At 73.2% G+C, this 114083-nt stretch carries 101 protein-coding genes, 2 tRNA genes and 3 pseudogenes (1 of these 106 running past the window's edge); 40 read left to right on the top strand and 66 right to left on the bottom strand.

Going from position 1 to position 114083, the window contains the following annotated elements; translation table 11 throughout:
- The 4 genes and pseudogenes from FYW95_RS16080 to FYW95_RS28930 form a co-directional block, all read left to right on the top strand.
- Window positions 1-657, top strand: the 3' portion of a protein-coding gene (locus FYW95_RS16080; RefSeq protein WP_160050464.1) for a replication-relaxation family protein. Its footprint begins 204 nt before the window's first position; the window shows 657 of its 861 coding nt (coding positions 205-861); its start codon lies beyond the left edge, outside the window; the stop codon is at window positions 655-657.
- A gap of 117 nt (window positions 658-774) precedes the next feature.
- Window positions 775-1158, top strand: coding sequence for a helix-turn-helix domain-containing protein (locus tag FYW95_RS16075; protein WP_160050463.1), 384 nt, complete (start codon window positions 775-777; stop codon window positions 1156-1158).
- A 23-nt stretch (window positions 1159-1181) separates the two neighbouring features.
- Entirely contained in the window at window positions 1182-1403 is a 222-nt protein-coding gene (locus FYW95_RS16070) for a helix-turn-helix domain-containing protein (RefSeq protein WP_160050462.1), read from the top strand.
- A pseudogene (locus tag FYW95_RS28930) lies at window positions 1387-2403 on the top strand (tyrosine-type recombinase/integrase); the annotation flags it as partial. The gene FYW95_RS16070 and the pseudogene FYW95_RS28930, both read left to right, overlap by 17 nt.
- Before the next feature lie 233 nt (window positions 2404-2636).
- Here the strand turns inward: FYW95_RS28930 and FYW95_RS16060 are convergent.
- Window positions 2637-2730 (bottom strand) — tRNA-OTHER (locus tag FYW95_RS16060).
- A 233-nt stretch (window positions 2731-2963) separates the two neighbouring features.
- On the opposite strand from FYW95_RS16060, the pseudogene FYW95_RS28925 reads away from it, so the two are divergent.
- Window positions 2964-3938 (top strand): annotated as a pseudogene (locus FYW95_RS28925) (recombinase family protein); the annotation flags it as partial.
- A gap of 297 nt (window positions 3939-4235) precedes the next feature.
- On the opposite strand, the gene FYW95_RS28255 reads toward FYW95_RS28925, so the two are convergent.
- The 5 genes from FYW95_RS28255 to FYW95_RS16025 all read right to left on the bottom strand — a co-directional run bounded on the left by FYW95_RS28255 (window position 4236) and on the right by FYW95_RS16025 (window position 6288).
- The gene (locus FYW95_RS28255; RefSeq protein WP_236572195.1) at window positions 4236-4445 is read right to left on the bottom strand and encodes a hypothetical protein; all 210 of its coding nucleotides are present in this window, start codon (window positions 4443-4445) and stop codon (window positions 4236-4238) included.
- A gap of 169 nt (window positions 4446-4614) precedes the next feature.
- Window positions 4615-4688: transfer RNA gene (locus FYW95_RS16040), tRNA-Val, on the bottom strand.
- Window positions 4689-4738: 50 nt separating this feature from the next.
- On the bottom strand, window positions 4739-5197 hold the full coding sequence (locus tag FYW95_RS16035) for a peroxiredoxin (protein WP_159943656.1): 459 nt from the start codon (window positions 5195-5197) through the stop codon (window positions 4739-4741).
- Between the two features lie 77 nt (window positions 5198-5274).
- Window positions 5275-5700 carry a DUF3052 domain-containing protein gene (locus FYW95_RS16030; protein WP_159943658.1) on the bottom strand — a complete coding sequence of 142 codons (426 nt, stop codon included), beginning with the start codon at window positions 5698-5700 and terminating at the stop codon, window positions 5275-5277.
- 177 nt (window positions 5701-5877) lie between these two features.
- The gene (locus FYW95_RS16025; RefSeq protein ID WP_160050460.1) at window positions 5878-6288 is read right to left on the bottom strand and encodes a secondary thiamine-phosphate synthase enzyme YjbQ; all 411 of its coding nucleotides are present in this window, start codon (window positions 6286-6288) and stop codon (window positions 5878-5880) included.
- A gap of 98 nt (window positions 6289-6386) precedes the next feature.
- On the opposite strand from FYW95_RS16025, the gene FYW95_RS16020 reads away from it, so the two are divergent.
- Window positions 6387-8066: an alkaline phosphatase D family protein gene (locus tag FYW95_RS16020; protein WP_160050459.1), complete on the top strand. Its 1680-nt coding sequence runs from the start codon at window positions 6387-6389 to the stop codon at window positions 8064-8066.
- A 25-nt stretch (window positions 8067-8091) separates the two neighbouring features.
- On the opposite strand, the gene FYW95_RS16015 is transcribed toward FYW95_RS16020, so the two are convergent.
- Both FYW95_RS16015 and FYW95_RS16010 read right to left on the bottom strand, forming a co-directional pair.
- Window positions 8092-9120, bottom strand: coding sequence for a hypothetical protein (locus FYW95_RS16015; RefSeq protein WP_159943663.1), 1029 nt, complete (start codon window positions 9118-9120; stop codon window positions 8092-8094).
- A 301-nt stretch (window positions 9121-9421) separates the two neighbouring features.
- The gene (locus FYW95_RS16010) at window positions 9422-10687 is read right to left on the bottom strand and encodes a PucR family transcriptional regulator (protein ID WP_159943665.1); all 1266 of its coding nucleotides are present in this window, start codon (window positions 10685-10687) and stop codon (window positions 9422-9424) included.
- A gap of 255 nt (window positions 10688-10942) precedes the next feature.
- On the opposite strand from FYW95_RS16010, the gene FYW95_RS16005 reads away from it, so the two are divergent.
- The 6 genes from FYW95_RS16005 to FYW95_RS15980 all read left to right on the top strand — a co-directional run bounded on the left by FYW95_RS16005 (window position 10943) and on the right by FYW95_RS15980 (window position 17537).
- Entirely contained in the window at window positions 10943-11920 is a 978-nt protein-coding gene (locus FYW95_RS16005) for an ACP S-malonyltransferase (protein ID WP_159943666.1), read from the top strand.
- Between the two features lie 2 nt (window positions 11921-11922).
- Entirely contained in the window at window positions 11923-12879 is a 957-nt protein-coding gene (locus tag FYW95_RS16000; protein ID WP_159943668.1) for a beta-ketoacyl-ACP synthase III, read from the top strand.
- Window positions 12880-12985: 106 nt separating this feature from the next.
- Window positions 12986-13225 carry an acyl carrier protein gene (locus tag FYW95_RS15995; RefSeq protein WP_159943670.1) on the top strand — a complete coding sequence of 80 codons (240 nt, stop codon included), beginning with the start codon at window positions 12986-12988 and terminating at the stop codon, window positions 13223-13225.
- 132 nt (window positions 13226-13357) lie between these two features.
- A complete protein-coding gene (fabF, locus tag FYW95_RS15990; RefSeq protein ID WP_160050458.1) occupies window positions 13358-14596 on the top strand; it encodes a beta-ketoacyl-ACP synthase II in 1239 nt (412 codons plus the stop codon).
- 106 nt (window positions 14597-14702) lie between these two features.
- On the top strand, window positions 14703-16142 hold the full coding sequence (locus tag FYW95_RS15985) for an acyl-CoA carboxylase subunit beta (RefSeq protein WP_159943674.1): 1440 nt from the start codon (window positions 14703-14705) through the stop codon (window positions 16140-16142).
- 222 nt (window positions 16143-16364) lie between these two features.
- On the top strand, window positions 16365-17537 hold the full coding sequence (locus FYW95_RS15980) for an EAL domain-containing protein (RefSeq protein ID WP_159943676.1): 1173 nt from the start codon (window positions 16365-16367) through the stop codon (window positions 17535-17537).
- A 98-nt stretch (window positions 17538-17635) separates the two neighbouring features.
- On the opposite strand, the gene FYW95_RS15975 is transcribed toward FYW95_RS15980, so the two are convergent.
- Window positions 17636-18526, bottom strand: a complete 891-nt coding sequence (locus FYW95_RS15975) for an SGNH/GDSL hydrolase family protein (protein WP_159943748.1) — start codon at window positions 18524-18526, stop codon at window positions 17636-17638.
- Between the two features lie 738 nt (window positions 18527-19264).
- Between FYW95_RS15975 and FYW95_RS15970 the strand changes: the two genes are divergently transcribed.
- A complete protein-coding gene (locus FYW95_RS15970; RefSeq protein WP_159943678.1) occupies window positions 19265-21580 on the top strand; it encodes a hypothetical protein in 2316 nt (771 codons plus the stop codon).
- Between the two features lie 228 nt (window positions 21581-21808).
- Here FYW95_RS15970 and FYW95_RS28250 read toward each other — a convergent pair.
- A pseudogene (locus tag FYW95_RS28250) lies at window positions 21809-22117 on the bottom strand (cyclopropane-fatty-acyl-phospholipid synthase family protein); the annotation flags it as partial.
- A 20-nt stretch (window positions 22118-22137) separates the two neighbouring features.
- Here FYW95_RS28250 and FYW95_RS27735 point away from each other — a divergent pair.
- On the top strand, window positions 22138-22317 hold the full coding sequence (locus FYW95_RS27735; RefSeq protein WP_201294883.1) for a hypothetical protein: 180 nt from the start codon (window positions 22138-22140) through the stop codon (window positions 22315-22317).
- Window positions 22266-22598, top strand: coding sequence for a hypothetical protein (locus tag FYW95_RS15960; protein ID WP_201294882.1), 333 nt, complete (start codon window positions 22266-22268; stop codon window positions 22596-22598). Before FYW95_RS27735 ends, FYW95_RS15960 begins: the two co-directional genes overlap by 52 nt.
- 76 nt (window positions 22599-22674) lie before the next feature.
- Here the strand turns inward: FYW95_RS15960 and FYW95_RS15955 are convergent, their stop codons facing one another.
- From FYW95_RS15955 to FYW95_RS15920, 8 genes are read right to left on the bottom strand one after another with little or no spacing between them, the layout of a single operon-like run.
- Window positions 22675-23052 carry a metal-sulfur cluster assembly factor gene (locus FYW95_RS15955; RefSeq protein ID WP_159943680.1) on the bottom strand — a complete coding sequence of 126 codons (378 nt, stop codon included), beginning with the start codon at window positions 23050-23052 and terminating at the stop codon, window positions 22675-22677.
- Window positions 23052-23528 (bottom strand): Fe-S cluster assembly sulfur transfer protein SufU, encoded by a 477-nt coding sequence (gene sufU, locus FYW95_RS15950; RefSeq protein WP_159943681.1) that lies wholly within the window; start codon window positions 23526-23528, stop codon window positions 23052-23054. The genes FYW95_RS15955 and sufU overlap by 1 nt, the downstream gene beginning before the upstream one ends.
- A gap of 13 nt (window positions 23529-23541) precedes the next feature.
- Complete coding sequence (locus FYW95_RS15945) at window positions 23542-24843, bottom strand: cysteine desulfurase (RefSeq protein ID WP_159943682.1); 1302 nt, start codon at window positions 24841-24843, stop codon at window positions 23542-23544.
- Window positions 24844-24846: 3 nt separating this feature from the next.
- Complete coding sequence (gene sufC, locus FYW95_RS15940; RefSeq protein WP_159943683.1) at window positions 24847-25608, bottom strand: Fe-S cluster assembly ATPase SufC; 762 nt, start codon at window positions 25606-25608, stop codon at window positions 24847-24849.
- An 8-nt stretch (window positions 25609-25616) separates the two neighbouring features.
- On the bottom strand, window positions 25617-25952 hold the full coding sequence (locus FYW95_RS15935; protein ID WP_159943684.1) for a non-heme iron oxygenase ferredoxin subunit: 336 nt from the start codon (window positions 25950-25952) through the stop codon (window positions 25617-25619).
- Window positions 25945-27105, bottom strand: a complete 1161-nt coding sequence (gene sufD, locus FYW95_RS15930) for a Fe-S cluster assembly protein SufD (protein ID WP_159943685.1) — start codon at window positions 27103-27105, stop codon at window positions 25945-25947. The genes FYW95_RS15935 and sufD overlap by 8 nt, the downstream gene beginning before the upstream one ends.
- 1 nt (window position 27106) lies before the next feature.
- A complete protein-coding gene (gene sufB, locus FYW95_RS15925; RefSeq protein ID WP_159943686.1) occupies window positions 27107-28519 on the bottom strand; it encodes a Fe-S cluster assembly protein SufB in 1413 nt (470 codons plus the stop codon).
- A 19-nt stretch (window positions 28520-28538) separates the two neighbouring features.
- The gene (locus FYW95_RS15920) at window positions 28539-29291 is read right to left on the bottom strand and encodes a helix-turn-helix transcriptional regulator (protein ID WP_159943687.1); all 753 of its coding nucleotides are present in this window, start codon (window positions 29289-29291) and stop codon (window positions 28539-28541) included.
- Between the two features lie 318 nt (window positions 29292-29609).
- On the opposite strand from FYW95_RS15920, the gene FYW95_RS15915 reads away from it, so the two are divergent.
- Together FYW95_RS15915 and FYW95_RS15910 are read left to right on the top strand one after the other, a co-directional pair.
- Window positions 29610-30554, top strand: a complete 945-nt coding sequence (locus tag FYW95_RS15915; RefSeq protein WP_159943688.1) for an ABC transporter ATP-binding protein — start codon at window positions 29610-29612, stop codon at window positions 30552-30554.
- Window positions 30551-31381, top strand: a complete 831-nt coding sequence (locus FYW95_RS15910) for an ABC transporter permease (RefSeq protein ID WP_159943689.1) — start codon at window positions 30551-30553, stop codon at window positions 31379-31381. Before FYW95_RS15915 ends, FYW95_RS15910 begins: the two co-directional genes overlap by 4 nt.
- A 51-nt stretch (window positions 31382-31432) precedes the next feature.
- Here the strand turns inward: FYW95_RS15910 and FYW95_RS15905 are convergent, their stop codons facing one another.
- The gene (locus FYW95_RS15905) at window positions 31433-32119 is read right to left on the bottom strand and encodes an RICIN domain-containing protein (RefSeq protein WP_159943690.1); all 687 of its coding nucleotides are present in this window, start codon (window positions 32117-32119) and stop codon (window positions 31433-31435) included.
- 136 nt (window positions 32120-32255) lie between these two features.
- Here FYW95_RS15905 and FYW95_RS15900 point away from each other — a divergent pair, with 136 nt between their 5' ends.
- Together FYW95_RS15900 and FYW95_RS15895 are read left to right on the top strand one after the other, a co-directional pair.
- Window positions 32256-32642 (top strand): hypothetical protein, encoded by a 387-nt coding sequence (locus tag FYW95_RS15900; RefSeq protein WP_159943691.1) that lies wholly within the window; start codon window positions 32256-32258, stop codon window positions 32640-32642.
- Window positions 32643-32648: 6 nt separating this feature from the next.
- Window positions 32649-33593 (top strand): EamA family transporter, encoded by a 945-nt coding sequence (locus FYW95_RS15895; protein WP_159943692.1) that lies wholly within the window; start codon window positions 32649-32651, stop codon window positions 33591-33593.
- Between the two features lie 215 nt (window positions 33594-33808).
- On the opposite strand, the gene FYW95_RS15890 is transcribed toward FYW95_RS15895, so the two are convergent.
- A complete protein-coding gene (locus FYW95_RS15890; RefSeq protein WP_160050457.1) occupies window positions 33809-34213 on the bottom strand; it encodes a hypothetical protein in 405 nt (134 codons plus the stop codon).
- Window positions 34214-34345: 132 nt separating this feature from the next.
- On the opposite strand from FYW95_RS15890, the gene FYW95_RS15885 reads away from it, so the two are divergent.
- Window positions 34346-35461, top strand: a complete 1116-nt coding sequence (locus tag FYW95_RS15885) for a COX15/CtaA family protein (protein ID WP_159943694.1) — start codon at window positions 34346-34348, stop codon at window positions 35459-35461.
- Here the strand turns inward: FYW95_RS15885 and FYW95_RS15880 are convergent.
- Entirely contained in the window at window positions 35394-36683 is a 1290-nt protein-coding gene (locus tag FYW95_RS15880) for a PrsW family intramembrane metalloprotease (RefSeq protein ID WP_159943695.1), read from the bottom strand. The genes FYW95_RS15885 and FYW95_RS15880 overlap by 68 nt on opposite strands.
- 144 nt (window positions 36684-36827) lie before the next feature.
- Between FYW95_RS15880 and FYW95_RS15875 the strand changes: the two genes are divergently transcribed.
- Window positions 36828-37229, top strand: coding sequence for a hypothetical protein (locus FYW95_RS15875; RefSeq protein ID WP_160050456.1), 402 nt, complete (start codon window positions 36828-36830; stop codon window positions 37227-37229).
- Window positions 37230-37286: 57 nt separating this feature from the next.
- On the opposite strand, the gene FYW95_RS15870 is transcribed toward FYW95_RS15875, so the two are convergent.
- Window positions 37287-38252, bottom strand: coding sequence for a heme o synthase (locus FYW95_RS15870; RefSeq protein ID WP_159943697.1), 966 nt, complete (start codon window positions 38250-38252; stop codon window positions 37287-37289).
- 700 nt (window positions 38253-38952) lie between these two features.
- On the opposite strand from FYW95_RS15870, the gene tkt reads away from it, so the two are divergent.
- The 5 genes from tkt to pgl all read left to right on the top strand — a co-directional run bounded on the left by tkt (window position 38953) and on the right by pgl (window position 45667).
- Window positions 38953-41046 (top strand): transketolase, encoded by a 2094-nt coding sequence (gene tkt / locus FYW95_RS15865; protein ID WP_159943698.1) that lies wholly within the window; start codon window positions 38953-38955, stop codon window positions 41044-41046.
- 87 nt (window positions 41047-41133) lie between these two features.
- The gene (gene tal / locus FYW95_RS15860) at window positions 41134-42240 is read left to right on the top strand and encodes a transaldolase (RefSeq protein ID WP_159943699.1); all 1107 of its coding nucleotides are present in this window, start codon (window positions 41134-41136) and stop codon (window positions 42238-42240) included.
- A gap of 175 nt (window positions 42241-42415) precedes the next feature.
- Window positions 42416-43969, top strand: a complete 1554-nt coding sequence (gene zwf / locus FYW95_RS15855) for a glucose-6-phosphate dehydrogenase (RefSeq protein ID WP_159943749.1) — start codon at window positions 42416-42418, stop codon at window positions 43967-43969.
- 28 nt (window positions 43970-43997) lie between these two features.
- On the top strand, window positions 43998-44924 hold the full coding sequence (locus FYW95_RS15850) for a glucose-6-phosphate dehydrogenase assembly protein OpcA (RefSeq protein ID WP_159943700.1): 927 nt from the start codon (window positions 43998-44000) through the stop codon (window positions 44922-44924).
- Entirely contained in the window at window positions 44921-45667 is a 747-nt protein-coding gene (gene pgl, locus FYW95_RS15845) for a 6-phosphogluconolactonase (protein ID WP_159943701.1), read from the top strand. The genes FYW95_RS15850 and pgl overlap by 4 nt, the downstream gene beginning before the upstream one ends.
- A gap of 100 nt (window positions 45668-45767) precedes the next feature.
- Here pgl and FYW95_RS15840 read toward each other — a convergent pair whose 3' ends face one another.
- Both FYW95_RS15840 and FYW95_RS15835 read right to left on the bottom strand, forming a co-directional pair.
- Entirely contained in the window at window positions 45768-47918 is a 2151-nt protein-coding gene (locus FYW95_RS15840; RefSeq protein ID WP_160050455.1) for a CRISPR-associated protein, read from the bottom strand.
- A 44-nt stretch (window positions 47919-47962) separates the two neighbouring features.
- The gene (locus tag FYW95_RS15835) at window positions 47963-48376 is read right to left on the bottom strand and encodes a hypothetical protein (RefSeq protein WP_236567895.1); all 414 of its coding nucleotides are present in this window, start codon (window positions 48374-48376) and stop codon (window positions 47963-47965) included.
- Window positions 48377-48735: 359 nt separating this feature from the next.
- Here FYW95_RS15835 and FYW95_RS15830 point away from each other — a divergent pair, with 359 nt between their 5' ends.
- Window positions 48736-49878 (top strand): hypothetical protein, encoded by a 1143-nt coding sequence (locus FYW95_RS15830; protein WP_159943703.1) that lies wholly within the window; start codon window positions 48736-48738, stop codon window positions 49876-49878.
- A gap of 49 nt (window positions 49879-49927) precedes the next feature.
- On the opposite strand, the gene FYW95_RS15825 is transcribed toward FYW95_RS15830, so the two are convergent.
- From FYW95_RS15825 to FYW95_RS15800, 6 genes are all read right to left on the bottom strand, one after another.
- A complete protein-coding gene (locus FYW95_RS15825; RefSeq protein WP_159943704.1) occupies window positions 49928-52135 on the bottom strand; it encodes a TIGR03986 family type III CRISPR-associated RAMP protein in 2208 nt (735 codons plus the stop codon).
- A complete protein-coding gene (locus FYW95_RS15820; protein ID WP_159943705.1) occupies window positions 52132-52884 on the bottom strand; it encodes a hypothetical protein in 753 nt (250 codons plus the stop codon). Before FYW95_RS15820 ends, FYW95_RS15825 begins: the two co-directional genes overlap by 4 nt.
- Window positions 52881-54503 (bottom strand): RAMP superfamily CRISPR-associated protein, encoded by a 1623-nt coding sequence (locus FYW95_RS15815; RefSeq protein ID WP_159943706.1) that lies wholly within the window; start codon window positions 54501-54503, stop codon window positions 52881-52883. The genes FYW95_RS15820 and FYW95_RS15815 overlap by 4 nt, the downstream gene beginning before the upstream one ends.
- Window positions 54500-56326 carry a hypothetical protein gene (locus tag FYW95_RS15810; RefSeq protein WP_159943707.1) on the bottom strand — a complete coding sequence of 609 codons (1827 nt, stop codon included), beginning with the start codon at window positions 56324-56326 and terminating at the stop codon, window positions 54500-54502. The genes FYW95_RS15815 and FYW95_RS15810 overlap by 4 nt, the downstream gene beginning before the upstream one ends.
- Window positions 56327-56540: 214 nt before the next feature.
- Complete coding sequence (locus tag FYW95_RS15805) at window positions 56541-57218, bottom strand: RAMP superfamily CRISPR-associated protein (RefSeq protein WP_159943708.1); 678 nt, start codon at window positions 57216-57218, stop codon at window positions 56541-56543.
- Entirely contained in the window at window positions 57215-59104 is a 1890-nt protein-coding gene (locus FYW95_RS15800) for a hypothetical protein (protein WP_370462403.1), read from the bottom strand. The genes FYW95_RS15805 and FYW95_RS15800 overlap by 4 nt, the downstream gene beginning before the upstream one ends.
- Before the next feature lie 218 nt (window positions 59105-59322).
- On the opposite strand from FYW95_RS15800, the gene FYW95_RS15795 reads away from it, so the two are divergent.
- Window positions 59323-59502: a hypothetical protein gene (locus FYW95_RS15795; protein WP_159943709.1), complete on the top strand. Its 180-nt coding sequence runs from the start codon at window positions 59323-59325 to the stop codon at window positions 59500-59502.
- 209 nt (window positions 59503-59711) lie between these two features.
- Here FYW95_RS15795 and cas6 read toward each other — a convergent pair whose 3' ends face one another.
- Together cas6 and FYW95_RS15785 are read right to left on the bottom strand one after the other, a co-directional pair.
- A complete protein-coding gene (gene cas6 / locus FYW95_RS15790) occupies window positions 59712-60671 on the bottom strand; it encodes a CRISPR system precrRNA processing endoribonuclease RAMP protein Cas6 (protein ID WP_201294890.1) in 960 nt (319 codons plus the stop codon).
- 111 nt (window positions 60672-60782) lie between these two features.
- Complete coding sequence (locus FYW95_RS15785; protein WP_236567896.1) at window positions 60783-60983, bottom strand: DUF1697 domain-containing protein; 201 nt, start codon at window positions 60981-60983, stop codon at window positions 60783-60785.
- A 170-nt stretch (window positions 60984-61153) separates the two neighbouring features.
- Here FYW95_RS15785 and FYW95_RS15780 point away from each other — a divergent pair, with 170 nt between their 5' ends.
- On the top strand, window positions 61154-62194 hold the full coding sequence (locus FYW95_RS15780; protein WP_159943710.1) for a hypothetical protein: 1041 nt from the start codon (window positions 61154-61156) through the stop codon (window positions 62192-62194).
- Window positions 62195-62290: 96 nt separating this feature from the next.
- Here FYW95_RS15780 and FYW95_RS15775 read toward each other — a convergent pair whose 3' ends face one another.
- Entirely contained in the window at window positions 62291-64108 is a 1818-nt protein-coding gene (locus tag FYW95_RS15775; protein WP_159943711.1) for a solute symporter family protein, read from the bottom strand.
- The gene (locus tag FYW95_RS15770) at window positions 64105-64419 is read right to left on the bottom strand and encodes a DUF485 domain-containing protein (protein ID WP_370462404.1); all 315 of its coding nucleotides are present in this window, start codon (window positions 64417-64419) and stop codon (window positions 64105-64107) included. The genes FYW95_RS15775 and FYW95_RS15770 overlap by 4 nt, the downstream gene beginning before the upstream one ends.
- A 618-nt stretch (window positions 64420-65037) precedes the next feature.
- On the opposite strand from FYW95_RS15770, the gene FYW95_RS15765 reads away from it, so the two are divergent.
- Complete coding sequence (locus tag FYW95_RS15765; RefSeq protein ID WP_159943712.1) at window positions 65038-65316, top strand: hypothetical protein; 279 nt, start codon at window positions 65038-65040, stop codon at window positions 65314-65316.
- Between the two features lie 129 nt (window positions 65317-65445).
- Here FYW95_RS15765 and FYW95_RS15760 read toward each other — a convergent pair whose 3' ends face one another.
- The 6 genes from FYW95_RS15760 to hutH all read right to left on the bottom strand — a co-directional run bounded on the left by FYW95_RS15760 (window position 65446) and on the right by hutH (window position 74017).
- Window positions 65446-66552 carry a GNAT family N-acetyltransferase gene (locus tag FYW95_RS15760; protein ID WP_160050454.1) on the bottom strand — a complete coding sequence of 369 codons (1107 nt, stop codon included), beginning with the start codon at window positions 66550-66552 and terminating at the stop codon, window positions 65446-65448.
- 175 nt (window positions 66553-66727) lie between these two features.
- A complete protein-coding gene (hutI, locus tag FYW95_RS15755; protein ID WP_160050453.1) occupies window positions 66728-67933 on the bottom strand; it encodes an imidazolonepropionase in 1206 nt (401 codons plus the stop codon).
- A 107-nt stretch (window positions 67934-68040) separates the two neighbouring features.
- Entirely contained in the window at window positions 68041-69468 is a 1428-nt protein-coding gene (locus FYW95_RS15750) for a formimidoylglutamate deiminase (RefSeq protein WP_201294889.1), read from the bottom strand.
- Between the two features lie 11 nt (window positions 69469-69479).
- A complete protein-coding gene (locus FYW95_RS15745) occupies window positions 69480-70748 on the bottom strand; it encodes an allantoate amidohydrolase (RefSeq protein ID WP_159943715.1) in 1269 nt (422 codons plus the stop codon).
- A gap of 49 nt (window positions 70749-70797) precedes the next feature.
- Window positions 70798-72450, bottom strand: a complete 1653-nt coding sequence (hutU, locus tag FYW95_RS15740) for a urocanate hydratase (RefSeq protein ID WP_370462405.1) — start codon at window positions 72448-72450, stop codon at window positions 70798-70800.
- A gap of 19 nt (window positions 72451-72469) precedes the next feature.
- Window positions 72470-74017 (bottom strand): histidine ammonia-lyase, encoded by a 1548-nt coding sequence (gene hutH, locus FYW95_RS15735; RefSeq protein WP_160050452.1) that lies wholly within the window; start codon window positions 74015-74017, stop codon window positions 72470-72472.
- Window positions 74018-74193: 176 nt separating this feature from the next.
- Here hutH and FYW95_RS15730 point away from each other — a divergent pair, with 176 nt between their 5' ends.
- On the top strand, window positions 74194-74955 hold the full coding sequence (locus FYW95_RS15730; RefSeq protein ID WP_159943717.1) for an IclR family transcriptional regulator: 762 nt from the start codon (window positions 74194-74196) through the stop codon (window positions 74953-74955).
- Here FYW95_RS15730 and FYW95_RS15725 read toward each other — a convergent pair.
- Window positions 74947-75627, bottom strand: a complete 681-nt coding sequence (locus FYW95_RS15725) for a hypothetical protein (RefSeq protein WP_159943718.1) — start codon at window positions 75625-75627, stop codon at window positions 74947-74949. The genes FYW95_RS15730 and FYW95_RS15725 overlap by 9 nt on opposite strands.
- Before the next feature lie 113 nt (window positions 75628-75740).
- On the opposite strand from FYW95_RS15725, the gene FYW95_RS15720 reads away from it, so the two are divergent.
- Complete coding sequence (locus FYW95_RS15720) at window positions 75741-75998, top strand: hypothetical protein (RefSeq protein ID WP_159943719.1); 258 nt, start codon at window positions 75741-75743, stop codon at window positions 75996-75998.
- Window positions 75999-76283: 285 nt separating this feature from the next.
- Here FYW95_RS15720 and FYW95_RS15715 read toward each other — a convergent pair whose 3' ends face one another.
- The 9 genes from FYW95_RS15715 to uvrC all read right to left on the bottom strand — a co-directional run bounded on the left by FYW95_RS15715 (window position 76284) and on the right by uvrC (window position 85947).
- A complete protein-coding gene (locus FYW95_RS15715; RefSeq protein WP_159943720.1) occupies window positions 76284-76655 on the bottom strand; it encodes an RNA polymerase-binding protein RbpA in 372 nt (123 codons plus the stop codon).
- A gap of 80 nt (window positions 76656-76735) precedes the next feature.
- On the bottom strand, window positions 76736-76972 hold the full coding sequence (gene secG / locus FYW95_RS15710; RefSeq protein WP_159943721.1) for a preprotein translocase subunit SecG: 237 nt from the start codon (window positions 76970-76972) through the stop codon (window positions 76736-76738).
- A gap of 282 nt (window positions 76973-77254) precedes the next feature.
- Window positions 77255-78031: a triose-phosphate isomerase gene (gene tpiA / locus FYW95_RS15705; protein ID WP_159943722.1), complete on the bottom strand. Its 777-nt coding sequence runs from the start codon at window positions 78029-78031 to the stop codon at window positions 77255-77257.
- Window positions 78032-78064: 33 nt separating this feature from the next.
- Window positions 78065-79249, bottom strand: a complete 1185-nt coding sequence (gene pgk / locus FYW95_RS15700) for a phosphoglycerate kinase (protein WP_159943723.1) — start codon at window positions 79247-79249, stop codon at window positions 78065-78067.
- 127 nt (window positions 79250-79376) lie between these two features.
- Entirely contained in the window at window positions 79377-80381 is a 1005-nt protein-coding gene (gene gap, locus FYW95_RS15695; protein ID WP_159943724.1) for a type I glyceraldehyde-3-phosphate dehydrogenase, read from the bottom strand.
- Between the two features lie 323 nt (window positions 80382-80704).
- Window positions 80705-81685, bottom strand: coding sequence for a DNA-binding protein WhiA (gene whiA / locus FYW95_RS15690; RefSeq protein WP_159943725.1), 981 nt, complete (start codon window positions 81683-81685; stop codon window positions 80705-80707).
- Window positions 81686-81927: 242 nt separating this feature from the next.
- Window positions 81928-82902 (bottom strand): gluconeogenesis factor YvcK family protein, encoded by a 975-nt coding sequence (gene yvcK, locus FYW95_RS15685; RefSeq protein WP_201294881.1) that lies wholly within the window; start codon window positions 82900-82902, stop codon window positions 81928-81930.
- A gap of 136 nt (window positions 82903-83038) precedes the next feature.
- Complete coding sequence (gene rapZ, locus FYW95_RS15680; protein ID WP_159943726.1) at window positions 83039-83923, bottom strand: RNase adapter RapZ; 885 nt, start codon at window positions 83921-83923, stop codon at window positions 83039-83041.
- Window positions 83920-85947, bottom strand: coding sequence for an excinuclease ABC subunit UvrC (gene uvrC / locus FYW95_RS15675; protein WP_159943727.1), 2028 nt, complete (start codon window positions 85945-85947; stop codon window positions 83920-83922). The genes rapZ and uvrC overlap by 4 nt, the downstream gene beginning before the upstream one ends.
- A gap of 235 nt (window positions 85948-86182) precedes the next feature.
- On the opposite strand from uvrC, the gene FYW95_RS15670 reads away from it, so the two are divergent.
- The gene (locus FYW95_RS15670; protein WP_159943728.1) at window positions 86183-87319 is read left to right on the top strand and encodes a mechanosensitive ion channel family protein; all 1137 of its coding nucleotides are present in this window, start codon (window positions 86183-86185) and stop codon (window positions 87317-87319) included.
- Window positions 87320-87404: 85 nt separating this feature from the next.
- Here FYW95_RS15670 and FYW95_RS15665 read toward each other — a convergent pair whose 3' ends face one another.
- Window positions 87405-87809: a Rieske (2Fe-2S) protein gene (locus FYW95_RS15665; protein WP_159943729.1), complete on the bottom strand. Its 405-nt coding sequence runs from the start codon at window positions 87807-87809 to the stop codon at window positions 87405-87407.
- 550 nt (window positions 87810-88359) lie between these two features.
- Here FYW95_RS15665 and FYW95_RS15660 point away from each other — a divergent pair.
- Window positions 88360-89361 carry a LacI family DNA-binding transcriptional regulator gene (locus tag FYW95_RS15660; protein WP_370463245.1) on the top strand — a complete coding sequence of 334 codons (1002 nt, stop codon included), beginning with the start codon at window positions 88360-88362 and terminating at the stop codon, window positions 89359-89361.
- Window positions 89362-89411: 50 nt separating this feature from the next.
- Here FYW95_RS15660 and uvrA read toward each other — a convergent pair whose 3' ends face one another.
- The 12 genes from uvrA to FYW95_RS15600 all read right to left on the bottom strand — a co-directional run bounded on the left by uvrA (window position 89412) and on the right by FYW95_RS15600 (window position 104730).
- The gene (gene uvrA / locus FYW95_RS15655; protein ID WP_159943731.1) at window positions 89412-92246 is read right to left on the bottom strand and encodes an excinuclease ABC subunit UvrA; all 2835 of its coding nucleotides are present in this window, start codon (window positions 92244-92246) and stop codon (window positions 89412-89414) included.
- A 327-nt stretch (window positions 92247-92573) separates the two neighbouring features.
- Window positions 92574-93593 carry a TerC family protein gene (locus FYW95_RS15650; protein ID WP_159943732.1) on the bottom strand — a complete coding sequence of 340 codons (1020 nt, stop codon included), beginning with the start codon at window positions 93591-93593 and terminating at the stop codon, window positions 92574-92576.
- Between the two features lie 331 nt (window positions 93594-93924).
- The gene (locus FYW95_RS15645; RefSeq protein WP_159943733.1) at window positions 93925-95007 is read right to left on the bottom strand and encodes a glycosyltransferase family 4 protein; all 1083 of its coding nucleotides are present in this window, start codon (window positions 95005-95007) and stop codon (window positions 93925-93927) included.
- On the bottom strand, window positions 95004-96605 hold the full coding sequence (murJ, locus tag FYW95_RS15640; RefSeq protein ID WP_160050450.1) for a murein biosynthesis integral membrane protein MurJ: 1602 nt from the start codon (window positions 96603-96605) through the stop codon (window positions 95004-95006). The genes FYW95_RS15645 and murJ overlap by 4 nt, the downstream gene beginning before the upstream one ends.
- 31 nt (window positions 96606-96636) lie before the next feature.
- Window positions 96637-97476, bottom strand: a complete 840-nt coding sequence (locus FYW95_RS15635) for a hypothetical protein (protein ID WP_236572201.1) — start codon at window positions 97474-97476, stop codon at window positions 96637-96639.
- A gap of 5 nt (window positions 97477-97481) precedes the next feature.
- A complete protein-coding gene (locus FYW95_RS15630) occupies window positions 97482-98687 on the bottom strand; it encodes a copper transporter (protein WP_160050449.1) in 1206 nt (401 codons plus the stop codon).
- A complete protein-coding gene (gene steA, locus FYW95_RS15625; RefSeq protein WP_159943758.1) occupies window positions 98684-99856 on the bottom strand; it encodes a putative cytokinetic ring protein SteA in 1173 nt (390 codons plus the stop codon). Before steA ends, FYW95_RS15630 begins: the two co-directional genes overlap by 4 nt.
- 223 nt (window positions 99857-100079) lie before the next feature.
- Window positions 100080-101789: a DNA repair protein RecN gene (gene recN, locus FYW95_RS15620; protein ID WP_159943736.1), complete on the bottom strand. Its 1710-nt coding sequence runs from the start codon at window positions 101787-101789 to the stop codon at window positions 100080-100082.
- An 83-nt stretch (window positions 101790-101872) separates the two neighbouring features.
- The gene (locus FYW95_RS15615) at window positions 101873-102799 is read right to left on the bottom strand and encodes an NAD kinase (RefSeq protein WP_159943737.1); all 927 of its coding nucleotides are present in this window, start codon (window positions 102797-102799) and stop codon (window positions 101873-101875) included.
- Window positions 102800-102910: 111 nt separating this feature from the next.
- Window positions 102911-103711, bottom strand: a complete 801-nt coding sequence (locus FYW95_RS15610; protein ID WP_159943738.1) for a TlyA family RNA methyltransferase — start codon at window positions 103709-103711, stop codon at window positions 102911-102913.
- Between the two features lie 21 nt (window positions 103712-103732).
- Window positions 103733-103912 carry a hypothetical protein gene (locus tag FYW95_RS15605; protein ID WP_159943739.1) on the bottom strand — a complete coding sequence of 60 codons (180 nt, stop codon included), beginning with the start codon at window positions 103910-103912 and terminating at the stop codon, window positions 103733-103735.
- A gap of 26 nt (window positions 103913-103938) precedes the next feature.
- Window positions 103939-104730 (bottom strand): coiled-coil domain-containing protein, encoded by a 792-nt coding sequence (locus FYW95_RS15600; RefSeq protein ID WP_159943740.1) that lies wholly within the window; start codon window positions 104728-104730, stop codon window positions 103939-103941.
- 203 nt (window positions 104731-104933) lie between these two features.
- Between FYW95_RS15600 and FYW95_RS15595 the strand changes: the two genes are divergently transcribed.
- The 4 genes from FYW95_RS15595 (at window position 104934) to FYW95_RS15580 (ending at window position 108784) form a co-directional block, all read left to right on the top strand.
- Window positions 104934-105284 carry an SCP2 sterol-binding domain-containing protein gene (locus tag FYW95_RS15595; RefSeq protein WP_159943741.1) on the top strand — a complete coding sequence of 117 codons (351 nt, stop codon included), beginning with the start codon at window positions 104934-104936 and terminating at the stop codon, window positions 105282-105284.
- A 71-nt stretch (window positions 105285-105355) separates the two neighbouring features.
- Window positions 105356-106624, top strand: coding sequence for a DUF1015 family protein (locus FYW95_RS15590; RefSeq protein ID WP_159943742.1), 1269 nt, complete (start codon window positions 105356-105358; stop codon window positions 106622-106624).
- A gap of 76 nt (window positions 106625-106700) precedes the next feature.
- Window positions 106701-107549: an AAC(3) family N-acetyltransferase gene (locus FYW95_RS15585; protein WP_201294880.1), complete on the top strand. Its 849-nt coding sequence runs from the start codon at window positions 106701-106703 to the stop codon at window positions 107547-107549.
- Window positions 107550-107776: 227 nt separating this feature from the next.
- A complete protein-coding gene (locus tag FYW95_RS15580) occupies window positions 107777-108784 on the top strand; it encodes an HAD-IIA family hydrolase (RefSeq protein WP_159943743.1) in 1008 nt (335 codons plus the stop codon).
- Between the two features lie 14 nt (window positions 108785-108798).
- Here FYW95_RS15580 and FYW95_RS15575 read toward each other — a convergent pair whose 3' ends face one another.
- Complete coding sequence (locus tag FYW95_RS15575) at window positions 108799-109293, bottom strand: single-stranded DNA-binding protein (RefSeq protein ID WP_159943744.1); 495 nt, start codon at window positions 109291-109293, stop codon at window positions 108799-108801.
- A gap of 287 nt (window positions 109294-109580) precedes the next feature.
- Between FYW95_RS15575 and FYW95_RS15570 the strand changes: the two genes are divergently transcribed.
- Entirely contained in the window at window positions 109581-110585 is a 1005-nt protein-coding gene (locus tag FYW95_RS15570) for an MBL fold metallo-hydrolase (protein WP_201294888.1), read from the top strand.
- 148 nt (window positions 110586-110733) lie between these two features.
- Entirely contained in the window at window positions 110734-111720 is a 987-nt protein-coding gene (locus FYW95_RS15565; RefSeq protein ID WP_370462406.1) for a GNAT family N-acetyltransferase, read from the top strand.
- Here the strand turns inward: FYW95_RS15565 and FYW95_RS15560 are convergent.
- Together FYW95_RS15560 and FYW95_RS28245 are read right to left on the bottom strand one after the other, a co-directional pair.
- Window positions 111648-112076 (bottom strand): NUDIX domain-containing protein, encoded by a 429-nt coding sequence (locus tag FYW95_RS15560; protein ID WP_159943746.1) that lies wholly within the window; start codon window positions 112074-112076, stop codon window positions 111648-111650. The genes FYW95_RS15565 and FYW95_RS15560 overlap by 73 nt on opposite strands.
- A 65-nt stretch (window positions 112077-112141) precedes the next feature.
- The gene (locus FYW95_RS28245) at window positions 112142-113740 is read right to left on the bottom strand and encodes a hypothetical protein (RefSeq protein WP_236572194.1); all 1599 of its coding nucleotides are present in this window, start codon (window positions 113738-113740) and stop codon (window positions 112142-112144) included.
- Between the last annotated feature and the right edge of the window lie 343 nt (window positions 113741-114083).

Genomic DNA, 114083 nt, shown 5'->3' with positions numbered 1-114083 from the left:
GCCGTGGCCGCGATGCGTGTGCTCGGGCGGTTGGAGGCTCGTGGGCTGGTGGCACGCCTGATGCGCCGTATCGGAGGGGTGCGGGCCGGAAGCAGCGGCATCGTCTGGCAGCTCGGCGCGACTGGGGAGCGTTTCCTCCGGGTGGTGTACGGCGAACAGAAGCGCCGCCGCTACGTGGAGCCCTCGCCTCGGTTTATTGACCACACCTTGGCCGTTGCCGACATCGCGGTACGGCTGCGTGAGCTGGAGCGTGACGGTGTGCTGGAGGTCGTGGGCCTGGAGCCTGAGCCGAAGAACTGGCGCGCCTTCCTGGCTCCTCACGGTGCCCGCTCGTGGCTCAAGCCGGATCTGTTCGCCATCACCGCCAGCGGCGAGTTCGAGGACCACTGGTTTATCGAGGTGGATCGGGCGACCGAACGGCCTGACGTGGTGATGCGGCAAGCGCAGGTGTACCAGCGCTACGCCACCACCGGCCGCCACCAGGCCGAGCACAACCTCTTCCCCGTGGTGCTGTGGGTGGTACCTGATGCGAAGCGGCGTCACACGCTGGAAGCAGCGTTGGACGCCGAGCGCGGTTTGCAGCGCGACATGTTTCGGGTGATCACCGTGGATGACTTCACCGCAACGGTCACTGGTACTGCCACGCCCACACCGTAGAAACAGGGAAGGGAAACAGAAAACCTGTTCGACTCCATATAGTGACCATATAATTACCCTGGGAATTTAGCCAATTCGGAGGTAGAATGGGGGAAGAATTAAGGGACCGGGGGAGAAATGACCGACGAACAGGCAAACGACTTTGGAGTGTATATACGGGAACTGCGCGAAGCGAAAGGATGGGGTGTGCGTGAGCTTGCCCGACAGGTACAACTCGATCCCGCGGCTATTACCAAGATGGAATCTGGTCGAGTACACAACCCACGCACGCAGACTCTCCGCGCGCTGGCAACGGCTCTCAGCACTCCGTTCGCCGAGATACTCAGCATGGCGGCTTGCACTCCCTCTTGTCACATACCGTGCATCGGGGTTCACCTGCGCTTGTGTTACAGCCACTTGCCAGAGGAGACGATCCGGAGGATTGAGGATTTTGCTAACCAGGCGATAGCTGAAGTGGAGGCGAAGCAGGAACGAGAGATGGGTGCAGAAGATCAATTTTAAGGGGTGGGAAGAAAGGAGTTTTTATGAATAAGGAAACATCATCACAAGAACCACTACTACTGAGTATAGAGGACGTGCGCACAGAACTCCAAATCAGCCGATGGCAGGTGTACAAGTTGATTAATAATCGACAACTGAAGACCGTGACTATCGGCCGCCGAAGACTGGTCGCACAAGAGGATCTGAAGGCACTAGTCGAAGATCTGCGCAGACAGGAGGACGGTGACTATGGGCAGACGCGCTAACGGTGAAGGCACCATCTACCAGAGGGCAGATGGGCGCTACGAAGCGGCCGTCATGCTACCGACCTCCAGTGGTAAAAGGAAGCGATTTCGCGTATACGGAAAGACCCGGCAAGAAGCACATAGTAAACTCACGAGGATAGTTGAGGAAGTCCGCCGGGGAGTCATTCCGCCCGACCAACCCTGGAAGGTCAGCGAGTACCTGGACTTCTGGCTCGAACGAGAAAAGCGCCGTCCACTTACCCGAAAACGGCATGAGACGATAACACGCCTCTACATCAGGCCTGGACTTGGACGCCACCGGCTTGACGGCCTGTCTGTACGGATCGTGCAGAACTTTCTCGACGACCTCCTTGCTGGCGGGAAGTCGGTTGCCACGATCCACCAGGTACGCAAGGTGTTGAGCGCCGCTCTAACCTACGCCATGCGTCAGGAGATGATCATGCGGAATGTGGCTCGTCTGGTTGAGCTGCCACGATACAAGCCGAAAGAGGCACAACACTGGGCTCCCGATGAAATAGTTCAGTTCCTCAAGGCAGCCGAATCCGATCCGCTCTACCCAGTCTTCACACTACTCACGCTCTATGGACTGCGGCGTGGCGAAGTACTCGGTATCCGATGGTGCGATGTTGACTTCGATCATGGCGTCCTGCACATCCGGCAGCAGGTACAACGAATCAACGGCAAGCTTGAGCAAGTTGAACTCAAGACGGAATCCAGCGAACGAGACGAACCCTTACTGGAAAAAGCTCGGGAGGTGCTTCTCGACCAGCACAGGGTACAGGAGGAAGCTAAATCTGAAGCCGGTAACGACTGGCAGGGCACTGGCAATGACGATGAGCTCGTCTTCACCACACATACCGGCCGCCCTCTCGAATCACATAATCTTGCGCGAGCGTTTATGCGAATCTGTAGGCAGCATGGGCTACGGCGCATCACAGTTCATGGACTTCGGCACAGCAATGCCACCACCCAGAAGGGGCTACAAGTCCATTCCCGAGACATCCAAGCAATCCTTGGCCATGGCGATGTTCGGACGACAGGTATCTATGAACATGTTGACCTCGCCAGCAAGCGGAATGCTCTACAAAAAGTTGAAGGACGTTTGTTCACGATCTCGAACAACAGGAAGCATTGCCGTCAAAATTACCGTCAGACCACGCAGAAGAACGATTCGACGAGCCCAAAATCCCAAGAAAGGAAAACACCCACCCCTGGTGGGTTGGGTGTTTTCCTTGGTGGCTCCTCCCAGACTCGAACTGGGGACACAAGGCTCTTCAGAGCGATCGGTGCCACCTTAGGAGAGCGTCTGACCTCTATAAAACTAGCCATGCAACGACGTGCGAATACGTGGATGATCGGCTGTATTGCCGTACAAATTACCGTACACGACACCCCCATACACCAGCACACAGAAACGAGGCCCAAGCCTCCATCCGATAGCTTGCGTTAAGGAGCGCAGTGACTTTCCTCGATGAAACCCCGGACATCAGCCTGCCGCCGTTGCCACTCTCGGGCGTGGACGAAGCCGTCCTCTACCTGCGGGTGTCGGACAAGAAGCAGATGAACACCGACGCCGACTTCGACCCCGAAGGCAACTCCATCCCCACCCAACGCCGCCACGCCAACACCAAGGCAGGCGACCTCGGTGTGCAGGTGATCAGGGAGTACGTCGAACCCGGACGGTCTGCCACCAGCACCGCCAAGCGCCCTGAGTTCCAGCGCATGATGCGCGAGGTCAAGGAGTTCAAGCGCCAGGGTCGACCGATCAAATACGTCATCGTCTACACGATGAGCCGTGTCTTCCGGAACGTGCTGGAGGAGCTGACCACCAAGGCCCAGCTCGCGCAGTTGGACATCACCCTCATCTCGGCGAAGGAGAACTTCGGCGAGGGATACATGGGTGAGGCCATGCAGGCGATCATGGCCGTGTTCAACCAGCTCCAGGTGCAGATTAGCGGCGACGACATCAGTACCAAGATGGAGAACAAGGCGCGCAACGGCGGCACCCCGGGCAAGGCGCCGCTCGGCTACATCAACACGCGCACCCTCATCGACGGGCGCGAGGTCCGCGTCGTACGGCTGGACCCTGACCGTGCGCCGCTGATCCGCCTGGCCTTCGAGCTGTACGCCACCAATGACTACACACTGGCCGATCTACAAGACGAGCTGTACGACCGTGGGGTGCGCACCCGTGCCACACAGCGGTTTCCTTCAGGGGCGGTGTCGACCAGCAAGCTGTCACGGATGCTGCGTGACCGCTACTACATCGGCTATGTCACCTACAAGGGCGAGGAGTACGCGGGACGGCATGAGCCTCTGGTCGACGTGGAGTTGTTCGACCGGGTGCAGGCCATCGCGGACAGTCGCTCGACTGCTGACGAACGACGACGTAAGCATCACCACTACCTCAAGGGTTCTCTCCTGTGCGGTGACTGCCATCGCACCCGCAGCGTGGACAGCCGCATGATCATCCAGAAGTCCACCAACCGGCACGGCACCGAGTACATGTACTTCTTCTGCATCGCCAACCAGACCGGCGGCTGCCGCACCCCACACATCAACGTGGTGCGTCTGGAGGAAGCGGTCGAAGCCCACTACGCCACCGTGGGATTCACACCCGCCTTCATCGAGGAGGTACGCGCTCACCTGGAGCAGACGACCGCGGAGCAGCAGGAGGCGACACGCCTGCTGCACGACCAGCTCCGCAAACAGCTCCAAGAGGTGGACGTCGCCGAGGACAACCTGCTCGCCCTGGCCAGCGATGCGGAGATCAACCGCGACAAGATCCGCGAGCAGTTGCGCAACCTCCAGGCACGGCGTCGCCGTCTGACCTCACGCCTGGAGCACACCGAGGAAGACCTCTCCGGGGCCGCACGTCTGGTCGAGGCGGCACTGCGACTGTTGGAAAATCCCCAGGCGCTCTACCTGCGCTGCGACGAGGAACAGCGGCGGATGCTTAACCAGGCCATTTTCCGCGCCCTGTACGTCGAGGAGGACAGGGTCACCGGCCAGGACCTCAACCCGCCCTTCGACGGCCTGCACGCCCTCCAGGATGGCCGTACGGGCGCTGGCACCGCCGAGGGCGCCAAATCACCCCTGAACAGCGACGAAGCCCCCTCCGTAGATGGAGAGGGCTTCCAGGTACTGTCTTCGGTGGACGCGCTTCTGGACTCCCTTGCATTGGGCAAGGGTTCTAGTAAGCCGTCCAAGGTGGGCGCGAAGGGACTCGAACCCCTGACCTATTGCTTGTAAGGCAATTGCTCTAACCAGCTGAGCTACGCGCCCGTGCGTCGCACGAGATCATACCGCTTCGCGGGGCGTCCCGCGCCTGGGGCTCAGGCGAGCTCGCACACCCGTTTGAGGTACTCGCCCACGTCACGCGGCTCGGCGGGACCGGTCAGGACCGACCAGCGCACGACCCCCCGCTCGTCGAGCAGGAAGGTGCCGCGCCGGGCGGTGCCGCGCGCGGGGTCGAGCACGCCGTAGGCCTCGGCCACGCGGCCGTGCGGCCAGAAGTCCGAGAGCAGGGCGAAGGGGAAGCCCTCGCGGTCGGACCAGGTGCGCAGGGCGAAGACCGAGTCCACCGACACCGCCAGGACGGTGGTGTCCAGGGTCTCGAACTCGCCGTGGCTCTCACTCAGGTCGGCGAGTTCCCCCGAACACACGCCGGAGAAGGCGAGGGGGTAGAACACCAGCAGCACCGGGCGGCCGCGCAGGCCGCTCAGGGAGACCTCCTGGCCGTACTGGTCCTGGAGGGTGAAGTCGGGCGCGGTGGCGCCCACGGGCACGGTCATGGCTCGCTTTCGTCGGTTGGCGGGCGCCCCTCAGCGCCGCGCGCCCTCCGCTGGGGCGCGCGGCACGGGTGGTGCGGTTACCGCTTGGGGACGACCAGACGCGTGCCCGACCAGTCGGCGCCCACGCTGACGGCGCTGGTCTGCGAGAGGCCCGACGTGTTCGCGGCCTCGGCCACGTCGCTGGGCGACACGTGCAGGTCGCGTCCGGCCTTGGGCGTCAGCACCAGGATGGTCCCGCCGTCGGCGATGGTGGTCACCGTGTCCATCAGCGCGTCGGTGAGGTCCTCCTCCTCGTCGGCCCGCCACCACAGCAGTGCCGCGTCGACGTCTCCGTCGTAGTCCTCGTCGACCAGCTCCTCACCGGTGAGTTCGGTGATGGATGCGCGCAGGCCCTCGTCGACGTCGTCGTCGAAACCGAATTCCTGCACCACCTGACCCGGCTTGAATCCGAGTCGGTCAGCCAAGCCACGTTCGCTCTGTGCCTGGCCCGCGGTCGCGCTCACGAAAGTTCTCCTCCACAGATGGTTTTTCTCAATCTTGCCTGCACGAAGCAGTTGTCACAACGATGCCGGGCCTTTTCGCCGCCCGTCACGTGGGTCCGCGACCATCGCTGATGGCCTAGTTCACACGCTAGTGGCATGTTCCGTCAACGCGTTGCCAAACCTGTCCCGCCCCGGGGGTCAGGAGGACGAGAGGAAGGACAGCCGTACCCGCCGGTCGGGGTTGTCCACGTTGAGGTCGACCACGGCGATGGACTGCCAGGTGCCCAGCTCCAGCTTTCCGGAGACGACGGGGACGGTGGTCTGGGGCGCGATGAGGGCGGGCATCACATGGGAGCGCCCGTGGCCGCGTGAGCCGTGCCTGTGCCGCCAGCGGTCGTCCGCCGGCAGGAGGTCGTCCAGGGAGGCGAGGAGGTCGTCGTCGGAACCCGCCCCGAGTTCGAGGATCGCCACACCCGCCGTCGAGTGCGGGATGAAGACGTTGAGCAGCCCGTCGCCGCCGGCCTCGGCGACGAAGTCGCCGCACTCGCGGGTGATGTCGGTGATGCTCTCTGATCCACCGGTGTGCAGCTCAAGGATCTGTGTCCGCATAGCGCCACCTTCGCGCAGGTACGGCGCTCGTGCAACCACCCCGGTCGGGGCTGTGGATGGCGCGCGGGCGCGGAAGGGACCATACTCGTCCACCACGTATGCGAACCTGGACGAAAAGAGGGGAAAAGGTGACTGCTTCTTTGCGTCTGGGGCCTCTGCTCAGGCATCCGGGGCCGACCACGGCCACGGTCTGGGTGGAGACGGACGCCCCCTGCCTGGTGAGCGTCGTGGTCGAAGGCGCGGCGAGGGCGACCGCCCCGACCTTCACCGTGCACGGGCACCACTACGCCGTGTGCACCGTCGAGGGCCTGGCCCCCGGCTCCCGGCTGCCCTACGAGGTGTTCCTGGACGAGGACCGGGTCTGGCCCGAGCCCGGCAGCCCCTTTCCGCCCAGCACCGTGCGGACCGTGGACCCCGGCGCGCCCACCCGGCTGCTGTACGGCTCCTGCCGCACGCCCACGGAGGACACCCCTGAGGGAATCGTGCGCTACGGGCCGGACATGCTGCGCGCCACGGCTCGGCGCCTGGCCCGCGAGCCGGTCGAGGGAAACCTGGCGCTGCTGCTCATCGGCGACCAGGTCTACGCCGACGAGGTCCAGGAGTCCATGCTCGCCTTCCTGCGCGAGGCCCGCGGGGCGGACGACACGGCCCCCGCGGACGAGGTGGTCCACTACGACGAGTACGCCGAGCTGTACCGGCAGGCGTGGAGCGACCCCCAGGTGCGGTGGCTGCTGTCCACCGTGCCGACCCTGATGGTCTTCGACGACCACGACATCCGCGACGACTGGAACACCTCCGCCGCGTGGCGGCGCGCCATGGAACGCCTCCCCTGGTGGCGCGGGCGCATCACCAGCGGCCTGGGCTCCTACTGGGTCTACCAGCACCTGGGCAACCTCTCTCCCGGGGAACGGGAGGGGGACCCCCTGTGGAAAGCCGTGCGCGCGGCCGGGGGCGACGCCGCGGAGGAGGTCGACGCCTTCGCATGGCGGGCGCACAGCGAACCGTCCTCCTACCAGTGGGGCCAACGCCACGACTTCGGCGGCGTACGGGTCCTGGTGGCCGACACCCGCTGTTCCCGCGCCCTGGACGAGGACGACCCCTCCGACGGGTCCCGGTCGATCCTGGGCCCGCGGGGACACGCCTGGCTGGACGAGCACCTGACCGGCGGACCCGACCACCTGGTCGTCGCCTCCACCGTCCCGGTCCTGTTGCCCCCGGCGGTCCACGACCTGGAGGCGTGGAACGAGGCGGTGTGCGCGGGCGCCTGGGGCCGGTGGGCGCGCGGGCCCGCGGAGCGGCTGCGCCAGGAGATCGACCTGGAGCACTGGGCCGCGTTCCGGTACTCCTTCGAGCGCCTCCTCGACACGGTGGCGCGGGTCTCCCGGGGCGAGCGCGGACCGGCTCCGGCCACGGTGCTGTTCCTGAGCGGCGACGTCCACTTCTCCTACCTGGCACGGGCCCGGTACCGGACCGGGGGCGGCACGAGCCGGGTCACGCAGCTGGTCTCCTCGCCCCTGTGCAACCAGGCACCGACGACCATGCGCCGGATGGTCCACCTGTCCGTGAGCTGGCCGCTGCGCCTGGTCGGACGGGTGCTGTCCCGGCTCGCCGGGGTGCGGCCGCCCGCGCCGCGCTGGCGGGTGGAAGAGGGGCCCTACTTCGGCAACACCATCGGCGAGGTCGGCTTCGAGGGCCGCGAGGCCCGCGCCGCCTGGTACCACTGCCCGGCCAGCGGGGCGGACACCCCGCCGGCGGTACGCCTGCGTACCAGGGTCTGAGGACCCCGGTGCCGCACCTGGCGGGTCAGCGCCTGGGGTGGGGGCGGCGAACGGACTGCACGCCGCGCCGGGTCCGGCGCGCCGCCAGCCCCAGGGCACCGCTGCCCTGGCTCAGGAGGGAGCGGGCCCGGTTCACCGTCCCCCGGCCGGCGTCGGCGGAGGCGGAGGGCCCGGTCTCGGAGGCGTCGGCGTCCCCGTCCTCCTCCGCGCCGCCCAGGTGCGGGAGCACCCGGGTCGTCCTGGTCTGCGGCGGAACCGTCCCCAGCTTCGGCAGGACCTCGGTCGGCCGCTCCCCCCCGTCCCGCTCGGACGGCTCCTTCGAGCCCAGGTGCGGGAGCACGTCGGTGGCCTCCTGGTCGACCGCCTCCTCGGCCACCGGCCGCAGCGGGCGGGTGCGCTCGTCGTCCTCGGCGGAGGAGGCGTCCTCACCCGTGCGGGTGCTCTCCTCGCGCACGGCCCGTTTCCAGGCCTGCTCCTCCTCCTGCGCGCGCTGGTCCTGCCTGGCGTTCTCGGCGCGCCAGGAGCGCCAGGCCGCGGCCAGCGGGGTGGCGATCGGCCAGGTCACGTCGGCCGGACGGGAGAGGGCGTGCCACAGGTAGGCGGTGGTGCCCCATGCCTCCATGGCCCTGCGGGCCCTGGTGATGGTGAAGAAGGTGGGCATGGCCAGCAGCAGCTGCGGCCAGGCCAGCGCCAGGGCGGCGAAGAGCGGGTACATGCCGCCGCCCGCCACCGACGCGGCCGCGCCGATCACCACCGTCACCAGGGCGAGGGAGATCCGCAGCTGGGTGAACTGGCGGAAGCGGTGCAGCGAGCGGCGCGCGGACACCGGCGGCGCCAGGCCCTCGGGCAGCGGGGTGGGCTGGACCACCAGGGCCAGCAGCAGCGTCCCCACGCCCACGCTGGAGGCCAGGAGGATGGTCCACCCCGAGGCGGAGAGGCTGCCGCCGACCAGGAGGTAGAGCAGCCCCAGCAGGGGCAGCGGGGCGGGGATCCAGAACAGCGCCCGCCTGCGCAGCTCCCCCTCCTGGGTGGGTTGAAGAACGAAATCCCTCACTTGGCGGGAGAGCTCTCCCGACTGACGGAAGAACCGGGAAACGGCCCTCGGTCGCTCGACCACAGCGTTGACCCCCCAAGAACGTCGTGACGGGGCGGTGCGGGGACCCGCGCCCAGGAGTGACACTCCAGCCTCGCCGGTCCCATCGGCCATCCGCCCACTACAAAGCTATCCCTTTTCGTGCGGTCTCCGGGCGCACACGAGCAGTTACTGACATACCCGGTGCTGGTGAAACTTCCATAAGTGCCCAGACATGACAGGCAACGATCAGGTTACGGCACGGGTTCCCACCTGCGGCGGCTCAACCCTCACCGGTTCCGGAGAGGCGTCCCAGGGCGATCGCCACCCGCAGGACGAAGGACCCGCGCCCGTCGGAGGGGACGCGGCCGGTGAGCTCGGCGATCCGGCTGAGCCGGTAGCGGACCGTGTTGGGGTGCACGAAGAGCATCCTGGCGGTGGCCTCCAGGGACGAGGCGTGCTCCAGGTAGACCGAGAGGGTGTCCAGCAGGGGGGAGCCCGCGCCCAGCAGGGGGACGTAGACCTCCTCCACCAGCTGGCGGCGGGCCTCGGCCTCACCCTGCAGCGCCCGCTCGGGGAGCAGGTCCTCGGCGAGCACCGGGCGGGGGGCGTCCGGCCAGGCCACGGCGGCGCGCAGCCCGTTGACCGCGGCCCGGGCCGAGGCCCCGGCGGCGTTCAGGTCGGCGACGGCCGGGCCCACCACCACCGGGCCGGGGCCGAAGAGCCCGGCGAGCGGTTCGGCCGCGGCCCCGGGCAGCTCCTCGGCCGGGTAACGCCCGCCCACGCCCACCACGACGACCACGCGCGTGCCCTGCATACCGGCGAGCACGTCGTGGCCGAGGCGGCGCGCGGCCGAGCGCAGGTCGTCCAGGACCTTGCCGCCGTCGGACTCACCCGCCTCGCCGGCCACCGCGATGACCGGGGTGTGCGACCAGCCCAGGGCCGACCCCCAGGTCTGGAGACCGTCCTCGTGGTCGCCGTGCAGCAGGGCGTCGACGATGAGGGCCTCCAGGCGGGCGTCCCAGGCGCCCCGCGCCTCGGCCGCGCGCGCGTAGACCTTCGCGGAGCTGAAGGCCACCTCGCGCGTGTAGCGCAGCACGGCCTCGCGCAGCTGCTGGGCGCCGCCGGGCGCGGCCAGCTCCTCCACCTGCCCCTCGACCACGTCGATGACCACGCGGATCATGTCGACGGTCTGCTGGAGGGAGACCGAGCGGGTGAGCTCGCGCGGTGCGGTGCCGAAGACCTCGACGGTGATGGCCGGGCGCCCGCGCACCGGGTTGCGGAACCAGTCGACGAAGGCCGCCACCCCGGACTGGGCTACCAGGCCGATCCACGAGCGGTCCTCCGCCGACATGCGGCGGAACCAGCCCAGGCGCTGCTCCATACGGGACACGGCCGCGGTGCCGAGCACGCCCATGGAGCGCTCCAGGCGCCGCACTGTCTCGGCGCGGATCCGCTCCTCCTCGGCCGACGCGCCCGCGGCCGCCGTACCTGCCGGAACCGGGGTCCTGTCCTGGTCGTCCTGGGACTGGTGGGATTCGGTGTTCACACCTCTAGGTTCGCATTGCCCCCGACCCCGGTCGGCGCCGCGTCCCGGGCTCCGGGTCTGAGGCGACACGCCTCCGCCGTGACGGCGGCGGCGCGCCCGAGCGGCGCGTACCGTCGGCAGTGATCTCTCCCACCGTTTCCCGGTGCGGGGACGCAGGTCCGACACCGTTTTGTGGAGTCCCCACAAACGGTGTCGACAGAACTTCGTGTACCTCCCTATCTGACTGGTGATCTCCTACAGGGCAAGGTTGATGTCGTGCTTGTAATCGTTGCTCCCGGCCAAGGCGCCCAGGTTCCCGGTTTCCTCTCCCCGTGGCTCGAACTGCCCGGTGTCTCCGCGCAGTTGTCGGCGTGGTCGGAGGTGGCCGGGCTCGACCTGGTGCGCTACGGCACCACCGCGGACGCGGATGAGATCCGTGACACCGCCGTCGCCCAGCCCCTGCTGGTCAGCGCCGGCCTGATCGCGGCCGACGCCGTGCTCGGCCCGCTGGCCTCGCCCTCCCCGGGGCTGCCCGCCGAGCGCTCCATGGTGGACGCGGTCGCCGGACACAGTGTCGGGGAGTTCACCGCCGCCGTCATCGCCGGCGTGCTCTCCCCCAAGGACGCCCTGGCCCTGGTCAGCGAGCGCGGCCGCGGCATGGCCGAGGCCGCCGCGCGGACCGATACCGGAATGACCGCGGTCCTGGGCGGTGACCGCGAGCAGGTGCTGGCGGCCATCGCCGAGGCGGGCCTGACCCCGGCCAACGACAACGGCTCCGGGCAGATCGTCGCCGCCGGAACCACCGAGCAGCTCGCCGCCTTCGCGGAGAACCCGCCCGAGCGGGCCCGGCTGCGTCAGCTGTCCGTGGCGGGCGCCTTCCACACCGAGCACATGGCCCCGGCCGTGCAGCGGGTGCGCCAGGCCGCCTCGGTCCTCTCCCCCTCCGACCCCACGGTGCGCCTGCTCTCCAACGCCGACGGCGCGGTGGTCGACAGCGGCTCCGAGTACCTGGAGCGGCTCGTCTCCCAGATCGCCTCCCCGGTGCGCTGGGACGCCTGCACCCAGACCCTGGCCGACCTCGGGGTGACCGCGATGATCGAGCTCACCCCGGCGGGCACCCTCACCGGTCTGGCCAAGCGCGCGCTGCGCGGTGTCGAGCTCCTCGCGGTCAAGACCCCCGACGACCTCGACCGCGCCGGCGCCCTCGTCAAGGAGCACGCCGGAACCGCCGCGGCCGATGACCAGGAAGGCTAACCATGTTCAGCTCCCCGAGCGCTCCCAGAGGGGCGGCGATCGTCGCCCTCGGCGAGTACCAGCCCTCCCGCGTGGTCACCAACGCCGACCTGGAAGAGCGCGTCGACACCTCAGACGAGTGGATCCAGAGCCGCGTCGGCATCCGGGAGCGGCGGATCGCGGGCCCTGAGGACACCGTGACCAGCATGGCCGTGGCGGCGGGCGGCAAGGCCCTGGCCGCCAGCGGCCTGTCCCCCGAGGACGTCGACCTGGTGATCGTGGCCACGTGCACGGTGGAGGACCAGATCCCCAACACCGCGGCCACCGTCGCCGCCCGGCTCGGCGTCCCCGCCCCCGGCGCCTTCGACCTCAACGCCGCCTGCGCGGGCTTCTGCTACGCGCTGGGCGTGGCCTCGGACATGGTCCGCGGCGGCAGCTCGCGCAACGCGCTGGTGATCGGCTCGGAGAAGCTCAGCGACTGGGTGGACTGGGACGACCGCAGTACCTGTGTGATCTTCGCCGACGGCGCCGGGGCCGCGATCGTGTCGGCCTCCGAGGAGCAGGGCGTGGGCCCCGTGGTCTGGGGCTCCTCCGGCGAGCGCGCCGACAAGATCTACCTGCGCGACCACCAGTACCTCTACCAGGAGGGGCAGGCGGTCTTCCGCTGGACCACCACCGAGCTGTACAAGGTGGCCCTCGAAGCCCTGGAGCGGGCGGGCGTGGAGCCCTCCGAGCTGACCGCGTTCGTCCCGCACCAGGCCAACCTGCGGATCGTGGAGTCCATCGCCAAGAAGCTGGGGGCGCCCCAGGCACTCGTGGCCCGCGATATCGTCACCGCTGGCAACACCTCCTCCGCGTCCATCCCTCTCGCGCTGTCGCGCATGATCGGACGCGGGGAGCTGCCGTCGGGGAGCACCGTACTCACCCTGGGCTTCGGCGCGGGGCTGGTCTACGCGGCTCAGGTGATCCGCATCCCCTGAGCACCGCCCGAACCCGCGGTCACACCGCCCGGTCCGAGCCCTCACGTCCACGGCCCGGACGGTGTCCCTGAACCAACACCGAACACCAAGCAAGGAGAAACACGACATGGCTCACAGCGAGCAGGAGATCCTGGAAGGCCTCGGCGAGATCATCGAGGAGATCGTCGGCACCGAGCCCTCCGAGGTCACCCCGGAGAAGAGCTTTGTGGACGACCTCGACATCGACTCGCTGTCCATGGTGGAGATCGCCATCGCCGCCCAGGACAAGTTCGGTGTGGAGATCCCGGACGACCAGCTCAAGGACCTCAAGACGGTCCAGGACGTCATCAACTTCATCCAGAAGTAGCGCGTTCGGGGCGGCGGGGCCCACACCGTCCCGGCCGCCCCACCCCACAGCCGCCGTACGGGGCACCGTTCACCAAAGCCAAGCCTTCCCGGCCCGCAGCCGGGAACGACCCACGAGAAGGGCGATCGGATCATGTCCAAGACCGATGTCGTCGTCACCGGCCTCGGCGCCACCACCCCCCTCGGGGGTGACGTCGCGACCACATGGTCCGCGCTCCTCGACGGCCACTCCGGCATCACCGCGCTGCCGGAGGAGTGGCACGAGTCGCTGCCCGTGCACTTCGCCGGACGGATCGCGCAGGAGCCCGCGGAGAAGCTGCCCCGGCCGCGTCTGCGCCGCCTGGACCGCACCCAGCAGTTCGCGCTGATCGCCGCGGCGGAGGCCTGGGCCGACGCCGGGTCCCCCGAGGTCGACCCCGTGCGCCTGGGCGTGGTGGTCTCCAGCGGGATCGGTGGCATCCTCACCATCCTGGAGCAGTACGACACCTTCCGTGAGAAGGGCTGGAAGCGGGTCTCCCCGTTCACCGTGCCCATGCTCATGCCCAACAGCCCCGCCGCCGCGATCAGCCTGGAGTACACGGCCCGGGCCGGGTCCCACGTGCCGGTGAGCGCCTGCGCCTCCAGCGCCGAGGCCATCGCCAACGGTGTGGACATGATCCGCGCGGGCCGCGCCGACGTCGTGATCGCGGGCGGCACCGAGGCCGCGATCCATCCGCTCAACATCGCCTCCTTCGCCTCCATGCGCGCCCTGTCCACGCGCAACGACGACCCGCAGACCGCCTCCCGCCCCTGGGACAGGAACCGCGACGGCTTCGTGATGGGCGAGGGCGCGGGCATCCTCGTCCTGGAGTCGGCCGAGCACGCCGCCAAGCGCGGCGCCCGCGTCTACGCGCACGCCGCCGGGGTGGGCTACACCAACGACGCCTACGACATCGTCCAGCCCGAGCCGGAGGGCACCGGGCAGGCCCGGGCCATCACCCAGGCCCTGGCCGACGCCGACCTCACGCCCGACGACATCGTCCACGTCAACGCGCACGCCACCTCCACCCCGGCCGGGGACGTCGGTGAGACGCGCGCGATCCGCGCGGCGCTGGGCGACTCCGCCGCCGACCGGGTGGCGGTGACCTCCACCAAGTCCATGACCGGCCACCTGCTGGGCGGGGCGGGCGCGGTGGAGTCGATCGCGACCATCCTGGCCCTGCACGACGGTCGCATCCCGGCGACCATCAACATCGAGGAGCTCGACCCCGAGGTGGTCGTGGACATCGTCCGTGACAAGCCCCGGGACATGCCCACCGGCGACGTCGCCGCCATCAACGAGTCCTTCGGGTTCGGCGGCCACAACATCGCGGTGGTCTTCCGCCGCGCCTGATCCGGCGCGCGACGGGGCCGCCGCGCCGCGGCGGCCCCCGCACCGATTCTCCAGTGCCGCCGCACCGGCGTGCCCATGACCGCTTCGGCGAAGGAGCGCAGCTTCCGTGACAGTGATCGACAACCGTGTGACGGCGGTCCCGCAGGCCGCCCCCGAGAGTGATCCCCGCCAGCCGCGTGTCCGGCTCACCCAGTTCTTCGACGAGGGCTCCGTGCGGCTGCTCACCGAGGAGGGGTCTGGCGCCGACGCCGTGGCCGCCGTGGGCCGCCTCAACGGTATGCCCGCCGTCGCCTTCGCCAACGACGCCCGCGTCCAGGGCGGCGCGATGGGCAGCAAGGGCTGTGCCGCCATGGAGGTGGCCTACGAGCACGCCGTCCGCGAGCGGGTGCCCGTGGTGGGCCTGTGGCACTCCTCCGGCGCCCAGCTGGCCGCCGGCGTGGAGAGCCTGCACGCGGTGGGCCGGGTGTTCGCCGCAATGACCCGCGCCTCGGGCGTGGTCCCGCAGATCTCGGTGGTGCTCGGCCCGGCCGCGGGCGGCGCCGCCTACGGTCCGGCGCTGACCGACATCGTGGTGATGTCGGCCAAGGGCAAGGTCTTCGTGACCGGCCCGGGCGTGGTCGAGAGCGTGACCGGCGAGAAGATCACCGCCGAGGAGCTGGGCGGCGCGGACGCGCACGGGCGCCGCAGCGGGGTGGTGCACGTCACCGCCGCGGACGACGACGAGGCGATGCGGCGCGGCCGCCAGCTGGCGCTGCTGCTGGGCAACCAGGGCCAGCTGCGCACGGGCGAGGTCACGGACGTGGACCTGAGCCACGTGCTGCCGGAGTCCTCGCGCCGTGCCTACGACGTCAAACCGCTGGTGGACGGGGTCCTGGACAGCCCGCTGGGCGAGGAGTCGATCGAGCTCCAGGCCCGGTGGGCGCCGAACATGGTCGTCGCGCTGGGCCGCCTGGGCGGGCGTACCGTGGGCGTGCTCGCCAACAACCCGCTGCGGCTGGGCGGCTGCCTGGACTCCAAGTCGGCGGAGAAGGCGGCCCGGTTCGTGCGCATGTGCGACGCGTTCGGCGTTCCGCTGGTGGTCCTGGTGGACGTGCCCGGCTACCTGCCGGGCGTGGGCCAGGAGTGGGACGGTGTGGTGCGGCGCGGCGCCAAGCTGCTGCACGCCTTCGCCGAGGCCACCGTGCCCCGGGTGACCCTGGTGACCCGCAAGTCCTACGGCGGCGCCTACATCGCCATGAACTCGCGTTCCCTGGGCGCCACGAGGGTCCTGGCCTGGCCGACCGCGGAGATCGCGGTCATGGGGCCGGTGGCCGCCGTGCGCATCCTCAAGCGGCGCGAGCTGGCCGCGGTCTCCGAGGAGGAGCGCCCGGCCCTGGAGGCCAGGCTGGCCGCCGAGCAGGAGAAGGAGGCCGGGGGCCTGGACAGGGCCATGGAGCTGGGCGTGGTGGACGAGGTCATCGAGGCCAAGAACACCCGCACCGCCCTGGCCGAGGCGATCGTGGCGGCTCCGGCCGCGCGCGGCGCCCACGGCAACATCCCCCTGTAGGCGCCGGGGGCCTTCGCTCAGGTGGGACGGGGGTCCACGCCCGCCGCACGACGAACGGGGCGCCCCGCCCGCACCGCACCGCCCGCCGGGAGACCCGGCGGGCGGTGCGGCGTGTATGCGGCGGTTCACCTCGGTGGAGCCGCGAGGAACGGGGCGTGAAGGTGAACCGAACAGCCGAGAAAACGCCTTCAGGTAGGACCGTTTCCCGGACACCATGGATATGTGTCTGCCCTGCATTCCCAACACTCCCCCACAGCATGGCGGGACGAGTCCGACGCGCCTCCCCGCCGTGCCGCGGGCGCGCCCATCTACCAACCCGTCGTGGACCTGGACTCGGGTGCCGTGGTGGCCGTGGAGATCACCGCCGCCCCGCCTCCGTCGGGCCGCGGCCGCTTCGCGGAGGTCAGTTCCCAGGAGGAGTCGGCGGTGGCCGAGTGGCTCCTGGTCCTGGTCCGGGAGGCCGCGGCGACCGAGAGCCTGCTGCCGCTCGTGCTGCCGCTGCCGGCGCGGATGCTGTCGGGTGAGGGGTTCGCGGCCCTGGCGGAGAGCCAGTTGCGCCGTGCGGGCCGCCGTCCCCGCGACATCACCTTCATGCTCAGCCCCGATCTGGCCGAGCTGGCCAGGCCCACCGTCGTCGCCGGTGTGGCCCGGCTGCGCTCGGCGGGGTTCCGGTGCGGTTTCGGCACCGCGATGGTGCGCCCGGACCTGGTGGTGGAGTCCGCTCCCTTCCTGATGCGGATCGACCCCTCGATCGTGTCCAAGGTGGCCTCGGACCAGCGGCAGGCCACGGTGGTGGAGGGCCTGGCCCGGATCGGCCGCGGCAGCGGGGTGTACGCGCTGGCCTCGGGCGTGCACGCGGCCGAGGACGTGGTACGGCTGCGCCGCTGCGGGATACGCGTGGGCACGGGCCCGTTCTTCGCCGACCACACCTGGCGGCCGGGCGAGCGGGTGACCCCGGTGCCCGAGCCGACCGCGGGGCAGGAGGGCGCGCACGACTCCGGGCCCCGGGTCACCGAGTTCATGGTGCCGCCGGTGGGGCTGGACTCCGACGCCACCGCCGAACAGGTGCTGGAGTCCTTCACCGGGGATCCGGCTCTGAACAGCGTCATCCTCATCGACCACCGGGAGCGGCCGGTCGGGGTGATCGACCGGACCCGGTTCCTGCTGTCGGTGACCGGCCGCTACGGGCACGCCCTGCACGCCAAGCGTCCCGCGATGCGCCTGGCGGAGTCCCCGCGCACGGTCCCGGCCTGGATGTCGGCGCTGGCGGCGCTGCGGGTGGCCGGGCAGGACACCGTGCGTGTCTACGACGACCTGATCGCGACCAACGACTACGGCCAGTGCCTGGGCGTGGTACACATCAGCGACCTCATCCAGTCCCTGTCGCGCAGCTGAGCCCGGACCGGAAGCGCCTGGGGCCCCGCGCCTGTCGGTGCGGGGCCCCAGGCGCGGTCCGGACGCCCCCGGAGGCCGGGGGGCACGCCGGCCCCGGGTCACTCCACGGGGTCGGGCCCCTTGGTGCCCGAGGGACTGCTGGTCGGTGTGCTCCCGACCGGGTCGAAGCCGTTGTAGGCGGCCTCCCGGACCCTGCCCTCGGCGACGGCCCTGGCGATCTCGGCGCGGGTGGCCTCGTCGTAGAGGTAGTCCAGGTGGGGCCGCTTGGGCTGGCGCCCGTCGCCGGAGGAGCGGCCCAGTGCGCGTCGGCGCAGCCAGGGCACCAGGTGCTGGCGGGCCCAGCGGCGGGTCTGCCGGCGCCGCAGGATGCTGGGCAGCTGCTGGGGAGGGGTGGTCCACGGGTCGGTCCAGGCCTCGGTCGGCCCCATGGGGAAGCCCAGGAGGTCGGCGATGCGCGCGGCCACGATCTGGTGGCCCGCACCGTTGAGGTGCAGGCGGTCCTCACTCCAGGCCCGGGGGTCGGCGAGGGCGTTGAGCGCCCACAGGTCCACGACCTCGGTTCCGGTGCGCTCGGCGACGGCGCGCATGTGCATGCTGAACACGGCGACGCGACCCCGGTAGTAGCGCAGGACGGGGATCCAGCCGGTGTCGTGGCCGGAGAGGATCACCACGCGCAGACCCGCGTCGCGCAGTTGGCGGATACCCCACTCGAAGTGCTCGGCCAGCCGGTCGAGGTCGCTGCCCGGGCGCAGTACGTCGTTGCCGCCGGCGAAGACGGTGACCAGGTCCGGTTTCCACCGGAGGGTCTGCTCCAGCTGCTCACCGAAGATGTGCCGCATCCGGCGTCCCCGCACGCCCAGGTTGGCGTAGCGGAAGTCCGGCGTGACCGTGCCCAGGTGCTCGGCGAGGCGGTCGGCGAAGCCCCGGTACTCGCCGCCCGGGCCGCTGTCGTCTTCCATCCCCTCGGTGAAGCTGTCGCCGATCGCCACGTAGGACCGGATGGGCTCCGGTCTGCTCACGCGAGCGGCCGCTGGGGGATTCGTCTGGAGGTCCGTCACATCTACCAATCATCCGGCTCGACCGTCCCACGCCTGCGCAACGCCGAGGGAGCGCGGGTACGGAATTCTGGTACGGGCCGCACGGGGGCGCGCCGACCTGTGCCCCAACACCGTCGACCCCTGTCGGCCAGCGGGTGCGGCCTCCCGGGAGAAAGGTCGTTCGGGCGATGACAGTGCCCGTCCAGCATACCCGCGACCGACGACCGGGTGCCTGAGGCGCGGTGCGCCGCCGCGGGGTCCGCACCGGCCCCCGCAGGGGCCGGAGGGGGTGCGCGCGCACCGCGGTTCCGGAGCGGCTCGGGAAACCCCTCCGCCCGGCCGACCTCACCAAAGGCGTATATCTCTTATGAGGTAGATCACACATTCACGCAGGTCACCGGTGGTGAACGTCCCTCTTGCCGTGATCACGCACCGTGTTCGCGTCCCGCGGACCGCTGACCGGGTCCACCTGGGGGTACCCATGTGGCGCGCGGGGACGTACGATCTCGGAGAAGTGCTCACGGCACCCCTGTCCCCCGGCTCGCCGTGCCCTCCCCCGGCACACCGGACCGGCCCGACGCTCGGCCCCCACGCGGGTGAGGGGCGCGTACTGTGGTGCATCGAACCGAAGGCCCGTGCGGTTCCTTCCCAATTCACGTGCAGACACCAGGAGGTCGAGGTCCCCAGCGGATGAACGCCGTCTCTCCGATCTGCCTCGTCGACCTCGCGCCCGCGCTGCGGTGGTCGAGGTCGCCGGACGTGGCACCCCTGCTCCACCATGACCGCCTCATCGACGGCTGGTGGCACTCGCTGCCGGTGGCCCGTGTCCTGGACATCGCCGGTCCGCCCTGGCTCGCCCACGGCATCGCCCGCCTGGCCCTGGAGCACTGGCCGCACGTCCCCCTGGCCGAGTTCCTACCGAGCCTGCGCACGCAGGCGGTGGACTGCTCCGAGCTGTCCGAGCCCGTTCGCGGCGCCGTCGTGTCCGCCGCCGGGGACTGGGAGCGTCTCGTCTCCAGCAGCCCGCAGGAGATCAACGAGTGGCGGCTGCCCGGCTGCGGTGTGGTGGACGTGGTGAGCACGGTGGCCTGGCGCGCGCTGCAGCCCTGCTGCGAACTGCCATCGGGACCCACGCCCTCCCCCGCGCTGATGATGGAGGCCGTGCGCACCATCAGCCACTGGATGCCCGACTCGGCCCCCGAGCACGTGCGCAACGCCCTGGAGTACCTCACCGCCGCCACCGGCGCGGGTGACGAGGCGGGCGGGGACTCCGGAACCGGGCTCACGCCGCCGCAGACCCCCGCGACCCGGGCGATCCGCACCCTGCGGGCCCTGCGCGCCCAGCGCAACGGAGAGCAGGACGAGGAGTCGGTGGTCGCGGAGCAGGGCGCGGCCCCCACCGCCACGGTCAGCTCCGCCGCGATGATCCCCGGGTCGGCCCTGGACACCGAGGCGGTCAACGGCGAGGGCGGGCGGGACGGCGTGGGCGACCTGCGCTCGCAGTTCCGCAGCTCGCTCCTGGGTCCCGGTCGTACCCTGCGCCGGCCCAGTTTCGGCCCGCCCAAGGCGATGCGCCCCGACCACGTGGAGGAGCGGCCCCCAGCCCCGGCGCTGGGCGAGCACCCCCTGGTGGACCTGGTGGAGGAGATGTTCCGCTCCTGGCCGGAGCTGGAGCGCACGGTCGCGGCCGAGCGCCTGTTCGCCACCGACCCCATCAGCATCCGCGTGCTGTCGGAGCAGATCGCGGTGGACGTCACCCAGATCCGCGCCGCCCAGCGCAAGGTGGAGGAGCGCCTGCTGCGCTGGCTCAACGCCCCCGAGGGCGCGGCGATCACCAAGCACCTGCGGGAACTGTCCGAGCTGCTGGGCTCGGCGACCACCATCGACCGGCTGATCAACGCCCACCCCGACCATCCCGTCGAGGTGCCCACGCTGGGCACACCGCTGTGGCGGGTGATCATCACCCTGTTCACCGACCGGCGGATGCACAACGGCTGGCTCATCGCCGACGACCCCAACCGGCTGCGCTGGCAGACCCGGGAACTGCTGGGCGACGCGCCCAGCATGACCGAGGCCGGTATCCGGCTGAGCCGTATCGGCATCCGCCAGCAGGAGCTGCGCGCCTGGCTGCTGAGCACGCCGGGGGTGAGCCTGCGGGACGGGCACGTGCTGGTGGACCCGTCGGTGCCCATGGAGGTGCCCACCAACCACGCGGGCCACAACGCGCCGGAGGAGGCGGGGAGCACCACCGAGAACGGGCTGCCGATACGACGCCGTATGGACGCCCCCCCGGCCGAGTCCTCGTCCGCCCCCCAGCCGGTCTTCGCCCACGAGCAGGGCGCCGCCCTGGGCACCGCGGCCCTGGACCCGCACCGCGTCGTACCGCTGGGCCCGGCCCCCGGTCAGGTCCTCGGCGCCCCGCCCGCCGCGCAGGCCGTTCCCCCCGTCCCGCACGCACGTCCGGGTGCGAGCGACCCGGCCATGGCGGCCCGCTGCTTCCGCGCCCCGGACGGGCGCTGGTGGCACCGCATCGACATCACCGCCGACCACCTCAACGGCGCGCCCGTGGCCGTCCCCACCGGCTACGCCACCCACCTGGGCCTGCAGCCCGGGCGGCTGCTGTGCCTGACCGCGCCCGGGGCCGACCTGTTGGTACTGGTCTGGCGCGACCAGCCCGCGTTCGACTCCCTGCGGCCGCTGCTGCGCCGCCAGGCCGCCCAGCCCGGCGACCGCGTGTTCATCACGGTGGCCGGCGACCGCCTGGACGCGCGCAAACTGCCCTCCGCGGACCTGAGCGGTCACCCCCCGGCCGCCCGGGCCCTGCACCTGAGCGGGTACACCGCGCCCGCCTCCACTGACGAGGCGTTGCGGATCCTGGCCCGCCGTGTCACCGACAACGACGACGAGTCCTTCGCCGACCCGCAGGCCCTGATCGACCTGCTGACCCTGCGCGGGGACAACGACATCGCCGCGGAGCTGCGCGCGGGGCTGTTCGCCGCGCACTGACCGCCTCCCCTCCGGCTCGAGGCCCCCGGGTCCCGCCCGGGGGCCTCGTCGTGACCGGACGCAGCGCCGCCCGGGGCGCCGCCCCGGTCCGGCGGGGGCCGCGCGGCGGCGAAGGGTGAACCAGTGGGTGGGGAACTCGTTCGTCCCGGGCTTGGTGTCGACCAGGTCCCAGTCCGGGAAGCGTTCCTCCAGCTCCTCGGCGGTGACACCGGCGAACTCCTGGTCGAGCACCCCGTAGCCGTAGCCGAACATCAGCAGCAGCGCGCCGGGCTCGGCGCGGCGGGTGATCCCGTCGGCGTAGGCGTCGCGGCGGTGGGCCGGGATCCCGCAGAAGCAGCTCAGGTCGAATAACAGGTCATAGCGGCCGGACACGTCGAGCTCTTCGAGCCGGGTGGCGTCGCCGCACACCAGGCGGGGCGCGACGCCCGCCGCGTCGGCCCTGCGCCGCGCCTGTTCGATCGCGCGGTCGATCAGGTCGACCGCCACGACGTCCCAGCCGTGCCGGGCCAGGTAGACGGCGTTGGTCCCGGTGCCGCAGCCGAGTTCGAGCGCGCGGGGTGGCCGTCCAGACCCTCTACTTCGTCTTCGGCAACAAGCGCACGCTGTTCAAGGACGTCGTCGACACCACCGTCGCCGGGGACACCGAGCCGGTGGCCACCATGGACCGCGAGTGGTTCCGGGCCGCGTGCGCGGCCCCCGGGAGGTTTTCGACCGGGTCGCTCCGCTCACGCCGCTGATCGCGGCCGCCGCCACCGATCCCGAGATCGCCGCGCTGTGGCCCCGTGACGGGGACCCGCGCTACACGGTCCAGCGCGCGGCGGCCACGGCCCTGGTGGCCAAGCCCGGCGCCCGTCCCGGCCTGTCGGCGGACACGGCGGCGGATCTGCCGTTCGGCCTGCTCAGTCCCGAGCTGTACCTGGTGTTCGTCCGCGATCGGGGCTGGTCGCCGGACGAGTGGGAGAGGTGGGCGCACGCCACGCTGCACGCCCAGCTGTGCGCGGACGGGGCGGCGCCGTAGGAACGGCTCCCCCGCCGGGCGCACGCGAACGGGCCGGGACCCCCCGAGGGGGTACCGGCCCGTTCGCGTGCGTGCGTCAGACGTTGAAGCCCAGCATGCGCAGCTGGTCGCGTCCGTCGTCGGTGATCTTGTCCGGACCCCACGGCGGCATCCAGACCCAGTTGATCTTGACCTCGCGCCCGAACTCGTCGAGGGCGCTGGTGGCCTGGTCCTCGATGACGTCGGTCAGCGGGCAGGCCGCGCTGGTCAGGGTCATGTCCAGCGTGATCGTGCCCTCGTCGGCGCTCACACCGTACAGCAGGCCCAGGTCGACGACGTTCACGCCCAGCTCGGGGTCGATCACGTCCTTGAGCGCCTCGCTGATCTCCTCGACCAGCGCCTCCGCCTCCGGGGAGAGGGGCGCGGTCTCGGGGGCCTCGGTCGACTCGGTCGTCTCGGTCTCGTTCTGGCTCATCAGGCGGTTTCCTTCTCCAGGGACTGCGACACGGCGTCCTTCCAGGCCATCCACCCCAGCAGGGCGCACTTGATCCGCGCGGGGTACTTGGACACCCCGGCGAAGGCCACGGCGTCCTCCAGCACGTCCTCGTCGGGCTCACCCCGGCCCTTGGAGTGCATCAGCTCCGTGAACGCGTCCAGGGTGGCCATCCCCTCGGCGACGGTGCGCCCGATGAGCAGGTCGGTCAGCACCGAGGTGCTGGCCTGGCTGATCGAGCAGCCCATCCCCTCGTAGGAGACGTCGCTGACCACGGCCTTGTCGTCGAGGGCGTCGGCCCCCTCCGCGGGGATCAGCGCCACCCGCAGCGTCACCTCGTCCCCGCAGGTGGGGTTGATGTGGTGCGCCTCGGCGTCGTGCGGATCCCGCAGGCCCTTGTGGTGCGGGTTGCGGTAGTGGTCCAGGATGATCTCCTGGTACATCGCGTCCAACTGCATGGTCGTCCTCGCTCTAGGGCCGGGTCCCGAAGAACTTCTGCGCGGCCCCGATCGCCTCCACCAGCGCGTCCACGTCCTCCAGCGTGTTGTAGAGGTAGAAGGACGCGCGTGTGGTCGCGACGATGCCCAGCCTGCGGTGCAGCGGCCAGGCGCAGTGGTGGCCCACCCGGACCTCCACGCCCCGGTCGTCGAGCACCTGTCCCAGGTCGTGCGGGTGGATGTCCTCCACGGCGAAGGACACGGCACCGCCGCGGTCCACCGCCTCGGCGGGGCCGACGATCCGCACGCCCTCCGTCTCGGAGAGCCGCTTGAGCGCGTACTCGGTGAGCTCGTGCTCGTGCGCGGCCACCCGGTCCATGCCCACCGCGGTGAGGTAGTCACAGGCGGCGGCCAGGCCGACGGCCTGGGGGGCCATCGGCACGCCCGCCTCGAAGCGCTGCGGCGGGTCGGCCCACGTGGAGTACTCCATGTGGACCACGCCGATCATGGAGCCACCGGTGATGAACGGCGGGATGGCCTCCAGCAGTTCCCGGCGCCCCCACAGCACGCCGATCCCGTTGGGACCGAGCATCTTGTGCCCGGAGAAGACCAGGAAGTCCACACCCAGCTCGGTGACGTCGACCGGCATGTGCGGGACCGACTGGCAGGCGTCCAGCACGGTCAGCGCACCGACCTCGCGGGCCCGGTCGACCAGCGTGCGGACCGGGTTGACCGTGCCCAGCACGTTGGACTGGTGGGTGAAGGCCACGACCTTGGTGCGCTCGTTGACCAGGTCCCCGACGCCGGAGAGGTCCAGACGGCCCTCGTCGGTCACGGGGAACCAGCGCAGCGTCGCCCCGGTGCGCTGGCACAGCTGTTGCCAGGGCACCAGGTTGGCGTGGTGTTCCATCTCGGTCACCACGACCTCGTCGCCGGGCCCGACCTGGTAGCGCCGCAGCTGCTCGTCGGCGGTCGCGGCGTTGCTCAGGGCGTAGGCCACCAGGTTGACGCCCTCGGTGGCGTTCTTGGTGAACACCACCTCGCCGGCGTCGGCCCCGATGAACCGGGCGATGGTCTCCCGGGCCGCCTCGTAGGCGTCGGTCGCCTCCTCCGCGAGCTGGTGCGCGCCGCGGTGCACCGCCGCGTTGTGGCGTTCGTAGAACTCACGCTCGGCGTCGAGCACCTGACGGGGCTTCTGCGAGGTGGCCCCCGAGTCGAGGTACACCAGCGGCCGTCCGTCGCGGACGGTCCGGGAGAGGATCGGGAAGTCCTCCCGGATCGCCGCGACGTCGAGCGGGCCCGTCCCGGCCCTGCCGAACTCGCGGACTGTGGTCATGGGTTACGCGCCCGCCTTCACGAAACGCTCGTAGCCCTCGGACTCCAGCACGTCGGCCAGCTCCGGACCGCCGGACTCGGCGACGCGGCCGCCCGCGAAGACGTGCACGAAGTCGGGCTTCACGTAGTTGAGGATCCGGGTGTAGTGGGTGATGAGCATGACACCCATCTCGCCGCCGGCCTTGGCCCGGTTGACGCCCTCGGAGACGACCTTGAGCGCGTCGACGTCCAGGCCGGAGTCGGTCTCGTCCAGGATGGCGACCTTGGGCTTGAGCAGCTCCAGCTGGAGGATCTCGTGGCGCTTCTTCTCACCGCCGGAGAAGCCCTCGTTGACGCCGCGTGCGGCGAAGGCCGGGTCGATGGCCAGGTCCTTCATCGCACCCTGCAGCTCCTTGGAGAACTGGCGGAGCTTGGGGGCCTCGCCGCGCACCGCGGTGACCGAGCTGCGCAGGAAGTTGGACATGGACACGCCGGGGACCTCGACCGGGTACTGCATGGCCAGGAACACGCCGGCGCGGGCGCGCTCGTCGACGCTCATCTCCAGGATGTTCTCGCCGTCGAGGAGGACCTCGCCCTCGGTGATCTCGTAGCGCGGGTGGCCCGCGATCGCGTAGGCGAGGGTGGACTTGCCCGAGCCGTTGGGGCCCATGATGGCGTGGGTCTCACCGGAGTTGATGGTCAGGTCAACGCCCTTGAGGATCTCCTGCCGCTCGTCCTCACCGATGAGGACGTCGGCGCGCAGACCGCGGATTTCGAACTTCGTCATTTCAGGCCTCAGGAATTCTTCTCATCCAGCGACACGAGCACGTCGTCGCCGTCGATCTTCACGTCGTAGGTGGGGACCGGCTGGGTCGCGGGCGGGTTGATCGGCGCCCCCGAGCTCAGGTCGAAGCAGGAGCCGTGCAGCCAGCACTCGATGGTGCCGTCCTCGACCTCGCCCTCGGAGAGGCGGACCTCGGCGTGCGAGCACACGTCGCGCACGGCGTAGACCTCGCCCTCGCTGCGGACCAGCGCGATGGGTGTCTCGTCGTCGGTCTCGACGCCGAGGGCCCCCTCCTCGGGGATCTCGGCGAGCTCGGCGACCTTCACCCAGCGACCGGACTCACTCATGCTCGGCCAGCTTGCTCTCGACCTTGGCCATGATCTCCTCCCGCAGCTCCTCGACCGGGATCCGGTTGACGAGCTCCAGGAAGTAGCCGCGGATGACCAGGCGCCGGGCCTCCTCCTCCGGGATTCCCCGCGAGCGCAGGTAGAACAGGTGGATGTCGTCGAGCCGGCCGCTGGCGGCGGCGTGCCCGGCACCCTCCACCTCACCGGTGAAGATCTCCAGGTTGGGGACCGAGTCCACGCGGGTGTCGTCGGTGAGCTGGAGGTTCCGGTTGTGCTCGTAGGAGTCCGTGCCGGTGGTGCCCTCGCCGATGATCACGTCACCGATCCACACACCGTGGGCGTCCTTGCCGCTCAGCGCGCCCTTGTACTCCACCCGCGAGCGGGTGTTGGACATGTTGTGGTCGATGAGCGAGCGGTGCTCGTGGTGCTGGCCGTCGCCGGTGAAGTACAGGCCGTGCAGCTCGGCGTTGGCGCCGCGCCCCTTGTAGGCCACCTTCGGCGAGAGCCGGACCAGGTCGCCACCCAGCGTGATGACGATCGACTTGAAGGTCGCGTCCTTGGCCACCTGGGCGTTGTGCTGGGAGACGTCGACGGCGTCGCGGTCCCAGTCCTGGACGCTGACCAGGGTCAGGCGCGCGCCCTCGGCGACGTGGATGTCCACGCTGCCCGCGCGCACGCCGGTGCCGGTCTGGTTCAGCACCACGATCGCCTCGGCCAGCGGCTTGACGTCGATCACGAACTGGTCGTAGCGGGTGCCGCCCTGGGCCTGGCGGTGGATGGTCACCGGGCGCTCCAGGGCGGCGCCCTGGGCGACGGTGACGACCGTGGCCTTCTCGAAGGAGGTGTGCGCCTGGGCGGTCACGCGGTCCGCGGGGAAGCCCGCGGCGCCGATGCGCTCGTCGTCGCGGCCGACCGTCTCGACGGTGACGCCCGCGGGGGCGTCGATGTCGACCTTGTCGGTGCCGTCGGCGACGGCGGTGCCGTCGTGCAGACCCCTGAGGCGGCGCAGCGGCGTGAAGCGCCACTCCTCCTCACGACCGGCGGGCACGGGGAAGTCGTTCACGTCGAAGGACCCGTGGGTGGCCAACTTGGAGAACGGGATTCCGCCGAGGCCGTGGCTGTGGGCCCTGGGTTCGGTGCTCGGGCTGGTCAACTTAACCAACCGCTCCTTCCATCTGAAGCTCGATCAGCCGGTTCAGTTCCAGCGCGTACTCCATGGGCAGCTCGCGCGCGATGGGCTCGACGAACCCGCGCACGATCATGGCCATGGCCTCGTCCTCGTCCATGCCCCGGCTCATCAGGTAGAAGAGCTGGTCCTCGCTGACCTTGGAGACGGTCGCCTCGTGCGCGAGTTCGGCGTCGTCCTCACGCAGGTCGTTGTAGGGGTAGGTGTCCGAGCGGCTGATGGTGTCGATCAGCAGCGCGTCGCACTTGACGGAGGACTTGGCGTGGTCGGCGCCCTCCTGAACCTGCACCAGACCCCGGTAGGAGGCGCGGCCCCCGCCGCGTGCCACCGACTTGGAGATGATGGTGGAGGAGGTGTTGGGCGCGCAGTGCACCATCTTGGAACCGGTGTCCTGGTGCTGGCCCTCGCCCGCGAAGGCGATGGACAGGGTCTCGCCCTTGGCGTGCTCGCCCATGAGGTACACGGCCGGGTACTTCATGGTGACCTGGGAGCCGATGTTGCCGTCGACCCACTCCATGGTGGCGCCCTCTTCGGCGACGGCGCGCTTGGTGACCAGGTTGAAGACGTTGTTCGACCAGTTCTGGATGGTCGTGTAGCGGCAGCGCGCGTTCTTCTTGACGATGATCTCGACGACGGCCGAGTGCAGCGAGTCGGTCTTGTAGATCGGCGCGGTGCAGCCCTCGACGTAGTGGACGTAGGCGCCCTCGTCGACGATGATCAGGGTCCGCTCGAACTGGCCCATGTTCTCGGTGTTGATCCGGAAGTAGGCCTGCAGCGGGATCTCCACGTGCACGTTCTTGGGCACGTAGATGAACGACCCGCCGCTCCACACCGCGGTGTTGAGCGCGGCGAACTTGTTGTCGCCGGGCGGGATCACCGAGCCGAAGTACTCCTCGAAGATCTCCGGGTGCTCCTTGAGGGCGGTGTCGGTGTCCAGGAAGAGGACGCCCTGCTCCTCCAGGTCCTCGCGGATCTGGTGGTAGACCACCTCGGACTCGTACTGCGCGGCCACACCGGCGACCAGGCGCTGCTTCTCCGCCTCGGGGATGCCCAGCCTGTCGTAGGTGTTCTTGATGTCCTCGGGCAGTTCCTCCCAGGACGTGGCCTGCTTCTCCGTGGAGCGCACGAAGTACTTGATGTTGTCGAAGTCGATCTTGGACAGGTCCGCGCCCCAGTCGGGCATGGGCTTCTTGTCGAAGAGCCGTAGGGACTTGAGGCGGAGCTTGGTCATCCACTCCGGCTCGTCCTTCTTGGCGGAGATGTCGCGGACGACCTCTTCGTTCAGACCGCGGCGGGCCGAGGCCCCGGCCGTGTCAGAGTCGGCCCAGCCGTACTCGTAGTTTCCGAGCCCTTCGAGCTCGGGATGCGCGATAGACGTCATGCGCGGACTCCTCCTGGACTCAGACGTCCCTATGGTGAACGGACGCGGGGGTGTCGTCATCCCCGCTCGCCACGTCGCCCCGGGGGGTGACGTGGGTGGTGCACACACCGTCGCCGTGGGCGATGGTGGCCAACCTGCGCACCGGGGTGCCCAGCAGCCGCGCGAAGGCCTCGATCTCGGCCTCACAGAGTTGCGGGAACTCGGCGGCCACGTGCGCGACGGGGCAGTGGTGCTGGCACAGCTGGTCGCCGCCCCCGGGTGCGGGCGCCTGGCCCGCGGTGGCGGCGTAGCCGTCGTTGGAGAGGGCCTCGGCCAGCAGCCGGACGCGCTGCTCGGCGGGAACCGCGTCCAGCATGGGCTTGTAGCGCCGCTCCAGCTCGGCGACCTGGCTGCGGGCGAACTCGCCGACGGCTCCGGGTCCGGCCGTCTGGGCCAGGAAGCGGAGCGCGCTGGTGGCGAGGTCGTCGTAGGCGTGGACGAAGGCGTCGCGGCCCGCGTCGGTGATGGCGAAGACGCGCGCCGGCCGGCCCCTGCGGCGGCGTCCGCCGTGGGGTCGGGCGTCACGGGCCTCGATCATGCCCTCGCTGGTCAGGTTGTCGAGGTGGCGGCGGATGGCCGCCGGGGTCAGGCCGAGCCGCTCTCCCAGGGAGGAGGCGGTGATCGGGCCCTTCTCCAGGATGAGCCGGGCGACCCGGGCGCGGGTGCCGGTCTCGGCGCCGCGGTCCGGCCCGCTCAGGGGGCGGGGCGGGCTGACGCTGGATGCCTCGGGCACAGTTTCCCCTCCCTCCTCGGACTCGACTCCTGTTTTTGACAACATCAGTGTGGCGTAAATAAGTCCGCCGAGGCAAACCCGACTCCGCGGCGGGTCCATGCCCTTGGTCACGAAGGAAAGCCTTGCCTAACAGGCACTTCACGTGCCCGTCACCCTGCGGACACAACCGCGAACAGGGGTCCGATCATCCCTGGTGACCACATTCTGGGAATACGGTCCCGTCATACGGGACAGCTTCGCTGTGCGCACCCGGGTAGGGTGCTCCGCCGGCTCGGGGCGGTGAGCCGCCCCGCCGGGCCGCACGTAGACTCAGGGCCCATGGACACAGCCGCGGTCGAGGTCGTCGACCTGGTCAAGCGCTACGGCGCCACCACCGCAGTCAGCGGCCTCACCTTCAGCGCGCGCCGGGGCGCGGTGACGGCACTGCTCGGACCCAACGGGGCGGGCAAGACCAGCACCGTCGAGATCTGCGAGGGCTTCCGCCGCGCCGACGGCGGGCGGGTACGGGTGCTGGGGCTGGACCCCCTCGCCGACGCCGCCGCGCTCAAGCCCCGCGTCGGGGTGATGCCGCAGTCCGGCGGGGTGCCCACCGGCGCCCGCGCCGCCGAGTGGCTCCGGCTGATGGCCTCCTTCCACGCCAGCCCGATCGAGCCCCGCCTGCTGCTGGAGCGGCTGGGGCTGACCTCCGTGGCCGCCACCCCCTTCCGCCGCCTGTCCGGCGGCCAGCAGCAGCGCCTGTCGCTGGCGTGCGCCGTGGTGGGGCGCCCCGAACTGGTCTTCCTGGACGAGCCGACCGCGGGCCTGGACCCGCAGGCGCGCATGGCCACCTGGGACCTGGTGTCGGCCCTGCGCGAGGCGGGCGTGGCCGTGATCCTGACCACGCACTACATGGAGGAGGCCGAGCGGCTGGCCGACCACGTGGTGGTCATCGACCACGGGGCCGTGGTCGCCGAGGGCAGTCCGGCCCAGCTGACCGGGGGCCGCCGCGAGGTGTGCTTCTCCACCGACGCCCCCCTGGACACCGCGCTGCTGGAGGCGGCCCTGCCCGCGGGCAGCCGGGTCGGCTCGCAGGAGGCCGCGGGCGGCCGGCGCGAGTACACGGCCACCACCGACGACCCCGGCGCGCTGGGCCCGGACTTCCTGGCCACGGTCACCGCCTGGTGCGCCTCGGCCGGGATCCTGGCCGAGGACCTGCGCGTGCGTCGGCGTACCCTCGAAGACGTCTTCCTCGAACTCACCGGCCGGGAACTGCGCGACCAATGACCGAGCACACCTCCACCGCCTCCGCCGGCGCCACCGCTCCGTCCCGGAGCGGGGACGCCGTGCTGTTCACCCCCGCGCCCGGGGCGGCACCGCTGTGGCGGATGATCACCGCCCAGGCGGCCATGGAACTGCGGGTGACGCTGCGCCACGGCGAGCAGTTCCTGCTGACCATGGTCATCCCGGTGCTGCTGCTGGTGGGCTTCAGCCTCACCGCGGTCCTGGACGTGGGCGGGGACTCGCGGGTGGACGCGCTCACCCCCGGCGTGCTGGCACTGGCGGTGATGTCCACCTCGTTCACGGGCCTGGCCATCGGCACCGGCTTCGAGCGCCGCTACGGCGTGCTCAAGCGGCTGGGCGCGACGCCGCTGTCCCGGTTCGGCCTGCTCGCCGCCAAGACCCTGGCGGTCCTGGGCGTGCAGGTGATCCAGGGCGTGGTCCTGTGCTCCGTGGCCCTGGCGCTGGGCTGGTCGCCCGTGCCGCACCCGGGCGGCGTGCTGGCGGCGGTGGCGCTGGTGCTGCTGGCGACCGCCGCGTTCAGCTCGCTGGCCCTGCTCATGGCGGGCACCCTGCGGGCCGAGGCCACCCTGGCCGGGGCCAACCTGGTCTACGTGCTGATGCTGGGTCTGGGCGGGGTGCTGTTCCCCACCAGTTCCTTCCCCGGCCCGCTGGAGCAGGCGGCCTCGGTGCTGCCGATCACGGCGCTGAGTTCGGGGCTGCGCGCCGTGCTGGCCGACGGCTCCCTTCCCGGCGCGGGCGCGTTCGCGGTGCTGGCCGTGTGGACGGTCCTGGCGGGCCTGCTGGCCAGCCGCCTCTTCCGCTGGGACTAGGGTCCGACCGGGAACCCGGCCGGCCCGACCCGAGCACGGCCTCGCCGGGGCTCAGCCCAGGGGGATCAGGCGCCACTGCTGGTGGGCGTGGCCGCCGTCGGCGGCCTGGGCGACCAGGGCGCCGTTGTCGGGTGAGCCGCCCTGGCCCTCCAGGGCCTGTCCCGTGGCCCGGTTGAGCAGGCGCACCACCCCGGGGCCGACCTCGACGAGCGACCAGTGCTGGTTGGGCGAGCCGGTGCGGGTGAGCAGTGCCGCCCCAGGCTGGGCGGCCGGGTCGGTGGGGATCTCCAGGAGCTTGCCGCTGCCGTCGCCCTCGATCTCGTAGAAGCCGCCCTCCACGGGGATGAACCGCCACCGCTGGTTGGAGTCGTCGTGGCGGTCCCACAGGTGGACCGGGGCGCCGTTGTCGGTGGACTTGTTGGCGACGTCCATGACGCGGCCCCCGTGCACGTTCTGCAGGACGTAGAGGAGTTCGGGGTCCAGACCCGCCGGGTGGACCACCTCCTCCTCCGGCTCCTCCTCGGGCTCCTCGCTCTCCCGGGGCTCCTCGGGGGCGCCGGGCGGCTCGACGAGGATGCCCGAGACCGGGCTGAGGTCGGTCTCCTCCGCCTGCGTCCCCTCGGCGGCGACCAGTCCCCCGGTGTAGCCGCCGATGACCGCGACCAGGAACAGGGCCAGGGCCGCGGCGGCCAGGGGCCAGCGGGGGACGTCGTGGGCTCGGGCTCGGCGTCGGGACATGAGGGGGACTCCAGCGGGGTACGGGGGTGGCGGCCGCGGGAAAGGCCACGGCTCGGTCTATTTCACACCACTTGCCCCTTTGGCGCACGTTCGCGGAGGTTTCTGGGTGCCGCCGCGGAGTCGGTAGGGTCCGGCCATGGAAGCCTTCGGAGTGCCCTGGTTCGTCGCGGTCCGCCAGCTCGGACCACCGCTGCTCCTGCTCGTGGTCGGCGGCGCGCTGCTCGCGTGGCGGCGGCCGGGTCGGCCGGGACTGGTGTGGGCCGCGCTGGGAACCAACCTGGCCGCCGCGGCCCTGCCCTACCTGTGGATCGGCCTGCAGATCCTCACCGACCAGGCGGAGCGGACCGTGTACGGCCTGGTCATGACCCTCTTCCAGCCCTTGGTGGCGACGGTCGCCTGGATGCTGCTGCTGGCGGCGGCCCTGACCCGGCCGGCGGCCCCGGGCGCCCGCGCCGGACGGAGCGCGGCGGAGCGGACCGCGGACCGGGGGGAGGCGGAGAGGACGCCGGAAAACATAGGATGATTCCCCATGGGCACTCCGGACCGTTCGCAGGCACCCCTCCTCCTCCGTGTGGCGGAGGCGGTGCCCCCGGTCTGGCTGGTGCTCGTGGGGATCGTCTCGGTGCAGACCGGCGCGGGGGTGGCCAAGAGTCTGTTCGAGGCGCTGCCCCCGGCCGCGGTCGTGTGGCTGCGGCTGCTCACCTCGGCGGTGCTCCTGGTGCTGGTGGCCCGCCCGGCGCTGCGCGCCCGCCCACGCGGTGACTGGCTGGTGGTCGCGGGCTACGGGACCGCGCTGGCGATGATGAACTTCTTCATCTACCAGGCCTTCGCGCGCATCCCGCTGGGGATCGCGGTCACCATCGAGTACCTGGGGCCCCTGGCCATCGCGCTCCTGGGCTCGCGCAGCCGGATCGACGTGCTGTGGGCGGCCATGGCCGGGCTGGGTGTGGTCGCGCTGGGCCTGGAGTCGGGCTCGATGGATCCGCTGGGGGTCGCCTTCGCCGTCCTGGCCGCGGTTGCCTGGGCGGGCTACATCCTGCTGAGCGCGGCCACGGGCCGCAGGTTCAGCGGTACCTCCGGACTGGCCCTCGCCAGCGTGGTCGGCGTGCTGGTCATGGCGCCGATGGGCGTGGCCGAGGGCGGCGCGGCCCTGCTGGACTGGCGGCTGCTGCTGTTCGGCCTGGTGGTCGGGGTGCTGTCCTCGGTGGTGCCCTACACCCTCGAACTGACCGCGCTGCGCCGGATGCCGCCGAGGGTGTTCGGCGTGCTGATGAGCCTGCAACCGGCCGCGGCGGCCCTCGTGGGCCTGGTCCTGCTGGGCGAGGCGCTCACCCCGTGGCAGTGGGTGGCGGTGGCCTGCGTGATCGTTGCCAGCGCGGGCTCCACCCGCACCTCGGCAGGACGGGATGACGACGATGGGGGGGCCGATGAGGCCCCTACCCCCCTTTCGGACGAGCATCCCCAGGACCGCTGAACCGGAAACCGGTGGCGGAGACTCCGCCACGGGCGGGACCACCGCGACGCGCCCCCTTGCGGCCGGTTGGAGCATCCTGTCCGAAAGCCAGGAAAAAGACCGAAAATATCACTCTATGTTTTCGATGTGACACAAATGGTTATCAGGGCAGGTGAGTCGGTCAACTGGTCCGACCACTCACATGCGAAGGGAAAACCATGCGCACGACCGCGAAACTAATGATGACCGCTCTGTGCACCGCAGGCCTTCTCGGCATGGGCGTCGGGAACGCCTCCGCCGGAGGAGGCGGAGGCGCCGGGGACGGCGGGGCTGCAGGAAGCGGCGGGACCGCCGCGGGCGCTGGGGCCGCCGGGGGCGCGGGAGCCCCCGCTGGAGCTGGAGGTGCCGGAGGCACCGGAGGCATCGGAGGCGTCGGAGCCGCTGGTGGAGCCGGAGGCGGCGGGGGCGCCGGGGGCGCCGGAGCCGCTGGTGGAGCCGGAGGCGTCGGAGCCGCTGGTGGAGCCGGAGGCGGCGGAGCCGTCGTCGTCGGCGGCAACTACCAGCCCTGCCTGAACAAGCCGCAGTCGCTCGGGGAAATCAACCTGAACCTGGCCCTGGTCAACCCGTGCATCGTCAAGCACTAGGGTCGCCCGACACCGGGGGAGCCCGCCTACAGGCGGGCTCCCCTCCATTCGCCACTGGACGGCGTCGGCACGGGTGACGAGGCCAGGGGGCGCGACCGGACCCCACAGCGATGTACTACAGTCTGTCGTATGTCTGTTGCCCCGGCCTACGCGGCGTCCGCCGCGACCACGCCTCCCCCGCTCGCGGCGGAGGACATCGTCCTTCTCGGAGTCCCCCTGTGGGGCTGGCAGATCGTCGTCGCGGCGGCCGGAGTCCTGGCGCTGGTCCTGCTGGCGCGCACCATCTGGAACCCCACCCGGCGGTCGCTGCGCGCCTGGGCCCTGGGCAACATCGTGGTCAACGCCGGGATCGCCGTCACCGGCGCCACCGTGCGCGTGACCTCCTCCGGGCTCGGCTGCTCGGAGTGGCCCAAGTGCACACCCGAGAGCTTCGTCCCCGTGGACACCGGGCACGCCGCGTTCAACGCCGCCGTGGAGTTTGGCAACCGCACGCTCACCTTCATCGTGCTGGCCGTCGCCGTCATCACCCTGGTCGCGGTCCTGCGGACCCGGCCGCGCCGCCGCGACCTGCTCCGGCTCGCCGCGATCGTCCCGGTCGGCGTCCTGGGCCAGGGTGTGGTCGGCGGCATCACCGTCTGGAGCGACCTGCACCCCGCCTCGGTGGCGGCGCACTTCCTGCTGTCCATGGTGGTGGTCTTCGTCACGGTGGCGCTGTACGTGCGCTGCCGCGAACCCCAGGGCAGGCCCCAGGTGTCCGCGGGCCCCATGCTGCACGCGCTCAGCATCGGCCTGCTCGTGGTCGGCTTCTTCCTGCTGGTGGCCGGGACCGTGGTCACCGGCACCGGTCCGCACGGCGGCGACGCCGCCGCCCCCCGCTGGGCCTTCGACCTGCCCGCCGTCACCCGCCTGCACTCGGCGCTGGCCTGGCTCACCACGGCGGGCGCCGTCCTGGCCGCGACCATCGCCTTCCGCGGTGAGGCCCGCCGCCCGGTCCGCGTGAGCAGCCTGTTCCTGCTGGTCACGGTGGTCCTGCAGGGCGTGCTCGGCTACACCCAGTACGCTCTGGGGCTACCCGAGGCCCTGGTGGTCCTGCACGTGCTGGGCTCAACGCTGACCTGGGTGGCCATCTGCCGCCTGTACTTCTCCACCACCCGCCTGGTGCCGCCCGGCCAGGAGCTCAGCGAGGACCCCGCTGACCGCCGTGACGCGGAGTCTGCTCCTGTTGGGCCCGCGCCTGGGCGATGACGTGCGCGAAGTCGGACCGGCGCAGGAAACCCGAGTCGGTGGGGCTCTCCGCCCAGCCGGGGGCCACCGGCTGAGGCAGCCGCCCCAGGAAGGTGTCCCTGGCCACGTGCATGAGCGCCAGGAAGGAATCCCGGTGCACCTTCCAGTCGCGGCGGACCAGACCGGCGTCCATCCTCTGGTGCAGTAGCGCCAGCTCGGTCGCGGCCAGCTGGTACTCCCGCATCGACTCGCGGCCCCTGCGCCCGGCGTTGCGGGCCGCCCACTCACGGGCCTGGCGGCGCCCCTTCAGGGAGCTGAGCATGGTGATGTCGGCCGGGGTGACCAACCCGGTGGGGACGTAGGGCGGCAGGTAGCGGGCGATCGCGCCGATCTGGCGCTGGCGGTCGCGGGCGGCCAGCGCGAGGACGCCCATGAGCACGCCGAAGAGCACCATGTAGGCCGCGGCCAGGCCGTGCCAGCCGAAGTAGGTGGACCCGTTCCACATGCCGTGCAGCAGCACGGCCGCCGCCCAGCCCGCAACCGGCGCCAGCAGGCGCAGGCAGCCGGTGCGCATGGCGGCGTAGGCCACGCCGATCCCGATCATCGCGGTGTAGATGGGGTGCCCGAACGGGGCCACCAGCCCCCGGATGGCGAAGGTGGCCACCAGGGTCCCGTCGAAGAACGCGCTGAGGAAGTACAGGATGTTCTCGGTGAAGGCGAAGCCGGTTGCCACCATCCCGGCGTAGATCACCCCGTCGGTGAAGGTGTCGAGTTCGTGGCGGCGGCGCCAGAGCAGGATGAGCAGGACCGCGCCCTTGGCGCTCTCCTCCACCAGTGGGGCCACCGCCGACGCGGCCAGGAAGTCGCCCGCCTCCTGCCCGAACAGCGGCACCGTGACGTGGGCCAGCCCCCAGCTGTTGAGCAGCAGGGAGGCCACCACGGCCACACCCGCTCCCCAGGCGAAGGCGAAGAACAGCACCCATCCGGGTTCGGGCTCGATGCGGTCGAGCATGAGGATGAGCGGAACCAGGATGCACACCGGGATGACCGCGGCCACCAGGCTGATGCCGAAGCCGAGCCCGCCGTCGATACCGGCGGCGGCCCCTCCGGCCAGGGCGAGCAGCCAGAGGTAGACCAGCATCCCGGCCATGCAGAGCACGCTGAGGGTGGTCCCCAGGATGAGGGTCATCGAGTAGCGGGAGCGTCGGCCTTGGAGGATGGCCTTACTGTCGAGACGGGGCATGGGCACCGATCGTAGCGGGAGGCCCGGCCAGCACGGTTCCGGCCCCCGTTCCGGACGGAGGCGGGTGCGCGCCTCGCCCCGGATGGGGCAGGATCGTAGTCCCCGCCACGAGAGGCGCGCTTTTCCCAGGGAAGGGACCGCAGCATGGAGCGAACGACCGCCACCCCCGCCACCCCCACGGGCGCGCTGTGGTTCCTGCGCGTCGCCGTGCTCTTGCACCTGGCCGCGATCCTGTGGGAGGGGGCGACCGCCGGACAACTGGTCACCTTCAACACCGAGGCACTGCCCCTGCACTACTACGGGGCCTTCGGCGTGCACACGGCGGCCGCGCTCCAGGTGCTGGCAGCGGTCCTGTACTGGCGGGGTTCGGGGCTCGGTCCGGGTCCGGCCCGCACGGTCCTGCTGGTCAGCCTGCTGGCGTTCGGCTTGGGCTTCCCACAGGCGACCCTGGGCACCTACGGGCCCCTGCAGGTCCACGTACCGCTGGCCCTGGTGCTGACCGGGACCGCGGTGTGGGCGACCGTGCTGGCCTGGCGCAGGAACTGAGCGCCGGAGCTGGCCCCGGGGAGCGCGCCGCCCCCTGGGGGCGGGGAAGCGCGGGCCTCAGCCCAGCGCGTTGGCGATCAGCGGGTCGACGGTGACCGCCACGAACAGCAGCGCCAGGTAGGCGTTGGACAGGTGAAAGAAGCCCATCGTCTTCAGTTGGGCGCCGGTGACGCCGGCGCGGGAGCGCTGGAGCAGGCGGTGCGCCTGGAGGACCAGCAGCGCGCCCAGGGCCAGGGCCACCGCGCCGTAGAACCAGGTGGTGCCGGCCACCGGCCAGAAGACGAGCGAGACCGCCACGGTGGCCCAGCTGTAGAGGACGCACTCCAGGAGCACGCGGCGGTCGCTGGCCACCACCGGGAGCATGGGCACCTTGGCCTGCGCGTAGTCCTCGCGGTAGCGCATGGCGAGCGTCCAGGTGTGCGGCGGGGTCCAGAAGAAGACCACCAGGAACAGCACGAACGGCGCCCAGTCCAGGCTGTCGGTGACCGCGGCCCAGCCGATGAGCACGGGCATGCAGCCCGCGATGCCGCCCCACACGACGTTCTGCGCGGTGCGCCGCTTGAGCAGCATCGTGTAGACGAAGATGTAGAACAGGATCGCGAAGGCCGACAGCGCCGCCGAGAGCGGGTTGACCAGCGCGGCGAACCCGACCGTGGAGCCCACGGCGAGCACGAGCCCGTAGGTGAGGGCGCCGCGGGGCGTCACCAGTTCCATCGCGCCGGGGCGTTGGCGGGTGCGACGCATCTCACGGTCGATGTCGCGGTCGATGTAGCAGTTCATGGCGTTCGCGCTGGCCGCGGACATGGTGCCGAAGACCAGGGTGGCCACCGCGGTCCACAGCGGCGGCACCCCTCCGGCGGCGACGAACATCACCGGGATGGTGGTGATGAGCAGCAGCTCGATGACGCGGGGCTTGGACAGCGCGACGTAGGCGCGGACGCACTGGCCGAGGGAGGCCGTGCGGGCGGCCTCGGGCCCGGCGCCGTCCGGGTTCGTTCGCGGAGCGCGGTTGACCAGGGCCATCAGTACCGCGTCCCCACTGCCGGACGGCTCGCTCGCGCCCCCGCGGGGGTCGCCGGCTCGGTTTCAGACACGCGGATACCTCGACAACTCTAGGGGTCTCGACACTGCTCGCCACGCGGGGTAGAGCGGACCGACAAAGCGTCAGGATCGGCGGAAACCCCGTCAACGACATACTGTAGTACTTCCTCGCGGGGACCGTGGACCAGCCCCCTCGCCAGTGAAACCCCCTGGTCCCGGGGTGGTACGCCGTGCTGGGGCCGCCGGGCGCACAGCAGGCTCGCGCCCGCCCCCGCACTCCCCCAGCCTGCCACGCGCCGCCCCCTCCTCCGACGGCGCCCCGGGAACGCACGGAGGGTGCCGAACCCATTGCCATACGGAGCCGACATAGCCGAGATCACCGTGCTACCAGCCAGTAAGGGGAGGTGTCGGCCAACGACATCTTCGGCGCCGAACGATAGGCTCGAACACGGCCGGACTCGTCGTGGTTCCCAGGCCGCGACGGCCGTCGTACGGGGGATGCCGGAGGTGGCGTGTCCGCCTGTCCCGGGCAGCCGGGCGCGGACCCCATCCCCTCGCGTTCTCCCCGGTCCCGCCGCGCGGCGGCGGGGTGCCCGGCGGCGGCAGACCAACGCAACCGACACACCACCCCGCGCCCCGGCCTCCGGGCGCCGGGGGTGCCCGAGAAGGAGAACGAAAGTCCGTGAGCACCCACACCCCGCAAACCCTGGAGTGGTCGGACCTCGACCTCCGTGCCGTCAACACGGTCCGGGCGCTGGCGATGGACTCGGTCGAGAAGGCGGGTAGCGGCCACCCCGGCACCGCCATGAGCCTGGCGCCCGCCGCCTACCTCCTCTTCCAGAAGGTCATGCGACACGACCCCTCCGACCCCGAGTGGACGGGCCGGGACCGCTTCGTCCTCTCGGTCGGCCACTCCAGCCTCACCCTGTACATCCAGCTCTACCTCGCCGGGTACGGGCTGGAGCTGGAGGACCTCAAGAGCCTGCGCCAGTGGGAGAGCCGCACGCCAGGCCACCCGGAGTTCAGCCACACGCCCGGCGTGGAGACCACGACCGGCCCGCTCGGACAGGGCTTGGGCAACGCGGTCGGCATGGCCATGGCCGCCCGCCGCGAGCGCGGCCTGTTCAACCCCGAGGCCGGACCGGGCGCCAGTCCCTTCGACCACCACATCTACGCGTTCTGCTCCGACGGCGACGTCCAGGAGGGCGTGAGCCACGAGGCCAGCGCGCTGGCGGGGACCCAGAAGCTGGGCAACCTCATCATGGTCTGGGACGACAACCGGATCTCCATCGAGGACGACACCCGCATCGCCCACTCCGAGGACGTCGCCGAGCGCTACCGCGCCTACGGCTGGCACGTGGAGGAGGTCGACTGGACCGCCACGGGCGAGTACGTCGAGGACGTCGAGGCCCTGTACCAGGCGATCCTGCGCGGCAAGGCCGAGACCGAGCGCCCGACCTTCATCCGCCTGCGCACCATCATCGGCTGGCCCGCGCCCAACAAGCAGAACACCGGCGCCATCCACGGCGCGGCCATCGGCGCCGAGGAGGTCTCGGCCACCAAGGCGATCCTGGGCCTGCCCGACGAGCCCTTCGCCGTGGAGGACGAGGTCATCAAGCACACCCGCCGCGCGGTCGAGCGGGGCCGCGAGGCCCGCGAGGCCTGGGAGGTGGAGTTCCGGGCCTGGCACGACAGCGCCGGCGAGCACGCCGAGCTGTTCGACCGCCTGGTCGAGGGCCGCCTGCCCGAGGGCTGGAAGAAGGAGGTCCCCTTCTTCGAGCCCAGCGAGAAGGGCATGGCCACCCGCAAGGCCAGCGGCGAGGTCCTCTCCGCCATCGCCCCGGTGCTGCCGGAGCTGTGGGGCGGCTCGGCCGACCTGGCCGGGTCCAACAACACCACGCCCAAGGGCGAGCCCTCCTTCCTGCCCTTCGACCGCGCCAGCGGCATGTTCCCGGGCAACCCCTACGGACGCGTGCTGCACTTCGGCGTGCGCGAGCACGGCATGGGCTCGATCCTCAACGGCATCGCCCTGCACGGCCCCACCCGCCCCTACGGCGGCACGTTCCTGGTCTTCAGCGACTACATGCGCCCCGCGGTGCGCCTGGCCGCGATCATGCAGCTGCCGGTCACCTACGTGTGGACGCACGACTCCATCGGCCTGGGTGAGGACGGCCCCACCCACCAGCCGGTCGAGCACCTGTGGGCGCTGCGCGCCATCCACGGCCTGGACGTCGTCCGCCCGGCCGACGCCAACGAGACCGCCGTGGTGTGGCGCTCGGTGATCGAGAACGGCGACCGTCCGACCGCGCTGGCGCTGACCCGGCAGAACCTGCCCGTCCTGGACCGCGAGGAGTACGCCTCCGCCGAGGGCGCCGTGAAGGGCGGATACGTGCTGGCCGAGGCCGACGGCGGCGCGCCCGAGGTGATCCTCATCGCCACCGGCAGTGAGGTGCAGATCGCACTGGAGGCCCGCAAGGTCCTGCAGGAGGCGGGTACGCCCACCCGTGTGGTGTCCATGACGTGTGTGGAGTGGTTCGAGCGCCAGGACCAGGCCTACCGCGACCAGGTGCTGCCGCCCTCGGTGCGCGCACGGGTCTCGGTGGAGGCCGGGATCGCCATGGGCTGGCGCGCCTACGTCGGCGACGCCGGCGAGTCCGTCAGCCTGGAGCACTACGGCGCCTCGGCCCCCTACCAGGTCCTGTACGAGAAGTTCGGATTCACCACCGAGGCCGTGGTCGAGGCCGCTCGCAAGAGCCTCGCCAAGGCCGGAAGCTGACCCGGCGGGCCCGCCGGGAACCCCGGCGGGCCCGGTGTGCGACCAGGGGCGGCACCGTTTCCGCCCCGAGGAAGGCGTGAGAAACCCATGAGCAACGCACTCCAGGACCTGTCCCAGGCGGGCGTGTCCGTCTGGCTGGACGACATCAGCCGCGAGCGGCTGCGTTCGGGCAACCTGGCCGAGCTGGTCTCGACCCACCACGTGGTCGGCGTGACCTCCAACCCCACCATCTTCGACAAGGCGCTCTCCGAGGGCGACGCCTACGACCAGCAGGTGCACGAGCTGGCCGTGCGGGGCGTGTCGGTGGAGGAGGCGGTGCGCATGATCACCGCCTACGACATCCGCTGGGCCGCGGACGTCCTGCGCCCGGTCTACGACGCCACCGACCGCGTCGACGGCCGGGTCTCGCTGGAGGTGGACCCGCGCCTGGCCAACGAGACCGAGCGCACCGTCGCCGAGGCCAAGGCCCTGTGGTGGCTGGTGGACCGGCCCAACCTGATGGTCAAGATCCCGGCCACCGCCGCGGGCCTGCCCGCGATCACCCAGGCGCTGGGGCACGGCATCAGCGTCAACGTCACGCTGATCTTCTCCCTGGAGCGCTACCGCCAGGTGATGGACGCGTTCCTGGAGGGGATGGAGCTGGCCCGGACCAACGGCCACGACCTGTCCCGCATCCAGTCCGTGGCCTCCTTCTTCGTGAGCCGCGTGGACACCGAGGTGGACAAGCGCCTGACGGAGATCGGCACCGAGGAGGCGCTCGCCCTGCGCGGACGCGCCGCCCTGGCCAACGCCCGCCTGGCCTACGAGGCCCACGAGGAGGTCTTCGCCTCCGCCGAGTGGAAGGCGCTGGAGGAGCACGGCGCCAAGCCGCAGCGCCCGCTGTGGGCCTCCACCGGTGTGAAGGACCCCTCCTACGAGGACACCCTCTACGTCAGCGAGCTGGTGGCTCGCGACACCGTGAACACGATGCCGCAGGCCACCCTGGACGCCACCGCCGACCACGGACGGATCGGCGGCAACACCGTCCTGGGCACCTACGAGCAGGCCCGGTCCGACTTCGCCGCCCTGGAGGACGCCGGAGTGAACCTGACCGACGTGTTCGCCGTGCTGGAGCAGGAGGGCGTGGACAAGTTCGTCAAGTCCTGGGACAGCCTCCTGGGCGCGCTGTCGGCCAAGCTCGACAAGCTCTCCTGAGGTACCGCGGCCGCCGCGGGGGCGCGCCCCCGCGGCGGCCGTCCGGCGTGAGCGGCCCCGCCCGCCACGGGCCGCAGCCGCCCCACCGGCCGCCCTCGACACGAGAAAACCGTCCGTTTCCTCCCCCGCCGAGGGCGGGGGCATCCACGGAGGAATCCAGGTGAAAGAACCGGTGATGCCCGGAGCGGTCCCCAACCCGCTCCGCAACGCCCTGGACCGCAGACTGCCCCGCATCGCCGGACCCAGCGTGCTGGTGCTGTTCGGGGTCACGGGCGATCTGGCCCGCAAGAAGCTGCTGCCCGCCATCTACGACCTCGCCAACCGCGGGCTGCTGCCGCCGGGCTTCGGCCTCGTCGGCTTCGCCCGCCGCGACTGGGAGGACCAGGACTTCGCCGAGCAGGCCTACCAGGCGGTGCGCGAGCACTCGCGCACCCCCTTCCGCGAGGACGTGTGGCGCCAGCTGAGCGAGGGGGTCAAGTTCGTTTCGGGCGAGCTGCACGACGACGACGCCTTCGACCGCCTGGCCCACTGCGTGCGTGAGCTGGACGCCGAGCGGGGCACCGGCGGCAACTACGCGTTCTACCTGTCGCTGCCGCCCAAGCTGTTCCCGACCGTGCTCAAGCAGCTCAAGCGGTGCGGTCTGGCCGAGGCAGGCGAGGAGGCCGAGCGGCCCGGAGGGGTCCAGCCGTGGCGGCGCGTGGTCATCGAGAAGCCCTTCGGGCACGACCTGGCCAGCGCCCAGGAGCTGAACGCGGTGGTGGACGACGTGTTCCCGCCCTCGTCGGTGTTCCGCATCGACCACTACCTGGGCAAGGAGACCGTCCAGAACATCCTGGCGCTGCGCTTCGCCAACACCCTGTTCGAACCGCTGTGGAACCGCAGCTACGTGGACCACGTGCAGATCACCATGGCCGAGGACATCGGCGTGGGCGGCCGCGCGGGCTACTACGACGGGATCGGCGCGGCCCGCGACGTCATCCAGAACCACCTGCTGCAACTGCTGGCGCTCGTGGCGATGGAGGAGCCCCTCTCCTACAACGCGGACGCGATCCGCGCGGAGAAGGAGAAGGTGCTCGCCTCGGTGTCGCTGCCCGAGGACCTGGCCACGGGCACCGCGCGCGGCCAGTACGCGGCGGGATGGCAGGGCGGCGCGGCGGTGCGCGGCTACCTGGAGGAGGAGGGGATCCCCTCCGACTCGGTGACCGAGACCTACGCCGCGCTGAAGCTGGCGGTCAACACCCGCCGCTGGGCGGGCGTGCCGTTCTACCTGCGCACCGGCAAGCGGCTGGGCCGCCGGGTGACGGAGGTGGCGCTGGTCTTCCAGGCCGCCCCCCAGCAGCTGTTCCCGCGCTCGGACGTCAGCGAGCTGGGGCAGAACGCCCTGGTGCTGCGCATCCAACCGGACGAGGGCGTGACCCTGCGCTTCGGCTCCAAGGTGCCGGGGGCCAGCATGGAGGTCCGCGAGGTGAGTATGGACTTCACCTACGGGCAGTCCTTCACCGAGGCCAGTCCCGAGGCCTACGAGCGCCTCATCCTGGACGTGCTCATCGGCGACCCGCCGCTGTTCCCGCGCCAGGAGGAGGTGGAGCTGTCCTGGCGGATCCTGGACCCGGTCGAGGAGTACTGGGCCAAGGAGGGCCAGCCCGAACAGTACGGCTCGGGCACCTGGGGGCCGGAGTCGGCCGAGAAACTGCTCGCCCGGGACGGCCGCCAGTGGCGGCGCCCGTGACCAGCCACGACACCGCCGGGAGGAACCGATGACGCTCTACCTGCCGCGCACCACCACCGCGCAGATCGCCGAGGCGCTCATGGCCGAGCGGCACAGCGTGGGCGGCGGCGCCATGAACATGGTGCTGACCCTGGTCATCGTCACCGACGAGGCCGACCACTACGACGCCGTGCGCGCCGCCACCGAGGCGGGCCGCGAACACCCCTCGCGCGTGGTGGCGCTGATCCGGCGCGACCCCGAGGCCGAACCCGCCATCGACGCCGAGATCCGCCGCCCGGGCACCTCCGGCCCCGGCGAGGCCGTGCTGCTGCGGCTGTACGGGCCGCTGGGCGAGCACGCCGACTCGGTGGTCACCCCGCTGCTGGTGCCCGACGCGCCGGTGGTGGCCTGGTGGCCGGGCGTGGGCCCGGCCAACCCGGCCGCCGACCCGGTGGGCCGCCTGGCCCAGCGGCGGATCACGGACGCCCTGCGCGCCCCGGACCCGCTGGGCGACCTGATGGAGCGGGTGGCCCACTACCGCCCCGGGGACACCGACCTGACCTGGACCCGGCTGACGCCGTGGCGCTCGCTGCTGGCCAGTGCCATGGACCAGCCGTGCGGGTGGGTGACCTCGGCCAGCGTGACGGCCGAGTCGCACTACCCGAGCGCGGAACTGCTGGCGGCCTGGCTGTCGGACCGGCTGGAGGTGCGGGTGGACCGCGAGACCTCCCACGGACCCGGCCTGACCGAGGTCCGGCTGCACACCGACCACGGGGACATCGTGATCTCCCGGGTGGACGGCCGGGTGGCCACCCTGTCGCGGTTCGGCCAGCCGGACCAGACGGTGGCGCTGGCACGCCGCTCGGCCTCCAGCGCGCTGGCCGAGGAACTGCGCCGCCTGGACCCTGACGAGACCTACGAGAGCACGGCCCGCCACCTGGAGTCGCTGCTCTCCGGAAGCGGAGCACGAGTATGAGCGAACCGGAGATCATCCGTCACGCCGACGCCGGCGAGCTGGCCGACAGCGTCGCGCTGAAGCTGGTGAACATGATCGTCCAGGCCGAGGCGGACAAGCGCGACTTCCACCTGGTGCTGACCGGGGGCGGGATCGGCATCCGCACCTTGGAGGCGCTGCGCGACCGCGCCAAGGAGGCCTCGATCAGCTGGTCCCACGTGCACCTGTGGTGGGGCGACGAGCGGTTCCTCCCGGACAAGGACCCCGAGCGCAACGAGACCCAGGCCTGCCGGGCCCTGATCGACGCGATCGACATCCCCGCGCACCACGTGCACCCCATCCCCGCCTCCGACGGGATGGACGGAGACCACGTCGAGCACGCGGCCACCCGGTACGGCCGGGAGCTGGCGGTGGCGGCGCGCGGCGCGGGCCCGGTGCCCGTCTTCGACGTGTGCCTGCTGGGCGTGGGCCCGGACGCGCACGTGGCCTCGCTCTTCCCGGGGCTGCCCGGCGTGCGCGAGGACGAGGCCTCGGTGGCCGCGGTGCACGACTCGCCCAAGCCCCCGCAGCGGCGGGTCACCCTGACCCTGCCCTCGATCCGCTCCGCCCGCCAGGTGTGGTTGCTGGCCTCGGGCGAGGGCAAGGCCGAGGCCGTGCGCCTGGGCCTGTCGGGGGCGGACGTCGACGAGGCCCCCGTGGCCGGTGCCCGGGGGTCGGAGCGGACCGTGTTCTGGCTGGACGAGGCGGCGGCCTCCCGGCTGTAGGGCCTCCGAGCCCCGGGCGCGGCCCCGGTCCGGGCACCGGTCCGGCCGGGGCCGCCCCGTGTGCTCGCGGGAGCGGGCGGGCGCCGGGTCGGGCGCGGGCTCACAGGGAGCTGACGTCGGTGCGCAGCAGCGGGGGGAGGGCGGCGTCGGGGTCGGCGACCACGACCAGGGGGCGCAGCGGTTCGCCGAAGGCGATCCGGTCGGGCGGGCCCTCCCCGTCCGCGTGGTGGGCGATCCAGTCCACGAGTTCCACCGCGCGGCTGACGTCGCCGCCGGGCCGGGTCAGGGCGATCACCGTCCCGGCCACGTCGCAGCGCGTGTTCAGGTGCAGGGTGGCCGCGAAGACGCTCTGGGCCCACGCGCCCCGGCCGACCTCCCGGACCGGTCCGCCGGGCGTGCGGCGCCGGCGCCAGGCCGGGGCGGTCAGCCCCACGGCGCGGTCGTCGAAGGTGAGCACCAGGCTGGGCCGTTCCTGGGCGGTCAGGCACTCCTCGGCCCCGCCCAGGGATGCGTCCATCCACACCCCGACCGGGCCGCTGGCCGCCCGGACCAGGGCGGCGCGGGCGGCGTCGAGCAGGGCGGTGTCCACCTGGGTCCGGGCCGTGCGGCACACCCGGTCGGACAGGGGCGCGCCGGTGAGCGGCGTGTACCCGGGCAGGACCAGGGGCCAGTCCACGCTGGCCCGGCCCCGCAGGGGCAGCGGGCCGTGGGTCAGGCAGACCACGGTGCGCCCGCGGGCCAACTGGTAGGTGGTGCAGGCGCCCGTGCGGCGGGCCGCCAGGGCCAGGCCCAGGCTCATCGCCTTGGTTCCGGTGGTGATGTCGACGATGACCGGAGGAGCGGGGTCGGCGTCCCGTTCCCCGACGATCCACGCCTGGGCCACCGAGGCGACCGCGTCGGCGTCGGAGCCGTCGACGGGGTCGGGGGTGAAGCGGACCCGGTCGCGGTACCCGCTCTCCCGAAGCAGGGCGGCGTCCGCCCGGGGGGCGCCGGGGTGCTCGGCGGCGCGGAGGGTGCGGGCGGCGGACTCGCGCACCCCGTCGCGCACGCTCTGGCGCGAGGGCAGGATGAGGGCGCGGGCGGGCCGGTGGGCGTGCAGGGCCGTGAGCGTGCCCAGGCGGCTGCCGCCCAGGGAGGTGACGAGCACGGGCCGGTCCTCGGGGCCGGGGTGGTGCTCGGGGCACGTTCCCGGCTCCGGGTCCGGGAGCGGGTTCCGGCCCGGCGGCGCCGCGGGGGGCGGGCCGCCCAGGCCGGGGAAGAAGACCCTGCGGAGGTCCTCGAAGGAGGTCAGGCGGGAGAGCAGCTCGTCCAGGTTCCACACGTGCACGGTGCGCGGGGTCAGGGCGGGGTTGTAGGCGGTGACGCGCTCGCGCAGTCCCGGGACCGCGGGGCCCGAGTAGACGAACAGCACCTGGACGGCGGTGCCGAAGACGCGGCGGGCCTTGGCCACGGTCCACCCCGCGCGGGCCACGACGTCCTCGGGGCGGCTCTTGGTCTCCACGCACAGCACGCGGTGGCGGTGGCGCACGACGGCGTCGAAGTCGGCGACGGAGTCCTCGGGGTGGCGCGGGTCGGCGACCTGGCGCGGTCCGACGACCTCGGTGTCGGGCTGGCGGCGGGTGTGGCGCAGCAGATGGGAGAGGAGGCGTCCCTCGGCGACGACACCGCGCCGCACCGCCGGGGACAGGTCGGGGAAGCGGGCCTGGAGGGCCTGACGTCCCCCCTGCACGACCAGGCGCACGGGTTCGGGGTCGCGGTCGTGCAGCCAGTACGCGCCGTGGATCGCGGCCAGGGTGCGCAGGTCCACGCCGTCGCTGACGACGGGGCGCCCGGATCCGTCGGCGGTGCGCAGGGTGTCGTGGACGGTGTCGAGGTAGTGCCGCCAGCGGCGCGCCCGGGGGTGGCGCTCCAGCGGCAGGGCCTGCTCGTGCAGCAGGGCGGCGGCCACGCTCATGACCTTCGTGCCGCCGGTGTAGTCGAGGAACCAGGGTTCTCCCCCGTTGGCCCGGTGCAGCGCCCGGAGGGTGTCGGTGACCGGGCCGAAGTCGTGGGGGTCGGGACCCACGCTCACCACCCGCACCGACGCGTGGCAGCCCAGCCGTTCGACGGCCGCGGCGACCCGCAGGGCCGGGGGCCGGGTGCCGTCGCTGGCCACGAGGGCCAGGTGCTCGGCGGGCAGGGTGAGCGAGGACAGCAGCGCCGGGGTGGGGTTCTGCCCGACGAGTACGACGGCGGCGCGGGGAGTGTCCACGGCGTCCTTTGCGGCGGGGATGCGGACGGGGCGGCGGGACCACGCTACTGGTCCGGGCCGGTGCCGGAGGCCGCGCCCACCCTCTCCTGGGCGGAGTCCCCGGGCCGCCCGCGTGCGCCGCACCACGACGGGAAGCCGCTGGCCACGAACGAGCGGCAGGCGGTGACCGCGCCGCTGCCGTCGCGCACCAGGTCGGAGGGGACGAGCAGGTCCTCGCGCTCGGGGTGGGCGAAGACGACCACGGAGGAGACGATGAACCACACCCCCTCCTGCGGTTCGGGCAGGTTGGCGCGGGTGCGCTCCTCGGTCATCAGCGGCGCCCCGGCCACCTTCAGCCCCGCCGGGACGCGCACGGCCTCCACCCGGGCGGGGTCGGACGACCGGGGCCAGCTCCGGATGACGCGCGAGCTCTCGTCCACGAGTGTCACCACATGCGGCGTCAGGTTGACCACCCGCATACGGCGACCTCCCCCTGGGTCCGGCGGCCGCACGGGCCACCTCCGTGGCGTGCCCCGTCGCGGGGCCCTCACCGCAGTCTCTCGGACACATCCGGGGGCGCCCGCCCACCGGTCGGACCGAAACAGGAGAAAGGGATGAGGCCATTGTGGCTGATATCCATTTCAGTTAATTATCGAATACTTTGTACTGCTTGGTACGTGGGTCCGACAATTGACATTTTCACCGCGGTGGCACTACTTTGATGCCCGGTCTCCCGTTGACGCGGGGGTGCCACCTGAGGTCTCACGTTTCTCTCGCACGCGCTTTCCCGGAGGGCTGGGGAAGCGACCCGGCCCCGGACCACCGGGGAGAAGAGTTCGTGAGCACGCACCACTGCTCCGCCTGGGAGCTGTTCGGCTCCGCCGCCTTCCTGCGCGTCTTCACGCGTGTCCTGGGGTGCGGGCCCTGCTCCGCGGACGGAACCGCGCAGGGCTGTTCGGGCCACGCCGAACAGTTCTGCGACTATGTCGACCTGTGCGCCGAGCACTGCCCGTGCCCGGTGCACGGAGGCGACCCCGACAGCGTCGTCGCCGTGCGCATGAGGCGCGCCGCCCCCGGAGAGGCGGGGGTCGACCGCACCGCCGCCCACCGGCTGCGCGACGCCCTGGACGACGTGCGCCGGGACCGCTCCTACAAGAACCTGCGCCGGGTCTATCCGCAGACCGGCGCCGACGGGCGGGTCCGCTGCGCCTTCTCCGAGCGCCCCCGCCGCTGGGCACAGCGCCGCGACGTGTCCCGGGTCGCCACGGACGTGGTCGAGCAGGAGGCCCTGGCCCTGCTGGTGCTCACGGCGGGCTGGGGCAACCCCGCGGCCGACCTGCCCGAGGACATCCACCCGGGTGAGACGGTCTCCTTCACCGAGGACGGCAGCGCGGTGCCCGTGGCCGACCTGCGCGGGCGCGCGCTGACCGAGGTCCGGGAACCGCCCATGGTCTCCACCGCCACCGGCGACTACCTGCTGCGCAAGCTGGCCGAACTCGCCTCCGGGCGCGACGCCGACCCCGGACGCACCCCCGACCAGCGGCGCCGCCTGCTGCTGCGCCGCCTGCTGCCCGGGATGAACGGCGAGGACGTGGCGCGCAGGCTCACCGGCGTCCTGGGCCGGATGGCGGTGGACATGCCCGCCCACTTCGCCCTGGTGCAGCGGGCGCGCGGCCGGGCGCGCAGCGCCCCCTACTCCCCCGTTCCCGACACCGAGCCCCACGGCGACCCCGGCGGGCGGCGCGAGGTTCTGGGCGCGGCGGAACGGGCCTGGCTGCGGCGCACCGCCCTGGAGCTGACCGAGCGCGCGCAGGGGGCGCGGTCCGCCTTCGAGTCCGATCCCGAGGAGGCGCTCGACACCCTGCTGTGCGAGCTGCTGGAGGAGGGACCGGCCGTGCCCGCGCTGTGGGCGGGCGCCCAGGACGACCCCGACCTGCGCGCGGACCTGTTGGAGGCGCTCGCCGAGACCATCGGCGGCTGACCCGTGGCGGCCGGCCGGGGGCGTGGTCGCACGCCGATCCGTTCAGCCCCTACCCCCTGGCGTCCCGGAAGCGCCGGGTCAGCGGGGGCAGCACGGGGTACTCGGCGAACTCGCGCAGCGACATCACCGCGGTCGCCGACCAGGGCAGGCGCCCGCGCCACCGGCTGGCCAGGCACACGTCCACCGCCTGATCCACCTCCCGCCACCGCCCGGGGTCGGGAGGACCCTGCAGGCGCCTGCCGGCCAGCGCGGCGCCGAACGCGTCCAGGAACCCCCGGACCAGGTCCTCGTCGGCGCGCGTGACCCCGGCCCCGGGGCGAAGGTCCAGCGCGCGGGCGCGCCGGTCCACCAGGTACAGCTCCGGGCGCAGGTGCACGCTGCCCATACCGAGGGACTTGCCCATGCCGAGCTTGTGGGCGTGCGGGGGGTCCGCGGGGTCCCCGCCGTCCACGGGGTTGTCCAGCAGCAGGGCGCGCAGCAGCGCACCGAGTTCGCCCTCGGTGAGGTTGGTGAAGGTGATGCGGGAGTGGAAGGTGAGGCCGTCGCGGAGGGGGATGACGTCGCGCTGGGTGTCGCGGGGCGGCTCGGCCCGCACCCCCGGTTCCAGCACCTCCAGGCCCAGCTCCTCCTGGGCGCGCGCGTCGTAGCGGACCGGCCTGCCCAGGTCCTCGCGGTGCCGGTGCAGGTAGGCCTTGTACCCGCTCAGGCGCACCCGGCCCTCGTGCGACCACGTGACGACGTCGGGCCGGTCCCCGGAGACGGCGTCGGGCCCCTGTACCAGGTAGTTGGCGAAGCAGCCGCGCTGGGGCGAGAGCAGTTGGACGCGCAGGGCGGCGCCGTCGGGGTAGTCGGGGTCGGGGTCCTCGCTCAGCGCGCTGCCGAAGGACACACGGCCCTTGGAGGCGCCGCCCGCCCCGGCGAAGGTGTCGGTGTCGCCGAACAGCGCGCGGCACACGTCCACGGTGCGTCCGGCCAGCGCGGCCCGGTCGGGGTCCCCGTGCTGGGCTCCGAGCAGGGGTGCGGGCAGCGCGCGGCGGACCGGGTTGTCGTCGCTGACGGCGATCCGGTAGCCGCCGGAGCGCCCGAAGGAGACCACCGCCCCGGAGGCGTCGAGGTCGAACCAGACCGGTTCGAGGCTGCGCCGGGGCAGGCCGCCGCCGTGCGCCCCGCCGACCGGTGCGCGGGCGGGGTCCGCGGGGCCCGTACCGAGGGTGTCGGGGAAGGCGGCGCGCTGGTAGCCGGTGACCTGTTCGGCCGACTCGAACAGCTCCACCATCGCGTCGGGAACGCGCAGACGCCCGCCCAGGTCGGAGGGGCGGGGGAAGAGGTAGGCGTTGCGGCGCTCCCCCGCCGCGACCCCGGTCAGGACGAGCAGGGCCGGGACCACGCCGCCCCGGCCGCGGTCCCGTGCCGCACGGGCGGCCAGGTGGGCGCGGGCCTCCTCCTCGGTGGGCGCCACGGCGGCCACGCGGCGCTCTCCGGGAAGGTGGACGGCGTACACCCACCGGTATTGCAGGTGGCCGTGCTGCTCATGGGTCGTGGGTACATAGGTGTTGTTCCGGGGCGGGTCGGGGAAGTCCTGGACCCCGAAGTCCCAGGCGCGCAGGCTCTCGCGCAGGACCGCGAAGGGCACCTTGAGCGCCTGGCCGGGCTCGGACAGCGGGGTGGCGGGGACCCCGACCACGTACCAGCGCCCGTCGGGGGGCGAGTGGAACAGGAACCCCTGTTTGGTGCGTAGCCCGGCGCGGCGCCTGCGGTACTGGGCGTGCCGGCGGGCCATGACCCGCCGGGCCCGGGTGGACAGTGCGCTGTCGGCGTTGTCGGGGTCGATGCGCACGGGTGCCCGGAAGAACAGCATGGGGGTGTTGACCGGCCCGGTCTCACCGCTGGTGAGCATCCGCACGGTGTTGCGCACCAGTCCGCGCAGGGTGGACCCGGGGATGGCGGGCAGCCGGCGGTCGCCGTGGGGGAAGCGCAGGGAGGAGCTGGCCCGCCCACGTTCGGGGGCCTGGCCGACGAAGGTGGGGGTGAGCGTGGTCAGGGTCAGGTCGATCCACCCCGAGTGGGTGCCCTCCACCGTGCGGTCGTGGCTGCGTAGCAGAGCCTCGGCGGAGTGGCCCCCGTGCAGGTCGCTGGCGGGCATGGGGGTGTCGGCGAGGCGGACCAGCCCGTAGGGCGCGGTGGCGTGGAAGGGCGCGCCCCGGGGCCGCGGGCCGGACGCGTCGTCGCCGGACCTCCGGCCCGGGCGCGGGCTCACCCTCGTTCCCCTCTGCGGCGGATCTCGTCCCCGGTGCCCACGTCGAACTCCGGTCCGGTCGGCTTGGGGCCCGTGCGCATACCGGTGAGGCGGTGGAAGGCCACCCCCACCGCGCCGGTGCAGGGGTCGCTGGCCCAGTACTCGCGTACGGTCAGCCACGTGCCGGAGCTCTCCAGGGCGGTCCTGCCCCCGGGCTCGGGGCGCGGGGTCCCGGAGAAGTCGGCCCAGGCCACCGGGAGGACGGCCCGGGTCCCGGAGGGCTCACCGGTCACCGACAGGGGCACGTCGCCCTCCAGGGCGCGGCTGTGGTCGGGTCCGTTCCAGCCCTGGAGGAGGAAGGAGCGGTCGCGCGGGCGCAGCCACTCCGGGAGCGCGCCGGGGGCGTCGGCGCTGATCCATCCGGCCCCCGCCCCCTCGCCGACGCGGACCTGCGCGTGCGGGCCGAAGACGAGCACCTCCAGGATCCGCCAGCGCTCGGAGAAGGGCGGCGCGGCCGACAGGTGCGCGGTGGGGGGCTCGTCCGAGCGGCGCCACCGGTCGCCGGGGCAGGCTCCGGTGAGGCGGCCGTCGCCGAGTTCGGCGAGCAGCCACTGGGGCTGACCGGGCCCGCCGGGGACGTCCCCGGTGCCCGTGTCGAGCAGGCGGCAGCGCCGGCCGCGGACCAGGACGTCGGACAGGACCGCGTCGACCTGCGCCGCGGTCAGGCGGTGCGCGGTCAGCCCGTGCGGGCGGGGAGGGTCGGAGTTCACCGGGGCGCCTCCTTCGCGCCGTCGGCGGTCGCGGGGGCGAGGACGGCGCGCAGGGCGTCCAGCCAGTCGCGCGCGGTGGCGGCCTCGGGGCTCTCCTCCTCGAACACGGCGGTGAGCAGGTCCACCGTGTGCGGGGGCTCCCCGCCGCCGGGGTGGGTGACCAGGAGGGCACGCGTGGCCGTCAGACGTCCCTGCCCGCTGCCCGCTCCCGCGCCCACGGTGTCGAAGGCGACCGTGGCCAGTTCGCGCACGAGCAGGGCCAGCAGGCCGCGTACCGCGTCGTCGGGTTCGCTCACGTCCACGACCGCCTCGGCGGCGCCGCCGCAGTGCAGGTCGGTGGTGAACAGGTGTCCGTCCACGGCGTCGCCGAACAGGGCGTCCACGGTCAGGCGGGTGATGGTCAGGGGCGCGCCGCCGGTGAGGGCGGGCGCGGCGCGCAACCGGACGCGCGAGGGCCGGGGGCGGCCGCTCCGGTCTGTGTCGGCGCCCCACCAGCGGTCGTGCCAGCCGCGCCACCGGTCGGCCGGTGCGCCCAGGTGCTCGGCCGCGTCGCGGACCAGACGGCCGCTGATCCGCTTGAGCAGGGCGAACAGCGCCGTCTCGCCCAGGACGGGGCCGGCGTGGACGACGGGCTTGTCGGGGTCGGAGACGACGGGGCGGTGCCGGTGGGCCCGGTCCGCCGTGCCCAGCCGTTCGGGGGCGGGGTCGTCGGCGATCAGGAGTGCTCCCGGCCGGGTCCGGCGCGGCGGAGGGGCCAGCGGGTCGCGGGGCTCGGCGACGGCCAGGGTGAGGTGGAGCTCGGCGCGGTGGCGGCGGTCGGGCTGGCGGGCCCGGGCGGCCAGGTGGGCCGCGGTGGCCGTCCGGCCGCACCGGCGCAGGCGTTCGGTCAGGGCGGTGGCCAGGTCGCCGGGGGCGTCGGCCACCGCGGCGGCCCCGTCCGCCCAGCGCTCGGCCCAGGTGCGGCCGTGGTAGGCGAACCAGTCGCGCTCGTCGGTGAGGTCGTGGCGGCGCACGGCCCAGTGCGTGGCGCGGACGGCGCCGTAGCCGCGACCGGTGCGGCCCCCCACGCGCACGCCGGGGCCCACCCCCTCCAGGCCGCCGGAGGCCAGCAGGAGCAGGGTGAGCAGGCGGGCCTCGTCGGCGGGCGCGGGTACGCTCAGCCGCAGGTGCGCGGTGAAGACCGTGCCCGCGGGCAGGACCTCCCACCGCCACAGGCGGCCCGGCTGGGCGGTGCCGGCGGCCGGGTCGACCCGGGTACCGGTGCGGACCGTGACCGTGGCGCCCTCGGGGAGTTCGGCGGGGGCGTCGTCCGCCTCCAGGGCGCTCGTGGCGGGCGCCCCTCCGGGCAGGGCGCGTTCGCGGCCGGAGCCCATGAGCGCGCGGACGCTGGCGGGGTCGCCGGTGCGGGCGGCGAGTTCGTGGCGCAGCAGCCCGGCCAGGGTGGTGGCGCGCAGACGGGGCACGCCGGTGCTCGGGTCGCGGTCCACGTGCAGGTCCACGTCGCTCTCGGCGGCGTGGCGCGGGGTGGGCCGCGCGGCGCCGACGTGGGTGTCGGAGAGCAGGCACAGCCGGAGGGTGATCTCCCAGAGCAGCGCCGGGCCCCCGGGGCCGCCGCTCACCGGGGGCCTCCCCCCGCCGGGCGTCCCCCGTCCCGTTCCTCGCGCAGGACTCGGGCGGCCTCGGCCAGCCAGGAGGAGATGAGGAGCAGGGCCAGGCGTGCGGCGCCGCGCCGCTCCCATGCCCGGGCTCGGGCGGACAGGCCGCTGGGGTGGTCGCCGGGGGGCAGGCCGTCGGGCAGGGACAGGTCCACCGCCGCGATCGCCCGGGCGTAGGCGGGATCGTGCCCGGGGTCGGGCCGGTTGTCGGCCCACCAGGCGGCGGCGTCGGCCGCGCCCTCCAGCCAGGACCGCACGGGAACCGTCCCCCTCCGGCCGGGGCGGGCGAGGCGGGCCCGGGACAGGGCGCGCAGGGCCCGCTCGTGCGGGGCCCCGGGGCCCCGGGCGGAACCGGTCTCCGGCGGGCGGCTGGCGACCGTGCGCGCGAGGGCGGCCAGGACGTCCTCGGGGGCGCGGTGGGCATGGGCGGTGATCTCGCGCAGGCGGCCCAGCAGTCCGGGTGTGAGCGGGGCGGGCGGGCACGCCGGGTCGCGGGCCAGGGCTCGGGCGTGGTCGCGGACGGGTCCGGCCGCGGCGTTCCACAGGAGCGCGTCGTACAGGGCGTCCAGCTGCGCGTCCCCGGCGCCGTCGGCGTCGACCGTGCCGTCGCGGTGTGCTCCGTCGGGGTCTCCGCCGGGGCCGGGGGCGCGGCCCGCGAGGGGGACCGCCGCGGGGGCGAGGGGTTCGGGGGCGGGCGGCGGCGGGGGCAGCAGGGCGAACTGGCCGTGGCCGTCCACGAGCCGCTCACCGAGGGGGTGCGCCTCCAGGTCGCGGGCCTGGTCGGCGTCCAGGTCCCGGTCCAGGCCCAGCCGGACCACCGCGCCGGGGAGGGCGGCCCAGCGCTGGGCCATGGGCCCCCGGTAACCGCGGTGGTAGGCGCCGACGAGGCCGGCCTCCACGTGGCTGGCCAGCACGCGGACCCCCGTACCGGGCAGGCGTCGCTCCAGGAGTTCGAGCACGGCGGGCACCAGGGCCTGGGGGCGGGCCTGGCCGTCGGCTCCGGTCAGCAGGGCCGGGGAGAGCAGGAGCAGGTCGACGGGGGTTCCGGCCGCCCAGGAACGGGAGCCGGCGTAGGCGATCCGGTCGGGCGACAGGAGCCGGTCGGGGTCGACCGGGGCGACCCGGACTCCGCCGTGGGCGCGGGTCCCGCCCGAGCCGAGGGTGAGGGTGCCGTCGGCCTCGGCGAGGAAGGCCGCGACGCGTTCGGCCAGTTCCCGCAGGGCGGCGCGGTCGCGGGCGCGCAACTGCCAGCGGGCCTCGAAGACCTGGCCCGCGTCGAGGCTGGTGGTGAGGAAGGGGACCCCCTGGGCGGCCTCTCCGGTCCGGGAGGAGCCCAGGTACTGCTCGGCGGTGGTGCGCACGGCGGCGCGCAGGGAGCGGTCGGGTGTGAGGGGGTCGCGGACCGCGCGGTAGGGCGTGGCGGGGTCGGTCGGGCCGAAGGTGTCGACGGTGGTCTCGCCGTCCTTGCCCGGGGTGTAGAGGTAGGCGGGGGCCGGGTAGGCGACGGCGGTCCGCTCGGGCGGGCCGGGCAGAGCGGGGTCGCCGCCCGGTTCCAACCGGGGGTGGGCGGGGGCGAAGCGGACCTGCTCGCCCCGGGCCACCCAGGCGTGGAGTTCCCGGGTCCGCCCGGCCCGGCGCAGGGCGGCGGCGAGCATACCCCGCTGGGCGCGTCCGCTGATGGTGTGCTCGGAGTCCACCCGCAGCGGGTCGAAGGAGGTGCGCACGGCCAGGCTGTCGGTGAGGACGTAGCGCAGCGGCAGGTAGCCGCTCACCGGGGGGTGGTCCACGGGCCCGTCTCCTTCCGCGTCGCCTCGGCGCACCGACCCGCGGCGCGCGCGGTGCCGCCGGAACCGGTACCAGGGACACACGCTAGGTGAACATGAGGAATATTCACTTCTTGGCGGGGGCCGTGCACCGTGCCGTCCCGGTACCGTCCGGCGTCCGCTCCGGGGCGGGGGGACCCTCCCGGGCACGGCCCGGAGGGACCGGTTCCGGGGCAGGTCACGGGGGCGCGCCGTCGTGCTCGCGCCGTCCGGGCGCGGCCAGGCTCAGGGTCAGGGCGTGCGGGTCGGCGTGGCCGGGTTCGGCCAGGCGCACGTCCACCCGGCCCCTGCCGCGCGTGCTCCGCATCCCGATCCGGGTGGTGGCCAGACAGGCGCGGGCCAGCAGCCGCCAGTGCTCCCGGTCCGGCTCGGCCGCCCAGGTGAGCCCGGCGGTCAGCGTCAGCCCCGGCAGGAGCACGCGGTGCGTGCGCAGGCGCCCCGGGGCGGGAGCTCCGTCCGCGCCGACCTCGATTCCCGACTCCAGGGTGGTGTAGGCGTCGGTGACCGAGCGGCGCAGGGCGGAGCGCACCGGTTCGTCCCGGCCCGCGAGCGCGCGGGCGACCGCGGCGCGGACGGGGGCGCCCAGCACGGCGTGGCCCACCCGCAGTATCCGGTCGGCGCCGTGCGAGCCCCTGCGTCCGAAGAGGTCCTCCAGGGCTCCGGCCAGCTCCGGCGCCACCGTCAGCGCGCTGGCCGCCCCGGCGCGCAACCGCGCGGCGAGGCGGTGGCGGGGCAGGAAGGGCAGTCCGTCCCCGTCGGTGACCACGTCGGTGTCGGCGCCCGTGCCGTCCGCGCTGGCGCCGACGAACAGCGCGGGAGAGGCCAGGTGCACCGCGACGCGGTCCGGGCGGCTCACCGGGGGGTGTCCCGACGCTCCGCCCGGCCACGGAGGCCACCGGCCCCTGTCCGCCCCTGTGGTTGGGGCCGGTGGTGATCGAGGGCCCCGGCCAGGCCGGGGTCCAGGTGCAGGTCCATCACCTCGACCGCGTCGAGCAGCCCGCCGGGCGTCCAGCCCCGGGGCAGCGCGGCGGGGCGTCCGGTCACGTGGGCTCGGCGGGCGAGTTCCGGGCCGGGGTCGGCACCCGACTCCAGCAGGGGGACCAGGTCCGAGACCAGCCAGCCGCGGTGACGGGTACCGCCGTCGGCGAGCAGGCTGCCCGGACCGGCCGCCGAGAGGTAGCGGTCCAGGAAGCGGGTGAACCCGGTTCCGGTCAGGGGCAGCTCGGTGCGCGGCCGGGGAGCCCCGCCGGCCTGGTCCAGGCGGCGCAGCACCCGGTCCACGCCGTCGAAGCGCGTCGTCCAGGCCACGGCGTGCTCGTCCGGCGCGGCGGGGTCGGCCTCGGCCAGGAGTACGCGGTGCCGTTTGGCTCTGCGGCACATCGCCTCGCACAGGTCGTAGCCCAGGGAGAGCGGCGCGCCGACCGGCTGGACGGCCACCCCCACCCCGACCGTGGGCACGAAGGTGGTGTGGGTGCCGCCGGGCCCGGAAACGGGACGGCCGCCGCCGGGACGGCCGCCGTGCGCCTCGGCGAGCGCGCGGTGCAGGCCGACCCGGGGGTCGCGGGGGTCTCCCACGACCGCGGGGTCGGCGTCGAGCCAGTCGAGCGCGTAGCGCACCAGGCTCAGCGCCAGTCGGGCGTCGCACAGCACGGTGAGGTCGTCCCCGGCGACCACGACGGGGCGCACCGGAACCGACACCGGCCCGGGCGGCACCTGGTGGAGGGTGACCGGCCCGCAGGTGCCGGCTCCGGGGATGTGGGGGCGCCGTCCGGGGTCGGCGCGGACGGTGGCGGCCACGGCCCGGACCAGCACGCGGGCCAGGCCCTCGGTGAGTCCGGCGATGCGGGTGGACAGGCGCCGCTGGGCCAGGGCCCCGGAGCCGGGCACGGCCGGGTCCCCGGCGCGTTCGCGGTAGTCGCCCAGCAGCGCGCCGAGCCCGTTGACGTCGATGTGTACGACCGCCAGGCGGCTGACCCCGCCGTGGTCGCGGCCCAGGCGGTCCACCTCCATCGGCAGGGTCAGGGCGGGCGACCCGGTGGCGGTGGCCGCGCCGGCCAGCCAGGCGGCGCTGTGGGCCCGGTGCCAGCGGCGGCCGACTCCGCGCGCCCGGGCCACGTCGGCGGTGACGCGCTCGTACACGTCGGGGTGGTCGTCCTGGGTGCGGCTGCTGTCCACCGCCTCCGCGGGGCCGCCGCTGACCGAGCACACGGCGGTGACGCCGTACCCGTGGGCGGGCGTGTGCAGGGCCGACATGTGCCGCCGCGCCTCGCGCAGCCGCACCGGGAGCACGGCCAGAGCCTCGTCCACCCCCGCGGGGGGGCGCTCCCCCCGGGCCTCCGCGGGGAGCTGCTCCCCGGGCGCGGCGGGGCGGGGCCCGTAGGGCACGTGCGCCACCACGGGGGTCAGGCCTCCCGCGCGGTCGCGCAGGCGGCGGGTGTAGCGGGCGGTGAAGGCGCGCGCCGACGCCGGGTCGCCGAAGACCGCGGTGAGCGCCCCTCCGGCGTCGCGCAGGACCGCGCAGTCCGGCGGTACCAGGTCCGCGATCCCGTGTTCGGCGTCGGCGGTGTCGGTCAGCTCCGCGACCAGGGCTGCCCGTCCCACCGCGTCCAGGATGCGCCGGCCGCTGTAGACGTAGGCCTGGATGCCGCGCAGGTCGACGCCGACCACCACGCCGCTGGCCGGGAGGCGCGGCGGGGGCTCTCCGGCACCGGGCGGGCGGTGCTGCTCGGGGGCGGCGGTCACCGTGTCGGGCTCCTGGTCGGCGGGGTGTGCGGGGCGCGGGCGGGGTCCGTGCGGGAACGGGCTTCCGTTGACCTCTCTCGGACGGTGTCCCCTCCCCCGGCCACGGGACCACCGATACCAGGACCGCTTCCGGGGCGGCGCACCCGGCCCCCGCGGTCCGGTCGCGGCACTGTCCGAGAGAGCTGGGTACACGTACCCGCCCCGCAGGAAGGTTCCCCATGGTCGCGCACACGCCCGAGCCGGTCGCACGCGGGCACCGAGGCCCGCCCGCCCCCGCCGCCGACGCGCCCGCCCTGGCCCCCCAGGACCTGGTGCCGCATCTGCGCGGGCTGGCCCGCGCCCTGCGCGAGGGCGGCGCGGCGGAGCGCGCGGCGCGGGTCCGCGCACCGAGGAGCTGACGCGGCGGCCGCACCGGGTGCGGCGGCCCCGCGAGCACGTGACCGCACGCGCCGCGGGACCCCGGGTTCCCGGCCCGCCCGGGGACCTGCGCGCCCGCCAGCGGGAAGGGCGAACACGGGCGCCGGTTCCCACCCCCGTCCACGGGGCGGGAACCGGCGGCGGCCGCGCGGACCCGCGGTGCGGGACCGCCCCTCCCGGCCGACGGGGATCAGTCGAACAGGGCGCCCCCGAACTCCTCGGCGTCGGCGGCCAACCGGGGGCGGGACTCGGCCACGCGCTGCGGGGCGCGGCGGGGAACCCGGCGGGGGCCGCGGCGTGGTCGCTGGGCGGGCACCTCCGTGGACGCGGAACCGATGGTCACGGTGTCCACGCGCACCGCGCCGAAGCCCTGGGCGGTGTACTTGCCCACGCCGGTCAGCTCCAGAAGCTCCAGCAGGGCGGCGAAGGCGTCGACGTGGCGGCGCTCGCCCTGGGGCAGGTGCAGGCGCAGTCCGCCCAGCCAACCGAGCACGGTGCGGTTCTCGGCGTGGTGGTGCTCGGCCAGGCGCACCTCCTCGCCGTGCAGGGGCGCGCGGCGCACCTGGGACAGGCTCTCCAGCGCCCCTTCCAGCCAGGGTTCGGCGAGTGCGGGGGGAGCGAACCGCGCCACGGCGCCCACGGCGCCGCTGCCGCCGACGATGCCGCCGCCGGAGCGGTGCACGGCCCCGAACAGGCGCCGGGGGGTGGGCCACACGTGCGGGATGCGCTCACCGGCGGCGTCGCGCGTGGTCATGACGACGGGGGTGAGGGCGCGCACGTCGGCCGAACGCACGGCGGAAGGGCGGCGCGGGGCGGTGAGCACCTGGGCGTAGGAGCGGTCGAAGGTGCGGGTGACCGAGAGCGGGACCAACAGGTGGTCGCCGACGCGCTGGACCTCCCCGACGAGCTTCTCGGGGTCCAGCGGGGGCGGGGCGGTGTCGTCCAGCCAGGTGAGCGTCCAGTGGTACAGCCGGTCCCCCAGCGGCGCGGGCCAGCCGTGCATGGCCCACCGCTTGGCCGCCGCGTGCTCCTCTGGGGCCTGGGGCCACCAGCGGTTGAGCAGCCCGTGGCAGTCCTCGGGCCGGACCGGCCGCGCCGCGTCCGCAAGGTCCCGCAGGATCACGGTCCACCGCCTGGGCACGGGCACCACCCCTCTCGCTCGCTCCGTCCTCACGCCGAGGACTCCTCTCGGACAGTCGTGTGCCCGGCCCCGCCGGCCCCGGAGCGGACCCGCCCGGCCCGCGGACACGGAGCGGTCCGGTCAGCCCTCGGCCACCTCCAGCAGGCGCCCCACGGTGCGCCAATCGGTGTCCTCCGCGGAGAAGACCGCGTTGCCGCTCTGGACGGAGGTGGAGACGTCGCCGTAGCCGAGCCCGCCGGGCAGGGCCCGCAGGTCGGCCATGGCGACGTGGCGGTGCCCCCCGACGTTGATTCCGCGCAGCAGCGCGACGTACCTGGTCATGACAGCGATTGTGTCGACGGCCCTGAAGCGTAGGAGCGTTCGCGCGGGGCTGTGGACGACGCGGGAACCGCGCCCCGGCGGACGGGAGGGGCCGGGTGTGCGTACGCTGGTCCACGCGGCGGACGAAGCGGACGCCGCGCGCCGAGACCGGAGCCGACCCCGGGGGGACCGTGCCGCGCCTGAGCCACACCTTCGACATCACCGCGGTGGACAGCGAGGTGGTCACGCGGATCGTCGCCGCCCTGCACGAGGTCGCCCGCGCCTGCCGGTTCGACGGCCGGGGCTGGCTTCTCACCCCCGACGAGGAGACCCGGGCCCGCCTGGAGCAGCGCGCCGACGCACTCGGGTTGGTGGACCGCGCGGAGAAGGAGGGGCTGCGCCGGGACCGGCGGCGGGCCGCCGAGAAGCTGCGCGAGGGCGCCGCACGGACACCGGGCGAGGCCGACGAGCTGGCCGTGGCGACCTCCACCACCGCCCTGCAGCTGCAGAACGGGCGGCACCTGGTCCCCCGCAGCCACTACCTCGTCGCCGAACTCTCGCCCGAGGGCGTGCCGGTGGAGCCCGTCGGCGAGGACCGGGGCTGGAGCGGCACCGGTCTGACCATCACCTCCTGGGACGAGGCGGGCACGTGCGCGGTCGAGTTCGCCATGCCCGACACGGTCGGCACGGCCGACCCCCCGGTGACCTGGGGAAGCATCACCCACGAGGCCCCCGCGGGCCTGCTGGCCTGGGAGGGGCGGGTGCGCCTGCCCGGACGCGGGGCCTGGCTGCGGTCGGCCAGCGGCACCCTGCGGGTGGACACGCGCGCCTGGTACGCCGCGCTGGACGGAGGGCGGGACGAGCCGCCGGTCCGACTGCGCGCCACGCACGCCCTGGCCGAGATCACCGCCTGGCTGTCCCCCGCCGCCGGCCCCCGCGGCCGGTGGTCGGTGGAGGCCGTGCTGGACGTGCGCGGCAGGGGCGTGTTCCGCCCCCTGGTGGCGGCGGCCTTCTGGGCGACCACCGCGTCCTTCCGCCGACAGGACCGGCGGGCCGACGGGGAGCCGACCACACGCGAGCGCCTGGACCAGGCCGCGCGCTCCTGGGACCGCCTCGCCCGCAACGCGCCCGAGATTCCGGGGCTGCTACGCGAACTGGCCCGGGCCATGGCCGAGGCCCGTCCCCGGGACCGCGGCGGGTCGGACCACGACAGGCCGGGCCCCGGGGACTGAACCGCCGGGTGGGCGGCGCATCGCTCGCGGGACAACCCGTCGGTGCCGGTCTGCGTAGGCCGACCCCCTCGCGGAGGCCACCGCGCATCCTCACGGTCAGTCCTGGTCGGCGCCCCAGCCGGTCAGGGAGCGCACCCGCAGTTCGGTGAAGCGGGCGGTGTTGCGCTCCGGCGAGAGCAGGCTGCCCAGGACGGCGCACGCGAAGCCGACCGGGACCGCCAGCAGCGCCGGGTTCTCCATCGGGAAGAGCTGGATGTCGATCCAGGAGGGCAGGACCGACAGGTTCTCCCCGGTCACCGGGTCGGTCTTGCCCGACATCACCGGGGACAGCAGCATGAGCAGCAGGGTGGCCGACAGCCCGCCGTAGACCCCCCACTCCACACCCCGGGTGTTGAAGCGCCGCCAGAACAGGGTGAGCACGATGACCGGCAGGTTGGCGGCGGCGGCCATGGCGAAGGCCAGGCCCACCAGGAAGGCCACGTTCTGCTCCTGGGCCTGGACGGCCAGCACGATCGCCACGCCGCCGACCACGCAGGCGGAGAAGCGCGCCACCCCGACCTCCTGCGACTCGCGCGGGCGCCCCCACATGAGGATGTGCCCGAACAGGTCGTGCGCGATGGAGGAGGACGAGGCGAGGGTGAGGCTGGCGACGACGGCGAGGATGGTGGCGAGCGCGACCGCCGAGATGAGCGCGAGCAGCACGGCCGCGCCCACAGGTCCGGCGGTCAGGCGCCCGAGTTCCTCGGCGAGCATCGGCACGGCGGTGTTGCCGGAGGGGTCCGTCGCCGCGATCCGCTCGGAGCCGACCAGGGCGGCGGCGCCGAAGCCCAGCGCCAGCGTCATCAGGTAGAAGGCGCCGACCATGCCGATGGTGCGGTTGACCGAGGTGCGGGCCGAGCGCCCGTCGGGCACGGTGTAGAAGCGGATGAGCACGTGCGGCAGCGCGACCGTGCCCAGCACCAGGGCCAGCCCCAGGCTGATCAGGTCCAGCTTGTTGAACAGGGTCCGCGTGGGGTCTCCCGGCACCTCGACCCCCAGGCGCAGCCCGGGTTCCAGGAAGGCCTGGCCGTGCCCGCTGGCCTGGGCCGCGCCGCTGAGCAGGGCGCGCGTGTCGAAGGAGAACAGGGCGAGCACCAGCGCGGTGAGCAGGCCGGTGGCGGCCAGCAGGACGACCGCCTTGATGATCTGCAGCCAGGTCGCGGCCTTCATACCGCCGTACATGACGTAGACGATCATCAGCACGCCCACGAGCACGATCGCGCCGGTGCGGGCGTGGTCGGCGCTGGCCCCCAGGAAGGTACCGCCGTCGTGCAGGCCGAGCAGGACCGCGACCAGCGCGCCCGCCCCCACCATCTGCGCCACCAGGTAGAACACGCACACGGTGACGGTGGAGACGGTGCAGGCCAGGCGGACCCGCATCCGGCGCATCCGGAAGGCGGGCAGGTCGGCCATGGTGAAGCGGCCGGTGTTGCGCATCAGCTGCGCCATCGGCAGCACCAGCAGCCAGGCCACCAGGAAGCCGATGGAGTACAGGAACCCGTCGTAGCCCCGCAGGGAGATCATCCCGGCGATGCCGAGGAAGGAGGCGGCGGACAGGTAGTCCCCGGTCAGGGCGAGCCCGTTCTGGGTGCTGGAGAAGCCGCGCCCGCCCGCGTAGAAGTCGACCGCGCCGCGGGTGGTGTGCCGGGCCCGGATGGTGATGGCCAGGGTGACCAGGACGAACAGGGTGCACAGGCCGATCGTCCAGGCGTGCGCGGCGCCGAACTGCCCGCCCAGGGCGCTGCCCAGTCCGTCCAGGAGAACCGCGCCTCCGTCCGTGGCGGGCGCCTCCCCCGCCCCGGACGGAGGCGCGGAGGCGGTGCCGTCCCCTGTGACGGCACCGCCCGTCGTTCCCGCGGCGGGGACGGCCGTCATCGACCCACCACCGTCCCGCTGACGCTCTCCTCCCGGAGGGCCCGTTCACGGACCCGCTCGGCGAGGGGATCGAGCGTGCGCTCGGACAAACGGCCGAAGGCCCAGGCGAGAACGAAGGTCAGGGCGAACTGGCCCACGCCCGCCAGCAGCGCCACGTTCACCGAATCCGCGATCTGGATGCTCATGAAATCGCGCGCGTAGGCCGACAACAGCAGATAGGAAAGGTAACTGAACAGGAATACCGAGACCAGCAGTCCGGTCTGGAGCGCGAACCTCCTGCGCAGTTTCACGAAACACGGGTCGACCGACATGCGCTCGCTGGTGTGCGTCCGGTAGGCCTGTACGCGCCGCGCCGTGGACCTGCGCGTCCCCGGCCGCGGCTCCTCCCCCGGGCCTCCGCCGCGCCCTCTGTGCGCGTCTTCCATATACTCGACCACGGCCCTCTCCCTGTTCGCCTTTCCGGGGCACCGCTCCCCCACGGCGCCCGCCGTTTCCCCGCGTTCAGGGCATACCGCCCGCGGGTGCGCACCGGAGGACCGGCCGAACTCGGTGGTTTCCCCCGGATGGGGCAATACCCTAGCGATGCCTCCCACTCCGTGTTCACCAAACGCACACATCAGTGGGGAAAAGGGGAAGTGCCGGATTCACGAAACCGAACACAAGGCAGGAAAACCCCACGGGAACCCTGAGCGGAGAACCGCGCGGCACCCACCGGGCGGGCCGCGCCTCCACCGCCCGCGCGCGGAGCCGCTGGTCACTCCCGGCGCGGGAAGCGGACACGGGCGCACAGGCCTCCGAAACTTCGCTAGGCTTCGGGGCGACCCCGAACCCGTGACGGCAGATCCGGCGTGCAGCCGGTTTGCGCTTTCGTACACATGTATGATGAGGGGTCCGCACTGTTCACGCGATACCGAAGGGAAATCCCCGCCGTGGTCACCGAGGTCTTCACGCTCAAGTACTGCGATCCCCACGCCGTCCGTGAGGAGAAGGTCGAGGCGACTGAGGTCATCCAGTTCGCCTGGGAGGGCTCCGTCCGCGAGGTCGACGCGTGCGCCGACTGCTTCAAGGAGCACGAGACCCGTTACGAGCCCCTCGTGGACTACTCGCGTCCGGTGAAGAAGCGCCGCGTCACCAAGAAGGCCCCGGCCTCCGCGCCCGCCGAGGGCGCCCAGAGCGCCGACGAGGCCGCCGGCAGCGAGTCCCAGTAGCACCGCGGACGGGGTCCCCCGTCCCGGCAGCAGACCTCATCGCGTCAACCGCGAGCGGGGCCGGCGGTCGCCCCCCGGTGACCGTCGGCCCCGCGTCGTGTCCGGCCCCGGGCCGCCGGGGCCGGAGGTTCACCGCGGATCCGCCCCGCCACCGCCCATCAGGCGCGCGAGCTGCCCGCCGCGACGGCCCGCGCCGGCCCGCAGCGCCCCGGCCACCGGCAGGCGGGCCTGCACGTAGGGGCTTCCCGTACGCCACACCCGTACCGACGCCCCCAGGCCGACCATGATCCGCATCATCCCCGCGTTGGCCAGCGTGGTCTCCGCGCGCACCTCGGCCAGCCCCCAGTCGGCGGCGGTGGCGGTCAGCGCGCGGGCCAGGGCGGTGCCCACCCCGCGCCGCTGCCAGGCGTCCTCCACCAGGAAGGCGACCTCCCCCACCCCCGGTTCCAGGGTGTACATCAGGTGCCCCAGGGCGACCGGCTCCTCCTCCCCCGCCGGGCGCACCGCCAGGGTCAGACCGCGCTCGGGGTCGCAGAACACGCGCAGCATGTGCGGGCTCAGCTCGTCCATCCCGGCGAAGTAGCGGCTGCGCACGGTCTCGGCCGAGCAGCGCCGGTGCAGGTCGCTCAGGGCGGGCGTGTCGGCCTTTCGGACCTGGCGCAGGCCCAGCGCCACGCCCGCCGCGGTGCGCACGGTCCGGTCGGCGGGCACCGGTCCGGTCGAGGGCATCACCGAGCGCACCAGCGCGTCGGCACGGCTGGACTCGGTCCAGGTGAAGGGGTGCGAGGCCCGGTGCACCAACACCCCCCGCAGCGGACCGACCGGCACCAGCATCGCCGTGGCCGGGTCCAGTTCCCCGTCCTCGCCGATCCTGGTCAGGTTGGTCCAGCGCGCCCCGTCGGCCAGCAGCAGCTCGGCCAGGGCGTCGGGCAGCCGGTTGGGGTGCGCCCGCAGCCGCTCGGCGAGCAGCAGGGCCCTGGTGACGTCGTCCCCGACCTCGCGCCTGTGGGCGGGAACGACCGTCACCGTACCGCTGGGGCTGTGCTCGGCGACCGCGCGCAGCGCCGCCCCGTGGTCGCCGGGCAGGTCCACGACGAACTCGTCGACCACACCGGACACGTCGGTGTGCAGGGACAGCCCGACGATGTTGCCGCCGCAGCCCGCCAGCGCCCCGACGAGGCGGGCGAGGCCGCCGGGGCGGTCCTCGACCGCCGTCCTGACACGCCACAGGCTCACCGCTGACCTCCCGGGTCGAAGGGCGGTGCACCCGCCGCCGCGGGACGACGCTGTCCCGCGGCGGCGGACGCGCACCGACGTGACTCCAGGTTCGGTGCCGCGGGTTTCGGGGAGGTTAGGCCGCCGTTGAGTTCGTGGGGACACCCGGCCGCCCGCGCGTGGCCCCGCCCCGCGTTCAGGGCCGCCCGAACTCCAGCTCCCCGTCCTTCCAGACCGCCGCGACCTGCGGGACCCCGGGCCGGTAGGCCAGGTACAGGTGGTTGGGGGCGTCCAACAGGACCAGGTCGGCCCGCGCGCCGGGCGCCAGGTGGCCCACGTCGTCGCGGCGCAGCGCCCGGGCGCCGCCCGCGGTGGCCGCCCACACCGCCTCGTCGGGGGTCATCCCCATCTCGCGGACGGCGATCGCGATACAGAAGGCCAGGCTGGAGGTGAAGCAGGACCCGGGGTTGCAGTCGCTGGCCAGGGCGACGAGGGCGCCGGCGTCCAGGAGCGCGCGGGCGTCGGGGTAGGGCTGGCGGGTGGAGAAGTCCACCCCCGGCAGCAGGGTGGCGACCGTGGGCTCGGGGCGCGCGGCGGCCTGGACCAGGGCGTCCACGTCCTCCGGCTCCAGGTAGGTGCAGTGGTCGACCGAGGCGGCGCCCACCTCGACCGCCAGGCGCACGCCCGGCCCCGGGCCCAGCTGGTTGCCGTGCACGCGGGGCAGCAGGCCCCGCGCGGCCCCTGCGGTGAGCACCCGCCGGGAGGCCTCCTCGTCGAAGGCGCCGCGCTCGCAGAAGACGTCGATCCACCGGGCGTGCGGCGCGCAGGCCTCCAGCATGGAACCGGTGACCAGGTCGACGTACCCCTGGGGGTCGTCGGCGTACTCGGGGGCGACCACGTGCGCGCCCAGGAAGGTCACCTCTTCGGTGACGCGTCCGGCCACGGCGAGGCTGCGCCGCTCGTCCTCGACGGTCAGCCCGTAACCGGACTTGACCTCCAGGGTGGTGGTGCCCTGGGCCCGGGCCTCGCGGACGAGCCGCCGGGCACGCGCGAGCAGGTCGGCGTCCCCGGCCCGGCGGGTGGCGGCCACGGTGGTGCGGATCCCGCCGGCCGAGTAGGGCCGCCCGCTCATCCGGGCGGCGAACTCGCGGCTGCGGTCGCCCGCGAACACCAGGTGGGAGTGGCTGTCCACGAACCCGGGCAGTACGCACCGACCCGCGGCGTCCACGCGCGCGTCGGCGGCGGGCGCCTGCGCGCGCGGGCCCGACCAGGCCACCCGGCCGTTCTCGATGACCAGGGCGGCGTCCTCGACCTCCCCCACCGCCCCCCGCCCCAGAGAGGGGTCGTTGGTGACCAGGGTGGCGATGTCGTCGATGACGATGCTCTCGGGCACGTCGCTCATCGGCTGGTGGGGCGCGGCGGACCGGTCCGCGGACCGGGTTCGGGCGCCCGCCTCCTCTCCGGTGTGGGATGACAACTGCTCGGGACGGGCCGGGGGCGCGTCCCGCCTCACGTGTACAGCTCGGCGACGGCCGCGTCGAGCACCCGGGCGGTGTCGGGCACCAGGGTGTGCACGCCCTCGCGCACGATCCAGCGCCCGTCCGCCATCACGTGCCGCACGTCGGCGGCGGTGGCCGCGAAGACCACGGCGTCGGCGGCCCGGCGCGGGTCGGCCCCGGCCAGGCGCAGGCCGTCCAGGGGGACGTTGACCAGGTCCGCCCGGGCCCCGGCGGCCAGGACACCGGCTTCGGGCCGCGCACCGGTGCCCCGGTCCGCGCCCTCCCGGGTCCAGCCCAGCGAGGCGTGCCCCTGTACGGTGGCGGCGCGCAGCAGCGCCCCGGCGTCCAGGGTGCCGCGCCGGTGGGTGCGTAGGCGCTCGTGCAGCTCGACCGCCCGGGCCTCCTCGAACAGGTCGGTGTGGGCGTGCTGGTCGGTACCCAGGCTGAGCGGGGCGGGAAGCAGGTCGCCGGTGCGCGGCAGCCCGTCCGCCAGGTCCCGTTCGGTGGTGGGGCACAGGCACACGGTCGCCCCCGACAGGCGCACGTCGGCGACGTCGCCGTCGGTCAGGTGGGTGGCGTGCACCAGGCTGGTGCGGCCGGTGAGCGCGCCCGCGTCGGCGAGCAGGGCCGTGGGGGTGCGGCCGTGGGCGGCCAGGCAGGCGGTGTTCTCCGCGGGCTGCTCGGAGACGTGGACGTGCAGCGGCGCCCCGCGTTCGGCCGCGAACCCGGCGACCTCGGACAGCCCCGCGACCGGGACGGCTCGGACCGAGTGGATGGCCGCTCCCGTGCGCGCGTGGTCGGCGCTGGGGGCGAAGGCGCCCGCGCGCTCCGCCCAGCCCGCCGTGTCACCGTCGCCGAACCGCAGCTGGGGACCGGTCAGGGGCTGGTGGGCGCCCCGGGCGTCCAGGCCCCCGGACAGGTAGCACGCGTCCAGCACGGTGACGCGGATCCCCGCGTCGGCCGCCGCGGCCACCAGGGCGTGCCCCATGGCGTTGGGGTCGGCGTAGGGGGTGCCGCCGGGGGCGTGGTGCAGGTAGTGGAACTCGCCCACGCAGGTGATCCCGGCCAGGGCCATCTCGGCGTAGACGGCCCGGGCGAGCCGGTGGTAGCCGTCCGGGTCCAGGCGGTCGGCCACGCGGTACATCGTCTCGCGCCAGGTCCAGAAGGAACCGCCGTTCGCGTGGGTGCGCCCCCGCAGGGCCCGGTGGAAGGCGTGCGAGTGGGCGTTGGCCAGGCCGGGCAGGGTCAGCCCCGACAGCACCTCGGCCCCGGCGGGTGCGGGCACCCCCGCCTCCACCGAGGCGATCCGGCCGCCGTCCAGGCGCACGAGCACGCCGGGCTCGGGGACCGCGCCCCCCGTCCAGGCCCACTCGCACCACACCGGGTCGCCGCGCCGCCTCCCGCCCCCGGGTCGTCCGGACGCGGTCTGTTCAGTCACATGTGTCGAGGTCACCCCCGCTCCTCTCGGGCAGGGCGGGCCAGCAGGTCCTGCAGGACGTCGGCGAGGGCGAGCACCCCGGCGTGGCAGTCCCCGGGCCGGGCCCACTCCCGGGGGGAGTGCGACACCCCGGTCGGGTTGCGCACGTAGAGCATCGCGGTGGGCACGTGAGCGGCGAGCACCCCCGCGTCGTGCCCGGCGCCGGTCGGCAGCACGGGGACCCCGGGCCCGGGGGCGCGGGAGGCGACCACCGCGGCCAGCCGGTCGCGCAGGCCGTGCGCGAAGGACACCAGCGGGGACCGGGACTCGGCGGCCACCTCCAGGCCCACGCCGTGCTCGCGGGCGGCCAGCCCGGCCGCCTCGCGCACCCCGGACACGACCGCCTCCAGCGCGTCCTCGTCGGCGGCACGCGCGTCCAACCATGCACTGACCAGCGACGGGATGGCGTTCGTGCCGTTGGGGACGACCCTGGCCCGGGCCACGGTGGCCCGGGCGTCGTGCTGCTCGGCCAGGACGCGGGCGGCCAGGACCGCGTGCGCGAAGGGCAGCACCGGATCGGCGCGGTCGGCCAGGCGGGTGGTCCCGGCGTGGTCGGCCCGTCCGGTGAAGTCCATCCGCCAGCGCCCGTGCGGCCAAATAGCGCTGGCCACCCCCACCGGGTGCGGGGTCTCCTCCAACGCGCGGCCCTGCTCCACGTGGAGTTCGACGAACACGTCCAGGTCCGCCAGCGCCCCGGGGTCGGCTCCCAGGGCGTCGGGGTCGTGTCCGGCGGCCTCCATCGCCCGCGCCCAGGTGGTGCCCCCTGCGTCGGTCAGGCCGCGGGCGCGCTCGGGGGAGATCTCCCCGGCCGTCAGGCGGCTGCCCAGGCAGGGGACGCCGAACCGGCCGCCCTCCTCCTCTGTGAAGACCGTGACGGCCAGGGGCCGCCCGGGGCGGACCCCGCGCCGGCGCAGCTCATCCACCGCGGCCAGGGCGCTGACCACGCCGAGGGGGCCGTCGAAGGCGCCGCCGTCGGGCACCGAGTCCAGGTGGGAGCCGGTGGCCACGGCCCCCGGCCCGGGGTCCCCCCACCAGGCCCACAGGTTGCCGTTGCGGTCGGCGCGCACGTCCAGGCCGCGCGAGCGGGCGGCCTCGGTGAACCAGGCGCGGACCTCGGCGTCGGAGCCGTTCCAGGCGTGGCGGTGGTAGCCGCCGCTGCCGGGGTCGCGCCCCAGGGGTTCCAGCTCGGCCCACAGGCGGTCGAAGGCCTCGGGGCCCGAGGGGGTGTACGGGTCGTTCACGGGTGTGTCCCCACGTCGGTACGGACGGATTCGGATGTACGGAACCGCGTCAGCCGTCCTCGCTCATGGGGACGCGGATGCCGTGCTCCCGGGCCACGCGCCCGGCCTCCTCGTACCCGGCGTCCACGTGCCGGATGACGCCCGTGGCGGGGTCGTTGGTGAGCACCCGCTCCAGCTTGGCGGCCGCCAGGTCGGTGCCGTCGGCGACACTGACCTGCCCGGCGTGCAGGGAGCGGCCCATGCCCACGCCGCCGCCGTGGTGGATGGACACCCAGGAGGCGCCGGAGGAGGTGTTGACCAGGGCGTTGAGCAGCGGCCAGTCGGCGATGGCGTCGGAGCCGTCCCGCATCGCCTCGGTCTCGCGGTAGGGAGAGGCCACCGAACCGGTGTCCAGGTGGTCGCGGCCGATGGCCAGCGGCGCCGACACCTCGCCCGAGGCGACCAGTTCGTTGAACCGCGCCCCCGCGGCGGCGCGCTCGCCCTGGCCCAGCCAGCAGATGCGGGCGGGCAGCCCCTGGAAGGCGACCCGCTCCCCGGCCATGCGGATCCAGCGGGCCAGGTGCTCGTTGTCGGGGAACAGGTCCAGGACGGCCCGGTCGGTGCGGGCGATGTCGGCGGGGTCGCCGGACAGCGCCGCCCACCGGAACGGCCCCTTCCCCTCGCAGAACAGCGGCCGGATGTAGGCGGGCACGAAGCCGGGGAAGTCGAAGGCGCGGGTGAAGCCGCCGCTGCGGGCCTCGTCGCGGATGGAGTTGCCGTAGTCGAAGACCTCGGCGCCCGCGTCCTGGAAGCCGACCATGGCCTCCACGTGCGCGGCCATGGACGCGCGCGCCCGGGCGGTGAACTCCTCGGGCTTGGCCGCGGCCAGGGCCCGCCAGTCCTCGAAGGCCACCCCGGCGGGCAGGTAGGCCAGCGGGTCGTGGGCGGAGGTCTGGTCGGTGACCACGTCGACCGGCGCCCCGCGCGAGAGCAGTCCGGGCAGGACCTCGGCGGCGTTGCCGAGGACGCCCACCGACAGGGGGCGGCGCTCGTCGCGCGCCCGCACGGCCAGCTCCAGGGCGTGGTCCAGGCTGTCGGCGCGCACGTCCAGGTAGCGGTGCTCGATGCGGCGGTCGATCCGGGTGGGGTCGCACTCGACCACGATCGCCACGCCGTCGTTCATGGTCACGGCCAGCGGCTGGGCGCCGCCCATGCCGCCGAGCCCCGCGGTCAGGGTGATGGTCCCGGCCAGCGTGCCGCCGAACCTCTTGGCGGCGACGGCGGCGAAGGTCTCGTAGGTGCCCTGCAGGATGCCCTGGGTGCCGATGTAGATCCACGAACCGGCGGTCATCTGCCCGTACATGGTCAGGCCCTGGGCCTCCAGGCGGCGGAACTCGGGCCAGTTCGCCCAGTCCCCCACCAGGTTGCTGTTGGCGATGAGCACGCGGGGCGCCCACTCGTGGGTGCGCACGACGCCGACCGGGCGCCCCGACTGCACGAGCAGGGTCTCGTCGCCCTCCAGGTCGCGCAGGGTGGCGGTGATGCGGTCGAAGCTGCGCCAGTCGCGGGCGGCCCGGCCGGTACCGCCGTAGACGACCAGGTCCTCGGGGTGCTCGGCGACCTCGGGGTCGAGGTTGTTGTGGAACATGCGCAGGGCGGCCTCCTGCGGCCAGCCCTTCGCGGTCAGGGCGGTGCCGCGCGCGGCGCGGACGGTACGGCTCATGCGGATCTCCTCAGGGCCTTCAGACGAGGGGGACGACGGACTCGGCGGCCTCGACCACCGTGCCGTCGGTGACCAGGTCGGTGACGGCGGCGATCTCGGGTGACAGGTGGCGGTCGGGCCCGGGGCCGGGGACCCTCTCGCGGACCGCGCGCAGCACGGCGCCGGTCGCGGGGCCGGGCTCCAGCGGAGAGCGCAGGTCCAGGGCGCGGGCGGCGGTGAGCAGCTCCACCGCCAGGACGCTGGCCAGGCCGTCCACGGCTCGGCGCAGCTTGCGTGCGGCCGCCCAGCCCATGGAGACGTGGTCCTCCTGCATGGCCGAGCTGGGGATGGAGTCAACGCTGGCGGGCACGGCCAGGCGCTTGAGCTCGGAGACGATGGCGGCCTGGGTGTACTGGGCGATCATGTGCCCGGAGTCCACGCCCGGGTCGTCGGCGAGGAAGGCGGGCAGGCCGTGTGAGCGCGCCACGTCGAGCATGCGGTCGGTGCGCCGCTCGGCGATGGAGGCGGTGTCGGCCACCGCGATGGCCAGGAAGTCGAGCACGTAGGCCACGGGCGCGCCGTGGAAGTTGCCGTTGGACTCCACCCGGCCGTCGTCCAGGACCACCGGGTTGTCGATGACGCTGTCGAGTTCGCGTCCGGCCACGAGCAGGGCGTGGGCCAGGGTGTCGCGGGCGGCTCCGGCGACCTGCGGTGCACAGCGCAGCGAGTAGGCGTCCTGGACCCGGTTGCAGTCGGGGCCGCGGTGGGAGGCCACGATCGGGGAGTGCGCGAGCAGGTGGCGCAGGTTGGCTGCGGAGGCGGCCTGGCCGGGGTGCGGGCGCAGCCGCTGCAGCTCCTCGGCGAAGACCCGGTCGGTGCCCAGGAGGGCCTCGACGCTCATCGCGGCGGTGATGTCGGCGACCTTGAGCAGGCGTTCCAGGTCCAGGCAGGCCAGCACGAGCATGCCGAGCATGCCGTCCGTGCCGTTGATGAGGGCCAGGCCCTCCTTGGCGCCCAGCTCCACCGGGCGGATCCCGGCCTCGTGCAGGGCGGTGTGGGCCGGGCGGAGCTCTCCGGAGGCGTCGCGGACCTCGCCCTCCCCCATGAGGGCGAGCGCCACGTGGGAGAGCGGCGCCAGGTCTCCGGAGCAGCCCAGGCTGCCGTACTCGTGCACGACCGGTGTGATGCGCGCGTTGAGCAGCGCGGCGAGGGTCTCGGCCGTGGCCGGCCGCACCCCGGTGTTGCCCGAGGCCAGGGTGCGCAGGCGCAGCAGCATCAGGGCGCGCACGACCTCGGCCTCCACCTCCGCTCCGGTCCCGGCGGCGTGCGAGCGGATGAGCGACCGCTGCAGGCGGGCCCGCAGGTCGGGGGCGATGTGGCGGGTGGCGAGCGCGCCGAAACCGGTGCTGACCCCGTAGGCGGGCACCTCGCCGCGGGCGAGGGACTCCACCCGTTCACGGCCGTGCCGGAGGGCCTTGCGGGCCTCCTCCGCGAGGGTGACGGGCGCGCCGTGGCGGGCGACGCCGAGGATCTGTGCCGGGGTGAGTGGGACGCCGCCGACGACGACGGGAGGAACTGCTGTGGACATGCCCCCCATTTGACCTCTCGTGGTGCCCCTGGTGAAGAGCTGACACGGGGGTTCCGTCTGAGATCTCAGACGTTGTGGGCTGGCGGCCGCCAGGGGGAGTCCTCCTCCCGCCGTGGCGCCCGAGAGCATCGGTTCCGGCCCTCCCGCACCCGCCCTCCGTGCGGGACAATGGGGGCATGAGCCTCGTTCCGGCGGCCACGCGCGCGTTGCGGCTGCTGCGCTTCCTGGCCACCCGCCCCGGACCGGTGTCGGCCTCGGCGATCGCCGCCGAGCTGGGTGTGCCCCGTTCCAGCGTGTACCAGCTGCTGGAGGCCATGGCGGAGGAGGGCTTCGTCACCCACCTGCCCGAGGAACGCCGCTGGGGGCTGGGCGTGGCGGCGTTCGAGATCGGCTCGGCCTACCTGCGCCACGACGGCGTGGAGCGCCTGGCGCGACCCCTGCTGCACCAGCTCACCGAGACCACCGGCGCCACCGCCCACCTGGGCGTCCTGCACGGCGCCGACACCCTGTACCTGCTCAAGGAGCAGCCCCCGCACGCCCCGGCGCTGATCACCGGGGTGGGGGTGCGCCTGCCCGCGCACCTGACCGCCTCGGGGCGGGCCATGCTGGCCCGGCTGCCGCGCGCGCAGGTGCGCGCCCTGTACCCGGACACCGCCGCGTTCACCAGCCGCACCGGGCGCGGACCGGCCACCCCGGGACAGCTGCGCCAGGTGCTGTCCGAGGAGCGGCTCCAGGGCTGGTCGATGGAGGACGGCCAGGTCACCGAGGGGTTCGTGTCGGTGGCGGCGGCCGCGGTGGACCACAACGGCCGTCCGGCGGCGGCGATCAGCCTCACCGTGCCCAGCGCCCGGCCGGTGACCCCGCGGGCGCTGGCCGGACGGGTGCGCGACGCCGCGGCCGAGCTGACCCGGCGCCTGAGCGGCCGCGCCTCACCGTAGCGGGGGCATCCGCTCCACGACGGAGGGCAGCGGGGCGGTGCGCTCGACCATCCGCAGGATCTGCTCCTTGAGATCGCCGGGCACCTGCACGTAGAACTGCGTGGGCGCGTCGACCGCCTCCAGACCCAGGCTCTCGGCGGTCTCGGCCCAGCTGGGCAGTTCGGGATCGGTCCTGTGGGTGTCCAGCACGAACTCGATGAAGTAGGTCAGCCTGCGGCCGCCGATGTGCACCTCGCGCACGCGCCGGATCTCGGCCCAGGAGATGAACGTCCCCTCGCCGGGGAACCACCACTTGCGCTCCTGCAGGACCGTGACGCCGTCGCTGTCGGCGCTGATGCCCTGCCGGGTGATGCGCTGCGGCAGCCCGCGCAGCATGAACACGTTGCTCCCCGGCCCGAGGAAGAGCATGACCAGGCCCGCGAAGGCCCACAGCGACACCGAGCCGACCGTGGCCTCCTGGCGCAGCACGTGCCAGAGCATGGACCCCACGACCACCAGGAAACCCACGGTCAGGGCGGCGGAGAAGTAGGCCGCGGTGATCCACATCCGTGTGTTGGGACCGCGCAGGCTGACGTACCGGCGCAGGTGGGAGACGCTGGTGGGGCGCTGGGACAGGTCGGAGGGAACGCCCGGGGGCGCGGCGGGGGCGTCCGTGGGTTCGGGGGAGGCCATGCCCCCATTCTCGCAACTCCCCGGAGGTGCTCCGTGCGTCGGGCCGAAGCGGGCGCGGCCGCGGTCGGCCAAAGCGCGGGCGGCGGCGGCCGGAGAGCGCTAGAGTCCGCTCCATGCGACCGAACACCAACGAGTACGACACCGAGTTGCGGGTGAACGGAGAGGTCATCGTCCTGGACGGTATGGCCTACCAGGGCCGGACCGTGCTTCCGGAGGGGCCGGAGCGGTTCGCGTGCCTGGAGCGCTGGGCCAAGGGGGTGGCCGAAACCCTGGGCGAGCCGGTGACCTGGCGCGCCATGGAACAGGGGCAGCTCGCCGGGCGCGGAACGGTGCAGCCGGGCCCCGGGGCTCAGAACCGCCGGGCGCTCTGAGCTCCGCACTTGGCGCACTGGAACTTGCGGTCGTCGCCGAGGATCCAGTCGTGGTCCCCGCCGGTGGGGCACGTAGACATCGACACCATCTCCTCACAGGGGCGGTTGGGGGTACGTGGCGATCACTGTATTTCCCACGAACCACACCAGTCCCGAGAATGAGAAAGTCAGTGTCCATATTCATGTCCGGAACGAGATATCGGTCCGTTCGCGGTGTCCGGGAGCCTCCGCACGCGCGTGGGGCCCGTCGCGACGGCGACGGGCCCCACGGCACACCTGGGGGAGTCAGTTCTGCGCGGCCCTCATGTGGGCCTCGACGGCGGCGCGGTCCGCGCGCAGCTTGGCCAGGGCCTCGTCGAGGATGAGCTTGCCCTCCTCGGCGCTGCGGCGCTCCTTCACGTACGCCAGGTGGGTCTTGTACGGCTCGGTGCGCGGCGGAGAGGGGGGGTTCGCCTTGTCCTTGCCCGCGGGGAAACCGCAGCGCGGGCAGTCCCACTCGTCGGGGACCAGCGCCTCGCTCGCGAAGCTGGGCACGACCTCGTGCAGGTTCGCGCAGTAGAACGGAACCCGGATCCGCGGGGCGGCCTCGCCCCGCTCCGCCTCGCCCATGGGGCCGGCTCCGACACGGCTGCCACGGATGGCACTGCCACTACCCACGAAAAACTCCTTCGGCGAACTCGCTCACCGGTTCTCGGGCGAGCTGGACTGTGGACGGGGTGCGTCCCGCGGGTCGCGGGTCACATACCCCGGTTGATCAGCAGGCCGAGGACGACGATGGCGAGGATCCAGGCGACGCCGACACCGACGGTCATCCGGTCGAGGTTGCGCTCGACCACGGACGACCCGCCGAGCGAGGACGTGACGCCGCCGCCGAACATGTCGGAGAGACCGCCGCCCTTGCCCTTGTGCATCAGCACCAGCAGGATCAGCAGCACGCTGAGAAGCATCACGAAGATGGACAGACCGAGGATCACACGCTCACCCGTAGCTCGACCCCGAAGCGGGGGGATGGACACCTCGATCTCCCGTTTCCCGACGGCGACTGCGGCGGTACCGCCGCGCCGGGCCCAGACGGGTGTCGGAGAAGGAGGAGACCGGGGACAATTTCGGATTTTACCGTGCCCATGGCGGCACGGGCGGGGAAACCGCGAGGCACGGAGAACCCCAAAGCGAAGTCTAGCCCGACTGGCGACCGGTCGGGCACCCCGCCCGTCACCATCCGGTATCGAAGGGTGACGGACGGGGCCGCAGGGCGGCTACCGCTCGCCGAAGCGGATGATCTTCACGAACTCGTCGGCCTTGAGGCAGGCACCGCCGACCAGGGCGCCGTCGACGTCGTCCTGGGCCATGATGCCGGGGGCGTTGTCGCCCTTGACCGACCCGCCGTACAGGACCCGCACCGCGTCCGCGACCTCGGGGGAGTACAGCTCGGCCAGGCGCCCGCGGACCGCCGAGCACACCTCCTGGGCGTCCTCGGGGGTGGCGACCTCGCCGGTGCCGATCGCCCACACCGGCTCGTAGGCGACGACGATCCGCTCCGCCTGCTCGACGGGGACCTCCTTGAGGGCGCCGTCCAGCTGGGCCAGGACGTGCTCGACCTGCCGGCCCGCCTTGCGCACCTCCAAGCCCTCCCCCACGCACAGGATGGGGACGAGGCCGTTCTTGAAGGCGGCCTTGACCTTGGTGTTGACCAGGGCGTCGTCCTCGTGGTGGTACTCGCGGCGCTCGGAGTGGCCCACGAGCACGTAGGAGCAGTCCAGTTTGGCCAGCATGGCCCCGGAGACCTCGCCGGTGTAGGCGCCCTTGTCGTGCGCGGAGATGTCCTGGGCGCCGTAGCCGATCCGCAGCTTGTCGCCGTCGACCAGCGTCTGGACGCTGCGCAGGTCGGTGAAGGGCGGCAGGACGACGATCTCGGCGGCCTCGTAGTCCTTGTCCTTGAGCGCGAACGCCAGCTTCTGGACGAGGGCGATGGCCTCCAGGTGGTTGTTGTTCATCTTCCAGTTGCCCGCGATGAGCGGCAGGCGCTGGGACATGTCGGTACTTCCTTACCAGGGGTCGAAGAGGGGCTACTTGAGTGCGTCGATACCGGGCAGGTCCTTGCCCTCCAGGTACTCCAGGCTGGCGCCGCCGCCGGTGGAGATGTGGCCGAAGGCCGCCTCGTCGAAGCCGAGCGCGCGCACGGCCGCGGCGGAGTCGCCGCCGCCGACCACGGTGAAGGCGTCGGAGTCGACCAGGGCCCGGGCCAGCGCCCGGGTGCCGCCCGCGTAGGGCTCCATCTCGAACACGCCCATGGGGCCGTTCCAGAACACGGTCCGGGCGTCGGCGAGCTTCTCGGCGAAGAGCGCCTGGCTGCGGGGGCCGATGTCCAGGCCCATCCGGTCGGCCGGGATGGCGTCCACGTCCACGGCCGCGTGCGCGGCGTCGGCGGCGAACTTCTCGGCGGCCACCACGTCCACCGGCAGGACGATCTCCACGCCCTCGCGCTCGGCGCGCTCCAGGTAGCCCCGGACCGTGTCGAGCTGGTCGGCCTCCAGGAGGCTGGAGCCGACCTCGTAGCCCTGCGCCCTGAGGAAGGTGAAGACCATGCCGCCGCCGATGAGCAGGCGGTCGGCGGTGCCCAGGAGGTTGTCGATGACGCCGAGCTTGTCGGAGACCTTGGACCCGCCCAGGACCACGGCGTAGGGGCGCTGGGGGTCGCCGGTGAGCTTGCGGAGCACCTCGACCTCGGTCAGCACCAGGCCGCCGACGGCGTGGGGCAGCTTGCCGGGCAGGTCGTAGACGCTGGCGTGCCTGCGGTGCACGGCGCCGAAGGCGTCGCCCACGTACAGGTCGGCCAGCTGGGCGAAGCGGTCGGCGAGCTCGCCGCGCTCGGCGTCGTCCTTGCTGGTCTCGCCCGGTTCGAAGCGCACGTTCTCCAGCAGCGCCACCTGGCCCTCCTCCAGCGCGGCGCAGGTGGCGCGGGCCGACTCCCCCGCGGTGTCGGCGGCGAAGGCCACCTCGGCGCCGAGCAGCTCACCCAGGCGCGCGGCGACGGGGCGCAGGGAGTAGCGGGGATCGGGGGCGCCCTTGGGGCGGCCCAGGTGGGCGGCGACGATCACGCGGGCGCCGCGCTCGCGCAGGGCGGCGATGGTCGGCACGGCCGCGCGGATGCGGCCGTCGTCGGTGATCCGCTCGCCGTCCAGGGGCACGTTCAGGTCGGCCCGGACGAACACGCGCTTGCCGGAGACGTCGAGGTCGTCGATCGTCCGCATGCTGGTCTCCTCGTGGAATGTGGGGTTGGACGGTGGATCGGGGCGCGCACGACGGCACCCCTCCGCGCGCGCCAGCGGGCGAAGGGGTGCCGTCTCACGCGCCGGTGGCCATGAGGGCCGCGGGCGCCTACAGGCCGGAACCGACCAGCTTGGCCAGGTCGACCAGGCGGTTGGAGTAGCCCCACTCGTTGTCGTACCAGCCGACGATCTTGACCTGCTTGCCGAAGGCCATGGTCAGTTTGGAGTCGAAGGTGCACGAGGGCGAGGTGCCGACGATGTCGGAGGAGACGATCTCGTCCTCGGTGTAGAGGAGGACGTCCTTGAGCGGACCCTCGGCGGCGGCCTTGAACGCGGCGTTGACCTCGTCCTTGGTGACCTCGCGGTCCAGGGTGACGACCAGGTCGGTCACCGAGCCGTCCGGCACGGGGACGCGCATGGCCATGCCGTCCAGCTTGCCCTGCAGCTCCGGGATGACCAGGGCGGTGGCCTTGGCGGCACCGGTGGTGGTCGGGATGATGTTCTGCGCGGCGGCGCGGGCGCGGCGCAGGTCCTTGTGCGGGAAGTCCAGGATGACCTGGTCGTTGGTGTAGGCGTGCACCGTGGTCATCAGGCCCTGCTGGATACCGAAGTTGTCCAGGAGCACCTTGGCCATCGGCGCCACGCAGTTGGTGGTGCACGAGGCGTTGGAGATGACGTGGTGGTTGGCCGCGTCGTACTTGTCGTCGTTGACGCCCATGACGACGGTCAGGTCCTCGCCCTTGGCCGGGGCGGAGATGATGACCTTCTTGGCGCCGGCCTCGATGTGCTTCTTGGCGTCCTCGGCCTTGGTGAAGCGGCCGGTGGACTCGATGACGACGTCCACGTTCAGGTCCGACCACGGCAGCTGGGCCGGGTCGCGCTGGGCCAGGACCTTGACGCTCTTGTCACCCACGCGGACGAAGTCCTCGCCGACCTCGATGTCACCCTCGAGGGTGCCCAGGACGGTGTCGTACTTGAGCAGGTGCGCGAGCGTCTTGGTGTCGGTGAGGTCGTTGACCGCGACGATTTCGATGTCGCTGCCGCCAGCGGCGACCGCGCGCCAGAAATTGCGGCCGATCCGACCGAAGCCGTTGACGCCTACACGGATGGTCACGGAACCAATCTCCTCATATATCGCACATCATTTGCACCCGGACATTCGCCCCGCCTGGAACGCGGTGCGCACGGGCGAACCGGGCAGCCGCGATGAGCAGGGTCAACACGCATCGGGTGTTGACGAAGAGCCTAGCGGAGCACGGACGGACAACCGCTGCTGGGCCGTAGCCGAACTCCGCCGACCCTTGTGGATTCGCGACCATCCTGGCACCGCGCGCGCTAAAGGTCTATACCATTGTCGGAAGTTATCCGCCGGTTTGTGCAGTTAACAAAGCCGAACATCGGTGTTACGCGGGCGTCGCGGACGGGTGGCCCCCGGTGTCACGGAACGAGCATGTCCGGGGTGAGGTTGGCCTCGGTCCCCTCGATGCCCAGGTCGCTGGCGCGCTTGTCGGCCATCGCCAGCAGCCGGCGGATCCGGCCCGCGATGGCGTCCTTGGTCAGCGGCGGCACCGAGAGCTGGCCCAGCTCCTCCAGGGAGGCCTGCTTGTGCGCCAGGCGCAGCTGGCCCGCGGCCACCAGGTGCTGGGGGGCGTCCTCGCCCAGGATCTCCAGGGCCCGCTCCACGCGGGCCCCCGCGGCCACCGCCGCGCGGGCGCTGCGCCGCAGGTTGGCGTCGTCGAAGTTGGCCAGCCGGTTGGCGGTCGCGCGCACCTCCCGGCGCATCCGCCGCTCCTCCCACGCCAGCACGCTCTGGTGCGCCCCCAGCAGGGTCAGCAGCGCGCCGATGGAGTCGCCGTCGCGCACCACCACCCGGTCCACACCGCGCACCTCGCGGGCCTTGGCGTGCACCTTCAGGCGGCGGGCGGCCCCCACCAGCGCCAGGGCCGCCTCCGGTCCGGGGCAGGTGACCTCCAGCGACATCGACCGGCCCGGCTCGGTCAGCGAGCCGTGTGCGATGAAGGCGCCCCGCCACGCCGACTCCGCGTCGCAGGCCCCGCCCGCCACCACGTGCCGGGGCAGGCCCCGCACGGGACGGCCGTTGCTGTCCACCAGCCCCGTCTGCCGGGCCAGGGACTCGCCGTCCTTGATCACCCGCACCACGTACCGGTTGCCCTTGCGCAGACCGCTCGGGGAGAGCACCACCACCTCGGACTCGTGCCCGAAGACCTCGGAGATGTCCTTGCGCAGGCGGCGCGCGGCGGCGCCCGTGTCGAGCTCGGCCTCGATCACGATGCGCCCGCCCACCAGGTGCAGGCCGCCGGTGAACCGCAGGATGGTGGACACCTCCGCCTTGCGGCAGCATGGCTTGAGAATGGCCAGACGGCTCAACTCATCCTTCACCACGCCGGTCATCGCCATCGCTGAGGTCCTCCCCGTCACACTCCTGGTCCCGATGCCGCGCACTCGGCACCGGGTGCGCCCGCGACCCCGTCGCGGGCGGCTTTCTCCGTGGCAGACTACGTCACGGGACGCCGACTGCCGATCCCCGCACGGCGTGTTGCGCACGCACCGCCCGCCCCGGGGACGGGCCCTGTCGGCCTTCGTGCCGGTGTGCCATCAATTGCGCTCGGCCCGCGGAAACGGGGCCGCCCGGCACCGCCTCACCCCTCCAGAATCCGCTCGAAGGCCGCCGCGAGGCGGTCGGGGTCGTGGCGCGGGGTGCCGTCCTCACGGGACAGGTGGGCCAGCTCCAGGCGCCCGCCCAGCCGGCCGACCACCGCCTTGAGCGGACCGACCTCCTCCACGGTCCCCCGGTCGGCGAGCACCACGTCCACGCCGAGCTTGGGAGCGTGCTCGTGCAGCACCTCCAGGTAGGTCTCGGGCCTGAAACCGTCGGTCTCCCCCCGCTGGGGCGACAGGTTCAGCGCCACCACGCGCTTGGCCCGGGTGGTGACCAGGGCGTGCGCCAGGTCGGGGACCAGCAGGTGGGGCAGCACGCTGGTGAACCACGACCCGGGTCCGAACACCACCCAGTCGGCCTCGCGCACCGCCTTGACCGCCTGCGGGCTGGCGGGCGGGTCCCGCGGGATCAGGGAGATGGAGCGCACCCTGCCGCTCGTGCTCGCGCACGCCACCTGGCCGCGCACCGTCGTCAGCGCCTCGGGCCGTTCCGGGTCGATCCCCGACACCTCCGCGGCGATGTCCAGCGGCACCGACGACATCGGCAGGACCCGGCCGTGCGCGCCCAGCAGCTGGCCCACCCAGTCCAGGCCCGCCACCGAGTCGCCGAGCAGCTCCCACAGGGCCACGATCAGGAGGTTGCCGACCGCGTGGCCGTGCAGCTCTCCCTCCGAGCGGAACCGGTGCTGGATCACCTGGCTCCAGGTGTGCCCCCACTCGTCGTCGCCGCACAGCGCGGCCAGCGCCATGCGCAGGTCACCGGGCGGCAGCACCCCCAGTTCCCTGCGGAGCCGACCGCTGGACCCCCCGTCGTCGGCGACCGTCACGATCGCCGTCACGTCGGTGGTCACCCGTCGCAGGGCCGACAGGGAGGCGTGCAGACCGTGCCCGCCCCCCAACGCGACCACCCGGGGCGGGCGCGGCCCGTCCCCGTCGGGTGTTGTGCTCTTCGCCATGCCTGTGGCCTGCCCCTCGTCCCATGTCCACCCGGACGAATCGGACCGTACCACCGAGAACGGTGCACCGCAGGCCGACGGGACGCCGTCCGGCCGATCCCGACCGGACTCACGGCCCCCGGGGCCCGCACCGGGCTCACTCGCGGCCCACGTCCCGGTGTACCACGTGCACGTCCACGCCCTGCCCGCGCAGCCGGTCGGCGAACTGCTCGGCCATGGCCACGCTGCGGTGCTTGCCGCCGGTGCAGCCCACCGCCAGGGTCATGTAGTGCTTGCCCTCGCGCTGGTACCCGGCGATGGTCAGCCGCAGGACCTCGGTGTAGGCCTCCAGCATCTCCTTGGCACCGTCCTGGGACAGGACGTAGTCGCTCACCGGCTGGTCGCGCCCGTTCATGGGCCTGAGCTCGGGCACCCAGTGGGGGTTGGGGAGGAAACGGCAGTCCAGCACGAGGTCGGCGTCCACGGGCAGCCCGTGCTTGAAGCCGAAGGAGACCACGTTGGCGCGGGGACGGGCGCCGTCGCTCTGCCCGAAGAAGCCGATCACCCGGGCCTTGAGCTGGTGCACGTTGAGCTGGGAGGTGTCGATGACCAGGTCGGCCTCGCCGCGCACGGTGCGCAGGGTCTCGCGCTCGCGGTCGATGCCGTCGGTCAGGCGGCCGTCGCCCTGGAGGGGGTGGGGTCTGCGCACGCTCTCGAAGCGGCGGACCAGCGCCTCGTCGCTGGCCTCCAGGTAGAGCACGCGCACCGTGATGTCGCGCCTGCGCAGCTCCTCCACCGTGGACAGCAGGTCCTCGGTGAAGGCCAGCGAGCGCACGTCCACGACCACCGCCACGCGCGGCACGGCGCCGTGCGTGCGCCCGGCCAGCTCGATCATGGTCGGCAACAGGCCCGGAGGCAGGTTGTCCACCACGAACCAGTCCAGGTCCTCCAGCGCCCTGGCAGCCGTGCTGCGGCCCGCACCGGACATGCCGGTGACGATGACCACCTCGGGCGGTAGCTCCCCGCCCAGTTCGACCGTCATACGTCTCCTCCCCCGTCAGTGGTGTGTCGTTGTGGTGCCCCGTCCCCCGGCCCACCCGCTTCGGCGGGGCTCCCGGACAGGTGCGTGTGCACGGCCTCGGCCAGTTTGGGGCCGATACCGGGCACCGCGGCGATCTCCTCGGCCGAGGCCGAGGCCAAACGTCTGACCGATCCGAACTCCCGGAGCAGCGCCGTCCTGCGTGACGGACCGAGCCCGGGGAGTTCGTCCAGGCTGCTGCCGGTGAGCGCCTTGGCCCGCCGCTGGCGGTGGTAGCGGATCGCGAAGCGGTGCGCCTCGTCGCGCACCCGCTGGAGCAGGTACAGGCCCTCGCCCGCGCGGGGCAGGACCACCGGGTCGTCCTCACCGGGCAGCCACACCTCCTCCAGGCGTTTGGCCAGACCGCACACGGCGACGTCCTCGATCCCGAGCTCGTCCAGAGCGCGGCGCGCCGCCTCGGCCTGGGGCCGGGCGCCGTCCACCACCACCAGGTTAGGCGGATAGGCGAACTTCCCGGGTGACGGTTCGCCGTCGCCTGGGTTACCACCGTGGTCACCCGTCTCGCCCATGCGGGCGACCTCGCCGCTGCGGGCGCTCTCCTCCAGGTAGCGCCGGAAGCGCCGGCGGACCACCTCGTACATGGCGGCGACGTCGTGCTGCTCGCGTCCGCCCTCACCGCTGCCGCGCACGGAGAAGCGGCGGTACTCGGACTTGCGGGCCAGCCCGTCCTCGAAGACCACCATGGAGGCCACCACGTGCTCTCCCTGGAGGTTGGAGATGTCGAAGCACTCGATGCGCAGGGGCGCCTCGGGCAGCTCCAGGGCCTCCTGGATCTCGTTGAGCGCGCGGCTGCGGGTGCTCAGGTCCCCGGCCCGGTGGGTCTTGTGCCGGGCCAGCGCCTCGCGGGCGTTGCGCTCCACGGTCTCCATGAGGGACCTCTTGTCGCCCCGGCGGGGCACCCGCAGGTCCACCGCCGAACCCCGGTGCTCCGAGAGCCAGGCGGCCATCGCCTCCGGGTCTGCCGGCTCGTGGGAGACCAGGACCTCGCGGGGCACGGCGGTGCCGGTGCCCGCGGTCTCGTCGGCGCCCTCGGTGGGGCCGTAGAGCTGGCCCAGGAAGGTCGAGACCAGCTCGGCCGGGGAGTCGTCGGCGACCTTGTCCACGACGTAGCCGCGCTGGCCGCGGATCCGGCCGCCGCGCACGTGGAAGATCTGCACGGAGGCCTCCAGCGGGTCGTCGGCCATGGCGATGACGTCGCAGTCGGTGGAGTCGGGCAGGACGACGGCCTGCTTCTCCAGGGCGGCGCGCAGGGCCCCGATGTCGTCGCGGATGCGGGCGGCCCGCTCGTACTCCATCTCCTGGGCGGCCTCGCGCATCCTCCCCTCCAGTTCGCGGATGAAGCGGCCGGTCTCGCCCGCCAGGAAGGAGCAGAAGTCCTCGGCCAGGGCCCGGTGCTCCTCGGGGGTGGTCCTGCCCACGCAGGGGGCCGCGCACTTGCCGATGTAGCCGAGCAGGCAGGGGCGGCCGCTGTTGCGGGCGCCGCGGAACACCCCCGCCGAGCAGGTGCGCACGGGGAAGACCCGCAGCAGCAGGTCGACGGTCTCGCGGATGGCCCAGGCGTGCGAGTAGGGGCCGAAGTAGCGCACGCCCTTCCGTTTGGTGCCGCGCATGACCTGGACCCGGGGGAACTCCTCGTTCAGGGTCACCGCCAGGTAGGGGTAGCTCTTGTCGTCGCGGTACTTGACGTTGAAACGGGGGTCGTACTGCTTGATCCAGGAGTACTCCAGCTGGAGCGCCTCCACCTCGGTGCCCACGATCGTCCAGTCCACGTCGGCGGCGGTGGAGACCATCTGCTGGGTGCGCGGGTGCAGTCCGGCGAAGTCGCGGAAGTAGGAGGACAGGCGGGAGCGCAGGTTCTTGGCCTTGCCCACGTAGATGACGTGGCCCGACGCGTCCCGGAACCGGTACACGCCCGGCTCGGTCGGAATCGAACCGGGCGCGGGGCGCAGGTGAGGAGTCGCAGCCATGCCTCCATTCTGGTCGGTCGGGACGACATACGGCCAACCGGCGCCCGCGCGCCGTGACCGTGGCGCGCCTCACCCCGGGTGCCGCACCGGCCCCGCCACCCCCGTTACGGACGGCCGGTCGGCCCCGCGGGGGCGGTCGCGTGCAAGACAAACGTCACGATTGAGTATCCCCATGGTCTAGGTTGGGCCAGGACACACGAACTTTCCGACATGGACGACAAGGGGGCCCTTCGTCGTGCTGCTCTCCCAATGGATCGCGATCGGCGTCGCCGTCACGGTCGCGGTACTCCTGGTCTTCGCTCTGCGCTGGGTGCTCAAACACAGGCTGGCCAAGGTCTGGGGCGCCGCCCAGCACGTCGTGGCCCGGACGGCCTTCTCGGGCTACGCCGCGGCCGCCGTGCTGGGCGCCAACCTCGCCCTGCCCAGCGCCCGCGACGTGGGCTGGAGCACCTACCAGACCATCCAGCACTCGATGCGCATCCTCATGATCGCGACGCTGACGGCGCTGGGCATCAGCCTGGCCTACGCCGTCACGGACATGATCCTGGCGCGCCTGTCGATCGCCAACGGGGACGCCGACCGCAAGGCCCGGCGCCTGCAGACCCAGGTGCGGCTTCTGCGCAGGGTGCTCACCTCGATCATCGTGGTGCTGGCCATCGCCGCCATCCTCTTCACCTTCGACCAGGTGCGCGCGCTCGGCGCCGGGCTGCTGGCCTCGGCGGGCATCATCGGTATCGTCGCCGGTGTGGCCGCCCAGTCCACCCTGGGCAACCTGTTCGCCGGGCTCCAGCTGGCCTTCAGCGACGCCCTGCGCATCGGCGACGTGGTCGTGGTCGAGGGCGAGTGGGGCCGGGTCGAGGAGCTCAGCCTGGTCAACGTCACCATCAAGATCTGGGACGAGCGCCGCCTGGTGGTCCCGGTCGCCAACTTCACCACCACCAGCTTCGAGAACTGGACCAAGCAGGGAACCGCGATCACCGCCAAGGTCGAGCTGCCGCTGGACTGGGAGGTGCCCATCGCGGAGCTGCGCGAGGAGGCCGGGCGCCTGATCACCTCCAGCGACCACTGGGACGGGCGCAGCTGGTCCTGCCAGGTCGTCAACATCACCGAGACCGGCGAGGTGATCGTGCGCGTGGTGGCCACGGCGGCCGACACCGGCGCCCAGTGGAACATCGCGTGCCAGATCCGCGAGCACCTGGTGACCTGGCTCGTCGCCAACTACCCCGAGTCCCTGCCGCGCAACCGCACCCAGTTCCTGGCCGCGGACGAGGACGAGGTCACCTACGCCGCCCGGTTCCCCACCTCGGCGTTCCGGCGCCGCGAGCCCAACGGCGTCAGCGGCCCGTCCGGGGGCGACCCCGGCGAGGTCTGACCCCGCACGCCTCCCCGACACGAGCGAGGGCGCCCGGAGCACCGGCTCCGGGCGCCCTCGCTCATGTGCCCCGGGCCGGGGTCCCTCAGGCCCCGGCGGGCCCCTCCAGGACGATGTCGGTGCCGTCCACGGTGACGGTGAACTCCTCCAGCGGCTCCTGGGCCGGTCCCCTGAGCGCCTCCCCTGTGGAGATGTCGAACTCGCTGCCGTGGCACAGGCAGCGGATGACGTCGTCCACCTCCTGCACCGTGCAGCCGCCGTGCGTGCACGCCGCGCTGAAGGCCCGGTAGTCGCCGGGCCCGGGCTGGGTGACCACCAGCTTGCTGTTGCTGAAGACCGCTCCGGCGCCCTCGGGCACGTCGGTGGTCTGACCGACCACGTGGCCGTACCGGACCTCCTGGGGCTTGGGGGCCTCGCCGCCGCAGGCGCTCACGGCCGTGACGGCCGCCGCGGCGGTCCCCGCCGTCCCGAGCAGGCGGCGCCTGCTCATCCCGCACCCGCACGTCCTGTTATCGGCCACGACCGAACGCTCCTCACCTGCTCCGAAATATGCACTACACAATGTAGTAGCTACTCGGGGTGCCCCGTTCCGGAGCGGGACGGGCCTCACGGCCGCCGCCCGCCCGGCGGACCGGACACCCCGCTCAGGCGACGGGAGGAGCTCCCAGGAGGGACCCCCGCGCCGCACACCCGCCGGGTCGCCCCCTCGACCGTGCGGGCCAGCGCCGCGGCGGCGGTCGCGCACCCCGGGGCACCGCGGGCCCGCCCCTGGAGGCCGCCGCGCGTGGCCGTGTGCGACCTCCTCGGCCGAGGACCTCACCGTCCGTCCGCTCACCCCCGGCCCCGGCGGTGCGGCAGAATGAACCCGTCCCCCCGCGAACCCGGACGGCGGTGAGCGCCCGGGGCGCACGAGACGCGCCGCCCCGGACCCGCGTCCCGGGGACGCTGCCACGGTGTCCGGAGAGTAGGTCCAGGTGCGGGTGAACCAGAGCGACGGTGACCAGCGGACCGCGACCGGAGAGCCGGTGCGCCGGGCCACCATGCGCGACGTCGCGGCGCTGTCCGGCGTGAGCATCAAGACGGTCTCCCGCGTCATCAACGGCGTCCCCACCGTCTCCGACGAACTGCGCGACCGCGTCACGCGGGCCATCACGCAGCTGGACTTCCAGCCCAACCTGGCCGCCTCCAGCCTGCGCCGCACCGACGGCGCCACCCAGCAGATCGCCCTGCTGCTGGAGGACGTGGCCAACCCCTTCTCCGCCACCCTGAGCCGAGCGGTGGAGAACGTGGCCCGCGAACACGGCACCCTGGTCTTCGCGGGCAGCCTGGACGAGGAGTCCCAGCGGGAGCTGGAGCTGGTACGGGCGGCCACCCTGCACCGGGTGGACGGGATCATCCTCGTCCCGGCGGCCCCGGACCACGGCTACCTGCACCGGGAGATCCGCACCGGCACCCCGGTGGTGTTCGTCGACCGGCCCCCGCGCGGCCTGGCCGCCGACGCGGTGCTGGCCACCAACGCCGCGGGCGCCCGCGAGGCGGTCCTGCACCTGGCCGACCACGGGCACACCGAGATCGCCTTCCTCGGGGACGAGCGGGGCATCAGCACCGTCGGCGAGCGCCTGGGGGGCTACCGCGCGGCCCTGCGCGAGCGGGGACTGGCCGAGCGGCCCGGCCGGGTGGCCCTGGACCTGCCCGACCCCCGGACCGCGGCCCGCGCCGTCGCCGCCATGCTCGACTCCGCGCACCCGCCCACGGCCCTGTTCACCGCGCAGAACCTCGTCACCATCGGCACCATCCAGGCGCTCCAGGAACGGGGCCTGCACCACGACGTGGCCGTGGTGGGCTTCGACGACTTCCCCATGGCCGACCTGCTCGCGCCCCGGGTGACCGTGGTCGCCCAGGACGTGATGCGCATCGGCACGCTGGCCGTCCGGCGGCTCTTCCAGCGCATCGCGGGCGACAGCAGCCCGCCCCGGGAGGAGCGGGTGCCGACCGCGCTCATCGTCCGCGGCTCCGGGGAGATCCCGCCGCCGGGAGGCTGAACCCCGCCCGGACGCGGACCGGTCACCCGCCACCCGTGCGGGGCGCCCGCTCAGAGCATCTTGGCCAGGAACCGCCCGGTGTAGGACTCGGCGACCGCGGCGACCTCCTCGGGGGTGCCCTGGGCGACGACGGTTCCGCCCCCGGAGCCGCCCTCGGGACCCATGTCGATGACGTGGTCGGCGGTCTTGATCACGTCCAGGTTGTGCTCGATGACGATCACGGTGTTGCCGCTGTCGGTCAGCCGGTCGAGCACCCCCAGCAGCTTGCGGATGTCCTCGAAGTGCAGGCCCGTGGTGGGCTCGTCCAGCACGTACACCGTGCGCCCGGTGGAGCGGCGCTGCAGTTCGGCGGCGAGCTTGACCCGCTGGGCCTCACCGCCCGAGAGCGTGGTGGCGGGCTGGCCCAGCCGCACGTACCCCAGGCCGACGTCCTCCAGGGTCTGCAGGTGGCGCCGGATGGCGTTGATCGGCTCGAAGAACTCCAGCGCCTCCGAGATGGGCATCTCCAGCACCTCGGAGATGTTCTTGCCCTTGTAGCGCACCTGGAGGGTCTCCCGGTTGTACCGGGCTCCGTGGCAGACCTCGCAGGGCACGTAGACGTCGGGCAGGAACTGCATCTCGATCTTGAGCGTGCCGTCCCCGGAGCAGGCCTCGCAGCGGCCGCCCTTGACGTTGAAGGAGAACCGTCCGGGCTGGTAGCCGCGCGTCTTGGCGTCGGTGGTCTGCGCGAACAGCTTGCGGATGTGGTCGAAGACGCCGGAGTAGGTGGCCGGGTTGGAGCGCGGGGTGCGCCCGATGGGGCTCTGGTCCACGTGCACGACCTTGTCGACCTTGTTCATGCCGTTGACCCGCAGGTGGCGGCCGGGCACCTCGCGCGCCCCGTTGAGCTCCTTGGCCAGCGCCTTGTACAGGATCTCGTTGACCAGGGTGGACTTGCCCGAACCGGACACTCCGGTGACCGCGGTGAACACCCCCAGCGGGAAGGTGACGTCGATGCCGTGGAGGTTGTTCTCCCGGGCGCCCCGGACCACGAGCTCGTGTCCTCGGGTGAGCGGGCGGCGCTTGTCGGGCACCGCGATGGCGCGCCGCCCGGCCAGGTAGTCGCCGGTCAGTGAGTCGGGCGAGGTGAGCAGCTCGTCCACGATCCCCGAGACCACCACGTGGCCGCCGTGCTCGCCCGCGCCGGGGCCGATGTCGACCACCCAGTCGGCGGCGCGGATGGTGTCCTCGTCGTGCTCGACCACGATGAGGGTGTTGCCGATGTCGCGCAGCCGCTGCAGGGTCTCCAGCAGGCGGGCGTTGTCGCGCTGGTGCAGGCCGATGGAGGGCTCGTCCAGCACGTACAGCACGCCCACCAGGCCGGAGCCGATCTGGGTTGCCAGGCGGATGCGCTGGGCCTCACCGCCGGAGAGCGAGCCGGAGGAGCGGGCCAGGCTCAGGTAGTCCAGGCCCACGTCGAGCAGGAAGCCCAGGCGGGCGTTGATCTCCTTGAGCACCTGGGCGGCGATGACCGCGTCGCGCTCGGACAGGCGCAGGCCGGCCAGGAACGCGGCGCTCTCGCCGAGCGGCATCTGGGCCACCTCGGCGATGGATTTCCCGCCCACGGTCACGGCCAGCACGACCGGCTTGAGGCGGGTCCCCTCGCAGGTGGGGCAGGGCACCGTGCGCATGTACCCCTCCAGCCGCTCGCGCCCGTAGTCGCTCTCGGTCTCGGAGTGGCGGCGCTTGACCCAGGGGATGACGCCCTCGAACTCGGTGTAGTAGGAGCGGTTGCGCCCGTACCGGTTGCGGTAGGTCACGTGCACCTGGGTGTCGTGGCCCTCCAGCAGGGCCTTGCGGGCCCGGCGCGGCAGCCGCTCCCAGGGGGTGTCCAGGTCGAAGCCCACGGCCTCGCCGACCGCCGTGAGGATGCGCTCCCAGTAGCCGCTGTTGGGTCCGCCCGACCAGGGGCCGATGGCGCCCTCGGCCAGCGTCTTCTCCGGGTCGGGGACGAGCAGTTCGGGGTCGACCTCCATCCGGGTGCCCAGGCCCGAGCAGTCGGGGCAGGCCCCGTAGGGGGCGTTGAAGGAGAAGGAGCGCGGTTCGAGCTGTTCGAAGGACAGGTCGTCGTAGGGGCAGTACAGGTGCTCGGAGAAGACCTTCTCGCGCTCGGGGTCGTCGTCGGCCGCGTCCACGAAGTCCAGGACGATGGTGCCCCCGGCCAGTTTGAGGGCGGTCTCGACCGAGTCGGTCAGCCGCCCGCGGGCGGAGGCCTTGACGGCGAGGCGGTCCACGACCACGGCGATGTCGTGCTTGTCGTAGCGGCCCAGCTTGGGCGGCTCGTCCAGGCGCACCGCCTGGCCGTCCACGACGGCGCGGGTGTAGCCCTTGGACTGCAGGTCCTTGAACAGCTCGACGTACTCGCCCTTGCGCCCGCGCACGACCGGGGCCAGCACCTGGAAGCGGGTGCCCTCGGTCATCTCCAGGACCCGGTCCACGATCTGCTGCGGGCTCTGGCGTGCGATCTCGCGGCGGCACTCGGGACAGTGCGGAACGCCGATGCGCGCCCACAGCAGGCGCAGGTAGTCGTAGACCTCGGTGATGGTGCCCACGGTGGAGCGCGGGTTGCGGCTGGTGGACTTCTGGTCGATGGACACCGCCGGGGAGAGCCCCTCGATGAAGTCCACGTCGGGCTTGTCCATCTGGCCCAGGAACTGGCGGGCGTAGGCCGACAGCGACTCGACGTAGCGACGCTGGCCCTCGGCGAAGATCGTGTCGAAGGCCAGCGAGGACTTGCCCGAACCGGACAGGCCGGTGAACACGATCATGGAGTCGCGCGGCAGGTCCAGCGAGACGTCCTTGAGGTTGTGCTCACGAGCTCCCCGGACTACCAGTTGTTCGACCATCGAGTGAGACATCCTTCGGCGTTGGCGCACAGGACGCGGACCTCGTCGCGTGAGGCGGGCTGACCCGTGTGTGACTTCGCGGTGCGGCGGTCGAAGGCCTCCCGGCGCTCACCCCGGCCCTGGAGGCGGACCGTCGGGGGAACGCGGGGGAGGCCGCGCGGCTCCCTGCCAGCCTAACGACCGTCGGCGGCGGTTTCTTCCACCTGGAAAAAGCAGCGGCACCCCGGCGCCGGAGCGCCGGGGTGCCACCACTATAGACGAACAGTCGTTCGAATCCAGCCATCGCGCGCGAGTGTCCCCGACGGGGGCGCGCACGCCCGTCCGGTATCAGGAACGATCGCCCGCGGAGTCCTTTTCGGTCGGGACGGCGGGGTTGGCGCGCTCGTCGAACCGCGACTTGACGAGGCTGCCGACGATGGTGATCGTCATGATGCCGAGGATGACGGTCAGGGACAGGCCGATGCCGACCTCGGGTACGTGGACGCCGTTCTCGTGCAGCGCGTGCAGGATCATCTTCACGCCGATGAAGACCATGATCGCCGACAGGCCCCAGCTGATGTAGGCCAGGCGGTCCATCAGCCCGGCCAGCAGGAAGTAGAGCTGGCGCAGGCCCAGCAGGGCGAAGGCGTTGGCGGTGAAGACGATGTAGGCGTCCTGGGTCAGGCCGAAGATGGCCGGGATGGAGTCCACCGCGAAGACCAGGTCGATGACGCCGATCGCGACGATGACCATGAGCATCGGCGTGATGTGCCGCTTGCCGTCGAGCCTCACCGTGAGCTTGGCGCCGTGGTAGTCGTTGGTGACCGGCCAGAAGCGGCGGAGCAGGCGCACCGCCGGGGTCTGGGTGAAGTCCTTGTCCTCCTCGTCGCCCTTGACGTGGTCCCGGACGATCTTGTAGCCGGTGTAGATGAGGAAGGCGCCGAAGAGGTAGAAGACCTCGCTCCAGGCGTTGATGACCTGGGCGCCGAGGACGATGAAAATGCCGCGCATCACCAGCGCGATGACGATGCCGATGAGCAGGACCTCGTGCTGGTACTTCCGGGGCACCGCGAAGGAGCCCATCAGGAGGTAGAACACGAAGAGGTTGTCGACGCTCAGGCTCTTCTCGGTGACGAACCCGGCGAAGTACTCGGCGCCGGCGGCCCCGCCGCCGTAGTACCAGACACCGAAACCGAACACGATCGCGATGCCGATGTAGAAGGCCGCCCACCAGGCGGCCTGTTTCATGCCGAACTCCTGGGGGCCCTTCTTCTTGCTCCAGGGGTGGTCCACGATGGCCAGGTCGATCACCAGGATCGCGACCATGGCGCCGATGGTGGCAGCCCATACCCACAAGGGAACGTTCACGGGGTAACTCTCCTCCGGTCAGTGCGCGCGAGCCGTATGCACGCACGTCGAACCGCCGGAGGTCTCTCCCGTTCACGGCGAAGCCGTGAACCGACGGCACCGGGAGCACGACTCTGTACTCCGTGATGACGACACCGCCGCGACAGGGATACTCCCCTCACGTGCTTGACAAGGATACCGATGGTCACCAGATACGGCGCACACCGGACCGGCGGCAAGCATGGCACCGAAAACCGCCGCCCGGGAACCCCCACAGCGGTGACGTTTCCCGCACCCGGGGGACAGCGTTCCCGGATCCGCGGGCCGGGACACCCGCCGACGCGCACCGGCCTCAGCGCCCCAGGACCGACTTGTACACCCCGGCCGCCGCCTCCACCGCGTCCTCCTCGGTCGGCAGCGCCGCGGCCGCCCTGCGCGAGCGGGCCCGCAGGTCCTCGGCCAGCGCGGGATCGTCCAGCACCCGGCCCACCGCGGCCGCGAAGGCCGCCGGATCCCCCGGGGGGACCATCACCACGGTCCCCGTGTACAGGTCCGGGATACCGCCGACCCGGGTGGAGACCACCGGCAGCCCCGCGCGCAGCGCCTCCATGATCACCAGCGAGGGGCCCTCCCACTGGCTGGTCAGACAGAACACGTCCGCCGCCGCGAGCAGGTCCGCGACGTCCGTGCGGTGCCCCAGCATGCGCACGTCCGCGCTCATCTCCGCGGCCGTGTCGTGCAACCGCCCCCACAGGGGCCCGTCCCCGGCGATGGCCACCACCGGCTCGGGCACGCGGTCGGCGATCGCGGGCGCCGCCTCCAACAGCATGTCCAGCCCCTTCTGCTCCGCCAGGCGGGCCACGGTCAACAGCAGCGGGCGGTCCGGGCGCACCGCCAGGTCGGCCCGGGTGGCCTCGCGGCCGTTGAGCGGCGCGCCCGTCTCGGGCGCGGCCACCACCGCCAGCCGGGCCTCACGCGCACCGGCCGCGCGCAAACGCCTCACCAGGTCCCCCGACACCCCCAGCACCGCGTCCGCCCGACGGGCCACGATCCGCTCCAGCAGCGGGTAGGCCCCCGAGAGCGGCCCCCGCACCAGGGGCGGGGCGTTGTGCGCGGTGACCACCAACGGGGCGGCACCCGCCAGCGCGCACAGCGCACCGGCCCTGACCCCGTGCGCGTGCACCACGTCCGCCCCCCGGGTCAGCACGCGCAGCCGCAGCACCGCGCCGGGGTCACCCGCCGAGGGCGCCGCCCCGATCGGGACCGGACGGAAGCGCAGACCAGCCGAGGTGAAGCCGAACGCGCGCTCGGCCGAGGCCGGTCCCAGCACCGCCACCCGGTGCCCGCGTGCGCGCAGGCCCGCGCCCAGGGAGCGCACATGGCGCCCCACTCCCCCACTACTGGTGCCCACGACCAGTGCGATCCTGCTGCTCACCGCTTCCCCCTCCTGCGTTCGAGTACGCTCCTGGCCCGGTCGGCCACCGACCGCACCGCCGCCCGGTCCACCAGCGCCGCCACGGCCGCGTAGGCGGCCAGTCCGGCCGTTCCCGCCGCCGCGGCCGCCACCACCGCCTGCCCCACGTCGTGGGCGGGCAGCGCACCGGCCACGCCGCGGCCCACCACCCAGCCGACCACACCGCCCAGCGCCGCGGCCACCACCGAGCGCGCCAGTCCCGCCAGCGCGCCGCGCCCGTGGGTCCGCGCCACCCCGGCGCACAGCAGGACGGCGGCCAGGGTCAGCCCCAGGGTGCTGGCCGCACCCAGCCCCGCGATCACCCACCCCCGAGGCAGCACCCACACCAGCGACACCGCGCACACCATCACCACCATCCACCCCACCACCTGGGCGGCGGCGGCCAGACGTCCGTGGTGCGAGGCGTACAGGGCGCGGCTGAGCAGGGCCGCCAGGCCGAACCCCGCCACCCCGGGCGCGTAGGCGAGCAGGGCCCGCTCCAGGGCCACGGGGTCCTGCTGGGCGAGGACCCCCGCCACCGGCCTCGCGGCGGCGGCCAGGGCGGTGCCCACGGCGGCCGTGACCACCACGCAGGCGCGGGCTCCGCCCGAGACCAGCGCGGCGAACCCGCGGTGGTCGTGTTCGGCGTGGGCCACCGCCAGCGCGGGAAAGGCGCTGGTGGCGATGGGCACGGCGATCACCCCGTAGGGCAGGGTGAACAGGGCCCAGGCGTAGGTGTAGAGCACGGCCGCGCCCCCGCCGCCGCCCCAGTTGGCCAGCGCCACCGACAGCAGCAGGCACAGCTGCATGGCCGCCAGCGGCAGCAGCGAGGCCGCCGCCAGGGAGCGCACCCGCTCCCCCACCCCGCGCGGGAAGACCAGCCGGGGCCGGAGGCGCAGCCCCAGCCCGGCGGCCGGGCCCAGGACCGTGAGGAAGAGCGCGGCCACCCCCGCGGTGGTGCCCAGCGACAGGGTGAGCTCGGCCGCCGGCGGCAGGCCGGCGAGGTCGCCGCGGTACCCCGCGCCCAGCGGCACGAAGGCCAGGTAGGCGGCGATGACCACGAGGCTGGACACCAGCGGGGCCAGCGCCGGGGCGAGGAAGCGCCGGTGGGCCTGCAGCACGCCGTACAGGACCGAGGCCAGGCCGTAGAGGACGATCTGCGGGGCGAAGACCAGCAGCATCCGCGCGGACAGGGCCACCAGTTCGGCGCGGTCGCAGCCCGAGCCCGCGCCGAGCATCACCGACACCGCCGGAACCGCCACCAGGGCCAGCAGCGCCGAGAGGGGCACCGCCAGTAGCAGCACCCAGGTCAGGAGCGCCGAGGCGGTCTGGCGCACGTGCTCGCGGTCCCCGCGCTTGGCCGCGGCGGCCAGCACGGGGACCGCCACGGCGGCCAGCGCCCCGCCGAGGACGACCTCGAACAGGACGGCGGGAAGCTGGTTGGCGGTGACGTAGGCCGTTCCCAGGCAGGTGTCCCCCACCGTCTGGGAGAACACCACGGTGCGGCCGAACCCGGCCAGCCGGGCCGCCACGGTGACCACCGCGATGAGCGCCGCCGCCGCGCCAACCCCCCGTGTCATTCCGGCAAGCGTACGGGACACCGCGGCCGTCTCACCCGCGCCTGCCCCACCGGTCCAGGCGGCGCAGGGCCGGGACGCGGTCGATGACCCGGGAGAAGCTGACCCGCTCGCTGGCCAGGGTCAGGGCGGCCGTCCCCGCCAGCAGGGCGGCGCGCACAGGCAGCGGGGACCCGGCGACCGCGGCGGTGCCCAGCGCGGCTCCCAGCGCGTTGGCGCCCGCGTCACCGAGCATGCAGCGCTCGGCCAGCTCCTCGGGCAGCAGCACCGCCGAGGCGCCCGCCACCGGGCCGAGCAGGGGCGCGACCGGGGAGGCCAGGGCGGGGGCGGCGGCGATCAGGGCCACCTTGGCCGCGCGGCCGGGCCGCAGGTCGAACAGGTTGAGCAGGTTGGCGCTGGCCGCGATGAGCGCGCCGTCCACGACGGTCTCCAGGGGGGAGCGGCGCAGCAGGCGGGCGGCGGCGATGCCGGTGGCCCCGATGCCCGCCATCTTGACCATGCCGGTGGTGACCCGCCCCCGGGCGAGTGCGCCCAGGTGCCCGCGCAGCCCGCGCGCCCGCGCCGAACCCGCGAGGTCGTCGTAGGCGCCGAAGGCCGCGGCGCCCGACGCGGCCAGCGCGGCGGCGGCGCGCACGCGCGCGGCGGGCCCGGGCACCAGCAGGGTGGCCGCGCCCACCCCGCAGGCCAGGGCGGTGCCCTGGTGGAGGGTGACGGTGCGGCCCCGGAAGTTGACGCGTTCCCAGGGGCCCCGGGGGCGGGGGCTCCGGGTGAGCAGCGTGTAGCAGGCCCGGGCGGCGGCGGCGCCGATCAGGGCGCCGGCCAGCCCCTGGGCCAGGAGGCGGCCGGGGCGGGACGGGGGAACGGGGGACGTCACGGTGGTCACCCGCCGTCCCGGCTGGCGCGGCGGGCCTCGTCGGTGCCCCGGCCGTCGGTGGCACCGGCGGAGGGCTCCTCCTCGGAGGACTCCCGGTCCGAGGACTCCCCGTCGGAGGAGCCCCGGCCGCCGTCCCCGTCCGAACCGCCCCCGTCGGCGCTCCGGCGCGGCTCGGGCAGCGGATCGGGCAGGAAGCCGCGCACGCCCTCACCGACGCCGTAGGCCCCGCCGTCCTCCTCCAGGGCCTCGGCCAGGGCCAGGATGGTGACGACCTCGCCCATGGGGCGCCCGGCCGTGTCCACGGTGGCGAAGCGCGCCTCCTCCGCGCGCGCCTGGGCGATCATGCCCTGCCCCCGGGCGGAGGATCCGTCACCGGCCACGACGGCGGCTCCGACCTCCTCGTGCAGGGCGGCGGTGAGGGTGCCCAGGACGGCGTTGGCCTTGTCCTGGTCGTCGCCGCCCACGGCGGCGCCGGCCTCGGGCGCGATGACGAGCACGGCGTCGGCGGCCTCCGCGGGGGCGTCCTCGACCGTGAGCAACCCGCCCTCGGAGAAGGCCTCCAGCACGGCTTCGGGGTCGTAGCCGCCCGCGCCGCCGTCCCCCTCCTCCCCGGAGGCGGCGTCGGAGGGTTCCCCGCTCGCCGCGTCGGAGTCCTCGCCCTCACGGGAGGCGCTCTCCTCCGCGACGCCTCCCCCGTCGGCGGACGTCCCGTCCCCTCCGGCGGCCAGGGCGCGGCCGATCTCGGCGCCCGCCTTCTCGTAGGGGCTGCCGGTGAGGTCCTCGGGGTCGTGTGCGATCTGCAGGGACAGTTCGTCGATGAAGGTGGCGTTCCCGGCGTCCAGGAACGCCTCCGACAACTGGATGCGGGCGACGACCTCGCCATCCGCCTGCTCCACCCGGCGGGCCAGGGCGTCGGCCATCTCCGGGGCGGCTCCGGGGGCGCTCACCACGGCCACGCCCGTGTCGGCGAGCAGGTCGGAGAGCAGCTCGCCCGAGACCGCCTCGGCCATCTCGTCGGCGCCGGCGTTGACCCTGTCTGCCACGTCGCGCTCGGCGCGCAGTTCGTCGGCCTGCCCGCGCAGGTCGGCGGTCTCGGACTGCAGGGTGTTGAGCAGCGGGTCCTGGAGCATGGTGGTGCCCAGGACGAGTCCGACGGTGAGGGCGAGGAACACCCCGATGATGGACACCAGGTGGTAGCGGAAATCGATCACGTCAACAGCCCCGTCAGCCAGTAGGCGAACGCGTCCCAGCGCGCCGCGAGAAAGGTGAGGTAGACCTGCCCCGCCGGTGAGCTGTAGGCGGCGACCACGATGGTGAGCAGGCACGCGGCGACCAGTCCGAGCAGGGCCCAGGGGGAGATCCGCGACCGGTACAGGCGGCTCACCCCCTTGGCGTCGACGAGCTTGCCGCCCACCCGCAGGCGGGTCAGGAAGGTGCTGGCCATCCCCGAGCGGCCCTTGTCCAGGAACTCCTCCAGGGTGGCGTGGGTGCCCACCGCGACGATGAGCGCGGCCCCCGAGCCGTCGGCGAGCATCATCGCCACGTCCTCGCTGGTACCGGTCGCGGGGAAGACCACCGCGCCGTAGCCCAGGTCGGTGAGCCGGGCCAGTCCGGGCGCACGGCCGTCCCGGTAGGCGTGCACGACCAGTTCGGCCCCGCTGGCCAGGGCCCGGTCGGACACCGAGTCGAAGTCGCCGACGATGATGTCGGGCCGGTAGCCCGCCTCCATGACCGCGTCAGCGCCGCCGTCCACGGCGATGATGACGGGCCGGAACTCGCGGATGTAGGGCCGCAGGGCGGCCAGGTCCTCGCGGTAGTGGTAGCCGCGGACCACGATGAGGGCGTGGCGGCCCTCCATCCGGGTCTCGATGGCGGGGATGCCGACCCCGTCCAGCAGCAGGTCGCGCTCGTGCTGCAGGTAGGCCATGGTGTTGGCCGCGAAGGCCTCCAGCTGGGTGGCGAGCCCGGCCCGGGCCTCGGCCATGGCGGCCCGCACGGTCACGGCGTCCTGGAGGGTGCCGCGGGCCACGACCTCCTCCCCCCGGTAGAGGGTGGCCCCCTCCAGGCGGAGCCGCTCGCCGTCGCGGACCCGCGTGAACACCTCGGGATCGACGTCGTCGACGAGGGGGATCCCCGCCTCCACGATCATCTCCGGCCCCTGGTTGGGATAGCGGCCGCTGATACTCGTGGCGACGTTGACGACCGCCGACACGCCGCAGCCCACCAGGGCCTCGGCGCTGACGCGGTCCAGGTCGACGTGGTCGATGACCGCGATGTCGCCCGGTCGCAGGCGTTTGGTCAGGTTCTTGGTGCGCCGGTCCGAGCGTACGGGGGCGACCAGCCCTGTGGGAGCGTCCGCCCGGGTGCGGCGGAACCGCATGACTGTGGCGCTGAGCGTATCCGATACCTTCATCGCTGGCATACTGTCAGAACTCTGCTACGGAGAGTTATCACAGCTGTGAGATCGGCGTGTTACGGGTCAAGACCGCCCCGAACATCCCACACCGGGCACGGACACGGCCTGGCCCCCGCCCCTGCCCCACAACGGCACCGGCTCACACACCCCCGGGGCCCAGGCGGAACGCGCCAGCTGACGTCCCAGGTCAGGCGGCCGGGTAGGCCCGTTCCGGGTCGGCGTTGGTGAGCAGCTCCTCGGCGTGGGCCCGGCCCAGCTCGGAGTCCTCCAGGCCCGCCAGCATCCGCGACAGCTCCCGGACCCGGCCCCCGCGGTCCAACCGCACCACACCGCTCTCGGTGACCAGGCCCTCGGTGGACTTCTCCACCACCAGGTGGGCGTCGGCGAAGGCGGCGACCTGCGGCAGGTGCGTGACCACGATGACCTGGGCGCGCTGGGCCAGGCGGGCCAGACGACGGCCGATCTCCACCGCCGCCTTACCGCCCACCCCCGCGTCGACCTCGTCGAAGACGAACGTGGGAACCGGGTCGGCCCCGGCGAAGACCACCTCGATGGCCAGCATCACCCGGGAGAGCTCACCGCCGGAGGCGCCCTTGTGCAGGGCCAGCGGCGGGGAGCTGGGGTGCGGGGCCAGCAGCAGCTCCACCTCGTCGCGCCCGTACTGGCCGAACTCCTCACCGGTGGTGATCCGCACGCTCACCCGCGCGTGCGGCATCGCCAGCGCGGTCAGCTCCTCGGTGACGGCGGCCCCGAAGCGCTCGGCGGCCTCGGTCCGGATCCGGGTGAGTTCGGACGCGGCCCGGTCCATGCGCTCGTGCAGCTCCTCGGCCTCGGCGCGCAGGGCGTCGATGCGCTCGTCGTCACCCTCCAGGTCGCCCAGCCGCTTGGCCGCGTTCTCCGCCCAGGCCAGCACCTCGTCGGTGGTCGCACCGTACTTGCGCGACAGGGAGGTGAGCAGCGCGCGGCGCTCCTGCACCTCGGCCAGGCGGGCCGGGTCGGCGTCCACCGACTCGGCGTAGGAGGCCAGTTCGGTGGCGGCGTCGGTGAGGATGTAGGACGCCTCGTCCAGGCGCTCACCGATCGCGGCCAACTCGGCGTCGTGCTCGCGCACCGCCGCCACGGCCTGCCGGGCCGCGGCGAGCAGGGCGGCCACGTCCACCTCCACGTCCGAGGCCGGGTCCCCGGCCAGAGCCTCGTGGGCGGTGGTGGCGGCCACGCGCAGACTGTCGGCGTGGGCCAGCCGGGTCTCCTCGGCCAGCAGCTCGGCGTCCTCCCCGGGCAGCGGCTCGGCGGCCGTGATCTCCTCCACCCCGAAGCGGAGCATGTCCGCCTCCTGGGCGCGCTCACGCGCCCGCTCCACCAGCTCCTCCAGCTCCTCCGACACCTCCCGGTGGCGCCGGTAGGCCGCCGTGTACTGCTTGAGGACCCGGGACAGCTCCTCCCCCGCGAAGCGGTCCAGGGAGGAGCGCTGGCGGTCGGAGCGCAGCAGGCGCTGCTGGTCGGACTGGCCGTGCACGGCCACCAGGTCGTCGGCCAGGTAGGCGAGCAGGCTCACCGGGGCGGAACGGCCGCCCATGGTCGCGCGCGAGCGCCCCTCGGCCGAGACCGTGCGCGTGAGGATGAGGACGTCGTCGTCGATGTCACCGCCCGCCTCCAGCACACGGGCGGCCACCCGCCCGCCGGGAGGCACCGTGAGCCTGCCCTCCACCACGGCGCGGTCAGCTCCCGGGCGTACGCGCTGGGGGTCGGCACGACCGCCGAAGAGCAGCCCGAGCCCGGTGACGACCATGGTCTTTCCCGCGCCGGTCTCACCGGTGACGACGGTCAGACCCGGTGACAACTCCAAAACGGCGTCGTCAATGACCCCGAGTCCCTGGATGCGGACTTCTTCGAGCACCGATCCCTCTCCTGATAGTTGACGCCACTCCTTCACGCGCGTACACGCACGCGCGCACGGCGCACCGGGGCGTGCGGCCCCGGTCAGCGACCGTGCTCGCCCCGTCCCCGCCAACCGGCGACCGGCAGGCCGAACTTGGCCACCAGACGGTCGGTGAACGGCGCCCGGTGCAACCGGGCCAGCCGGACCGGCGTTTCGGCACGGGTGATCTCGATTCGTGCCCCTGCGGGCAGTTCGACCATACGTCGTCCGTCGCACCAGAGCACGCCCGGCGCCGTGTCCGGAACCACCTCCAGGGCCACCGTGGCCCGGGGCCCCACCACCAGAGGCCGGGCGAACAGGGCGTGCGCGCTGATCGGTACGACCAGCAGGGCGTCCACGTCCGGCCACACCACCGGGCCGCCCGCGGAGAAAGCGTGCGCGGTCGAGCCCGTGGGAGTGGCGCACACCACCCCGTCGCACGCCCAGCGCGACAGCGGGCGGCCGTCGATCTCCAGGACGGTCTCCAGGATGCGCCGCGCCTCCCCCTTCTCCAGGGTGGCGTCGTTGAGCGCCCAGGTCCGCACCGGCGGGGCCGCGTCACCGCGCCCCCCGTTGAAGACCGCCACGTCCAGGGTCATGCGCTCCTCGACGTCGTAGTCGCGGTTGACGACGCTGCGCACGGTCGCGCCGAGGTCCTCCCGCTCGGCCTCGGCGAGGAAGCCGACGTGGCCCAGGTTCACCCCCAGCAGGGGCACCCCGGCCGGGCGGGCGGTCTCGGCGGCCCGCAGCAGGGTGCCGTCACCGCCGAGCACCATGACCAGTTCGGCGCCCTCAGCGGCCTCCCCGGGCGCGACAACCTCGATCGGCGAGAGTACACAGCCCTCCGCCGCCAACTCCTCGACCTCGTTCTTGAGCATGCGCACGACCAGGCCGGCGCGGCTGAGGCCCTCGTGGACCAGCTGTGCGCTGCGTACCGCCGCGGGCCGACCGGTGTGGGCCAGCAGGAGAACACTGCGTCCGCTGGTCATCGCCGTCCCCTTACGTTCACTCCCCCGGCGGGGAGTCTGAGTGCTGACCGGGGTGTTCGCCGACCCGGCCGGGTCACGTTACCGGACTCCACAGACAGGCTGCCACGATCGCTAGCGGGGTCCCTCCCGCACGGCGCGGGCCAGCGCGTCCGGGTCCAGGGGCGGGGCACCCGCGCGCATCCACAGGAAGTACTCGACGTTGCCCGAGGGGCCGGGCAGCGGGCTGGCGGTGACGCCGACGGTGCCCAGACCCAGGGTCAGGGCGTGGGCCGCCACGTCCGCGACGGCCTCGGCGCGCAGCTCGGGCTCGCGGACCACTCCCCCGGCGCCGACCCGGTCCTTGCCGACCTCGAACTGGGGCTTGACCATGAGCACGAAGTCCGCCCCGGGCGCGACGCAGTCCCGGAGCGGTTCCAGCACCAGCCGCAGCGAGATGAAGGACAGGTCGCCGACGACGAGGTCGGGGCGCGGCTCGCCGATCTGCTCGGGGGTGAGCTCACGGACGTTGACCCGCTCCATCACCCGGACCCGGTCGTTGCTGCGCAGCGACCAGGCGAGCTGACCGTAGCCGACGTCGACCGCGGTGACGTGCGCCGCGCCCCGGCGCAACAGCACGTCGGTGAACCCGCCGGTGGAGGCCCCCGCGTCCAGGGCCCGCCGTCCGGTGACGTCGAGGGAGAATCCGTCCAAGGCGCCGATGAGCTTGTGGGCGCCCCGGGAGACGTAGGGGGGTTCGTCTGAGGGCGGCCGGACCACGATGGGCTGGTCCTGGCCGACCTGGGTCGCGGCCTTGGAGGCCACCACCCCCGCGACCTTGACGAAGCCGCCCTCGATGATCTCGGCGGCGTGCCCGCGGGAGCGTGCGTGGCCGCGGCGGACGAGCTCCGCGTCGAGCCGGGTGCGTTTTGCCATGGTCACCTAGGATACCGGGGCCTATCGGGGGGTCTTCGCGTCCTGGTCCAGCGCCCCGAGCACCCCGGACAGCTCCTGGTGCAGGGTGTCGAAGACCGCGACGTGGTCGGCCGTGGGCGCCGAGTCCAGCGCCCGCAGCCGCTCCCTGGTGCTGTCCAGGGTCTGCTGGGCCAGTGCCCTGGCCTGTTCCTTGGGGTCCATGGCTCTCCCGGTCGCTCTCTCGGATGCTACTTCTTCGTCGCGCCCTTGCCCTTGGTGGCGCGCTTGGTGCCCGTGCGCGGCCGAGCGGCCCGGGCGGGGGCCTTGGTCGCGGTGCGCGGCTTGGCCTTGGCGGCCGTGGCGGTGCCCCCCGCACCGCCCTCGGCCGCGGGGGCGTCGCCGTCGGCGTCCTCGGCCCGGGCGTCCTCGGCCCCGGAGCCCTCGGTTGCGTCCCCAGATCCCCCGGTTTCGGCGGCGGGCGCGGAGGGCCCGGAGCCGTCCGCGGACCGCGCCGTCGAGGAGCCGCCCTCGGTGGCCGCGGCGGGTTCGGAGGACTCGTCCGCCGTACCGGCCGAGGAGTCCCGCCCCGCGGAGGAGCCGTCCTGCGCGGGCCCAGCGGCGGGAGCGGGCCGCTGGAGGGCGGCGACCGATGAGGCGTCCACGGCGCCGGGGACGGCCAGGACCCGCTCGACAGCGTGGCGGGCGGCCAGGCGGCGTTCGAGTTCGGCGACCCGGCGCACCAGACGCTCGTGCTCGGAGCGCGGCACGACGTCCATGTCCTCCAGTTGGCGCTCGACCTCGGCGCGGACCAGGTCGGCCAGGGCCGCGCGGTTGGCCTGGCTGGTCCGCAGGAGCTCACCGGCCAGGGTCTGGATGCTCTGCCCCACCCGCGGCGGCAGGCTCTCGTTCTCCGCCGTGGCCGGAGCGGCCTGGCCGTCGGCCCTCAGCAGGGTCTTGGCCGCCGCCACGGCCTGCTTGCGCGAGAGTTCGGTGAGGCCACTGGCGGCATCGAGGTAGGTGCGTACCGCGTCGACGACCATGATTGACGTGCTCCTTGGTGGGACCGCAGAAGGGGAGGGCGAGGAGGGCGCGGGCAAGGCGCGCCACTGCGCGACCGGGGGGTGCCCGGTCAACGCTACCGGGGCCGGGCGACCATTGACACGCGAACTCCGGAGGTCGTTCCATTCGTCCCCTTGGGAACACCAGGACCGTTTTCCCGCCACGGGTGCGGCATGATGTGCCCATGAGCAGCATCGACGCGTGTCTGGCCGGTATCGAGAAGGTGAACCAGAGGATCCTGGACCAACCCGAGGAGGAGCGGCGCAGGCATATCCGCGAGCGCTCCCTCAGCGTGGTGGTACCCGACCTGGCCACCGCCTTCGACATGCGGCTCACCCTGGACGGTCTGGTCGACGTCGCCCCCCGCCCCGTCGACCAGCCCGCGCCCCGCCCCCAGGTGCGCGTCACCGTGGACAGCGACGACCTGGTGGCGCTGGCCGAGGAACGCATGGACGCGGCCAGGGCGCTGCTCGGCCGCCGGGTCAGGGTGGACGCCAGCGTCGGCGACCTGCTGCGGCTGCGACGCCTGCTCTGAGCGCTCCCCTGACGGAACGGACCCGGCCCACGGGGGCACGACCCGCGTGCCGTGCCGGGTACCGTGCTGGAATGCCACGCCAACCTCTCGAACTGGCCCCCTTCCGCGGTCTGCGCTACACCCCCTCGGACGTGGACCGGTTCCTCGACGGAGAGTTCGACCTCGCCCGGCTCCTGGCCCCGCCCTACGACATCCCCGACGCCCGGGAGGCGCGCGCCCTCCAGCGCTCCGACCCGCACAACGCGGCCCGGGTCACCCTGCCCTTCGAACTGAGCCGGCAGGACCCCGAGGGCTCCGTCCCCCGCCGCTACCGCGCCGCGGCCGAACTCCTGCACAGCTGGATCACCGGGGGCGTACTGGCCCTGGACCGGCGACCGGCCCTGTACGTGTACGAGCAGACCACCGCCGAGGGCCGGCGCCAGCGGGGCCTGGTGGGCAACCTCCGACTGCCCGAGGAGGGCACCGAACCCGCGGTGCTCCCGCACGAGGACGTCGCCGACCCCCCGGTGCGCGACCGGTTCAGCCTCATGGGCCTGGCCCGGGCCAACCTCGAACCGATCTTCCTCGTCTACCGGGGCGGTGGCGGCGCCGCCTCGTCCGAGACCGAGGCCGCGGGAGGCACACCGCTGGTGCGCACCCGCACCCGGGACGGCGCCGAACACCGCCTGTGGGCCCTGACCGACCCGGCCCGGCTGCGCCGGATCGCCGACGACCTGGCGGACCGGTCGGCCCTGATCGCCGACGGCCACCACCGCTACGCCGCCTACCGGCGCCTGCGCGCCGCACACGACGACCCCGGGTGGCGGTACGGGCTGGCCCTGCTGGTGGACAGCGACACCCACCCTCCCCACCTGGGCGCGATCCACCGGGTGCTGCCCGGGCTGGACACCGCCGGGGCCGTCGAGGCCGCCCGCGCGGTGGCCGCGGTGGAACCGGTCACCGGGGACCGCGCGCGTGCCCTCGCGGCGGCGGAGCACCCCGCCCTCGTCCTGGCCTCGGCGGAGGGCGGGGCCCACCTGGTGCACGGGTTCGACCAGGATGTCCTGGCCCGGGCCATGCCCCACCGCTCCGCCGACTGGCGCCGCCTGCCGACAGCCGCCCTGCACGAGGTGCTGATGCCGGTGTGGGGAGCCTCCGAGGAACGCGTGCGCATGGTGCACGACGCCCCGGACGAGGCGGTGGCGGCCGCACGCGACGAGAAGGGCACGGCCGTCATCGTGCCCGCACTGCGGGTGGACCAGGTGTACGCGGTGGCCGAACGCGGAGAACTGACCCCGCGCAAGTCCACCTCCTTCGGCCCCAAACCGCGCACCGGCCTGGTCATGCGCGTCCTGGACTGAGCCCGGCCCGGGCACGCCCGCCGCCCGTCGACACGGGCGGGTATCCGCTGGCCGAACCCCGGACCCGCCTGCCACCATGGCCGGACCAGCCCGCCCGCCCACCGAGGAGCCCGTCCACGTGCGCGCCCGATCAAAGCCACCGGAGCTCCCGCAGACCCGGGCGTCCCTGGCCCGCGACCTGACCGCCCTGGGGGTGGCCTCCGGCGACACCCTTATGGTGCACTCCTCCCTCAGCGCCCTGGGCTGGGTGTGCGGCGGAGCCCAGGCGGTCGTGCAGGCCCTCCTGGACGCCGTGGGCACCGCGGGGACCCTGGTCGTGCCCACCCAGACCATGGACAACACCGACCCCGAGCGGTGGCGCGACCCGCCGGTCCCCCGGGAGTGGTGGCCGGTCATCCGGGAACACACGCCCGGCTTCGACCCCCGGGTGACCCCGAGCCGGGGCATGGGCCGGATCGCGGAGATGGTGCGCACGTGGCCGGGAGCCGTGCGCAGCGCCAACCCGCAGACCTCCTTCGCCGCCCTGGGAACCCGGGCCGCCGACCTGATGCGACGGCACCCGGTGCACTGCCGGCTGGGTGAGGAGTCCCCTCTGGGAGCGCTGGAGGCCGCCCGGGCCCGGGTGCTCCTGCTCGGCACCGGGTTCGGCTCCTGCACCGCCTTCCATTTGGCCGAGTACCGGGCTCCGCGACCCCGCCTCGAGGAGTGCGGGAGCGCGGTGCGCACCCCCGACGGCGGACAGGAGTGGGCCACCTTCGCGGACGTGTACCTGGACGAGTCGGACTTCACGCGGATCGGCGCCGACTTCGAGGACACCGGCGCGGTGGTCTCGGGAAGCGTGGGCGAGGCGACCAGCCGACTCTTCTCCCTGCCGCGGGCGGTGGCCTTCGCCACCACGTGGATGACCGTCAACAGGAACGACTGAACCCACCGCGGCCCGAACACGTCGGACGTCACACCTCCCGGCACCGGCCCCGCGACCGCCGCACCGCGGCCTCCCCCACCGCGGACAACGGCCTCCGCCACCGCGCGGACGGCCGTCAACGGAAACGACCGGACCCGACGGCCCCCGCCCCCGGCGCGGTCCGGCCCCCCGTACGGGTCATAGCCTGGAACCCGACCGCTCCCGCCGCACCGAACGGGTTCTCCACCATGCCGCTGCTCTCCGCAGACCGTCCCCTGAACGAGGTCCACGACGCGATGCTCCTGGACCTGGACGGGGTCGTCTACATCGGCCCCCGGGCCGTGCCCGCCGCACCCGAGGCGGTGGGCAAGGCGCGGGCCGCCGGAGCCCGGGTGGCGTTCGTGACCAACAACGCCGGGCGCACCCCGGCGCGGATCGCCGAACACCTCACCGAGATCGGTGTGAGCGCGGCCCCCGAGGACGTGGTGACCTCCGCCGAGGCCGCCGCCCGCCTGATCGGGGAGCGCTACCCGCGGGGTTCGGAGGTGCTGGTGGTGGGCGACACCGCGCTGCGCCAGGCGGTGCGCCGGATGGGACTGCGACCGGTCTCGGTGGACAGCGCCTCGGTGGTGGCCGTGGTCCAGGGCTACGCGCGCACCCTGTCCCGCGACCTGCTCGACCAGGGCGCGCTCGCGGTCCGGCGCGGCGCCTTCTACGTGGCCAGCAACGCCGACGCCACCGCGCCCAGCGCCTGGGGCATCACCCCCGGCAACGGTTCCTTCGTGCGGGTCATCGCCCACGCCACCGGGGTCGAGCCGGTGATCGCGGGCAAGCCGATGCTGCCGCTGCACCGGGAGGGGATCCTGCGCACCGGTGCGCGCAACCCGCTGATCGTCGGCGACCGGCTGGACACCGACATCGAGGGGGCGACCGCGCACGGAGCCGCCGGGCTCCTGGTGCTGTCGGGGGTGACCACCCCCCTGGAGGCCCTCGCTGCGCCCGAGCACCAGCGCCCCCGCTACCTGGCCTGGGACCTGTCCGGGATGAACCAGACCCACCCGGCGGTGGTACGGGAGGGGAACCGGACCCGCTGCAACGGATGGACGGTGACCGTCGCCGACGGCGCACCGCGGCTGGAGGGTTCGGGAGAGCGCCTGGACGGACTGCGCGCCCTGTGCGCGGCGGTGTGGGAGAACGGCTCGGTGGACCCGGCGGGAGCTGCCGCACGCGAGGCGCTGACCGTCCTGGGCTGGTGAGTCGCGCCGCGGCCTCACCGCCCGGCCTCCCCGCGTCCCGCGGCCGGCCGTACCAGGTGCACGGCCCGCGCCTCCACCTCGCAGACACTGCGCACCAGGCCCTCGCGGCCACGCCAGGTACGGCGGCGCAGCTCCCCGCTCGTCTGGACCACGTCGCCCAGACGCCAGGAGCGGATCTGCCCGTGCAGGGCCCGGTCGAAGCTGGTGCAGGTGATCGAGTCGACCCGGCGCCCCCCGTAGCGGCTGTCGGAGGGCCGGACCACGCAGATGCGCCAGGTGGCCAACCGGTCACCGCTGGGCAGGTCGCGCAGACGGGGCGGAGCGGTGATCCGCCCGGCCACGAGGACCTCGTTGCGGTGGCCCGTCTCCGCCCGGTCCGGGGGAGGGGAAACGGGACGGGCGTCCGGCGCCTCCGTGGCGGAGCGCCGTTCCCGGGTCGGGCCCGGGCCGGGCCGTCGGGTGTCGGGCGGAGGGGTGCCCCGGTGCGGGGCGGCTGAGTCCTGCTGCACGGGTACGTCCTGCCTGGGCTGCTGGGCGGGCGGGAGGGGGACACGACGCGGCTGCGGAGCGCGGACGGGGCCCGTGCGCTGGTGGGGCGTCGTGCACCGTTCTCAGGATCCTCCGGCCGGCTCCGCGGAGGAAGGCCCCGCACGGTGCTGTGGACAAGTTCCCGGTGCCGACGCGGAGGAAGCCAACCCCGCTCCGACCTGTCATGACACCCTTGTCCTAGAGTCGGGTTCGGTTCGATTCGGCTTCCGCCGAGCCGCACGACGACCGAGGAACAGGGGTGCTTGCAGTGCACGACGACGTGGACGTGAGCGGTCTGCCCGAGGGGATCACCCCGCTGGGCGACGACATCTTCGCCATCGACACGATGCTCGCCGGGTACCCGGGGATCGTGTCCAGCTACCTCATCCGCTCCGAACGGCCCTGCATCGTCGAGGTCGGCACCGCCGGTTCGGCGCGTGTCCTGCACGAGGCGGTCACCAGGCTGGGGCTGGCCCCCGGGGACCTGGCCACCATCGTGGTCACCCACATCCACCTGGACCACGCGGGCGGCACGGGCGACATGGCCGCGCTCTTCCCCAACGCCGAGATCGTCGTGCACGAGCGCGGCGCGCGCCACCTGGCCGATCCGAGCCGGTTGATGCGCAGCGCCGCGATGGTCTGGGGCGACCGCCTGGACACCCTGTTCGGCCAGATGAGGGCCACCGAGGCCACGCGGATCAGGTCGGTGGCCGAGACCGGGGAGATCGACCTCGGCGGCGGGCGCAGGCTGGTGACCCACTACGCACCGGGCCACGCCAAGCACCACATGGGCATGGTCGACACCCTCACCGGCGACCTGTACGTCGGCGACGCCCTGGGCGTGTACAAGCCGCTCACTGGAGAGGTCAGCCCGGCCACGCCGCCACCGGACTTCGACCTGGAGGCGTGCCTGACCACTCTGCGGCTGTTCGGGGACATCGGCGCCCAGCGGTTGATGTTCTCCCACTTCGGCGCGGTCACCTCGGTGGCCGAGACCCTCGACCGCGCCGAGTCGGAACTGCGCCTGTGGGTGGAGACGGTGCGCGAGTCCCACGGCACCAGCGGCGACCTGGACCACGCCATCGCCATGGTCCGGGACAAGGTGATCTCGCGCTACCGGCCGCTGCCCCCCGGGGCCGCGCCCGAGACCGCGGCGGTCCTGGACACCCTCGCCGGCCCCGAGACCAACGTGTCCGGCATCGTCCACTGGCTGGACAGGCTCGCCCGGGAACAGGCCGAGGCCCGGCGCGCGGAGGGGGAGGAACGCGGGTAGCGGCTGCGCGGCCCCCCGAGGGGCCCGCCCGTGCGCGGGGGCGGCTCCCACACGGACGGGTGGGCGCCCCGGCCTCTGGGCCCGGGGCCGCCCGGTACGGCGGAAAAACCCGGTGCGGCCCGCGTGGTGGCCCGCCTACGCTCAGCGCATGACGATCGAGATCCTCGCCATGCGGCGCTCCGACGTTCCCCGGGTCCTGCCCCTCGTGCACCGCGCCCACCCCTGCCGCGCGGTGGTCGGGGAGGCCATGCTGCGGCGGCACGACCAGCCGGCTCCGGGCACTGAGGAGACCGGCCTGATCGCGGTGGAGGACGGGACCGTGGTCGGCTTCCTGCGCTCGGTCCTGCGCCGCGACGATGGCGGAACCGCCCACGGCCGGTCCTTCCTGGCCACCGTGGCCGACTCCCACCTCGACACGGACGTGGGCTCCCGGCTGCTGGAGGCCTCCGAGCGCGTTCTGCTGGACCGCGGTGCCGGGACACTGCGGGCCGAGGCGGCCGAGGAGGGCGTGCAGCGGGGCGGCGAGGGCTTCCGGCGGGCGGTGCTCGACCGGGGCTACGTCCCGGAGGACACCCACCGCGTCCTGGGCCTGGACCTGTCCGGGCTCCCCGGCCCCCCGCCCGCTCCCGCGGGCGTGGAGTTGCGGCCCTTCACCGACTACGCGGCCGACCCCCGCCCCCTCTACGAGATCGACAGGCTCACCAGCCTGGACGAGCCGGGCGCCGGGGCCCGCTTCCCCTCCTATCCGGAGTGGCGGGAGAGCGTGTGGGACCATCCGCTCGCCGCCCTGGACCTGTGCCTGCTCGCCCTGGTCGGGGGCGTACCGGCCGCGATCACCTGTTTCCTCTCCGGCGGCGGCCGGCTGGAGTCGTCCATGACCGGCACCCTGCGGGAGCACCGGGGACGGGGACTGGCCGGGTACGCCAAGACCGTGGCCCTGCACCGTGCCCGGGACCGGGGGCGCCGCCCACGACTACACCGGGAACCACGCGGACAACGCACCGATGCTGGCCATCAACGAAAGACTCGGATACACCGTCGTCGGAACCGAGACGCACTACGTCAGGCGTCCCGGGGGCTGAGCCGTTCCGGGGGCGCCCCCGGCAGGTCCAGCACGCGGAGCAGGTGGGCGTAGAGCCCGTCCGCCCAGGAGAGTTCGTGGTCGGGGGGCAGGAGGTCGAAGGCCCGTACCTCCACGGTCTCGAACTCCCCGGTGAGCGGTCGCAGAGCGTTCACCCGGGCGTGGGTGACCACGGTGACGTGCCCTCCGGACAGGACGTAGTAGCCGACCGGGGTGATCTCTCCGAGGACGGCACCAGCCTCCTCCAGGGCCTCGCGGCGCGCGGTGTCGGCGACGCCCTCCCCCGGTTCGGCGTGGCCGCCGGGGAACTCCCAGGCGCGGTGCCGGTTGCGCACGAGCAGGGGCCGCTCCCCCGCGTAGGTCAGGCACACCACCGAGTCGTGGCGCTCGGGGAGCACACCCAGGTACACCAGGGCACCGCCGAGCGGCGGTGTGCCGCCCGGCGGTGCCGTTCCCCCAGCGCCGTGGGACGGGGTCAGTCCCGGCCCCCCTGGTCGCGGCCGCGCTCCGGGTCGCGGTAGCCGCGACCCCGGTCCCCATAGTCGCGCTCCCGTCCCCGGTCGCGGTACTCGCCGTCACGGCCCCGGTCGCGGTAGCCGCGGGCGCGTTCACCGTGGTCGCGTTCACGGCCTCGGTCCTGTCCGCGGAACTCACGGTCCTCGCCGGGGGACTCCCCGGCCTCTGGCGCCTGAGCCTCCTCGTCGGGCTCCTGCTCCTCGGCGTCGGTCCAGACGATGCCGTCCTCGGCGTCGAAGTCGACCAGCTCCATGCCCTCCAGCGCGGCGAGGCGTTCGTCGGCGTCGGTGACCCCGTCGCTGTCCACGGCCGAGGCGCGCGAGAAGTACTCCCGGGCGTCGTCCTCGCGGCCGAGCTCCTCCAGCACGTCGGCGTAGGCGTAGAAGAGGCGGGCGACCCAAGGCCTGGCCCGCCGCTCCTTGAGTTCGGGCACCTGCAGTTCCGCCAGTGCGGCCTTGGTGTCGCCCATGTCCCTGCGGGCGCCGGAGGCGACGATGCGCAACTCGATGCGGTCCGCGGTATCCAGGTCCTTGGCCGCCGGGTCGTTGGCGAGTTCCAGGGCCCGCTCGGGGCGTCCCAGACCGCGCTCGCAGTCGGCCATGAGGGCGAGGAAGTTGTCCCGGCCGCTCATCCGGCGGGCCGCCCGCAGGTCCGACAGCGCCTCCTGCCACTTGCCCACCGTGTAGGCGGCGACGCCGGAGGCCTCGCGCACGCTGGAGAGGCGGGAGGCCTTGCGGCGGGCGTAGACGGCGTGGGCGTAGGCCCGTTCGGGGTCCTCGTCGAGGAACATGCCCGCGGCGACGATGTGCTTGCCGATCAGTTCGGCCAGCGACTTGGGCAGCGAGTGCAGTTCGCGCTTGGTCTCGTCGTCGAGCTGGGAGTAGCTGGCCTCCTCCGGTAGCTGGGGAGCGATGTCCGCCGGGTCGCGCTCCTCGCGCGGAACCCGTCGGCTGTCCTGCCGGTCATCCCTGCCCCGGTAACCGCCGCTCCGCCGGTCGTCCCGACCGCGGAAGCCGCCTTCCCTGCGCTCACCACCGCGGAAACCACCGCCCCGGCGGTCGTCTCGCCGGTCCCCGCCGCGGAAACCGCCCCGGTCCTCACGGCGGTCCCCTCCGCGGAAGCCACCGCGGTCGTCGCGCTCCTGGGAACCGCCGCGGCCGCGGTCGTCACGGCCGCGGTCGCCGCCACGGTCGCGATCGTCCCGGCGGTCACGGTAACCGCCGCGATCACGGTCGTCGCGACCACGGAACTCTCCGCGGTCGTCCCTACGGCCCGCGCGGCGGTCGTCGCCGCTCCGCGAGCCGTCCCGGCTCCGGTCCCCGCCGCGGAAGCCGCCCCGGTCGTCACGCTCCCGGAAGCCGCCACCGCGACGGTCGTCGCGTCGCTGGTAACCGCCGCGCTCGCCACGGCCTCTGTCGTCTCTGGAGCCGCTGTAGCCGGACCGGGCGCGGGGTCCGTCACCACGTCCCCGACCACCAGGCCCACCGGAGCGGTAGCCGCCTCGCTGCTCGTTCGCTCCGGAGTCCTCGCGGTCTCCCGATCGGCTGTCCTCAGTCATCCAACCCGTCCGTCAACACTCAAAAGCGCTGCCACCTTGTTCAAGTAGCAGCGCGTCATAGTACTCGTACCGTCCAGCTTACGACATGGAGTCGCCGCTCACCGCCAAAGGACGAGTGCCCAAAGTCCCACCCCGAAGCCGCCGGTGCGGGCGGTTCCAACCCGTTGCCCGTCACGGGTCACGCCCGCGGGAATTCACAACCGCACAACCCCCCGGCACAAAAAAAGGGGGCCGCCCACAAAGGACGACCCCCCCACAACAAACCGTGGCAGCAACCTACTCTCCCACCCCACCACAGGGCAGTACCATCAGCGCAAAGAGACTTAACGACCGGGTTCGGAAA

The sequence above is a fragment of the Nocardiopsis sp. FR4 genome (genome assembly GCF_009830945.1).
Classification (GTDB): Bacteria; Actinomycetota; Actinomycetes; order Streptosporangiales; family Streptosporangiaceae; genus Nocardiopsis.
This window is presented reverse-complemented; position numbering and strand designations above follow the sequence as displayed.

What these genes read in the sequence shown, in the direction of transcription:
- FYW95_RS16075 (WP_160050463.1), top strand. Translation starts at nt 775, where the DNA reads ATGACCGACGAACAGGCAAACGACTTTGGAGTGTATATACGGGAACTG.
- FYW95_RS16070 (WP_160050462.1), top strand. Translation starts at nt 1,182, where the DNA reads ATGAATAAGGAAACATCATCACAAGAACCACTACTACTGAGTATAGAG.
- FYW95_RS16035 (WP_159943656.1), bottom strand. Translation starts at nt 5,197, where the DNA reads ATGACCGTGCCCGTGGGCGCCACCGCGCCCGACTTCACCCTCCAGGAC.
- FYW95_RS16025 (WP_160050460.1), bottom strand. Translation starts at nt 6,288, where the DNA reads ATGCGGACACAGATCCTTGAGCTGCACACCGGTGGATCAGAGAGCATC.
- FYW95_RS16020 (WP_160050459.1), top strand. Translation starts at nt 6,387, where the DNA reads ATGCGAACCTGGACGAAAAGAGGGGAAAAGGTGACTGCTTCTTTGCGT.
- FYW95_RS16000 (WP_159943668.1), top strand. Translation starts at nt 11,923, where the DNA reads ATGTTCAGCTCCCCGAGCGCTCCCAGAGGGGCGGCGATCGTCGCCCTC.
- FYW95_RS15995 (WP_159943670.1), top strand. Translation starts at nt 12,986, where the DNA reads ATGGCTCACAGCGAGCAGGAGATCCTGGAAGGCCTCGGCGAGATCATC.
- fabF (WP_160050458.1), top strand. Translation starts at nt 13,358, where the DNA reads ATGTCCAAGACCGATGTCGTCGTCACCGGCCTCGGCGCCACCACCCCC.
- FYW95_RS15970 (WP_159943678.1), top strand. Translation starts at nt 19,265, where the DNA reads ATGAACGCCGTCTCTCCGATCTGCCTCGTCGACCTCGCGCCCGCGCTG.
- FYW95_RS15955 (WP_159943680.1), bottom strand. Translation starts at nt 23,052, where the DNA reads ATGAGCCAGAACGAGACCGAGACGACCGAGTCGACCGAGGCCCCCGAG.
- sufU (WP_159943681.1), bottom strand. Translation starts at nt 23,528, where the DNA reads ATGCAGTTGGACGCGATGTACCAGGAGATCATCCTGGACCACTACCGC.
- FYW95_RS15945 (WP_159943682.1), bottom strand. Translation starts at nt 24,843, where the DNA reads ATGACCACAGTCCGCGAGTTCGGCAGGGCCGGGACGGGCCCGCTCGAC.
- sufC (WP_159943683.1), bottom strand. Translation starts at nt 25,608, where the DNA reads ATGACGAAGTTCGAAATCCGCGGTCTGCGCGCCGACGTCCTCATCGGT.
- FYW95_RS15935 (WP_159943684.1), bottom strand. Translation starts at nt 25,952, where the DNA reads ATGAGTGAGTCCGGTCGCTGGGTGAAGGTCGCCGAGCTCGCCGAGATC.
- sufB (WP_159943686.1), bottom strand. Translation starts at nt 28,519, where the DNA reads ATGACGTCTATCGCGCATCCCGAGCTCGAAGGGCTCGGAAACTACGAG.
- FYW95_RS15915 (WP_159943688.1), top strand. Translation starts at nt 29,610, where the DNA reads ATGGACACAGCCGCGGTCGAGGTCGTCGACCTGGTCAAGCGCTACGGC.
- FYW95_RS15910 (WP_159943689.1), top strand. Translation starts at nt 30,551, where the DNA reads ATGACCGAGCACACCTCCACCGCCTCCGCCGGCGCCACCGCTCCGTCC.
- FYW95_RS15905 (WP_159943690.1), bottom strand. Translation starts at nt 32,119, where the DNA reads ATGTCCCGACGCCGAGCCCGAGCCCACGACGTCCCCCGCTGGCCCCTG.
- FYW95_RS15900 (WP_159943691.1), top strand. Translation starts at nt 32,256, where the DNA reads ATGGAAGCCTTCGGAGTGCCCTGGTTCGTCGCGGTCCGCCAGCTCGGA.
- FYW95_RS15895 (WP_159943692.1), top strand. Translation starts at nt 32,649, where the DNA reads ATGGGCACTCCGGACCGTTCGCAGGCACCCCTCCTCCTCCGTGTGGCG.
- FYW95_RS15885 (WP_159943694.1), top strand. Translation starts at nt 34,346, where the DNA reads ATGTCTGTTGCCCCGGCCTACGCGGCGTCCGCCGCGACCACGCCTCCC.
- FYW95_RS15880 (WP_159943695.1), bottom strand. Translation starts at nt 36,683, where the DNA reads ATGCCCCGTCTCGACAGTAAGGCCATCCTCCAAGGCCGACGCTCCCGC.
- FYW95_RS15875 (WP_160050456.1), top strand. Translation starts at nt 36,828, where the DNA reads ATGGAGCGAACGACCGCCACCCCCGCCACCCCCACGGGCGCGCTGTGG.
- FYW95_RS15870 (WP_159943697.1), bottom strand. Translation starts at nt 38,252, where the DNA reads ATGGCCCTGGTCAACCGCGCTCCGCGAACGAACCCGGACGGCGCCGGG.
- tal (WP_159943699.1), top strand. Translation starts at nt 41,134, where the DNA reads ATGAGCAACGCACTCCAGGACCTGTCCCAGGCGGGCGTGTCCGTCTGG.
- zwf (WP_159943749.1), top strand. Translation starts at nt 42,416, where the DNA reads ATGCCCGGAGCGGTCCCCAACCCGCTCCGCAACGCCCTGGACCGCAGA.
- FYW95_RS15850 (WP_159943700.1), top strand. Translation starts at nt 43,998, where the DNA reads ATGACGCTCTACCTGCCGCGCACCACCACCGCGCAGATCGCCGAGGCG.
- pgl (WP_159943701.1), top strand. Translation starts at nt 44,921, where the DNA reads ATGAGCGAACCGGAGATCATCCGTCACGCCGACGCCGGCGAGCTGGCC.
- FYW95_RS15835 (WP_236567895.1), bottom strand. Translation starts at nt 48,376, where the DNA reads ATGCGGGTGGTCAACCTGACGCCGCATGTGGTGACACTCGTGGACGAG.
- FYW95_RS15795 (WP_159943709.1), top strand. Translation starts at nt 59,323, where the DNA reads ATGGTCGCGCACACGCCCGAGCCGGTCGCACGCGGGCACCGAGGCCCG.
- FYW95_RS15785 (WP_236567896.1), bottom strand. Translation starts at nt 60,983, where the DNA reads ATGACCAGGTACGTCGCGCTGCTGCGCGGAATCAACGTCGGGGGGCAC.
- FYW95_RS15775 (WP_159943711.1), bottom strand. Translation starts at nt 64,108, where the DNA reads ATGACGGCCGTCCCCGCCGCGGGAACGACGGGCGGTGCCGTCACAGGG.
- FYW95_RS15770 (WP_370462404.1), bottom strand. Translation starts at nt 64,419, where the DNA reads ATGTCGGTCGACCCGTGTTTCGTGAAACTGCGCAGGAGGTTCGCGCTC.
- hutI (WP_160050453.1), bottom strand. Translation starts at nt 67,933, where the DNA reads ATGAGCGACGTGCCCGAGAGCATCGTCATCGACGACATCGCCACCCTG.
- hutU (WP_370462405.1), bottom strand. Translation starts at nt 72,450, where the DNA reads ATGAGCCGTACCGTCCGCGCCGCGCGCGGCACCGCCCTGACCGCGAAG.
- hutH (WP_160050452.1), bottom strand. Translation starts at nt 74,017, where the DNA reads ATGTCCACAGCAGTTCCTCCCGTCGTCGTCGGCGGCGTCCCACTCACC.
- FYW95_RS15730 (WP_159943717.1), top strand. Translation starts at nt 74,194, where the DNA reads ATGAGCCTCGTTCCGGCGGCCACGCGCGCGTTGCGGCTGCTGCGCTTC.
- FYW95_RS15725 (WP_159943718.1), bottom strand. Translation starts at nt 75,627, where the DNA reads ATGGCCTCCCCCGAACCCACGGACGCCCCCGCCGCGCCCCCGGGCGTT.
- FYW95_RS15720 (WP_159943719.1), top strand. Translation starts at nt 75,741, where the DNA reads ATGCGACCGAACACCAACGAGTACGACACCGAGTTGCGGGTGAACGGA.
- tpiA (WP_159943722.1), bottom strand. Translation starts at nt 78,031, where the DNA reads ATGTCCCAGCGCCTGCCGCTCATCGCGGGCAACTGGAAGATGAACAAC.
- pgk (WP_159943723.1), bottom strand. Translation starts at nt 79,249, where the DNA reads ATGCGGACGATCGACGACCTCGACGTCTCCGGCAAGCGCGTGTTCGTC.
- whiA (WP_159943725.1), bottom strand. Translation starts at nt 81,685, where the DNA reads ATGGCGATGACCGGCGTGGTGAAGGATGAGTTGAGCCGTCTGGCCATT.
- yvcK (WP_201294881.1), bottom strand. Translation starts at nt 82,902, where the DNA reads ATGGCGAAGAGCACAACACCCGACGGGGACGGGCCGCGCCCGCCCCGG.
- rapZ (WP_159943726.1), bottom strand. Translation starts at nt 83,923, where the DNA reads ATGACGGTCGAACTGGGCGGGGAGCTACCGCCCGAGGTGGTCATCGTC.
- uvrC (WP_159943727.1), bottom strand. Translation starts at nt 85,947, where the DNA reads ATGGCTGCGACTCCTCACCTGCGCCCCGCGCCCGGTTCGATTCCGACC.
- FYW95_RS15665 (WP_159943729.1), bottom strand. Translation starts at nt 87,809, where the DNA reads ATGAGCAGGCGCCGCCTGCTCGGGACGGCGGGGACCGCCGCGGCGGCC.
- FYW95_RS15660 (WP_370463245.1), top strand. Translation starts at nt 88,360, where the DNA reads ATGCGCGACGTCGCGGCGCTGTCCGGCGTGAGCATCAAGACGGTCTCC.
- uvrA (WP_159943731.1), bottom strand. Translation starts at nt 92,246, where the DNA reads ATGGTCGAACAACTGGTAGTCCGGGGAGCTCGTGAGCACAACCTCAAG.
- murJ (WP_160050450.1), bottom strand. Translation starts at nt 96,605, where the DNA reads ATGACACGGGGGGTTGGCGCGGCGGCGGCGCTCATCGCGGTGGTCACC.
- steA (WP_159943758.1), bottom strand. Translation starts at nt 99,856, where the DNA reads ATGCGGTTCCGCCGCACCCGGGCGGACGCTCCCACAGGGCTGGTCGCC.
- FYW95_RS15615 (WP_159943737.1), bottom strand. Translation starts at nt 102,799, where the DNA reads ATGACCAGCGGACGCAGTGTTCTCCTGCTGGCCCACACCGGTCGGCCC.
- FYW95_RS15610 (WP_159943738.1), bottom strand. Translation starts at nt 103,711, where the DNA reads ATGGCAAAACGCACCCGGCTCGACGCGGAGCTCGTCCGCCGCGGCCAC.
- FYW95_RS15605 (WP_159943739.1), bottom strand. Translation starts at nt 103,912, where the DNA reads ATGGACCCCAAGGAACAGGCCAGGGCACTGGCCCAGCAGACCCTGGAC.
- FYW95_RS15600 (WP_159943740.1), bottom strand. Translation starts at nt 104,730, where the DNA reads ATGGTCGTCGACGCGGTACGCACCTACCTCGATGCCGCCAGTGGCCTC.
- FYW95_RS15595 (WP_159943741.1), top strand. Translation starts at nt 104,934, where the DNA reads ATGAGCAGCATCGACGCGTGTCTGGCCGGTATCGAGAAGGTGAACCAG.
- FYW95_RS15590 (WP_159943742.1), top strand. Translation starts at nt 105,356, where the DNA reads ATGCCACGCCAACCTCTCGAACTGGCCCCCTTCCGCGGTCTGCGCTAC.
- FYW95_RS15585 (WP_201294880.1), top strand. Translation starts at nt 106,701, where the DNA reads ATGGCCGGACCAGCCCGCCCGCCCACCGAGGAGCCCGTCCACGTGCGC.
- FYW95_RS15580 (WP_159943743.1), top strand. Translation starts at nt 107,777, where the DNA reads ATGCCGCTGCTCTCCGCAGACCGTCCCCTGAACGAGGTCCACGACGCG.
- FYW95_RS15565 (WP_370462406.1), top strand. Translation starts at nt 110,734, where the DNA reads ATGACGATCGAGATCCTCGCCATGCGGCGCTCCGACGTTCCCCGGGTC.
- FYW95_RS28245 (WP_236572194.1), bottom strand. Translation starts at nt 113,740, where the DNA reads ATGACTGAGGACAGCCGATCGGGAGACCGCGAGGACTCCGGAGCGAAC.